The sequence below is a fragment of the Aeromonas sp. QDB63 genome (assembly GCF_027707425.1).
Lineage (GTDB): Bacteria > Pseudomonadota > Gammaproteobacteria > Enterobacterales > Aeromonadaceae > Aeromonas > Aeromonas caviae.
Genome location: NZ_JAPCIS010000005.1, coordinates 1 through 114197, shown reverse-complemented (window position 1 = coordinate 114197; position 114197 = coordinate 1). Strand labels below are relative to the sequence as shown.

The 114197-nt window shown below is 61.1% G+C and carries 103 protein-coding genes, 2 tRNA genes and 6 pseudogenes (1 of these 111 running past the window's edge); 70 read left to right on the top strand and 41 right to left on the bottom strand.

Translation table 11 applies throughout. The features are described from left to right. The 6 genes from PG879_RS05555 to PG879_RS05530 form a co-directional block, all read left to right on the top strand. Positions 1-91, top strand: the 3' portion of a protein-coding gene (locus PG879_RS05555) for a hypothetical protein (RefSeq protein WP_270829879.1). It extends 317 nt beyond the left edge of the window; only the last 91 of its 408 coding nucleotides appear in the window; its start codon lies off the left edge, out of view; it ends in the stop codon at positions 89-91. Between the two features lie 11 nt (positions 92-102). Next, positions 103-1887 (top strand): hypothetical protein, encoded by a 1785-nt coding sequence (locus PG879_RS05550; protein WP_270829877.1) that lies wholly within the window; start codon positions 103-105, stop codon positions 1885-1887. Between the two features lie 731 nt (positions 1888-2618). Then, on the top strand, positions 2619-2969 hold the full coding sequence (locus tag PG879_RS05545; protein WP_223916638.1) for a hypothetical protein: 351 nt from the start codon (positions 2619-2621) through the stop codon (positions 2967-2969). A 50-nt stretch (positions 2970-3019) separates the two neighbouring features. Continuing rightward, positions 3020-3340, top strand: a complete 321-nt coding sequence (locus PG879_RS05540; protein WP_270829875.1) for a hypothetical protein — start codon at positions 3020-3022, stop codon at positions 3338-3340. 67 nt (positions 3341-3407) lie between these two features. Then, on the top strand, positions 3408-4427 hold the full coding sequence (locus PG879_RS05535; protein WP_263720512.1) for a major capsid protein: 1020 nt from the start codon (positions 3408-3410) through the stop codon (positions 4425-4427). A gap of 240 nt (positions 4428-4667) precedes the next feature. Next, complete coding sequence (locus PG879_RS05530) at positions 4668-4832, top strand: hypothetical protein (protein WP_155395929.1); 165 nt, start codon at positions 4668-4670, stop codon at positions 4830-4832. Positions 4833-6366: 1534 nt separating this feature from the next. Here the strand turns inward: PG879_RS05530 and PG879_RS05525 are convergent. Then, the gene (locus PG879_RS05525) at positions 6367-6846 is read right to left on the bottom strand and encodes a cell division inhibitor (RefSeq protein WP_270829874.1); all 480 of its coding nucleotides are present in this window, start codon (positions 6844-6846) and stop codon (positions 6367-6369) included. A gap of 234 nt (positions 6847-7080) precedes the next feature. Here PG879_RS05525 and PG879_RS05520 point away from each other — a divergent pair, with 234 nt between their 5' ends. Further along, entirely contained in the window at positions 7081-7278 is a 198-nt protein-coding gene (locus PG879_RS05520; RefSeq protein WP_005323525.1) for a DUF4250 domain-containing protein, read from the top strand. A gap of 393 nt (positions 7279-7671) precedes the next feature. Continuing rightward, positions 7672-10146 (top strand): glycogen/starch/alpha-glucan phosphorylase, encoded by a 2475-nt coding sequence (locus PG879_RS05515; RefSeq protein ID WP_010674895.1) that lies wholly within the window; start codon positions 7672-7674, stop codon positions 10144-10146. 64 nt (positions 10147-10210) lie between these two features. Here PG879_RS05515 and PG879_RS05510 read toward each other — a convergent pair whose 3' ends face one another. From PG879_RS05510 to trxC, 3 genes are all read right to left on the bottom strand, one after another. Next, positions 10211-10777, bottom strand: a complete 567-nt coding sequence (locus tag PG879_RS05510; protein WP_010674894.1) for a cytochrome b/b6 domain-containing protein — start codon at positions 10775-10777, stop codon at positions 10211-10213. Between the two features lie 201 nt (positions 10778-10978). Then, on the bottom strand, positions 10979-12367 hold the full coding sequence (locus PG879_RS05505) for an SLC13 family permease (protein ID WP_202041152.1): 1389 nt from the start codon (positions 12365-12367) through the stop codon (positions 10979-10981). 154 nt (positions 12368-12521) lie between these two features. Beyond that, positions 12522-12962 carry a thioredoxin TrxC gene (trxC, locus tag PG879_RS05500; RefSeq protein WP_010674892.1) on the bottom strand — a complete coding sequence of 147 codons (441 nt, stop codon included), beginning with the start codon at positions 12960-12962 and terminating at the stop codon, positions 12522-12524. Between the two features lie 153 nt (positions 12963-13115). Between trxC and PG879_RS05495 the strand changes: the two genes are divergently transcribed. From PG879_RS05495 to PG879_RS05485, 3 genes are all read left to right on the top strand, one after another. After that, entirely contained in the window at positions 13116-15914 is a 2799-nt protein-coding gene (locus PG879_RS05495; protein ID WP_049636010.1) for a hybrid sensor histidine kinase/response regulator, read from the top strand. A 139-nt stretch (positions 15915-16053) separates the two neighbouring features. Further along, entirely contained in the window at positions 16054-17790 is a 1737-nt protein-coding gene (locus PG879_RS05490) for an ABC transporter transmembrane domain-containing protein (RefSeq protein WP_029314593.1), read from the top strand. A gap of 109 nt (positions 17791-17899) precedes the next feature. Beyond that, positions 17900-19651 carry an ABC transporter transmembrane domain-containing protein gene (locus PG879_RS05485; protein WP_049636011.1) on the top strand — a complete coding sequence of 584 codons (1752 nt, stop codon included), beginning with the start codon at positions 17900-17902 and terminating at the stop codon, positions 19649-19651. Between the two features lie 55 nt (positions 19652-19706). Here the strand turns inward: PG879_RS05485 and PG879_RS05480 are convergent. Both PG879_RS05480 and PG879_RS05475 read right to left on the bottom strand, forming a co-directional pair. After that, a pseudogene (locus tag PG879_RS05480) lies at positions 19707-20422 on the bottom strand (hypothetical protein). A 109-nt stretch (positions 20423-20531) separates the two neighbouring features. Beyond that, positions 20532-20888, bottom strand: coding sequence for a hypothetical protein (locus PG879_RS05475; RefSeq protein ID WP_010674886.1), 357 nt, complete (start codon positions 20886-20888; stop codon positions 20532-20534). A gap of 141 nt (positions 20889-21029) precedes the next feature. On the opposite strand from PG879_RS05475, the gene PG879_RS05470 reads away from it, so the two are divergent. Together PG879_RS05470 and PG879_RS05465 are read left to right on the top strand one after the other, a co-directional pair. After that, positions 21030-21883 (top strand): IS5 family transposase gene (locus PG879_RS05470; protein ID WP_270829873.1). Its coding sequence is split into 2 segments (ribosomal slippage): positions 21030-21372 and positions 21372-21883, totalling 855 coding nucleotides; the frame shifts between segments, so codons are not numbered across the junction. A gap of 364 nt (positions 21884-22247) precedes the next feature. Continuing rightward, on the top strand, positions 22248-22721 hold the full coding sequence (locus PG879_RS05465) for a DUF4442 domain-containing protein (protein WP_010674883.1): 474 nt from the start codon (positions 22248-22250) through the stop codon (positions 22719-22721). Positions 22722-22877: 156 nt separating this feature from the next. On the opposite strand, the gene ybcJ is transcribed toward PG879_RS05465, so the two are convergent. From ybcJ to PG879_RS05445, 4 genes and pseudogenes are all read right to left on the bottom strand, one after another. Further along, positions 22878-23111 carry a ribosome-associated protein YbcJ gene (ybcJ, locus tag PG879_RS05460; RefSeq protein WP_010674882.1) on the bottom strand — a complete coding sequence of 78 codons (234 nt, stop codon included), beginning with the start codon at positions 23109-23111 and terminating at the stop codon, positions 22878-22880. Between the two features lie 165 nt (positions 23112-23276). Continuing rightward, positions 23277-23681, bottom strand: coding sequence for a MaoC family dehydratase (locus PG879_RS05455; protein WP_010674881.1), 405 nt, complete (start codon positions 23679-23681; stop codon positions 23277-23279). Beyond that, positions 23678-25465 (bottom strand): annotated as a pseudogene (locus PG879_RS05450) (class I poly(R)-hydroxyalkanoic acid synthase). Before PG879_RS05450 ends, PG879_RS05455 begins: the two are co-directional and overlap by 4 nt. A gap of 95 nt (positions 25466-25560) precedes the next feature. Beyond that, the gene (locus tag PG879_RS05445) at positions 25561-25911 is read right to left on the bottom strand and encodes a phasin family protein (RefSeq protein WP_029314588.1); all 351 of its coding nucleotides are present in this window, start codon (positions 25909-25911) and stop codon (positions 25561-25563) included. Between the two features lie 294 nt (positions 25912-26205). On the opposite strand from PG879_RS05445, the gene PG879_RS05440 reads away from it, so the two are divergent. The 3 genes from PG879_RS05440 to pdxY all read left to right on the top strand — a co-directional run bounded on the left by PG879_RS05440 (position 26206) and on the right by pdxY (position 28998). Beyond that, positions 26206-26769, top strand: coding sequence for a VC2662 family protein (locus PG879_RS05440; protein WP_010674879.1), 564 nt, complete (start codon positions 26206-26208; stop codon positions 26767-26769). 77 nt (positions 26770-26846) lie between these two features. After that, complete coding sequence (locus PG879_RS05435) at positions 26847-27602, top strand: DUF429 domain-containing protein (protein ID WP_029314586.1); 756 nt, start codon at positions 26847-26849, stop codon at positions 27600-27602. 532 nt (positions 27603-28134) lie between these two features. After that, on the top strand, positions 28135-28998 hold the full coding sequence (gene pdxY / locus PG879_RS05430) for a pyridoxal kinase PdxY (protein WP_010674877.1): 864 nt from the start codon (positions 28135-28137) through the stop codon (positions 28996-28998). A 40-nt stretch (positions 28999-29038) separates the two neighbouring features. Here pdxY and PG879_RS05425 read toward each other — a convergent pair whose 3' ends face one another. The 4 genes and pseudogenes from PG879_RS05425 to PG879_RS05410 all read right to left on the bottom strand — a co-directional run. Continuing rightward, the gene (locus tag PG879_RS05425; protein ID WP_010674876.1) at positions 29039-29347 is read right to left on the bottom strand and encodes an antibiotic biosynthesis monooxygenase family protein; all 309 of its coding nucleotides are present in this window, start codon (positions 29345-29347) and stop codon (positions 29039-29041) included. 104 nt (positions 29348-29451) lie between these two features. Further along, a complete protein-coding gene (locus tag PG879_RS05420) occupies positions 29452-29958 on the bottom strand; it encodes a GNAT family N-acetyltransferase (protein WP_010674875.1) in 507 nt (168 codons plus the stop codon). A 101-nt stretch (positions 29959-30059) separates the two neighbouring features. After that, positions 30060-30452, bottom strand: coding sequence for an NUDIX hydrolase (locus PG879_RS05415; RefSeq protein WP_010674874.1), 393 nt, complete (start codon positions 30450-30452; stop codon positions 30060-30062). Positions 30453-30468: 16 nt separating this feature from the next. After that, positions 30469-31032 (bottom strand): annotated as a pseudogene (locus tag PG879_RS05410) (class IV adenylate cyclase); the annotation flags it as partial. Between the two features lie 267 nt (positions 31033-31299). Here PG879_RS05410 and PG879_RS05405 point away from each other — a divergent pair. From PG879_RS05405 to PG879_RS05395, 3 genes and pseudogenes are all read left to right on the top strand, one after another. Beyond that, positions 31300-32145 (top strand): DUF5718 family protein, encoded by an 846-nt coding sequence (locus PG879_RS05405; RefSeq protein ID WP_010674872.1) that lies wholly within the window; start codon positions 31300-31302, stop codon positions 32143-32145. A gap of 117 nt (positions 32146-32262) precedes the next feature. Continuing rightward, positions 32263-32747 (top strand): annotated as a pseudogene (locus PG879_RS05400) (GNAT family N-acetyltransferase). A 36-nt stretch (positions 32748-32783) separates the two neighbouring features. Next, positions 32784-33221 carry an acetyltransferase gene (locus PG879_RS05395; protein ID WP_010674870.1) on the top strand — a complete coding sequence of 146 codons (438 nt, stop codon included), beginning with the start codon at positions 32784-32786 and terminating at the stop codon, positions 33219-33221. Positions 33222-33291: 70 nt separating this feature from the next. On the opposite strand, the gene PG879_RS05390 is transcribed toward PG879_RS05395, so the two are convergent. Both PG879_RS05390 and PG879_RS05385 read right to left on the bottom strand, forming a co-directional pair. Further along, entirely contained in the window at positions 33292-34680 is a 1389-nt protein-coding gene (locus PG879_RS05390) for a DEAD/DEAH box helicase (RefSeq protein ID WP_010674869.1), read from the bottom strand. A 260-nt stretch (positions 34681-34940) separates the two neighbouring features. After that, positions 34941-35417, bottom strand: a complete 477-nt coding sequence (locus PG879_RS05385; RefSeq protein ID WP_010674868.1) for a glutathione peroxidase — start codon at positions 35415-35417, stop codon at positions 34941-34943. A gap of 207 nt (positions 35418-35624) precedes the next feature. On the opposite strand from PG879_RS05385, the gene PG879_RS05380 reads away from it, so the two are divergent. The 4 genes from PG879_RS05380 (at position 35625) to PG879_RS05360 (ending at position 39509) form a co-directional block, all read left to right on the top strand. Then, on the top strand, positions 35625-36233 hold the full coding sequence (locus PG879_RS05380; RefSeq protein ID WP_029314582.1) for a 2OG-Fe(II) oxygenase: 609 nt from the start codon (positions 35625-35627) through the stop codon (positions 36231-36233). 200 nt (positions 36234-36433) lie between these two features. Then, positions 36434-37423 (top strand): D-alanine--D-alanine ligase, encoded by a 990-nt coding sequence (locus tag PG879_RS05375; RefSeq protein ID WP_010674866.1) that lies wholly within the window; start codon positions 36434-36436, stop codon positions 37421-37423. Between the two features lie 190 nt (positions 37424-37613). Next, positions 37614-38363, top strand: coding sequence for a tRNA-uridine aminocarboxypropyltransferase (locus PG879_RS05370; RefSeq protein ID WP_010674865.1), 750 nt, complete (start codon positions 37614-37616; stop codon positions 38361-38363). Positions 38364-38729: 366 nt separating this feature from the next. Continuing rightward, positions 38730-39509, top strand: coding sequence for a TSUP family transporter (locus PG879_RS05360; RefSeq protein ID WP_010674863.1), 780 nt, complete (start codon positions 38730-38732; stop codon positions 39507-39509). Between the two features lie 52 nt (positions 39510-39561). Here PG879_RS05360 and PG879_RS05355 read toward each other — a convergent pair whose 3' ends face one another. Further along, positions 39562-40494, bottom strand: a complete 933-nt coding sequence (locus tag PG879_RS05355; protein WP_270829871.1) for a LysR family transcriptional regulator — start codon at positions 40492-40494, stop codon at positions 39562-39564. 51 nt (positions 40495-40545) lie between these two features. After that, the gene (locus PG879_RS05350) at positions 40546-41463 is read right to left on the bottom strand and encodes a DMT family transporter (protein ID WP_010674861.1); all 918 of its coding nucleotides are present in this window, start codon (positions 41461-41463) and stop codon (positions 40546-40548) included. Positions 41464-41632: 169 nt separating this feature from the next. Between PG879_RS05350 and PG879_RS05345 the strand changes: the two genes are divergently transcribed. The 8 genes from PG879_RS05345 (at position 41633) to yjjG (ending at position 47972) form a co-directional block, all read left to right on the top strand. After that, positions 41633-42520, top strand: coding sequence for a helix-turn-helix domain-containing protein (locus PG879_RS05345; protein ID WP_029314580.1), 888 nt, complete (start codon positions 41633-41635; stop codon positions 42518-42520). Positions 42521-42582: 62 nt separating this feature from the next. After that, positions 42583-42705 (top strand): hypothetical protein, encoded by a 123-nt coding sequence (locus PG879_RS05340; protein WP_256094327.1) that lies wholly within the window; start codon positions 42583-42585, stop codon positions 42703-42705. Positions 42706-42781: 76 nt separating this feature from the next. Next, entirely contained in the window at positions 42782-44416 is a 1635-nt protein-coding gene (locus PG879_RS05335) for an ATP-dependent endonuclease (RefSeq protein WP_010674859.1), read from the top strand. A gap of 106 nt (positions 44417-44522) precedes the next feature. After that, positions 44523-45242 (top strand): hypothetical protein, encoded by a 720-nt coding sequence (locus PG879_RS05330; RefSeq protein WP_010674858.1) that lies wholly within the window; start codon positions 44523-44525, stop codon positions 45240-45242. Between the two features lie 223 nt (positions 45243-45465). Beyond that, positions 45466-45542, top strand: a tRNA-Met gene (locus tag PG879_RS05325). A gap of 10 nt (positions 45543-45552) precedes the next feature. Further along, positions 45553-45629 (top strand) — tRNA-Met (locus tag PG879_RS05320). Between the two features lie 144 nt (positions 45630-45773). Then, positions 45774-47258 carry a M17 family metallopeptidase gene (locus PG879_RS05315; RefSeq protein WP_029314577.1) on the top strand — a complete coding sequence of 495 codons (1485 nt, stop codon included), beginning with the start codon at positions 45774-45776 and terminating at the stop codon, positions 47256-47258. 33 nt (positions 47259-47291) lie between these two features. Beyond that, complete coding sequence (yjjG, locus tag PG879_RS05310) at positions 47292-47972, top strand: pyrimidine 5'-nucleotidase (protein WP_270829870.1); 681 nt, start codon at positions 47292-47294, stop codon at positions 47970-47972. A gap of 71 nt (positions 47973-48043) precedes the next feature. Here the strand turns inward: yjjG and PG879_RS05305 are convergent, their stop codons facing one another. After that, entirely contained in the window at positions 48044-49300 is a 1257-nt protein-coding gene (locus tag PG879_RS05305; RefSeq protein WP_010674854.1) for an amidohydrolase, read from the bottom strand. Positions 49301-49725: 425 nt separating this feature from the next. On the opposite strand from PG879_RS05305, the gene PG879_RS05300 reads away from it, so the two are divergent. Further along, positions 49726-49959: a hypothetical protein gene (locus PG879_RS05300; RefSeq protein ID WP_210538019.1), complete on the top strand. Its 234-nt coding sequence runs from the start codon at positions 49726-49728 to the stop codon at positions 49957-49959. 647 nt (positions 49960-50606) lie between these two features. Here PG879_RS05300 and pfkA read toward each other — a convergent pair. From pfkA to elyC, 3 genes are all read right to left on the bottom strand, one after another. Then, complete coding sequence (gene pfkA / locus PG879_RS05295; protein WP_010674852.1) at positions 50607-51578, bottom strand: 6-phosphofructokinase; 972 nt, start codon at positions 51576-51578, stop codon at positions 50607-50609. Between the two features lie 143 nt (positions 51579-51721). Further along, positions 51722-52477, bottom strand: a complete 756-nt coding sequence (gene tpiA / locus PG879_RS05290; protein WP_029314576.1) for a triose-phosphate isomerase — start codon at positions 52475-52477, stop codon at positions 51722-51724. Positions 52478-52612: 135 nt separating this feature from the next. Further along, entirely contained in the window at positions 52613-53398 is a 786-nt protein-coding gene (gene elyC, locus PG879_RS05285) for an envelope biogenesis factor ElyC (protein WP_010674850.1), read from the bottom strand. Between the two features lie 128 nt (positions 53399-53526). Between elyC and cmoM the strand changes: the two genes are divergently transcribed. From cmoM to PG879_RS05240, 9 genes are all read left to right on the top strand, one after another. Continuing rightward, entirely contained in the window at positions 53527-54303 is a 777-nt protein-coding gene (cmoM, locus tag PG879_RS05280; RefSeq protein WP_010674849.1) for a tRNA uridine 5-oxyacetic acid(34) methyltransferase CmoM, read from the top strand. Positions 54304-54417: 114 nt separating this feature from the next. Beyond that, the gene (gene mukF, locus PG879_RS05275) at positions 54418-55737 is read left to right on the top strand and encodes a chromosome partition protein MukF (RefSeq protein WP_029314574.1); all 1320 of its coding nucleotides are present in this window, start codon (positions 54418-54420) and stop codon (positions 55735-55737) included. Next, positions 55718-56455: a chromosome partition protein MukE gene (mukE, locus tag PG879_RS05270; protein ID WP_029314572.1), complete on the top strand. Its 738-nt coding sequence runs from the start codon at positions 55718-55720 to the stop codon at positions 56453-56455. Before mukF ends, mukE begins: the two co-directional genes overlap by 20 nt. A gap of 45 nt (positions 56456-56500) precedes the next feature. Then, positions 56501-60928 carry a chromosome partition protein MukB gene (gene mukB / locus PG879_RS05265; RefSeq protein ID WP_010674846.1) on the top strand — a complete coding sequence of 1476 codons (4428 nt, stop codon included), beginning with the start codon at positions 56501-56503 and terminating at the stop codon, positions 60926-60928. A 150-nt stretch (positions 60929-61078) separates the two neighbouring features. Continuing rightward, positions 61079-61465 carry a septal ring lytic transglycosylase RlpA family protein gene (locus tag PG879_RS05260; RefSeq protein ID WP_010674845.1) on the top strand — a complete coding sequence of 129 codons (387 nt, stop codon included), beginning with the start codon at positions 61079-61081 and terminating at the stop codon, positions 61463-61465. 288 nt (positions 61466-61753) lie between these two features. Next, positions 61754-62227 carry a cupin domain-containing protein gene (locus PG879_RS05255; RefSeq protein ID WP_010674844.1) on the top strand — a complete coding sequence of 158 codons (474 nt, stop codon included), beginning with the start codon at positions 61754-61756 and terminating at the stop codon, positions 62225-62227. A gap of 17 nt (positions 62228-62244) precedes the next feature. After that, positions 62245-62730, top strand: coding sequence for a GNAT family N-acetyltransferase (locus PG879_RS05250; protein ID WP_029314570.1), 486 nt, complete (start codon positions 62245-62247; stop codon positions 62728-62730). Positions 62731-62994: 264 nt separating this feature from the next. Beyond that, on the top strand, positions 62995-63303 hold the full coding sequence (locus tag PG879_RS05245) for a putative quinol monooxygenase (RefSeq protein ID WP_010674842.1): 309 nt from the start codon (positions 62995-62997) through the stop codon (positions 63301-63303). Positions 63304-63561: 258 nt separating this feature from the next. After that, entirely contained in the window at positions 63562-64053 is a 492-nt protein-coding gene (locus tag PG879_RS05240; RefSeq protein WP_010674841.1) for a SixA phosphatase family protein, read from the top strand. Positions 64054-64109: 56 nt separating this feature from the next. Here the strand turns inward: PG879_RS05240 and PG879_RS05235 are convergent, their stop codons facing one another. From PG879_RS05235 to PG879_RS05220, 4 genes and pseudogenes are all read right to left on the bottom strand, one after another. Continuing rightward, a complete protein-coding gene (locus tag PG879_RS05235) occupies positions 64110-64490 on the bottom strand; it encodes a hypothetical protein (RefSeq protein ID WP_085943958.1) in 381 nt (126 codons plus the stop codon). Then, on the bottom strand, positions 64480-64707 hold the full coding sequence (locus tag PG879_RS05230) for a hypothetical protein (protein WP_085943960.1): 228 nt from the start codon (positions 64705-64707) through the stop codon (positions 64480-64482). The genes PG879_RS05235 and PG879_RS05230 overlap by 11 nt, the downstream gene beginning before the upstream one ends. Positions 64708-64832: 125 nt before the next feature. Beyond that, a complete protein-coding gene (locus PG879_RS05225) occupies positions 64833-65036 on the bottom strand; it encodes a hypothetical protein (protein ID WP_010674840.1) in 204 nt (67 codons plus the stop codon). A 123-nt stretch (positions 65037-65159) separates the two neighbouring features. Further along, positions 65160-65776: pseudogene (locus tag PG879_RS05220) on the bottom strand (LysE family translocator). Positions 65777-66217: 441 nt separating this feature from the next. On the opposite strand from PG879_RS05220, the gene PG879_RS05215 reads away from it, so the two are divergent. Next, entirely contained in the window at positions 66218-67243 is a 1026-nt protein-coding gene (locus tag PG879_RS05215) for a Wadjet anti-phage system protein JetD domain-containing protein (protein WP_010674839.1), read from the top strand. 344 nt (positions 67244-67587) lie between these two features. Here the strand turns inward: PG879_RS05215 and PG879_RS05210 are convergent, their stop codons facing one another. Then, positions 67588-68166 (bottom strand): PhnA domain-containing protein, encoded by a 579-nt coding sequence (locus PG879_RS05210; RefSeq protein WP_010674837.1) that lies wholly within the window; start codon positions 68164-68166, stop codon positions 67588-67590. Between the two features lie 179 nt (positions 68167-68345). Between PG879_RS05210 and PG879_RS05205 the strand changes: the two genes are divergently transcribed. From PG879_RS05205 to PG879_RS05180, 6 genes and pseudogenes are all read left to right on the top strand, one after another. Further along, positions 68346-69539, top strand: coding sequence for a methyltransferase (locus PG879_RS05205; protein WP_010674836.1), 1194 nt, complete (start codon positions 68346-68348; stop codon positions 69537-69539). A 188-nt stretch (positions 69540-69727) separates the two neighbouring features. Continuing rightward, a pseudogene (locus tag PG879_RS05200) lies at positions 69728-71160 on the top strand (chitinase). A 122-nt stretch (positions 71161-71282) separates the two neighbouring features. Next, entirely contained in the window at positions 71283-71648 is a 366-nt protein-coding gene (locus PG879_RS05195; protein WP_010674835.1) for a VOC family protein, read from the top strand. A 207-nt stretch (positions 71649-71855) separates the two neighbouring features. Continuing rightward, complete coding sequence (locus PG879_RS05190; protein ID WP_010674834.1) at positions 71856-72254, top strand: GFA family protein; 399 nt, start codon at positions 71856-71858, stop codon at positions 72252-72254. A gap of 29 nt (positions 72255-72283) precedes the next feature. Continuing rightward, complete coding sequence (locus tag PG879_RS05185; RefSeq protein ID WP_010674833.1) at positions 72284-72511, top strand: DUF4287 domain-containing protein; 228 nt, start codon at positions 72284-72286, stop codon at positions 72509-72511. A 46-nt stretch (positions 72512-72557) separates the two neighbouring features. Then, positions 72558-72968 (top strand): SRPBCC domain-containing protein, encoded by a 411-nt coding sequence (locus PG879_RS05180; RefSeq protein ID WP_010674832.1) that lies wholly within the window; start codon positions 72558-72560, stop codon positions 72966-72968. An 85-nt stretch (positions 72969-73053) separates the two neighbouring features. Here PG879_RS05180 and smrB read toward each other — a convergent pair whose 3' ends face one another. After that, on the bottom strand, positions 73054-73578 hold the full coding sequence (gene smrB, locus PG879_RS05175; protein ID WP_029314568.1) for an endonuclease SmrB: 525 nt from the start codon (positions 73576-73578) through the stop codon (positions 73054-73056). A gap of 65 nt (positions 73579-73643) precedes the next feature. Between smrB and prmB the strand changes: the two genes are divergently transcribed. Both prmB and aroC read left to right on the top strand, forming a co-directional pair. Next, the gene (prmB, locus tag PG879_RS05170; RefSeq protein WP_010674830.1) at positions 73644-74579 is read left to right on the top strand and encodes a 50S ribosomal protein L3 N(5)-glutamine methyltransferase; all 936 of its coding nucleotides are present in this window, start codon (positions 73644-73646) and stop codon (positions 74577-74579) included. Positions 74580-74595: 16 nt separating this feature from the next. Next, positions 74596-75684: a chorismate synthase gene (aroC, locus tag PG879_RS05165; protein ID WP_010674829.1), complete on the top strand. Its 1089-nt coding sequence runs from the start codon at positions 74596-74598 to the stop codon at positions 75682-75684. An 87-nt stretch (positions 75685-75771) separates the two neighbouring features. On the opposite strand, the gene PG879_RS05160 is transcribed toward aroC, so the two are convergent. Further along, positions 75772-76590, bottom strand: coding sequence for a substrate-binding periplasmic protein (locus PG879_RS05160; protein WP_010674828.1), 819 nt, complete (start codon positions 76588-76590; stop codon positions 75772-75774). A gap of 305 nt (positions 76591-76895) precedes the next feature. Between PG879_RS05160 and PG879_RS05155 the strand changes: the two genes are divergently transcribed. Beyond that, positions 76896-78296, top strand: a complete 1401-nt coding sequence (locus PG879_RS05155; protein WP_010674827.1) for a DEAD/DEAH box helicase — start codon at positions 76896-76898, stop codon at positions 78294-78296. Positions 78297-78381: 85 nt separating this feature from the next. Here the strand turns inward: PG879_RS05155 and PG879_RS05150 are convergent, their stop codons facing one another. From PG879_RS05150 to cra, 4 genes are all read right to left on the bottom strand, one after another. Next, positions 78382-79071: an RES family NAD+ phosphorylase gene (locus PG879_RS05150; RefSeq protein WP_043155504.1), complete on the bottom strand. Its 690-nt coding sequence runs from the start codon at positions 79069-79071 to the stop codon at positions 78382-78384. Next, positions 79071-79475, bottom strand: coding sequence for an antitoxin Xre-like helix-turn-helix domain-containing protein (locus tag PG879_RS05145; RefSeq protein ID WP_039040750.1), 405 nt, complete (start codon positions 79473-79475; stop codon positions 79071-79073). Before PG879_RS05145 ends, PG879_RS05150 begins: the two co-directional genes overlap by 1 nt. A gap of 243 nt (positions 79476-79718) precedes the next feature. After that, on the bottom strand, positions 79719-80912 hold the full coding sequence (locus tag PG879_RS05140; protein ID WP_039040751.1) for an aromatic amino acid transport family protein: 1194 nt from the start codon (positions 80910-80912) through the stop codon (positions 79719-79721). Positions 80913-81219: 307 nt separating this feature from the next. Continuing rightward, the gene (gene cra / locus PG879_RS05135; protein WP_010674823.1) at positions 81220-82206 is read right to left on the bottom strand and encodes a catabolite repressor/activator; all 987 of its coding nucleotides are present in this window, start codon (positions 82204-82206) and stop codon (positions 81220-81222) included. A gap of 307 nt (positions 82207-82513) precedes the next feature. Here cra and fruB point away from each other — a divergent pair, with 307 nt between their 5' ends. Genes fruB through fruA form a run of 3 tightly spaced genes read left to right on the top strand, consistent with a single transcriptional unit; the run spans position 82514 to position 86324 of the window. Beyond that, on the top strand, positions 82514-83614 hold the full coding sequence (gene fruB / locus PG879_RS05130) for a fused PTS fructose transporter subunit IIA/HPr protein (protein WP_010674822.1): 1101 nt from the start codon (positions 82514-82516) through the stop codon (positions 83612-83614). Then, complete coding sequence (gene pfkB, locus PG879_RS05125; RefSeq protein WP_010674821.1) at positions 83614-84603, top strand: 1-phosphofructokinase; 990 nt, start codon at positions 83614-83616, stop codon at positions 84601-84603. Before fruB ends, pfkB begins: the two co-directional genes overlap by 1 nt. After that, positions 84600-86324 carry a PTS fructose transporter subunit IIBC gene (gene fruA, locus PG879_RS05120; RefSeq protein WP_010674820.1) on the top strand — a complete coding sequence of 575 codons (1725 nt, stop codon included), beginning with the start codon at positions 84600-84602 and terminating at the stop codon, positions 86322-86324. The genes pfkB and fruA overlap by 4 nt, the downstream gene beginning before the upstream one ends. 82 nt (positions 86325-86406) lie before the next feature. Here fruA and PG879_RS05115 read toward each other — a convergent pair whose 3' ends face one another. Next, positions 86407-86658, bottom strand: a complete 252-nt coding sequence (locus tag PG879_RS05115) for a DUF1289 domain-containing protein (protein ID WP_039040754.1) — start codon at positions 86656-86658, stop codon at positions 86407-86409. Positions 86659-86808: 150 nt separating this feature from the next. Here PG879_RS05115 and mltA point away from each other — a divergent pair, with 150 nt between their 5' ends. Beyond that, a complete protein-coding gene (mltA, locus tag PG879_RS05110) occupies positions 86809-87960 on the top strand; it encodes a murein transglycosylase A (RefSeq protein WP_041211455.1) in 1152 nt (383 codons plus the stop codon). A gap of 111 nt (positions 87961-88071) precedes the next feature. Here the strand turns inward: mltA and yfaE are convergent, their stop codons facing one another. From yfaE to ubiG, 5 genes are all read right to left on the bottom strand, one after another. Continuing rightward, positions 88072-88392: a class I ribonucleotide reductase maintenance protein YfaE gene (gene yfaE / locus PG879_RS05105; protein WP_041211579.1), complete on the bottom strand. Its 321-nt coding sequence runs from the start codon at positions 88390-88392 to the stop codon at positions 88072-88074. 48 nt (positions 88393-88440) lie between these two features. Then, positions 88441-89574, bottom strand: a complete 1134-nt coding sequence (gene nrdB, locus PG879_RS05100; protein WP_010674816.1) for a class Ia ribonucleoside-diphosphate reductase subunit beta — start codon at positions 89572-89574, stop codon at positions 88441-88443. 79 nt (positions 89575-89653) lie between these two features. Further along, positions 89654-91921 (bottom strand): class 1a ribonucleoside-diphosphate reductase subunit alpha, encoded by a 2268-nt coding sequence (gene nrdA / locus PG879_RS05095; RefSeq protein ID WP_010674815.1) that lies wholly within the window; start codon positions 91919-91921, stop codon positions 89654-89656. Positions 91922-92509: 588 nt separating this feature from the next. Beyond that, positions 92510-93196: an HAD family hydrolase gene (locus tag PG879_RS05090; protein ID WP_041211454.1), complete on the bottom strand. Its 687-nt coding sequence runs from the start codon at positions 93194-93196 to the stop codon at positions 92510-92512. Further along, on the bottom strand, positions 93196-93912 hold the full coding sequence (gene ubiG, locus PG879_RS05085) for a bifunctional 2-polyprenyl-6-hydroxyphenol methylase/3-demethylubiquinol 3-O-methyltransferase UbiG (RefSeq protein WP_041211453.1): 717 nt from the start codon (positions 93910-93912) through the stop codon (positions 93196-93198). Before ubiG ends, PG879_RS05090 begins: the two co-directional genes overlap by 1 nt. Positions 93913-94111: 199 nt before the next feature. On the opposite strand from ubiG, the gene gyrA reads away from it, so the two are divergent. Then, positions 94112-96859 (top strand): DNA topoisomerase (ATP-hydrolyzing) subunit A, encoded by a 2748-nt coding sequence (gyrA, locus tag PG879_RS05080; RefSeq protein WP_043155499.1) that lies wholly within the window; start codon positions 94112-94114, stop codon positions 96857-96859. A 304-nt stretch (positions 96860-97163) separates the two neighbouring features. Next, positions 97164-97337, top strand: a complete 174-nt coding sequence (locus PG879_RS05075; RefSeq protein WP_164882096.1) for a hypothetical protein — start codon at positions 97164-97166, stop codon at positions 97335-97337. Positions 97338-97343: 6 nt separating this feature from the next. Here the strand turns inward: PG879_RS05075 and PG879_RS05070 are convergent, their stop codons facing one another. Beyond that, a complete protein-coding gene (locus PG879_RS05070) occupies positions 97344-98399 on the bottom strand; it encodes a PA0069 family radical SAM protein (RefSeq protein WP_103261894.1) in 1056 nt (351 codons plus the stop codon). 174 nt (positions 98400-98573) lie between these two features. On the opposite strand from PG879_RS05070, the gene PG879_RS05065 reads away from it, so the two are divergent. After that, positions 98574-99164 (top strand): tetratricopeptide repeat protein, encoded by a 591-nt coding sequence (locus tag PG879_RS05065; protein WP_042017101.1) that lies wholly within the window; start codon positions 98574-98576, stop codon positions 99162-99164. A gap of 3 nt (positions 99165-99167) precedes the next feature. On the opposite strand, the gene PG879_RS05060 is transcribed toward PG879_RS05065, so the two are convergent. Next, positions 99168-99380 (bottom strand): hypothetical protein, encoded by a 213-nt coding sequence (locus PG879_RS05060; RefSeq protein WP_010674802.1) that lies wholly within the window; start codon positions 99378-99380, stop codon positions 99168-99170. A 325-nt stretch (positions 99381-99705) separates the two neighbouring features. Here PG879_RS05060 and thrS point away from each other — a divergent pair, with 325 nt between their 5' ends. The 12 genes from thrS to PG879_RS05000 all read left to right on the top strand — a co-directional run bounded on the left by thrS (position 99706) and on the right by PG879_RS05000 (position 114088). Continuing rightward, a complete protein-coding gene (gene thrS / locus PG879_RS05055; protein ID WP_042017100.1) occupies positions 99706-101634 on the top strand; it encodes a threonine--tRNA ligase in 1929 nt (642 codons plus the stop codon). A 3-nt stretch (positions 101635-101637) separates the two neighbouring features. Then, the gene (gene infC / locus PG879_RS05050; RefSeq protein ID WP_026139078.1) at positions 101638-102186 is read left to right on the top strand and encodes a translation initiation factor IF-3; all 549 of its coding nucleotides are present in this window, start codon (positions 101638-101640) and stop codon (positions 102184-102186) included. Between the two features lie 86 nt (positions 102187-102272). After that, entirely contained in the window at positions 102273-102470 is a 198-nt protein-coding gene (rpmI, locus tag PG879_RS05045; protein ID WP_005300673.1) for a 50S ribosomal protein L35, read from the top strand. Positions 102471-102485: 15 nt separating this feature from the next. After that, complete coding sequence (gene rplT, locus PG879_RS05040) at positions 102486-102842, top strand: 50S ribosomal protein L20 (RefSeq protein WP_010674800.1); 357 nt, start codon at positions 102486-102488, stop codon at positions 102840-102842. 306 nt (positions 102843-103148) lie between these two features. Next, positions 103149-104132, top strand: a complete 984-nt coding sequence (gene pheS / locus PG879_RS05035) for a phenylalanine--tRNA ligase subunit alpha (protein WP_041211447.1) — start codon at positions 103149-103151, stop codon at positions 104130-104132. A 12-nt stretch (positions 104133-104144) separates the two neighbouring features. Further along, entirely contained in the window at positions 104145-106532 is a 2388-nt protein-coding gene (gene pheT, locus PG879_RS05030) for a phenylalanine--tRNA ligase subunit beta (RefSeq protein WP_103261893.1), read from the top strand. 3 nt (positions 106533-106535) lie between these two features. Continuing rightward, entirely contained in the window at positions 106536-106832 is a 297-nt protein-coding gene (gene ihfA, locus PG879_RS05025; protein ID WP_005300715.1) for an integration host factor subunit alpha, read from the top strand. Between the two features lie 36 nt (positions 106833-106868). Next, on the top strand, positions 106869-110810 hold the full coding sequence (locus PG879_RS05020; RefSeq protein ID WP_373875505.1) for an ATP-binding protein: 3942 nt from the start codon (positions 106869-106871) through the stop codon (positions 110808-110810). 1 nt (position 110811) lies between these two features. Beyond that, positions 110812-112062, top strand: a complete 1251-nt coding sequence (locus PG879_RS05015) for a response regulator (RefSeq protein WP_010674796.1) — start codon at positions 110812-110814, stop codon at positions 112060-112062. Further along, complete coding sequence (locus PG879_RS05010) at positions 112063-112677, top strand: GNAT family N-acetyltransferase (protein ID WP_103261891.1); 615 nt, start codon at positions 112063-112065, stop codon at positions 112675-112677. 72 nt (positions 112678-112749) lie between these two features. Further along, positions 112750-113523, top strand: coding sequence for a Sir2 family NAD+-dependent deacetylase (gene cobB / locus PG879_RS05005; RefSeq protein WP_041211443.1), 774 nt, complete (start codon positions 112750-112752; stop codon positions 113521-113523). Between the two features lie 85 nt (positions 113524-113608). Beyond that, positions 113609-114088, top strand: a complete 480-nt coding sequence (locus PG879_RS05000; RefSeq protein ID WP_041211442.1) for a hypothetical protein — start codon at positions 113609-113611, stop codon at positions 114086-114088. Positions 114089-114197 lie beyond the last annotated feature (109 nt).

Here is a 114197-nt window from a genome sequence, read left to right as displayed (position 1 = left end):
TTATTTGGGTTCGTATAAACCCTTAGATTCAGAACTTCAGGATAAGATTAAAAACAAGCGTGAACAACGCTACAACAAAAATAAAAAATAACAGAGGGATAAATGACAGACGTTGTAATTTCAAAGATTTTAAACCAAGTCTCTTTCAAAATTGATAATAAATCATGGAAAGATGCACAGAATAAAATTAAACGCCTTGCCGGAATGTGGCACAAGAGCAGCCAGGGATTTTCAAAGGCTATGGAGCAGGGTCGTAGGGCCTCTACTTTGCAAGCTAAGGCGACTGATCGACAGACACGGACAGAATTAAAGGCATATCGAAACCGAAAGACAACTATCAAGGCAGACCAAATCAGGCATGGTGATCTGATTAAAAGCAATATTGATTTTCGCAAGCAACTTCAGAAAACAAATTGGGAGTTTTTGAAAGGGAGCCTTAGCGCAAAAGAACGTGCAGCAACAATCGGAGCCTTAACAAAACAATATAGGCAGCTTAACAGCGCCGCAGGCCAGTACAACAAGCACAGTCAAAGCATGGGCACGATCAAAGGGGTTAGCAGGGGCCTAGGTGCAGTGACCCGCCTCGGCGTAGCTGGTGCGGCTGCTGGGGTCGTCGGCGGTGGATTCGTTGCACAGAACCAGTACAACAAAATCAAGGAACAAGGCCAAGATTTTGAAGGGATGAAAATTAGTTTTCAAAATACATTCGGAGACCGCTGGATCGAAATTAGCTCGATTGCTCGCAAGATCGCTGATGACGCTGGCGCCGATATTTTAGAGACTGGTAAAGCTCTAACGAACTATGTCAGCATTGTTAAATCGTTAGGGATAGAGACAGATCAGGCCATCGAACTGTATAAAAAACAAAGTAATATGACAGCCTCTTATGGCATGTCGAAAGATCAGGTTGCTGGTTTCCAGTATGGCCTTATGCAAACACTGGCATCTAATACCCTTGAAGATTTTAAACAGGCTATGGACTGGACACCGCAAATAAAAGCCGATTTGTTGAAGTTTGTAAAAGATACCATGGGAATTTCACAAAAAGAGTTCATGGGAAACCTCACAAACGGAAAATATAATTTTAAAGATATTTGGCTAAAGTTTGTTGAAGCTACATCACCAAAATACGCACAGATGTCAGCCAAATTCAAATCTTCAAGCATGGCTCAGGATGCACGAGTTGGAAATGAGCTAAGTATTGCAATTTACAGAATCTTTGAATCATCAGGGTTTAAATCTGCTATGCAAGCAGGAGCTAAAATTGTTCAAGATTGGGCGAAACTACTAGAGTCAAATGCAACAAAGATCGGAGAAATATTCGGCAACTTGTATACTATTGTTGGGCAGTTAAGCAAGCAGGGTTTTGAAGATCTTTCTAAGTGGCTTCAAGAATTGACAGCAGATGATATTAAAACCTATTTTAAAGATATGAAATCAAGTGTCTCTGAGTTTTTGCTGGCGCTTAAATCATTGGCTGCCTTCATTAATGACGTATTACCTGATCGTTTTGTTTCCCACAAGCAATCTACATCTGTGCCTGAATCCCAACGCAAAAATTATGATGCGGATACTTATGGTAAGGTTTATGTGCAGAAGGAAAAAGAGCTATTGCAAAATGGTTTAGACCCCAGCGCGGCTGCCAGGGGAGCTGAAAAGTTTGCATTGAGTCAAGCACTAAAGATCCCACAACCAACAATTCCGCAGAGTGCTATCTCTTTCAATGCTCGGGGTTCAAGCTTTAATGGTGGTGGTGTTCCATCTAATTTTTCAGGAAAATTAAATCTTAAAATTGACGCGCAGGTCAATAAAGACGAATTTAATAATTTTGTTGATTTTAAGATTCATGATAATAATATGATGCAATTAAATTTACTGACTGAGTAAATTATATAATAATTTAAAAAATAAGCCAAATTTGGTTGCTAACTATTGAATAATTTGTGTTTTTATGATAACATAGTATTATAAGTTGAATTAAGTAATAGAACTCAAGACGCTATTATCTTCGATTCATTTATAACTTCGATATAATTAATATGGGCTATCCTTCAGCAAGATAGCCATATATTTCTTTAAATGCTTTAGTTTAGAGTATTTAAAGAAGAATAAGAGAATTGAGCCTCTTTTGTTCCTCCGTTAAAACTAATTGCTTTTATTGTAATACGAGTTGCGATTTGAGTTAATTAGTCTCATAAGGCCGAGCTTAAAAACCTCGGCTTTATTAGTATGGATTGTGCAGTAACACAGCCTCATATTTTAATGTCTGAATTATTCTGTTAGATATGAATGTTGAATATTTAACAAAATCATTTAGCTTTACCTCACATTTTTGCTTTAATGGTTTCATTCCTCTCTTGTTATTTTCTTTAGTTTTACTCATTACTCCTCCTTGGTGTATTTAAAAACGGCAGTCTGCAAAGGCTGCTTTTTTATTGCATAACTACAGCCATACTTGGCTGAAATAATGAATTTAATTGAAAATAAATCAGGAAATTACAAACAAATAAAATTAATAGGTGGCTATGCCTTTATTTATAAGGGTTTAGCACACATGTTATTTTAAATAAATAAAACAATTAAAATAATTAAATCAAATTTAAATATTGGGAGTCAACATGAAACCCGAAGACAAACAAAAGATCAGTAGCTTTTTGTATCCTAACAAAACATCAAAAGATGTTAACAAGGCAGAAAGCGATTCTAAGACATTTCATCCGCACCTTGCGGTTTGCCATTCAGAAAACCCTCCGGCAAATAACCGCACTCAACCAATTATCTTGAAAACAAAAGACGTCACTAAATCTGTTAGTTATGGTTATACAGACGAACAAGTAAAAAAGGCGTTTACATCGTTCCTTCAAGATTCTGAGATGGTTGATGTTCTTTTTAATCAGTTCGTTTCAGATGCAGAAAGTTACAACGATATCATCACTATTTTAAACAATGGTGGATATTTGAAATCTTGATTGTTTTGAAACTAAATAAAAAATACAAATAATAATATAAGGAAAATAAAATGCTGAAAGGTATTGAAGCCCTGAGCCGCCGTGACGTGCTTGCTTACTCCCTTGATTCAAATTGGGAAGTTATGACCGTTGAATTTGCCACTGCACCTACTATTGACCTCAAGCCGGGTGCTTGTGTTGACGCAAATGGAGCACTTGTTGTTACTGGCAGCACTGTTTGTTATGTGATTGCCGATGGTTGCGAAGCTGGCGCTAAATATGCTGTTGTTTTTGATCGTCTGTGTGCATTGAAAAAAGAAAGCCTCTATTGCACCGATAAAACGAAAGCACTCCAACTGATTAAAGCCGCAGACAAAATCCGTCTAGTTTAATAATAATAATCAATAGTGCCGTAAGGCACCGAGGCTCCCGCCTCAATTAAGAATAGGAAAACACAACATGAATATTTCAGATTATAATTTTGTAGACTTCTCTGATGCTTTCGAGGATAGCGGCATTCGTAAACGACTCCTAACACAAATGGGGCTGTTTCAACCTTATGGCCATTCCTCTCCTAATTTCTCTTTTGACATTAATCTAGGTAATGACCAAAACAATGCCGATCCTGTTATGCGACATGGTAGCGAATGGGATTACACTGTGAGGTCTCTTGCGAAACTTCAGAATATGGAGCTGCCCCACTGGGCATTCCAAGATGCTGTTCGCCCCGCTATGTGGCAAGGCAAGCGCCGCCCTGGCTCTGCTGAACAAATGACTGCGGAAGATGTGATTGCCGATCTCGGCATGAATCAGCGCCTTAAACAGGGCCGAATTCAAGAGAAGTATTTCGCTGATTGTCTGTTTCATAACAACGTTAATGCAAAATATACTCAAGAAGAACAGGTAGATAACCAAGTTATTGTTGGTAAGAATCAACAAACTATGAATATTGACCTTGGTGATGCAACATCTGACCCTGACACATTTGTAATGAAGGTTCAGCGCACAATTAAAAAGGAACTAGGCGACCGTGCAGACTTCCTAACTAAAATTGTTTGCTTTGCTTCTCCTGATTACTTTGACGCTTTCCGCTCCCATCCTAAAGTTCGTGAAGTGATTCTGAATGGCGGTGTTGATGGTGCAGTTGTAGAGCATGTAATGGGTTCTTATGCTGAAATCGCTGCTGCTTATCAGATGTTTGTTTATGGTGGTGTGCTGTTTATCTGTGACGATTATGCAGATCACGGCATTGTAAACAATACAGCCTATTATGTGCCTGTGCTGGGTGCGCAATCTAAGGTCTATACCAAACACTATGGCCCCGCTGCTCGCCAGTTTGAACTTGCTAATCAAGGCCCCCAAGAGGTGTTTAGTTATATCGTCAAGGACAAATATAACATGGTTGATACCTGTACTGAATTTAGTATGTTGCCAATCAACCTCATGCCTAACGCTGTAGTTAAGTCAACTAATGCCTAATGAGGCTCCGAAAGGGCTTCAATTAATATAGATAACGGGGGACAATTTGATTTATTTTAGGTTGTCCCTTTCATTGTTAACTATATTGTTTTGTTGTTGGATATGGTTAGGTATATTCCAATTGTTTGGTTTTGTTTTGCCACCATTTATAATTTACACTATATATACTTTGTTTGTAAAAGATTAATAATAGCATCTTCGATGCCAGAGGCCCTATGGCCTCATTTTTAAGGGGATATTATGACAATTAGAGTCACCGTTGAACAACTTACCAGCGAAGGCTGGGCTACTGTTACAAAAACAACCAGACTTGAAGATATTAAACGATTTATCAACCTGTCCAAACTTGCGGATATTATGGGGTTGAGTCGAGGCAAATTTCGATATCGTTATGAAAAAGATTGATAGTGTAAAATTGAAATTTAAATTAAATTCTTAAAAGGCTATCTGTTTATCAGGTGGCCTTTTTCTTTTATGGCACTATTAAAATATATTAAATTCAATTTAAATCAATTAATTCGATTTAATTGTGAAATTTCCAATTGAGTCTACTTGTGTTGGTTTAGCACAATACCATATTTACACAATACACCCCAAACCCCGCTGTAACCCTTGATGCACAAGGCTACAACCAAATTTGGTTGTAGCAATAAATATCAATCTGATTACAAACCTATCAACACCAATATATTATTTGCTGTTAAATATGCCCTCTGTAAGCCCTGTATATACCGAAAAAAAGATTTTAATTCATTTATTGAGGCCACAAGGGCCTCGGACAACTTTAGTTGTCAATTGGCTATTGATTTTATCTATTTGACAATAGAACCCTCCCCAAAACAATTTGCTCGAATGACTTTAAAATATCATAAGCATAAATAATCAATAAATTATGCAATAGCGCCTTACGGCAATTGTTATCCACAACAATAGACTTATCCACAATCACCCATCATTCATGCCTTTCAGCCTGTTCTGTCCTGCTTCTTCTCTATCTTCTGCAAGTCACACAACATGGTGCCTCAACGGTAGCCACATAAACCATTGTTGTTATTGGTGTTTGTCTGCCTGTTGCCTCACATGTGCATACATCTAGTATTTGGTCAGCGTTTATTGCCGATTCAGATTTCCATCTTTCTTGTTATCTCTAACACATGTCCATTCTAAATGGTTGCGTTGAGCAACCTTCTATTTATTCAATAACTATTCTGTGCTCTAGCACGTCTGTAGCCCACTTGTAGCACGTCAATTCCCCTGTGAGAGGGTACTTTTGTTTCCTGTGAAACCATGTAAGGGGTTAAAATTGTGATTTGTTAGGCAACTGTGTTTTTATACAGTTTCAGCCAAACTTGGCTCACCCCCATACATCAAGGCATACAGGGCAGGGGAGTTGATTCGCTTGTTGTGTTCGTAATCTGTTCGGTGCCCTTATGGCCCTCTTGGGTGAGATTCTAGGGCCGAATATTCATGGATTAAGTGGGTATTAAAGGCGATTTTTTGTGCTTGTGAGAGATGAAAAGTGTAGGCACGTAGTGTATAATTCACTTGTGAAAGAATGAGTTAAGTTACTGATAGGCCTACTGGTATTGCTTGCAATCCTCGACCCTGAAAGGGGAGTGACCGCCAAAATTGCCGAGCTGGAGACCAAGCTGGCTTGATCAATCGGACTTCGATGCAAACGGAGGGCGATTAGCCCCCGTACAGCAGCATGTTGAAAGGCGACCCTCGGGTCGCCTTTTTTTGCGGGCCCCATTTGACGGTCTGGGCCTGAGCAAATTTACTGCTGCTGTGCTGCTGTGCTGCTGTGCTGCTGTGCTGCTGTGCTGCTGTGCTGCTGTGCTGCTTTGTCTTTGTCTTTGTCGCCATGGCATCCCGGGTCGGAAGCCTGGATAACCCGGTGGGCAATGCCGGCGCATTGGCTGTCACGCCGAAGGGGCGATCAGTGGTTCAGGTAGATATCCTGGCCGCCGTAGCTCAGTGCCCCACCCAGAGGGGTTGCGGGCTCGAAGAAGCGGGTCAGGACACCGGCACGCTGGCCCAGGGTGCTCAATGTGCTCCGGTCCAGGGCGACCTGTTCGGGCAGCCAGGTCAGCACGGCGGCGCAGTGACCATTGATCAGGCTCTGCTCCAGCAGGCGCTGCCAATTCTTGATCTTGGGGGCGTGCACGACAAGCACCCTGGCAGGATTGATCCCTCTGGCCTGCAATTGCGCGGCGGCGGGCAGACCGGGCGGGGCGACGAGCAGGATCCAGCCACTGTCAGACTGACTCAGTTGCCCCAGGGCATCCAGCAGCGGCGCTTCCTGATGGAGAGTGCCGCGCCGCTGCTCTTGTCCCATCTTGCTCTGATGGCGAGTGGGCCAGGTGGTGATCAGACCGGCAGAGGAGGAGGGGGGGCAAAGATTCAGGGGCTGGCTCATATGTCGTTCCTGTATGAATAACCATGCTGTATGCGCATACAGTAGTTCTGTTCGCAAGGAGTGACAAGTCATTTGTGGCTAAAAGTGTGAGCCGATTAACAGGAGATGAGTTTAACTACATGATTAAAAAGGATATTTATATCTTCCTTATACAGGGTGTTTTTTAACCTGTAGACAAACTTCGGGTCGGCGCTCATGGTTATACAGTCCTGTATAGGGAGAGGAGGGAGCGAGATGGACGTTAGTACCTTGCAACGACTGGATGCGAACATTCTGCTCGGGATCATCAACGAGAAGCTGCGGCTGGAGTGTGATGGTCTGGAAGAGCTGCTGGCTTACTACGACATGACAGAAGATCAGCTGGCTACACGTCTGCAACAGATCGGGTATCACTACGACCCTATGAGCAATCAGTTCAAGGCACATGGTTAATTGAAATCAAAGGGTGCTCCGATTGGGGCATCCTTTTTATTACCTGACGAGGGGGTGTGAATTGAAAGCGCTTTCAATTTCTCCCTAGTCGGCGGTTATTTTCACGTATTTTCAGTCACAGGCAATCATTGAAAACCTATTCATGAAACTATCTTTTTTGTTTTCTTATATCACTATGATTTAAAACGAAATTTATATTTCATTCAGGCTGGCTAAAGGAAAGGGTTTTCATGGTGAAACTGTCATTTTTATGCGTTAAAGTGTGACTCACGTTAACTTTTAAACCCTTGGCTTTAGCTAGTATGCCCCCGCCGGAGCATATTCTGAGATAACAACAGCGCCGGTCCACCCGATGGGATGACATTTTTTATTTGTAACGAAGGAAAATGGTTTATGGCTACCAAGAAGAAGACAGACCAGGATCTCCAACTGGATAAAGATCAGCTCAAGGCGAGTATCGTGCGTCACCTGCGTTCTACCTTGGGTACAAGCGAACAGAAAGCCTCTCCGGATGCCTGGTGGAAAGCGACCGCTGCCGCCGTCAATGAACAGGTGTACGAGCGCCTGACCCGTACTCAGCAGGCTCACTTCAAGAAAGATACTCGTGCGATTCACTATCTCTCTGCTGAATTTTTGATGGGGCGTTTGACCTCCAACAACCTGCACAACCTCTCCCTCTACAAAGTCTGTGAAGAGGCGCTGGGTGAACTTGGTCTGGAACTGACCGATCTGTGTGAACAAGAGCCTGACATGGCCCTTGGCAACGGCGGCCTGGGTCGTCTGGCTGCCTGCTTCATCGATTCCCTGGCCACTCTGAACTACCCGGCGGTGGGCTATGGCATCCACTACGAGCACGGCCTGTTCCGTCAGGAAATTCAGGATGGCCGTCAGATCGAGCGTCCGGACTCCTGGCGCGAATATGGCAACCCCTGGGAGATCTGCCGCCCGGAATCGGTGCAGGAGATCCCGCTCTACGGCTACGTGGAGACCGTCTTTGGTGACAAGGGTGGCCTGAAGAAGGTGTGGCACGCCGGTCGCAAGATCAAAGGGGTGCCCTGGGACATTCCGGTGGTCGGCTTCGGTGGTCACACCGTCAACATCCTGCGTCTGTGGGAATCCCGCGCCTCCGAGTTCTTCGACTGGGACGTGTTCAACGCCGGTGGTTATATCGACTCCCAGGCCGAGAAGGCCCAGGCCGAGACCATCTCCAAGGTGCTCTACCCGAACGATGAGACCGACGCCGGCAAGGAGCTGCGCCTGATCCAGCAGTACTTCTTCTGCGCCTGCTCCATCAAGGACATCATGCGTCGCTACAAGCGGGTGCATGGCAGTGACTTCAGCAACTTTGCCGCGCAAATCGCCATCCAGCTCAACGATACCCACCCCACCGTGGCCATCCCCGAGCTGATGCGCGTGCTGGTGGACGAAGAGGGGCTGAACTGGGATACCGCCTGGGGCATCTGCTATCAGGTCTTCTCCTACACCAACCACACCCTGCTGCCGGAAGCGCTGGAGAAGTGGTCCGTCAGCCTGTTCGAGAAGGTACTGCCCCGTCACCTCGAGATCATTTATGAAATCAACGCCCGCTTCCTGAACGAGCTGGTGGAGCCCAAGTGGCCGGGCAACGATGCCATCAAGGCCAAGCTCTCCATCATCGAAGAGGGTGACGTGCGCAAGGTGCGTATGGGCAACCTGTGCGTCATCGGCTCCTCCAAGGTGAACGGCGTGGCCGAGATCCACTCCAAGCTGGTGAAGGAAGATCTCTTCCCCGAGTATGCCGAGCTGTGGCCCGAGAAGATGTGCAACGTCACCAATGGTGTGACTCCCCGTCGCTGGCTGCTGGCCTGCAACCCGGAACTGGCCGAACTCTACAACGAGGTGGTGGGCAAGGAGTGGCCGCTGCAACTGGACAAGCTGCGCAGCGTGGTGAAGTTTGCCGACGACAAGGCGTTCCAGCAGCAGTTCATGACCATCAAGCGCCACAACAAGGAGAAGCTGGTCAAGGTCATCAAGGCGGAAACCGGCATCGACGTGAGTGCGGAGGCGATCTTCGACGTCCAGATCAAGCGTCTGCACGAGTACAAGCGCCAGCAACTGAACCTCATCCACATCATGGCGCTCTACCGTCGCCTGCTGGCGAACCCGGACTATGACATGCATCCGCGGGTGTTCATCTTCGGCTCCAAGGCGGCGCCCGGCTACAAGCTGGCCAAGGACATCATCTACGCCATCAACAAGCTGGCGGAGCGGGTCAACAACGACGCCCGTATTCAGGGCAAGCTGAAAGTGGTGTTCATGCCGAACTACCGCGTGAGCCTTGCCGAGAAGCTGATCCCGGCGGCGGATGTCTCCGAGCAGATCTCCACCGCAGGTTACGAAGCATCCGGTACCGGCAACATGAAGATGGCGCTGAACGGTGCCATCACCATCGGGACGCTGGATGGAGCCAACATCGAGATCGCCGAAGAGGCGGGTGCCGAGAACTGCGCCATCTTCGGTCTGAATGTGGACGAGGTGAAGTCCCTGAAGGTGCGCGGCTACAACCCGTATGACTTCTACTACGCCAACTCCGAGCTGAAAGCCGTGCTGGACTGGTTTGATACCGACTACTTCACGCCGGGTCGTCCGGGTGAGCTGGCCTCCATCAAGCGCTCCTTGCTGGAAGGGGGAGACCCTTACCTGACACTGGCGGATTTCGAGTCCTACTCCGAGGCGCACAAGCTGATCGATGCCTGGTACCGGGATCCGGCCCTGTGGGCGAAGAAAGCCATCATCAACTCTGCCACCATGGGCAAGTTCAACTCCGACCGCTCCATCCAGGATTACGTAGACCGTATCTGGAAACTGACGAGCTGCAGCGTCGGCTGATGTCTGCTCCTGTGAAAAACCCCGCGATGCGGGGTTTTTTTTCATCTGTCGGGCTGAGGGAGGCTCAGGGCCTGTCGACCACCCGGGTGTCCGCCGGCACCCGTTTCTTGCCGGTGATCATCGCCCTGACGAGATCACCCCGTACCAGACGATCCAGGGCGATGACGGCCAGTACATGGACGAAGATGGCCACCTGCAGCCCCTTGGCAAAGAACTCGTGGATCTCTTCCATGCGATGGGTGCCGGAGAGCGGCCCGTATTCGGTCATGATCCCGCTGGCGGCGGTGCCGACAAGGCAGGTCAACAGCAGCAGTATCATCAAGGACCCCAAAGGATTTTGACCGGCGTAGTAGGGGTGGCGCCCCTTGATCGTCTCCTTGAGATAGGTGATGACGCCGGTCGGTGTCGGCAGCCACTGGGCGAAGCGGGCATGATAGGAGCCGATGAATCCCCATACGATGCGCAGTGCCAGCAGTCCGGCCAGCGCATATCCCGCATAGCGGTGGTTGCGCGCCCCCTCTTCAAGGATGAAGAGATTCAGCACGCACAACAGCACAGTGGCCCAGTGAAATACCCTGACCACCGGATCCCATACCTTGATTTCACGGTTGTTCTGCATCGTCTTACCCATGAGGTGATCCCCTTGTCGTGATGTCCATGATCATCGCCATCGTCAGCCATGGCTGCGTGATGGCCGTTGTCAGCATCATGGAGGCGATTTCTTAAGTGCAAGTTAATGTCGCCGTGATGTCGCGGGTAGGGAGTGCGGTGGTTTCGGGGCGAGAAAAAGCCCCGGCGATGCGGGGCTTGGAGGGGCATTAGGGGGCGAACCTCAGTGGAGGATATCCCCCATGAAATAGGCCAGCATGGTCAGGATGACGGTGAACACCAGGTTCAGTACCAGGCCGGCCCGCATCATCTCCCGCTGCTGGATATGGCCGCTGGCGAAGACGATGGCGTTGGGAGGCGTTGCCACCGGCAGCATGAAGGCACAGGAGGCGCCGACGGCGATCAGCACGGAGACCACGATGGGGGAGACCCCCAGTGCCTCGGCCACCCCGGCGAACAGCGGCACCAGCAGCGCGGCAGTGGCGGTGTTGGAGACCAGCTCGGTCAGGAACACCACGAAGGCGGCCAGGCAGAGCAGGATCACGAAGATGGGCATGGAGGAGAGGCTGCTGGAGAGGTGCTCCGCCAGGAAGGCGTTGGCCCCGGTCTGCTTGAGGATGGCGCTCAAGGTGAGACCACCCCCGAACAGCAGCAGCACGCCCCAGTCGGTGTTCTGGTTGATGTCATCCCAGCTGGCGACGCGGCTGACGGCGATGGCCAGGATGGCGCCCATGGCGATCAGGGTATCGAACTGGGGAATGCCGCCCAGCGCCTTGGCAAGAGGCTGGGATCCAATCCACAGCAGCACCGTGGTCAGGAAGATGGCCAGGGTCACTTTGCGCTGACCTGTCCACTCGATGGTGACCTGCTCGGTGCTGACCTGGTGGGAGAGATTGGGACGGGTCACCCAGTAGAGCAGGCCGATGCCTACCGGCATGAAGATGATCACCACGGGGATGCCGAACTCCAGCCAGTCGGTGAAGCCCAAGCCCATCTGGGCGGCGGCGATGGCATTGGGGGGGCTGCCCACCAGTGTGCCGATGCCACCGATGCTGGCGCTATAGGCGACGCCAAGCAGCACGAAGACAAGGGTGCGGCGCTCCTTGTGAACGTCCAGCCCTTTCAGCATGCCGAGGGCCAGCGGCATCATCATGGCCGCGGTTGCGGTGTTGCTGATCCACATGGAGAGGGCGGCCGTGATGGTGAAGAGCACGATGGAAGCCCAGCCCAGGTGTCCCTTGGCGAGCTGCATCACCTTGCCGGCGATCTGGGTGTCGAGTCCCTGCTTGGAGAGGGCTGCAGCGAGGGCAAAGCCGCCAAAGAAGAGGAACAGGACGGGGTTGGCAAAGTCGGTCAGCGACTTGCTCATGTCGAACACCCCGAGCAGGGTGGCGAGCACCGGGATGGAGATGGCAGTGATGGTGATGTTCACCGCCTCGGTCAGCCAGAGGATGGCGATGAAGATTAGGATGGCCAGCCCCTTGTTGACCATGGGGTCAAACGGGAGCCATGCCAGCATGGCGCAGAGCAGGAGCAGATCCAGGATGACGATCCCGGACTTGATGTCCAGCCAGCGTGAGGGGGGAGTCGGAGGTACAGCCGATGTGTGCATAACGTTCTCTCGGTTAATTTATGGTTGTTGTTGTGATGCCGAGGTTACATATATCCCCCTGTTTGAAACAGGGGGATATGGTCAAATCATGTGGCGACTCACAGAGTCAAGTGAAGATGGATCTTCAATCAAACAGAAATGAAACATTTTATTTTCATTTGACAGGGGAGGTGAAGGAGAGCAGCCACTCCTTGAACAGGCTCTTGGGCAGGGAGCCGCTGCGCTGTGCCAGGATCTCCCCCCGCTGGAAGACCATCAGGGTAGGAATGCTGCGAATGCCATAGCGACCTGCGATGGCGGCCTCCTGCTCGGTATCGAGTTTCACGAAGCGAAGGCGGGGCTCAAGCTCCCGGGCGACCTCCTGAAAGACGGGGGCAAACTGCAGGCAGGGGCCACACCAGCTTGCCCAAAAGTCCACCACCACCGGGATGTCGGACTGGATCAGGGCATCGAAGCTGGCCTGACGCCCCGCCACCGGGGTTTGTTCGAAGAGGGCGTGACGGCAGCGGCCACACTTCGCGTTTGAGTCTGCTTTTTCGACAGGCAGGCGGTTGCGGGTAAAGCATTGGCTACAATAGGTGGTGACAAGTGACATAATTGCTTCCTTATTTCATGGCCCGGCAACATCTTTATTGCAATCAGAGCGCCGACTAACGGTAACATAGCACTCAGTGGTTTTTCACAGTTGGCCTCCGGCCGTGACCTGATGTCACCGGATGGCCGACCATGACATGAGAATCGAGACGGGATGAAGAGTGTTGCACGGGGCAATCGTGTTGTCTTTGGCCTTATCATCGTATCGCTGGTGGGCTTTTCTGCCTATTGCTGGCAGTTGCTCAGCCAGCAGCAGCGTGCCTTCGATTTGAGCGTGGCGGCTGAGATGGTGCTCAATCGGGTCAATACCGATACCGTCTATCTGCTGGGGCGCGAGAAGGCCAGCGATGGCAGCGTACAGCAACGTCTGAGCCTGCTTTCCAGTCACCTGGACAGGTTCGTCAGGCTGGTGCACGAGGATCCGGAGTCGGTGGACGACCCCGGCTCCCAGGCGTTGCAGCGGGACATCGACGGTTATCTGCTGGATCTCGCCAGGCTTTACACCATGGAGATGACCATCGAGTATCTGGCTCCCCGCTTCCAGGGCCAGCTCAAGGCGTTGCAAGGCACCCTGCCGGTCGGTGAGGCGCAGTACCGCGACCTTACCGAACTCATGCGCCTGCACCACTACCTCCGACGCAGCTGGGATCAGAACGAGCAGCGGCAACTGTTGCAACTCCAGCAGCACCTGCTTGACCGCTATGGCGAGCAGCCGAGGGTCACGGCCCTCGTCCGGCTGGGCCAGGAGTTCAATCAGCAGGTGATGGAGTACCATCGCCTGCGCAATCAGGTGGTGGAGATGAAGGGGCTGAGCTCACTGCCCGCCTGGAAGCAGAGCAAGCTGGAGCGGGCCTCCTCCCTCAAGAGCCGCTTCTACCTGATGGTGCTGGGGGGGGCGCTGCTCTGCTTCTCGCTGGTGGCCGCGACCCTGTGGCGTCGCAACCAGAAGCTGAGCGAGCTCTCTCGCCATGCCGCGCTGCTGGCCCAGGCCAAGAGCGACTTCCTGGCCAACATGAGCCACGAGATCCGCACCCCCATGAATGCCATCATCGGCTTCAGCGCCCTGGCACTGCAAACCAGTCTGGATCCCCAGCAGCGGGACTATCTCAACAAGATCAGATCCTCGTCGGACACCTTGCTGCTGCTCATCAACGACATTCTGGATCTCACCAAGGTGGAGTCCGGCAAGTTGACCTTGGAGGAGATCGACTTCGATCTCAGCGAGCAGCTCGACTCCCTCGCCGCCATGTTCGCGGATCTGGCGGAGCGCAAGCACATCGAGGTCATCATCAACAAGTCTCCCGCCGTGCCCGACTTTCTGCGCGGGGATCCGCTGCGCCTCGGTCAGGTACTGGTCAACCTGGTGAACAATGCCATCAAGTTCACCGAGCGGGGCGAGGTGGAGGTGGCCATCACCCTCACCAGCCAGCATCCCATGCGGGTCTGTTTCAGCGTGCGGGATACCGGCATCGGCATCGCCCCGGAGAAGCAGGCCCAGCTGTTCCAGCCCTTTACCCAGCTGGAGGCGGGCAATACCCGCAAATATGGCGGCTCCGGGCTTGGCCTCAACATCTCCCAGCGCCTGGTGGGGCTGATGGGCGGGGAGATCACCGTGCAGAGCAAACCCGGGGTGGGCTCCACCTTCCTGTTCGAGATCCCCATCTCCCAAGCGGTGTACGGGGTCTCGGGGCGCCGGGTCTTCTTCGATCACCAGCCCCTGATCCTGATGATGGATGACAATGAGCTGGTGCTGGAACTGGCCAAGGACATCCTGGGGCGGGCGGGGGCGTCCGTCATCACGGTCAACAGCCTCTCCCGCGCCCGTCAGGTGCTGCGTGAAGAGGGGCATCACATCCGCCTCGCCATCCTCGACTGGCGCATGGGTCAGGAGGATGGCCTGGACTTGGCCCTCGAGATGTACCAGCACAGCCAGTGGCGGCGCCTGCCTGTCCTGATGACCAGCGCCTGGTCCAGGGAGGGGCTGCACGGGCGGATGGAAAGCATGGGACTGACCCACTTCCTGGCCAAGCCCATGACCGAAAACGCCTTGCTGGCCAAGGTGGACGAACTGCTCAACGGCAGCTCCCATGACAGCAAGGTCCGCCAGGCGGAGGCACAGGGGGATCAGCAGCAGTTCCGGGAGCTGCTGCGTGGTACCCGGGTGCTGCTGGCCGAGGACAACCGGGTCAACCAGCAGCTCATTCTGGAGTACCTGCGCCGGGTGGAGGCCAAGGTCACCGTGGTGGACAACGGCCGCGAGGCGGTGGAGCAGGTGGCGGAGCAGCCGTTCGACGTCATCCTGATGGATCTGCAGATGCCGGTGCTGGACGGGCTGGATGCCACCCGCCAGATCCGCAAGATGGTGGACAAGCATGATGTGCCCATCATCGCCCTCACCGCCAGCGCCATGCCGGGGGACAGGGAGCGCTGCCTTGGCGTCGGCATGAACGGCTATGTCACCAAGCCGGTGAGCAAGCTCGATCTCTACAACAACCTGCTGCAATGGGTGAAGAGCAGCGGCGGGGAGCCCAAGGTGCCCATCGAGGTCAAGCCGCCGGCCCTCATGGGCGTGCTGGATCTGGAGGATGCCCTGCGCCGGCTGGAGCATGACAGGGAGGCGCTGCAGATCCTCTTCAAGCTGTTCCTCTCCGAGCACAAGGACGATCTGTGGGACATCCGCACCGCCCTGCGTCGCCAGCAGCCCGAAGTGGCGTGCCGCTTGCTGCATACCCTGAAGGGGGTCTCGGCCAACATCTCCGCTTCCCGCCTGCAACTGCTGGCCGGGGAACTGGAGTGGCGGCTGCGGCTGCAGGAGGAGCTGAGCGAGGGGGAGCTCAACCAGTTGCAGCAGGTCTTTACCCAGACCCGGGAGGAGGTCTCCCACTTCCTGCTCACCGGGGAGCAGCAGGAGTCGGTCGCTTTCCCGTTTTCGCCCCCCGACAAGCGGCTCTGAGGGAGGGCAAGATAGCAATCGTTCTCAAGTCACCCGCTTCAGGCTATGATGACCCACTCGTTCGCCCCCGCCAGGGGGCGATTGTATTGAGCTTCTCTTCATGATCACGCGGCAGCGCGCCGCGACCAAGGACTTCTCTGTGAGCGTATTTTTGCGGCTTGGCTGGTTTTTCAAGGATCAGTGGCGGCGTTATCTGGTGGCCATCTCCCTGCTGATGCTGGTGGCCCTGTTTACCGTGATCCCCCCCAAGGTGGTGGGCTGGGTGGTGGATGGCATCGCCAAGGGTGACCTGGACAGCGGCACCCTGACCGGCTATCTGGCGGGGCTTTTTGGCCTGGGACTGCTTATCTACCTGCTGCGCTACGTGTGGCGGGTCATGCTGTTCGGTGCCTCCTACCGGCTCGCCTACGTGCTGCGCAACCGGCTGTTCAGCCACTTCACCCGCATGAGCCCGGATTTCTACCAGCGCCACCGCACCGGTGATCTGATGGCCCACGCCACCAACGACATCCAGGCGGTGGAGATGACCGCAGGGGAAGGGGTACTGACCCTGGTGGACTCCTTCATCGTCGGCATCCTGGTGCTCTCCATCATGTGCAGCCAGTACTCCTGGCAGCTGACCCTGCTCTCCCTGCTGCCCCTGCCGGTGATGGCCTTCTTCATGAACCGCTTCGGGACCCAGATCTACAAGGAGTTCAAGGCGGCTCAGGGGGCCTTCTCCCGCCTCAACAACAAGACCCAGGAGGCCCTCTCCGGGGTGCGGGTGCTCAAATCCTACGCGGTCGAATCCCTAGAGGACGAGGGCTTTGCCGAGCTGACCCGTCAGGCGGGGGAGCGCAACATGGCGGTGGCCCGCATCGACGCCAAGTTCGACCCCGTGATTTACCTGTGCATCGGCTGCTCCTATTTTCTGGCTGTCGCAGGGGGCAGCGCCCTGGTGCTGCAAGACAAGCTGACTCTGGGGGAGCTCACCAGCTTCACCATGTACCTCGGCCAGCTCATCTGGCCCATGTTCGCCATCGCCTGGCTGTTCAACATCATCGAGCGGGGCAGCGCCGCCTACTCGCGCATCGAAAGCCTGCTGGGGGAGCACAGCGACATCGAGGAGCCGGCCCATCCCATGGCGCTGGCCTCGGCCTTTCCCCTGCGGGTGCTGGGGCTGGGCTACCGGCTGGAGCAGCGCACCCTGTTGCAGGGGGTGGATGTCACCCTGCAGGCTGGCGCCATGCTGGGGATAGTGGGACGCACCGGGGCAGGCAAGAGCTCCCTGCTCAAGCTGCTGATGCGCCTGGCCAACCCCACGGCCGGGGAGATCCGCATGGGGGAGGTGCCCATCTCGCAACTGTCGCTGGGTGAGCTGCGCAGCCAGTTTGCCTATGTGCCCCAGGAGCCGTTTCTGTTCTCCACCACCATCGCGGCCAACATCGCCCTGGGCCGCCCCGAGGCGAGCCGGGAGGAGATTGAACGGGTGGCGCGCATCGCCTGCGTTCACGACGACATCAGTCGCTTCCCCAAAGGGTATGAAACCGAGGTGGGAGAGAAGGGGGTGACCCTCTCCGGCGGTCAGAAGCAGCGTCTGGCCATCGCCCGCGCCCTGCTGCTGGATGCCCCTATCCTGGTGCTGGATGACGCCCTCTCGGCGGTGGATGCCCACACCGAGCAGCAGATCCTGCTGGCCCTCAAGGTCCACAAGCGCACCCTGGTGCTGGTGAGCCACCGCATGACGGCGGTGGAGCAGGCGGACGAGATCCTGGTGCTGGAACAGGGCGCGATCAGCGAGCGGGGCCGTCACGAGACCCTGATGGCCAGGAACGGCTGGTACGCGGACATGGTCCGCTACCAGCGCCTGGAGCAGGACGTGGAGGAGAGCCTGTGAACAGGATGACAAGGCCCCTGGTTTCCTTCACCCCCCGCCCGGCTCCCGCGAGCGGAGAGGGGAGCAAAGAGAGTCAATTCCCGTGGAACGTTGCGCTGGAGGCAAGTCTGTGAATCCAACCATCAAACGGCTGCTCGCCTACTGCGCCAGCTACCCCCGCTGGCTGGTGCAGGCGGGCATCTGCCTGCTGCTCGCCACCGGCGCCGAGGTGGCGGGTCCCTTGCTCATCAAGCTCTTCATCGATGACTACCTGGCGCCGCGCCGGCTGGAGTGGGGCATCATCGCCGCCCTTGCCGCCGGTTATCTGGGGTTGCAGGTGTTGTCGGCGGCCGGCTTCTACCTGCAATCCCTGCGCTTCAACCGCATCGCCCAGGCGGTGGTGCAGCGTCTGCGCGAGCAGGTGTTCGCCACCGCCATCCGCCTGCCTGCCCGCTATTTCGACAAGCACCGCTCGGGCTCCCTCATCTCCCGCATCACCAACGACACCGAGGCGATCATGAACCTCTATGTCCAGGTGATAGGGCTCCTGGTGCAAAAAGTGGTGCTCCTGTGCGGCATCCTGCTCTCCATGGCGCTGCTGGACTTTCACCTGATGCTGGTGTGCGCCACCCTGCTGCCGGCGGTGGGGGCCGTGATGTGGCTCTACCAGAAACTGAGCGTGCCCGTGGTGCGGGCGACCCGATCCTTGCTCTCCGACATCAACAGCCGTCTCAACGAGTCGTTGCAGGGGATGCCGGTGATCCAGGCCATGGTGCAGGAGCGCCACTTCGCCATTGCTTTTGCGGGGGTGAACCAGCAGCACTGGCAGGCGCGGATCAAGAGCCTCAAGATCAACGGCATCCTGCTGCGCCCCCTCATCGATCTCTTCTACATGATGGTGCTCATCGGTCTGCTGGCCCTGTTTGCCCACGAGGGGCTGAGCACGGCGGGGGCCATTCAGGTGGGGGTGCTTTACGCCTTCATCAGCTATCTGGGGCGGATGATCGAGCCCCTCATCGAGATGACCAACCAGCTCAACCAGTTGCAGCAGGCCATGGTGGCGGGGGAGCGGGTATTCGCCCTGCTCGATGAAACCCGCGAGAGCACCGACGGGGAGGTGCGCCCCCTGGAGGGACGGGTACGCTTCGACGGGGTGGGCTTCTCCTACGACGGGGAGCAGCAGGTGCTGCAAGATGTGAGCTTTGCCACCCGGCCGGGCCAGATGCTGGCGCTGGTGGGCCACACCGGCAGCGGCAAGTCCACCATCATCAGCCTGCTGATGGGTTTCTACCCCCTGGATCGGGGGAGCATCCACTTCGATGATCACCCCATGAACGGCCTGGCTCTCTCGGCGGTGCGCCGCAGCATCGGCCTGGTGCAGCAGGATCCTTTCATCTTCGTCGGCACCCTGGCCGAGAACCTGCGCCTTGGGCGTGACGGCATCGAGGATGGGCGGCTCTGGCAGGCCCTGGAGGAGGTGCAGCTGGCCGATTTCGTGCGCCGCCTGCCCGATGGCCTGGCCACCCTGATGGAGGAGGGGGGCAAGAACCTCTCCGCTGGCCAGCGCCAGCTGCTCTCCTTTGCTCGCGCCCTGGTGGGGGATCCGCGCATCCTCATCCTGGACGAGGCGACCGCGAGCGTGGACTCCCAGACCGAGCTCGCCCTCTCCCAGGCGCTCTCGGCGGCACGCCGTGGCCGCACCACCATCGCCATCGCCCACCGTCTCTCCACCATTGTGGATGCCGATGAAATCCTGCTGCTCTCCCGCGGGTGGGTGAGCGAGCGCGGCACCCACGGCGAGCTGATGGCGCTGGGGGGGCATTATGCCCAGCTGTTCGAGATGCAGAGCCAGGGGGCCTGGCTTGAAGAGAAACGGGCCTGAGGCCCACCTAAAAAAACAGCCGGCATCTGCCGGCTGTTTTTTTTGACAGGCAGGGTTACACCGTGACCTTGCTGCGGCTGACCAGCTTGGGCTCCAGGGGCGGGAAGTCATCGTTGAAGAAGGTATCCGCTTCTTCAATTTGTGCCTTGCGCTGCTTCTGGATGAAGTTGTCGAAGTCGCGCTTGATCTCGGGGTCCTTGAGGGCCTCGTAGTCGAACACGTTGGCGGCATAGAGGTAGTTGAAGTAGATGTCGACGAACTCGGCGCTGGCACAGGCGGAGGTGAACTTGCTGTTCTGGCGGTCGAAGTTGACGCGGTACTGCTTGATCTTCGGCACATAGACCAGCTCGTTGCCCACCTTGAACACTTCCACTGTGACCCCCACCGTGATGGTCTTGTGAAGTCCTTGTTGTTCTCCACCCCGAAGCGGATGGCATCCCCCTGCTTTTGCAGGAACTTGTTGAAGCTGGCCAGCGCCGTGGTGCCCTGGCTCACCACCACGTCCATGATGAAGTTGATGAAGTCGGTGGCGATGCTGAGCCCCTTGATGTGGCGGCTGTAGCTCTGCTGATCGATCTTGCTCGGCCCCATCAGGGGGATCTTGGAGAGGGCCCTGGCCCAGAGATCCGCGTCCGTCTTGTACTGCTCGCCATAGGCTTCGGCGTAACGGTTGATGTAGGCGGTGACCACGGAGGTGATGGCGATGAGGTAGGCCTTCTGTTCCGCCAGCTTGGCCATGACTGCGGGATCGTCCAGCAGCTCGTTGGCCACGATGAACTCCACCAGGCCGTCCTTGTCGGCATAGGGATCACTGCCCACCGCCCGGACGGTGTCGGGCAGATTGACGTCGTTGAAGAAGGCCTCGGCCTCGGCGAACTGATCATGGTTGCTCAGGCGGTTGGCCGGTGCCTCGCGCACCAGCTGGCAGAGCACCAGCTACGGCCTCGTAGTCCGACTCGCGCCACAGGGGGGCCTGCAACTGGTTGCCGAAGGTCTTCTTGTAGGCGAGGTTGAAGTCAAACAGCACCGAACTGCAGCCGCAATCCATGGCGAAGTCGACGGTGTAGCTCAGCGGCCCGGTGGGCAGGGGCTTGCTCATCTTCCCCTTGGCGCTGAGGTTGGCATAGCACTTGAGGTACTCCCGGCCAAACAGCTCGTAGGCACGGTTGTTGTTGAAGTTGAGCTGGAAAGTACCGGCGCTCTCGCCCCCGTTGAACAACTGTTGCACGTGACTCATCTCTCTATCCTTATGGTGAGATTGGTAGACGGGTTGACCCGGTGCCGAGTGGCTACTTCCTGGCCAGCAACAGCCTAGGCTGTGTTCTTAAAGTGATGAAGATATAATCTCACATCTTCTCAACAGCTTAAGATCCATTCCGTGTCCCGCCGTTATCAGCTGACTGATGCACAATGGGGGCTTATCGAGCCCCAGTTTCCTTCTCGAAGCCTGATCGGGCGCCCTACCCATGAACCGCGCCAAGTGCTCGATGGCATTCTCTGGATACTCCACACCGGAGCTCCTTGGCGAGACCTTCCAGAACGTTTCGGACCATGGAATTCGGTCTACAACACCTTCCGGCGTTGGCAGGATGCAGGCCGGATTGATGCCATTCTGGAAGCGCTGCAACTCAAGCTCAATGAAGAAGGGCTCATCGATTTCGACCTGTGGTGCCTGGACGGCTCCAATGTCAGAGCATCCAAAGATGCTGCCGGAGCGCGTAAAAAAACACTCCGGTGAATCAAGCACTTGGTCGCTCTCGTGGTGGTTTTGGCAGCAAAATTCACTTGGTCACTGATGGTAATGGTTTACCGCTGGAGTTCTGCCTTTCGCCGGAGCAATCAGCGGAAATCAGATATGCGACAAGTGCGTTGGCCATGGCAAGGATCCCGACTTCATCAGGCCGTTATCGCACGCGACCAACGCATCTTGCCGCAGATAAGGCCTATAGCAGCAGGGCTTTGCGGGCCGAACTCCGGCGCAGAGGGATAAAAGCAGTCATCCCGCAGCGCAGCGACCAGCAGCGGCACCATAAGGGACGACCTCTGGTATTAGACAAAGCTCGTTATCGCAGGCGAAATGTGGTCGAGCGGTGCTTCGGATGGCTGAAGAAGTTTCGCCGATTCTCAACGAGATATGAAAAGCTGGCGGGAAGTTTTGCTGCTTTTATCAAGCTGGCTTTCTGCCTTCGTTACTTACGAGAGCTATTGGTGGACAGAAAACCAGCATTTTGAGAACACAGCCTAGCGAGGGAGAGGGGGTTTGGTTACTGCGAATAATCCCAGTGGCGGGGGCGGGATCCTGGGCTAGCCCCCAGACGGGGAGTATTTCTCGTTGTGTTTCATTCGGATATGGCCGTCATGGTCCCGTCATCCGGGGCGGGACCTTGAAAAAAATCGGAAAAAGGGAAAAGAGAGGGGCGACCCGGGGTCAGGAAAGGCCGGTTTTATCATTTGCCAGGCAAATAGAACCTGGCCATTGCATGAATTTTGCAAATACCCTTTGGGGGGCCGCTCACAGGGATGGCACGGGAGGCTTGTCTATCGGGAAGCAGACTGGCAACATTTGTATCACATTTACTCATCGGATCAGTTTGCAATGGACCTGCAACGCCTCAAAGCCAACCTCGCCCTGCGTCTGTTCGCCTGGCGCTACATTCCCGTCATTGGTTTCTGTGCCCCCGTCATCGAGCAGATGGACGCCAGGGCGCTGCGCATCCGCATTCCGCTGGGCTGGCGCACCCGCAACCACCTGGGCAGCATGTATTTCGGGGCGCTCGCCACCGGTGCCGACCTGGTGGGGGGGCTCCTGGTCATGGAGAAGGGGCGGGCGCGGCGCAAGAAGGTGCATTTTGCCTTCAAGGATGTGCAAGGGGAGTTTTTGAAGCGCCCGGAGGGGGACGTGCAGTTTGATTGCGCGGCGGGGGAGCTTATCGACGCCATGATCGACGAGTCCCTGGCGAGCGGTCAGCGCATCAACCGCCCCATCCAGGTGGTGGCCACCTGCCCGTCGCGCAACGGCGACGAGGCCATGGCCCGCTTTGTGCTGACCCTCTCCATCAAGGCAAGCTGAAGGCCAGAGGGCGCTTGGCGCCCTTGTTCAAGCCGGTATCAAAGGATCTCGGGACTGCTCCCTTCCTTCACCACGGCCTTCATGCTTCATGCCGTTGAAGTTGACCGCCCGCTCGGCCACTGTGCTGGGTAGCGCTTGCGTGGCAGGGCGTCAGGATCAGAGGATCTCGGGGCTGACGCCTTCTTTCACGACTACCTTCATGCCGTTGAAGTTGACCACCTGCTCGGCGACTATCTTGCAGCGTTTGCGGGTCTCGACCTGACCGTCCACTTCCACCAGGCCCTCGGCGACCAGCGCCTTGGCGGCACCGCCACAATCGGCCCAACCCTGATGCTTGATCAGGTCACACAAGGCAACGAAGGGGTGACCTTCGAGCAGAAACGTCTCCATGGGAAATCCTCTAGCTGGATGAATGGCTGAAACAGCGGGGGCTCATTCTAGGCAGTTAGGCGGGGCAGGGAAAGGGCCCGGGCCGAATTGCCCCGAAAAAGGGGCGAGCACAGGCAATAAAACCAGCCCGACCGGGCTGGTTGTGTCTCTGGGGGCCACTGGCGCTCAAGGGAGTTTCACCACCGCTTCCCCCGTCACGGCGAGGGCGCCGCCCTGGGTGAAGATGCGGGTGGCCAGGGTGGCGATGGGCTTGTCGCTTCGAAGGGCAATCACCTCCACCTCCGCCGTCACCTCGTCCCCCACGAACACCGGGAGCGTGAAGGAGAGGCTCTGGCCCAGATAGATGCTCCCTTTCCCGGGCAGTTGCTGCCCGAGGAGCCCGGAGAAGAGGCTCGCCAGCAGCATTCCGTGGACGATGGGGCGCTCGAACACCGTCGTGGCGGCAAAGTCCGGGTCCAGGTGCAGGGGATTGAAATCCTCCGAGAGGCCGGCGAAGGCCGCCACCTCGGCCGGGCCGAAGCGCTTGGTCAGGCGAGCCTTCTGGCCCACGGCAAGGGGTTGTGTACTCATGCGGGTTCCTCTTCTTGCATCCTGACGCCGGCAAACACCGGATTGAGCCGTACCTTGACGTAGCTGCCGGGGGCCGCCTCCAGCCCCTCGACAGGCTGCCGGGCGGGGACGGGTTCTGCTTCGTCACGGTCTTTGATAAAGCGCATCATCTCGGGCCACCAGGAGCCGCTCTGGTGGGTCGCCCCCGCCAGCCACTGCGCCGGGCTGTCCGCCTCGACCTCGCTCTGCCAGAAGCCGTATTTGTTGGCATCCGGTGGATTGATGATGCCGGCGATGTGCCCGGATTCGGCCAGAATGAAGCGCCGTTCGCCCCCGAACAGCGCCATGCCCTGCCAGGTTCCCTGCCAGAGGGCGATGTGATCGTCCACGGCGGACACCAGCAGCACCGGGGTCTTCACCTTGGCGAGAGCGATGCGGGTGTGGCGGATCTTGAGCTCCCCCTTCACCAGCTGGTTTTCCAGGTAGAGTCGGCGCAGCAGGCTGTTGTGGATCTTGCCCGCCACGTTGGTGCTGTCGCTGTTCCAGTGCAGCAGATCGGATGCCACCGGGCTCTGGCCCTTGAGGTAGCTGTCGATGTAGTAGTTCCACTAGAGGCTGTTCTCCCGCAGCAGACTGAAGGAGACCGCCAGCTGGCGCCCGTCCATGATGCCCCTGGCCTCGTTCTGCGCCTCCAGCGCCGCGATGATGGGCTCGTGGATGAAGATGCCAAGCTCCCCGGGCTGGGAGAAGTCCAGCAGGGTGGTGAACAGGGTGGCGCTACGCACCCGCTGCTTCTGGCGCCGCGCCGCCAGCCAGCCCATGGCGAGTGACAACGCAGTGCCACCGATGCAGTAGCCGATGCCGTGCACCTCCCGCTCGCCGGTGGCTGCCTCCACGGCGTCCAGGGCGGCGATGACCCCGTCCACCACGTAGTCGTCGAGATCGACCTGCCCCTGTGCCACCCCCGGGTTGCGCCAGGAGATCATGAAGACCGTCTGCCCCTGGGCGACCAGCCAGGCCACCAGGGAGTTCTGGGGGCGCATGTCCATGATGTAGTACTTGTTGATGAAGGGGGGCACGACCAGCACCGGGGTCTTGCCCACCGTCGCTGTGGTCGGGCTGTACTGGATGAGCTCAAAGAGCTCGGTGCGCAGCACTACCCGGCCCGGGGTGGTCGCCAGATCCCGGCCGAGCTCGAAGGCGGACTCGTCGGTCAGGCGGATGTTGAGGTGATCGGCGCTGCGCTCCAGATCTTCGGCCAGGAGCGCAAGGCCGCGCACCAGATTCTGGCCGTCGGACTCCAGGGTGAGCTTGAGCAGCTCCGGGTTGGTGGCCAGGAAGTTGCTGGGAGCCATGGCGTTGACGTACTGGCGGGTGAAAAAGCGCAGTCGCTCCCGGCTCTTCTCGGGCACGCCCTCCAGGGCATCCACCGCCGCCAGCAGGTGTCTTGCGGTCAGCAGATAGGATTGCTTGAGGTAGTCATAGAGGGGTTGCTCGCTCCAGGCGTCGGCCTTGAAGCGGCGATCGCTGCGATCCGGGGTGATCACCGGCTCGCTCGGCTGGCCTGCACTCTTGAGCAGGGTGTGCTGCATCAGCTTGAGCTGATCCTGCCACCAGTTCATCTGGGACTGGATCAGCTGCCAGGGCTGCTGGCTGCCCTGCTCCAGCACCTGGCCCAGATCGTCCAGACTGGTCTGCAGCAGGGCCTGGGCGGTGCGCTCGGTCTGGGCTCTGGCCATGGCCAGCAGCTTGTCGTTGTAGTGGGCCAGGGCCTCGAACAGCGGGCCGTAAGATGATTGGCTCATGTGTTCTCCTTCACCCACGCCCGGGGCGGGCACTTGCCCGTTCTGTCGAGTCGTGGGGAGATGTGGCTGCCCGCAAGACGGGCAGCCAGGGGTTATCAGGCCTTGCCCGTGCTCTTCTTGATGCCATCTGCGGTCAGGGCATCCAGTTCTTCCTTGAACTGCTGGCCGAGGGTGCTGAGCTTCTGGATGTCATCCAGCATCTGGCGGGAGAGCTGGCTGGCGCTCTCCAGCTGCACGGTGCCGAGGGCCGCCAGGCTCTGGGCATCCTGCACCTTGCCGACGGCCTGCAACTGGTTGAGCCCCAGTTCGGCGTAGGCATTGGCGGACACCAGTTGCAACCGGGTCAGCTGTTCGATGTTGCTGGCCAGCAGCTGGTTGTAGCGGGTGAGGGGAGCGGCAAAGCCTTGCATCTGCTCGGTAAAGCTCTTGATCACGTCCATATTCATCATGGGTCTCCGGTTCGGCAGAACACTGTTTTTGCGGGTCAATCGACCCTTCTTGCGGGTACAGCACGTCATCCCTGTGTTACGTGTTGTTTGCTCTGTTCAAACACACGTTTGAGCATTCTGCAACCAATCCACCTTTGGTATAAATGTTAGTTTCTGTTTGAATTTTCCAATCCGCCGAGAGAGCCATCCCCGGGTTCAGACGAGAGGTGACGCAGGGCAGGGGGCGGGGTCTCGTTCCCCGGGGCCTGCGCTGGTACCCTTGAGCCACACCCTCTTCACAAGGAATCCCCGATGAAACCGTTCGCCCTGCTGCTCGGCTGTGGTGCCCTGACCCTCGCCGGTGTCGCCCAGGCCAGCACGCCGGTCCAGATCTCCCTGCCCGGTGTCAACCTGCCCTCGTCCAATCAGGTGGAAGGGGCAAGGGCTTCCTTCCTCTACGGCCGCACCGGCCAGGTGAAGGGGATCGATCTGCCGGTGTTCGCCCTCTCCGACGTGGATCAGTTCACCGGCCTGCAGCTTGGTGTGTTCTTTGGCGCGAGCCGGGTGCGCCATCAGTTTGGCGGGGTCGCCATCAACGCCGTCAACTGGCACGAAGGGCAGGATACCGGCCTCAATCTGGGCTTCGTCAACCTGACCAACAATGTGAAGGGGCTCAACTGGGGGGCGGTCAACATCGCCCAGGGCAATGCCCTGGCCAACGTCGGCTTCGTCAACTATGCCGAACGCACCACGTTCCAGCTGGGATTCGTCAATGCCACCAAGCACCTGGACGGCTTGCAGATTGGCCTGGCCAACTACGCCGAGAACGGCATCTTCCCCATTCTGCCCCTGATCAACTTCAAGAAATCCTTCTAGGGACCAACTTGCCCTTGCTTTAGGAGGGGCAGCCATTACCCTGTGCTCCATCAAGGCTGCACAGAGGTAACAGGGGCATGACAACGGAACACATGGACGCCATCGGCATCGGCTGGGACGTGAGGGGCTGGCAGGGCAATGCCCAGGCGGTGGCGGTGGTGGGTTGGCAGGCCCGGGAGTCGCGTCTGCACTGGCTCGGGATCTCCCCCCTGTTTCGCCTGAGCTCCCGGGTCGCGCCGGATCTGGATGCCCTGCTGCGCCCGGCCCTGCAAGACGAGGTGGCGCTGATGCAGGTGCTGGCCTGCCCGCGCCTTGCTCTCGGCATCGATGCGCCCCTGGCCTTTCCCCGCGCCCTCGCCGATCTGCTGGCGGGGTGGGGGAGCGGCTTTCCCGTGCCCCAGCGGGAGATTGACAACCCTTACGCCTACCGGGATTGCGAGCGCTGGCTCTATCAGCACTATGGCAAGAAGCCCCTCTCCGCCACCTTCGACAGGCTCGGCAACAACGCCACCCTGGCCCTCTCCATGCTGCCGCGCCTCGGGGATCTGCAACTGGTGCCAAAACGGGCGAGGGCTGCCGGGCGCGCGGTGCTGGAGGTCTATCCCGCCCTGGCCAAAATGGGGGGCAAAGCCTCTGCTGTGCGGCCCGAGCTGCAACCCCACCTGCCAGCAATCCTCATCCCTGGAACGGATCCCTATGATGCCGCGCTCTGCGCCCTGATGGCCCTGCAATATGCGGCCGAAGGGGCCGTCACCTCGCTGCCTGCTCTGGTGGACCTGCCGGAGGAGATGGCACCGGACGAAGGCTGGGTCTACCACTTCGCCCGGGATTGAGACGCCCAAGCACCGCGCTCCCTCTGACGACTGCTGGCGACTCGCTGCAGTCACGGCACTGGTGACGTGACTTGCTGTCGCCACTGCGTATGGCTTGCCGTTGCCACGGTGTCAGGCAAGGGGAGGCCGCCTTTGTCCTGTGATCTTCCGACGTCTCCTTGACCCTTGCCCTTGTTGCCTTACTTTGCGACTGCCGACTGCCGACTGCCGACTGCCGACTGCCGACTGCCGACTGCCGACTGCCGACTGGCGCCTTTTCATCGGACCTCATCCTTGATCCCGACTGTTCATGGCTGGTTTAAAAATCACCTTGTATGCCATCAGACAAGAGACGTACAAGTACATTTATCACCCCGCAGCAGCGGGGAGATGGCTCCAGGGTTGTACAGAAACAGGGTAGCGGGGGTCAAATATGCGGCAGGTTAAGCCTGCAGAAGCATAAATAGGGAGTCAGGGCGTTAATTGCTGGAAGAGCCGTCTCTTCATCCGATATATTGCCTCTTTTCCTCAGGCTTCTTGTCCGGTGGTGTCGATGAAACGCATTCTCTCTATCCAGTCCCACGTGGTGTTTGGCTGTGCCGGCAACAGCGCCGCCGTGTTCCCCATGCGCCGTCTCGGCATGGAGGTGTGGCCCATCAATACGGTGCAGTTCTCCAACCACACCCAGTACGAGGCGGGTTGGCAGGGAATGGCAATGCCGGCGGGCCACATTGCCGCCTTGTGCCAGGGGCTTTGCAATATCGAGGTGCTGGCGCGCTGCGATGCGGTGCTAAGTGGCTATCTGGGCTCGGCGGAGCAGGGGGACGAGATCCTGGCGGTGGTGGCGGCGGTGAAACGAGCCAATCCGGCGGCCCTCTATTTCTGCGATCCCGTGATGGGGCATCCGGAGAAGGGGTGCATCGTCGCCCCGGGCGTCACCCGCTTTCTCACCGAGCAGGCCCTGCCGGTGGCGGACATCATGGCCCCCAATCTGCTGGAGCTGGAGACCCTGTGCGATGTCCATCTGACAACCCTGGCCCAGACCCGGGTCGCCGCACGCCAGTTGCTGGAGAAGGGGGTGAAGATGGTGCTGGTCAAGCACCTGGGTCGCGCCGCCAGCGTCCCCGGCCGCTTCGAGATGCTGCTTGCCACCCCCGAGGGAGACTATCTGATCGCCCGTCCCCTTTACGATTTCGCGCGCCAACCGGTGGGCGTGGGGGATCTCATCAGCGCCCTGATGTTGGCCAACCTGCAGGCGGGATATGATGGGGTGAGCGCCTTCGAGCGCACCAACGCCGCGGTGGATGCGGTGCTGAGACAGACCTGGGAGGCGAATGCCTACGAGCTGCAGCTCATCGCGGCCCAGAGCGCCTTTGCCGAGCCGCAGATTGCCCACAGGGCCGAGCGCCTGGCCTGACGCCATTGATCAGCCCGTGACGGGACGAGCTGATCAAGGTTCAGCTTGCGGCACTGATCGGTGTTGCATCCTGAAAATGTTCGACCCTGGGGAAGGGGTCGTAGAAGTGGTGCAGCAGGGCCTTCCACTCCTGGTACCGGGGGGAGCCCCTGAACCCCCGGGTGTGATCTTCCAGCCGCGCCCACTGCACCAGCAGCAGGTAGTGATGGGGATCGTCCAGGGCACGCTGCAACTGGTGGCCCAGGTAGCCGGGCATGGCGCTGATGATGTGCTGGGCTCGGGCGAAGGCCTGCTCGAAGTCAGTGGCCTTGCCGGGAATGATCTGCAGATGGGCGACTTCCAATATCATGATGGCTCCTTGCCGATGAGTCTGATTGAACCAAAAACCTATGTACGCCGAGCCTTGGAGGGGGCAAGACCGGCACGCTGTCCGGTCTTGCCAGGCCGTCTGCCTCAGAGCTGCTTGTAGAAGAACTGGGTGGCGGCGAGGGTGCCGTCCCCATTGCGGGCGAAGTCCGGGATCTGGCCGGCCTCCTGATAGCCGAGCTGGCGATAGAGGCTGGAGGCCACGTCGCCGACCCGGGTATCCAGCACCAGCAAGGTACGCCTGGCGTCCCGGGCCCCTTGCTCCATGGCGTTCATCAGGGCGCGGCCCACCCCCTTGCCACGGGCCTGGCTGTGGACCATCAGCTTTTCCACTTCGGCCCTGTGGCCCCCGTTGGCCTTTGTGCACAGGGAGAGCTGCAGGGCGCCCACCAGATGGTGCTGATCAAACGCCACCCAGAGCTTGCGCACTCCATCCGCCAGCTCCCCCTCGATGCCTTGCCAGTACGCCAGCCCCTGCTCTTCCTGCAGGGGAGGCAGAAAGCCCACCGAGGCACCGCTGGCCACGCAATCTTGCAGCAGGGCGATCAGCGCCGGTTTGATGCCTCTGGTGCTCTCGACCTCAAGGATCTCCATTGAATGTCCTCATCTTCTCTCTTGGCCCACGTGGGGGATTAACGTCTCGGGCGCGGACTCTCCTGCCGGTGCTATTATCATCCGGTCAGGTGCGCCGTCTCTTAATGGATCAGTCCCTGCGCTGCCAGCCACTGGAACAGCAGGCGGGAGACGGGGGAGACTTCGGCCAGGTGGCGGCTGTCCAGCCAGCGCAGCTCGGCGATCTCCGCCGAGGCGACGGGCGTGCCGTCGGCGTCCCCCGTGTAGCAACGCAGATTGACATTCACCCCTTGCGGCTTGCCGTCCGCCTGGGCGCTGAACTCGCAGGCGAACGCCAGGGTGTCGGGTTTCAGGATGACCGCGAGCTCTTCCTCGATTTCACGAACGAGGGCCGCCTCGTCGCTCTCGCCCGGCTCGCGCTTGCCCCCCGGAATGTAGTAGATGTCCTTGCCGTGGGAGCGGGCGCACAGCAGTTGTCCCTCCTTGAAGGTCAGCCAGGCGAGTTTGTCGATCATGGGCAGATTCCTCTTGTTGCCGCTTGTCAAAGGGGGGGGCTCGCTGCTCGCACAGGGTGCGATAGGAGCGGGTTTCCCGCATCTCGGGCGCCAGTCCCAGCCGGCTAGCCAGCGCCAGCAACTGCGCGCGGTAGGCGGGCAGGGCGGTCTCGTCGTCAGTCATGATGGCGAGCTCGGCAAAATCACCGACGCCTGCCAGGTGATCCACCGTGACGTGGAAGGCCCCCAGAAAATAGATGCTGCGCCGCTTGTCGATGGTCAGCACCGGCTGGTAGCCCAGGGTGCGCACCATGCTGGCCGCCTTGTCCGCATCGGTGATGTTGACCGCCTCGCAGCGATCGGGTCCGGGTCCTTTGACTATCCAGAGCCGGATGCCGCTGGGGGCCATGGTGCGGATGATCAGGCTCTTCTCTGCCCGGGCCAGGGCGCCATCTGCCGTGTCGAAGTAGCAGTCCTGCTCATGATTGTCCGCCACCATCACCTCGGGGCTGAGGGCCGTGAGGGTATGCACAAAGGCGGCGCTGTCCGTCAGGCGGTATTTGAACTCCACCTCGAAGCGCCCCTGAAAGTGGGTGGCCATGGCCTTGCGACGGCTCCCGAACGGCAAATGAATAGGGCAGCCTAGCAAAAGTGCCGGGCTCTCCCAAGCATCGGGATCACAGCTTCGCATCGACTGCCGACTTTATGACCAGATGGTGAGGGGAAATCCGCCCTGGTGCACAGCTTGTGGCCCGGTGGCTGGGCGCCGTACGGGGGCTGTGCTCTAATAAGCTCCCTCTTTGGCGGTATTTCCGCCCTGAACAACGACAACGAGGCGGCGGCCCCGGCCGCGCCAGTGGAGCCACAGATGCAGATCACCTCACAGCCCCCCTTTATCGGACTGGGCGTGGCGGGCAACTTCGCCGGTCACCTGGAGCAGGCAGGGGAGGCGGCGGACTTCGTCGCCGTCAAGGTTGACGACAAGGTCGCCCCCAAGGCGCTGTTCCCCTTCTATGTGCCGAACCATCCCGGCCAGCTCGGGGTCTTTCCCCTGAGCGGCGATGCCATCTTCCTGCCGGAGGCGGCGGTGAGCGGGGACGAGAAGGTGCAGATTGAACCCGAGGTGGCACTGTGGTGCGAGCTGGAGTACGCGGGGGAGCAGGTGGTGGCCATCCATCCCAAGGCGTTTGGCGCCTACAACGACTGCTCCATCCGTCGCCCCAATGCCAACAAGATCAGCGAGAAGAAGAACTGGGGTGAAGAGAGCAAGGGGCTGGCCGCGAACCTGCTGCCCCTGACCCACTTTGCCGCAGGATGCGAGCTCGATGACTACCGCATCGCCTGCTATCTGGAGCGGGACGGGGAGCTGCACCCCTACGGGATCGACAGCGCGGCGGTGGACTACAGCTACTTCCACGGTCAGTTGCTGGCGTGGGCCATCGACAAGTTCAACCATCAGCAGGACGAAGGCCCGGCCGAGCATATCCAGGGGCTGCTGGCCCAGGCGGGGCGCCCGGCCCATGCGCTCATCAGCATTGGCGCCACCCGCTACACCCCCTTTGGCGAGACACACTTCCTCGCTCCCGGTGACACCGCCTGCGTGGTGGTCTACCCCGCCAGTCGCTACAGCGAGAGCGACATTCGCGAAGCCATCGCGACCCGCCGCGTTGGCGCCGATGTCTCTGTCCTGCTCCAGGCGGTCAAGACCCGTTGATCGCGATGCCTTCCCAACCTGGGGAGGCATCTTCTTTCTCTATTATGCCTGCGCACACTCCATGCTGGCGTCATGCATGATCAGCCGAAAGAGGAGTGGCAGATCAGGTGGGTTGCCATGGTGGTGATCAGAGAGTGCAGGGAGCAGGATCTGGCGGCTTGCTCAGCCTTTACGCCGAGCTCAGACCACGGGATCCCGTGATGCCGCTTTCCATGGCGAGGGAGACGCTCGCGAGCCTGCTGGCCAGGCCCGAGGTGCGGATCATCGTGGCGAAGGTGGGCGGTGAGCTCGCCGCCACCTGCCAGCTCGGGGTGATCCCGACCCTGAGCAACGGCGGCAGGCCCTTTGGCATCATAGAGCACGTGGTAACGGCCTCTGCGTTCCGACGCCAGGGGCTGAGCCAGAAGGTGCTTGAACAGGCGCTCTCCCTGGCCTGGGGGCTGGATGGCTACAAGGTGATGCTGCTCTCGGGGGAAGGGCGCGATGAAGCCCATCGCCTCTATGAGAAGCTGGGCTTCAAGGCGGGCATCGAGAAGGGGTTTGTCATCAAGCAGGCAGAGGCCCAGGGCTGCACCTTGACGAGGTTCGGCCCCAAGGCTTAGCATCGGCGCTTTTGCCATAAATTGAGCCAACAATTCATGAAGATAGAACCAGCACAAACCGAGGATTACCCGGCCCTGATCGCTCTCTGGGAGGCCTCGGTACGCGCTACCCATCACTTCCTGCAAGAGGAAGACATCGCCACCCTCAAGCCTCTCATCCTCGAACACTATTTCGATGCCGTGCGCCTTTATTGCGCCAGGCAGGATGGCGTGATCGTCGGTTTTATCGGGGTGGCTGAGGGCAATATCGAGATGCTGTTCATCGCTCCCGAGGCGAGAGGGGGCGGGGTCGGCCGCCAGCTGGTGGACCACGCCATCCGTTGTCTGGGGGCGACTCGCGTGGACGTCAACGAACAGAATGCCCAGGCTGTCGGCTTCTACCAGCACCTGGGCTTCGAGGTGACGGGGCGCTCCCCCCTGGATGGCCAGGGCAAGCCCTATCCCCTGCTGCACATGGCCTTGGCCGCCGGTTAAGGGCGCCAGAGCATAAAAAAACCGCCCTCGGGCGGTTTTTTGTTGTTCAGGACGCAGTGCTCGCGCCGCCTCACTCCTCGTTGGAGTTGTCCTGATAGTCGCCCCGCTGGGCCTTGGGCAGGCGGCGCATGGGGGCGAAACCGATGTCCTCGCCCACCACTTCCCGCTTGCGGGACTTGTTTTGCGCAGGCTGGGCCGGCTTCTTGGCGCCATCCCCCTTGCCTTTCCCGGCGGCGGGTTTGCCCTTGGCGTTGGCATGGCCACGGGCGCGGGGCGGGTTTTGCACCGGCTTGCTGCCCGGCAGGGTCTGGCGGCTCGGCTTGCCGCTCGGCTCGTACCCTTCCAGGATCTCCACGGTCAGGGATTGGCCGATCAGCGCCTCGATCTCCTTGAGCTGACCCAGCTCGTCCTGGCTCACCAGGGAGATGGCCTCGCCGCCGCGCCCGGCACGGCCGGTGCGGCCGATGCGGTGGATGTAATCCTCCGCCATCTGGGGCAGCTCGAAGTTGATCACGTGGGGCAGCTGATCGATGTCCAGACCCCGTGCGGCGATATCGGTGGCAACCAGCACCCGCACCTTGCCTTCACGAAAATCCGCCAGCGCCCGGTTGCGGGCCCCCTGGCTCTTGTCACCGTGGATGGCGACCGTATCCAGGCCATCTTTCTGCATCTGCTGGGCGAGCCTGTCGGCAATCTGCTTGGTGCGCACGAACACCAGCACCCGCTGCCAGTTGCCACGGCCAATCATGTGGGAGAGCATCTCCCGGCGGCGTTCCCGATCGACCTGGATGATGCGCTGGCTTACCTGCTCGGCGGCGGTGTTGCTGGGATCCACCTCGATGAGGGTGGGATCCTTGAGCAGATCGTCCGCCAGCGCCTTGATGTCATTGGAGAAGGTGGCGGAGAAGAGCAGGGTCTGACGCTCCTCCGGCAGGGCCTTCATGATGCGGCGAATGTCGGTGATGAACCCCATGTCGAGCATTCTGTCCGCTTCATCCAGCACCAGCACCTCGAGGGCGCTCAGGGTCAGGGCGCCCTGGGTCAGCAGATCCAGCAGGCGGCCCGGGGTGGCGACCAGGATGTCGACCCCGAGCTTGATGGCGTCCAGGTTCGGCTTGATGCTGACGCCGCCATAGGCGATCAGGGTACGAAACGGCAGGTGGTGGGCATATTTGATGATGCTCTCGCCCACCTGGGCGGCCAGCTCCCGGGTCGGGGTCAGCACCAGGGCTCGCACCTGGCGACGACCGCCACGGCCGTGGTTGGCCAGCAGTCGATGAAGCATGGGCAGGGTGAAACCGGCCGTCTTGCCCGTGCCTGTCTGGGCGCCGCCCAGCACGTCCTGCCCGGCCAGGATGGCGGGAATGGCTTGCTGCTGGATGGGGGTGGGTTGTTCGTAACCCAGCTCCTTGACGGCCCGCAGGATGTGCGGTGACAGACCCAGTTCATTGAATGACATGTTCGAGGGACACTCCGAGCCTTGGGCTCAACGGGTGACGGCAGCCTTGGTCCGTCACGACATGGAAAATAGGGTGGGCCGCCATCGAGGCTGGGCCTGAGCCCGGCAAAGCGACCGCACAAGAGACAGTGGGCGCGTAATATAGCAGATGCGAGGCGCACGCGCAGCAGCCGTGTCGCGAGCAGGGTTGCCACGGCCATCCCGGCAGGGAAAGGCCAGGGGGCGCTAAGAGGGGCCCCCCTGGCCTCGGCGCACGCCCGTCAGAGCAGTCCCTCGATGGCCTGCACCAGATCCTCCGGCCTGGTCTGGGGGGCGAAGCGGTCCATCACCCGGCCTTCACGGTCAATCAGGAACTTGGTGAAGTTCCACTTGATGGCCTCGCTGCCAAGGAGTCCGGGCTTTTGCTCCTTGAGCCAGCGATAGAGGGGGTGGGCCCCGGCGCCGTTGACCTCGCACTTGGCCATCAGGGGGAAGCTGACAGGGTAGTCGAGCGAGCAGAAGCGGGCGATCTCCTCGGCATCGCCCGGCTCCTGATGGCCGAACTGATCGCAGGGAAAGCCCAGGATCTCGAAGCCTTGGGGGCCGAACTGGCGATAGAGGGCCTCAAGCCCGGTGTATTGGGGGGTAAAACCGCAGCGGCTTGCCACGTTGACCACTAGCACGACACGGCCCTGCAGATCGGCGGTGGACCAGGCCGTGCCATCGAGTCGTTGCAGGGGGATGAGGGGCAGGGGCATGGTTTCTCCTGATGCAAGAGGGGCGACAAGGCGCCCGGGGACAATCCTTGCACGTTAACGGGCCGAGGGCCGGGGAGCAAGGGGGAGGGCGTCTGTTCCCCCCAGACTCCTATTGATGGCGGGACTTCTCAAGAGAAGCAATCCGGTTTGTGCCGATGGTCCGAAGTCGCTACAAAGCGCACTCTCTCCCCTCGCTGCGAGCCTATCTTGGATTATCAAGCCGTCATGGATGCCATCTACACCCGGGGTTGGGTGATAGTGGATGATTTTTTAACCGCCGCCGAGGTGGATGCCCTCAAGGCCTGCCTGCCGGACGAGTGGCGACCGGCGGGGATCGGGCGCGAGACCCTGCATCAGGACAACCGCGATATCCGTCGGGATCAGATCCACTGGCTCGACGCCTCCCTCGGCGCGCCGGTGGCCGACTATCTGGCCCGGATGGAGTCCCTGCGTCTGGCCGCCAATCGCAGCCTGATGCTGGGGCTGTTCGACTACGAGGCCCACTTTGCCCGCTACCGTCAGGGGGACTTCTACGTCACCCATCGCGACGCCTTCGCCGGGCGATCCAACCGCCGGCTCACCTCGGTGTTCTACCTGAACAACGACTGGCAGCCAGAGGCGGGGGGAATATTGCGGGTCTATGACGACAGCGAGCAGTTTCTGATGGATGTCTCCCCCCGGGGCGGGCGGCTGGTGCTCTTCCTGTCTGAAGAGTTTCCCCACGAGGTGCTGCCCGCAAGCCGGGAGCGCTACAGCATTGCCGGCTGGTTTCGGGTCAACGGCAATGGCGCCGGGCGGGTCGATCCCCCCCGCTGAGCGCATTTCATCCTGTTTCTGACACAGGAAGAGACTTTTATCTGTCCGGGCAGGGGGAGGTGCGCCCCATCGGCTGACAAGGCTTCCCCTCCCTTGCTACACTGCCCGCACTTATGTTCGTTTCTGGCTTCGTCCGGTTTTCATGCGGTTGGGTTTGACATGGTGATGACGAAGCCGCTTCTCCCAAGGGATCACATCTAATGAAGAACATGCATGTCTTGCTGCTGTGCGGCGGTGGCGGCTCCGAGCACGAAGTCTCGCTGCGCAGCGCCAATTTCCTCGAAAAACAGCTCGGGCTCCTGCCCGGTATCGAAGTGACCCGGGTCGAGATGTTTGCCGACCGCTGGCTCTCCGCCGACGGTCGCGAGTGCAAGCTGGGGCTGGACAAGCTGCTCTCGTTCGACAGCGTGGCCCGTCCGGTGGACTACGTGGTGCCCTGCATCCACGGCTATCCCGGTGAGACCGGCGATCTGCAATCCTTCCTCGAGCTGGCCGGCCTGCCTTATCTGGGTTGTGACGCCGAGGCGAGCAAGGTGTGCTTCAACAAGATCACCACCAAGCTGTGGCTCACCGCCATCGGCATCCCCAATACCCCCTACCTGTTCCTGACCGAGCAAGGCGAGGCGAGCCTGATCGAGGCGAAAGCGGCGCTGGCCAAGTGGGGCAAGGTCTTCATCAAGGCGGCCTCCCAGGGCTCTTCCGTGGGTTGCTACTCCGCCAGCAACGAGGCAGACCTGGTGAAGGGTATTGCCGATGCCTTCGGTTACTCCGAGCAGGTATTGATCGAAAAAGCGGTCAAGCCCCGCGAGCTGGAAGTGGCGGTCTACCAGTATGGTGACGAGCTGGTGGCCACCTATCCGGGGGAGATCTGCGTACCCCAGGACAAGTTCTACACCTATGAAGAGAAGTACAGCAGTGCCAGTCACACCGAGACCGCGCTCAAGGCCGAGGGACTGACTCAGGCGCAGGCTGACGCCATTCACGAGTACGCGCTCAAGGCGTTCCGTCAGCTCAAGCTGACCCACCTGTCGCGCATCGACTTCTTCCTGACCGAAGAGGGGGAGATTTTGCTCAACGAGATCAACACCTTCCCGGGCATGACCTCCATCTCCATGTTCCCGAAACTGCTGGAGCACCACGGCCACAGCTTCGCGCACTATCTGGAGCAGATCCTGCGAAAGGCGGTCTGATGTCGCCAGACCCGGTTGCAACGGATGGTGAGTAGGGGCCTCAGGGCCCCTTTTTTCATGGGGGGAAGCGGGCAGAGCGCGGGGAGGGAAGGGGGCAGGGCGCCGCCCGGCAAGCCTTGCCGCCAGGAGGGCGCGCCGTTACAATCAGCCCCCTTTTGTCCCGCCACAGGCACCGTCAGAGCCGCGTTCCATGAAGCCCATCCCCGATCACGCCGTCAACCGCCTGCGCATCTGGCGCAAGAGCGTCTCGACCCGACCCTTTCTTGCCCGTGGCGGCAGCGTGCCACGCTGTGATGCCTGCCAGCTGCGCCACGACTGGTGTGCCTGCGACTGGCGCCCGGCGCTCAAGGCCGAGGCCGGTTTCTGCCTCATGATGTATGACAGCGAGCCCATGAAGCCCTCCAACACCGGGCGCCTCATCGCCGACGTGCTGCCGGACTCCACCTGGGCCTTTCTCTGGTCGCGTACCGAACCCCATCCCGAGCTGCTGGCCCTGCTGGCGGATCCCGCCTGGCAGCCCTACTTGGTCTTTCCCGCCTGCGAGAAAGCGCCCGACCGCCTGACCGGCGAGGTGGTACTGGCCCCCGGCAAGAAGCCGCTGTTCATCCTGCTGGACGGCACCTGGCCCGAGGCGCGCAAGATGTTCAACAAGAGTCCCTATCTGGACGGCTTCCCGGTGCTCGCCATCAAGCCGGATGCGCTCTCTACCTACGGCATGCGCGTCGCCCACAGCGACGAGCACCTGTGCACCGCCGAGGTGGCCGCCTGCGTGCTGGAAGTGGCCGGGGAGCTGCGGGCGGGACAGGCGCTGCAGCTCTGGTTCAATCTCTTCAGCAGCCGCTACATGGCTGGCCGGGTTAGCCGTGCACCCGGTGCTGATGAAGGGCCCCTGCTGGAGGGGCTGGAGGCCATCAAGGGCCAGAGCCGCGCTCTGGATTAATCCTCATCAGCAGCCGCTACATGGCTGGCCGGGTAAGCCGTGCGCCCGGTGCTGATGAAGCGCCCCTGTTGCAGGGGGTGGAGGCCATCAAGGGCCAGAGCCGCGCTCTGGATTAATCCTCATCAGCAGCCGCTAGATGGCTGGCCGGGTAAGCCGTGCACCCGGCGAGGATGAAGCGCCCCTGTTGCAGTGGGTGGCGGCTATCAAAGCACAGGCCCTCTCGCACGCTGATTAATGAAAATAAGGAATTAGTTGGCTGCCATTGTTTCGTTGGCTTCATGAGCCCGCCCTCGCTAGGATAGCGACCTGTTGACTCCTTCAGGCTCCAGGCCATGCCGGGCGCCGCCAATCACACGAGGTCTATGGATGGAACTGGAACTGCTCACCCTGGTCGCCCTGTTCGGGGTGGCCCTCATCGCCGGCTTTATCGATGCCATCGCCGGGGGCGGAGGGCTCTTGACGGTGCCGGCCCTGCTGGCCACCGGCATGCCGCCGGCCCTGGTGCTTGGCACCAACAAGTTGCAGAGCAGTTTCGGTTCTTTCTCCGCCACCTGGTTTTATGCCCGCAAGGGGCTCCTTGAGTGGGCCATCATCTGGCCGGCTGTCATCTGCACCTTCATCGGGGCGGCCATCGGCACCCTGGCGGTGCAGACCATCGATGCCGCCATCCTGGAGCGGCTGCTCCCCTTCCTGCTGATGGCGTTTGCCTGCTACTTCTACTTCTCCCCCAGGGTGAGCGATGCGGAGAGCCAGCGCCGCCTCACCCCCATGGCGTTCGCCCTGCTGGTGGGAGGGGGCGTGGGCTTTTATGACGGCTTCTTCGGGCCGGGCACGGGGTCGTTTTTTGCCATCGGTTTCGTGGCCCTGGCGGGCTTCGGCATGGCGCGGGCCACCGCCCACACCAAGCTGCTCAACTTCACCTCCAACATCGCTTCTCTGCTCTTCTTCACCCTGGGGGGCAAGGTGGTGTGGAGCGTGGGGCTGTGCATGGCGCTGGGGCAGTTCATCGGGGCGCGCATGGGCTCCAAGCTGGTGCTCAAGAAAGGGGTGAAGCTCATCAAGCCGCTGCTGGTGACCGTCTCCCTGGTGATGTCCGCCAAGCTGGTGTGGAGCCAGTACCCCGAGCTCTTTGCCTGGTTGGGCTGAGCCGGTACCCGCCATGACGAGGGCCCGATCGCAGATCGGGCCCTCTTGCGTTTCAGCCCAGTGCCGAAAGTTGCCGGAAATGGGCTTGCAGCGCCTGCACCAGGCGGGCAATGCGATCGCGCTTGAGGCTGTTTGGCCGATAGACCAGGTGGAGCGGGCGGCCCAGTCCCGGCAGGGGGCGTGCCTGTGTCCCCTGCTCACCCACCAGCGCCAGCAGGCCGGCGGGCAGGAGCACGGGGCCAATGCCTGCCTTGGCCAGCTCGATCAGTGCCAGGTAGGAATCGAGCTCCATGGCGGGGATAAGCCCGAGGGCGGCCAGGGGCTCGCGCAGATAGCGGTTGGAGGGGTTCTCCAGATCCATGGTCAGGATATTGCGCACCTTGCCCTGCATCCCCTTACTCACGTCGCCTTCAGTCAGTTGCTTGCTGGTCACAGTTTCTTGCAAGGCGCTCTGGTGATCCGGCTGCGCCGCCTCATCCAGAGCGTCCCCCACCAGATAGAAGGGCTCCTCCAGCAGCCGTTCGGCACACAGCCCATGGCCCGGCGGCAGGCGACCGGCGCAGATCCCGAGCAGGGCATCCCCGCCGCGCACCCGGTCCAGAATGACCGGGGTGTGGTGGGTAGAGAGGGCAATGTGGGGATCCCGTTCAAGGTAGGCGTGCATGAAGCGGGCGAGGTAGCCCGCCAACAGGGTTTCGGAGCAGGCGATGGACAGAGGGGTCTGATCCGTGAGGATCTGGCTGTCCGCCAGCACCCCCTTCATTTCGGCGAGGCTCGGGGCTACCCGGGCGAGCAGTTCACGGGCCTGGGGAGTGAGGCGGATATGACGGCCATCCGGCTCGATGAGCTTCTTGCCAAGGCGCTGCTCCAGCTGGGCGATGCGCTTGCTGACCGCCGACTGACTGATATAGAGGCGGCTTGCAACCTTGGCCATGGTGCCCTCGCTTGCCAGCAGGCAGAGTGTCTCCAGCCCTTCCAGTAACATGCGTCCTCCCTCCTCGTGTGTTGGACGCGGTTACCTTAGGGGCTGGTGGCATCAGGGGCAAGTACCGTTTGCGGCCCTTGATAGCGGCCAGCGCCACGCCTTGACGGGGGGCGCGAAGATCACCAGGTTGCCAATGAGACTCACCACCACGCCGACGATGGAGACCGTCTGCCAGACAAAGCCTTCATAGAAGGTGGAGAGGGTGAGGGCCACCAGGGGGAAGAGCACGGTGGCGTAGGCCGCCTTGCTGGCACCGATGCGCCCCACCAGGGTGAGGTAGGCGGTGAAGGCGATGACGGAGCCGAAGATGGCCAGATAGACCATGGCGGCGAGGTAGCGCGGGTCGGTGGGCAGGGTGAGTGACTGACCGAGTACCGTGACCCAGCCCAGCAGCAGCGCCACGCCGTAGACCATGCCCCAGGGTACCATCTGCAATACGTGATAGCCCTGGCGCTGTCCCCGGGCGGAGACCAGGTTGCCCAGGGAGAAGCAGAGAGTGCCGGCGCAGGCAAAGAGCAAGCCCTTCCAGCCGTTTGCACCCAGTTGCGCATCCGCCAGCACCGGCCAGAAGAGCAGCAGGGTGCCAAGCAGCCCCAGCAACGATCCTTGCAGCCAGCGCAGGCCCGGTCGTTTACCCTCGAACAGCCAGAGATTGAGGCCGTTGAAGATGCTGGCGCTGGCGAAAATCACCGCCGACAGACCGCTCGGGATATAGAGGGTGGCGTGGTAGAAACAGAGGAAGTTGGTGGAAAAGAGCAACGCGCCGAGCAGGGCTGCATAACGCTGGCCCGCCCAGGGCAGGCGCGGAAACTTGCCGCTCACCGTGAGCAGGGTGAACAGGGCCAGGGCCGCCAGGGCGAAACGATAGAGCACCGAGACCTCGATGGGGATGGGGCCGAGCTGCCAGGCGATGGCAATCCAGGTGCTGCCCCAGATGAGGACGGTGGAAACATAGAGCATCAGATTCATGGTGTGATCCCATCAAGAGAAGATGATGTGATCAGCATGAACCGGGAGGCGGGGTGCCGGCTTGCACCATCTTGCGGTTTTTTCAACGGAGGCGCAGCCTTTGACCATGAGGCGCGATAAGATGGCGACAGGAAAGGGGCGGGAGAGGGACGCAAGCGTGCAGCATGCCATGCAGCAGACAAGACAGGCGGGGGTCTTTGATGCCCTGGTGAGCACCGGTGCCAGACTGGAGGACTCCTGCTGGCTGGAGCCCGGGCTCGGGGTGGCGAGCTGGTGCAACCGCTACGATCAGACCCGCTACCACAAGCCGGGCAACCACACCATCAGCGTCTACCTGCAGGGGGGCGAGCAGACCGAGCGGCTGGACGGCCCCGGTGGCCATGGTGGTGCCGGCAAGGTGTGCATCATGCCGGATCACCACAGGTCCGAGTGGTTGGTGCGCGAGGAGTTTCGCTTCTTCCACCTCTACTTCACCCCCGCCCACTTCACCCGCATCGCCGAGCAGGCGTGTGACAAGGAGGGGCGTCATCTGCAACTGGAAGACAAGACCTTCATCGACGATCCCCAGGCGGTGGCCCTGGTGCAGGGGCAATTGATGAAGCTGGACTGGCAGCACGGCATCGATCGCATGGCGCTCTCCCACGGTGCCTGGATGCTGATGCTGCACGCCTATCGCCATCACACCCGCGAGGCCCCGGCGCTGCCGGAAGTGCGCGGCGGCCTGGCCCCGGCCGTGGTGCGCCGGGTGCAGGAGTATCTGCAGGCTCACCTGGCCGAGCCGGTCACTCTGGGAGAGCTCGCCCGGGAGGCGGGTCTGAGCGAATACCACTTCGCCCGGATGTTCGGGCAGAGCCTGGGCTGTCCGCCCCACCGCTACCTGCTCGGGCTGCGGCTCAAGCGGGCCAAGCAGTTGCTGGCGGGAAGCGAGCCCCTGGCCAGCATCGCCGCCCAGTGCGGCTTCTCCTCCCAGGCCCATTTTGGCAACCGCTTTCGGGAGGCGTTCGGCCTGAGCCCGGGCCAGTGGCGAGCCCAGTTGTCATTCTCCTGTCACAGATAACCCTGAGACTCTGGGCAAAAGAGGTGTACCCTCTGTCTCTTGTCCATTGAAAGGAATGCCCATTGAATCATCGCAAACGTCAGACCCGTACTCGCCATCTCTGGTTCAACCACTGGAATGCCCCCCTCTATCGCGCCACCCAGCCGACGCCGCCCGAACCGCTCGTTCCTCACAGTTCCCGCTGAAAACGCCGTAACCCGATAGGATTTTTCCGGCAACTTTGCCACTATTGCGCCATCAGGATGGACTGGATATGGCCGCATGTTTCTGGAACGCATTGAAGTCAAAGGTTTTCGCGGAATAAATCGCCTCTCCCTCGGGCTGGACAACACCACTGTGCTCATCGGCGAAAACGCCTGGGGCAAATCCAGCCTGCTGCGGGCCCTCTGGTGCCTGCTGGGGGATGCCGAGCCCTATCAATTTGGTCAGGATGATTTTCATCGGCCGGAAGATCCCGAGCTCGAACCCTCGCGCACGCTGCAACTGGTGCTCACCTTCAGCGAGTATCGTCCCCAGATGTGCCAGCACTCCCGCCGTCTGGCCCGCCTCGGGGCGGCCTGGATCCCGCACAAGGACAAGTTCCACCGGGTGCATTATCGTGCCAGTGCCGAGTTGCAGGACGATGGCAGCGTGCTCACCACCCACGACTTTCTCGACGGCATCGGCAAGAGCCTGACCATCGACAACAACGAGGCGCTGGTGCGTCTGCTCATCACCATGAATCCGGTGTTCAGGCTGCGGGATGCCCGTACCGCCAGGGATGGTATCGAGCGGCTGCCCTGGGGGGATCTGTGCGAGCAGCGGCTGGACGAGCTGGCCGGCAAGCTCACCGATGAGCCCCAGCGCATCGGCGAGCCAGAACTCAAGGAGGCGCTGCAGGCGGTGCAGCAGTTGATGGAGCACTACTTCAGCGCCCTGGCGCCCATCAAGCACAAGCCTCGCAGCCAGCGGGATATCGTCAATCGCCCCATGACCCTGCGCAATCCCGGCAACCTGCAGGTGCTGCTGCGCAATGCGGACAACCGGGCGCTGCAGCTGGCCATGGCGGGCATGGCGGCCATGCTGCTCCACGCCCGGGGCAACCGGGAGCTGGAGGAGGGGGCCAGACCCATACTGATGCTGGAAGACCCCGAGAGTCGCCTGCATCCCACCATGCTGGCCCTGGCCTGGGGTCTGCTGGAGCAGTTGCCCGGCCAGAAGCTGCTCACCACCAACTCGGGGGACCTGCTCTCCTCCTTGCCCCTCAATCAGGTGCGCCGTCTGGTGCGCCGCCAGCAGGACATCCTCTGCCATCAGTTGGGAGGGGAGCGCTACAGCAGCGACGATCTGCGCAAGATTGCCTTCCATGTGCGCATCAACAGGCCCATGTCGATGTTTGCCCGCTGCTGGTTGCTGGTGGAAGGGGAGACCGAGATCTGGCTGCTCTCGGAGCTGGCCCAGATCTGCGGCTACAGCCTGCGGGCGGAGGGGGTGCGCATCATCGAGTTCGCCCAGTGCGGCCAGGCTCCTCTCATCAAGGTGGCCCGGGACTTTGGCATAGAGTGGCACCTGCTCACCGACGGTGACGAGGCGGGTGCCAAGTATGCGAGTTCCGCTCGCTCCCTGCTCAAGGGGGAGCGCGAGCGGGATCGGCTGACCCAGTTGCCGGCGGCAGACATAGAGCACTACCTCTACCAGAACGGGTTCGAGGGGGTGTTCCGGCGTGAGGCGGGGGTCGGGGGGCGCTCCACCCTCAACGCCGGGCGCATCATCGCCAAGGCGATCCACCATCGCAGCAAGCCAGGCATGGCCCTGGCGGTGGTGGAGGAGGCGGAGCGCCTCGGCAGCGAGCACATTCCCCCTGTGCTCAAGCAGATGTTTGCCCGGGTGGTTGCCCTTGCCCGGGGACAAAGCTGACCGGCGACGTTGGGAAGACGGAGGGAGTTTGGATATACTCCCTGCCTCTTGTCCTTCCTTACCCTGTGATGGGTGCACCCGCACCCGGACTGCTGCCGGAGACCCTATGTTCGTCCAACTTCCTTTTTGGCTCTTTCCCCTGACCGGTCTGATGGCCCTGGGGGCCCTGATCGCTGTGGGGCTCGTCCTGTGGCGCGGGGATCTCTGCCCGGGCCAGCGCTCGCGGATCACTACCCAGCTCTTCTCGGTCTGGGTGATCACCGGGCTCTCTCTGATGCTGGCGGTGGAGGCCAAGGTTGCGGGCTGGCTCATCTGGAGTGGGGGGGCCGCCCTGGTGCTCGGTATCGTGCTCTCCCTGGTCCAGTCTCGCCTGGAGGGCAAGCGCGCCATCCCCGCCACCCTGCTGTGGTTGCCCGCCATGCCGCTCGCCCTCTACGGGCTGGGTCTGATGCAGATCCAGGGCTGGCTCGGCGGCCTGCTGCAGATGGTACTGCTGGGGTCGGCCTTTGCCCACCTGATGCTGCTGCGTGCCCGCCACCGCCTGCAAGCCTTCAATCTGCTGCTGCCCCTGGCGGGGCTCGTCTCCGCCATCCTGAGTCTTATCTGGCTGGCGGTGCTGGTGGGTTGGCAGGGGAGCAGCGCCGGGCTCGACCCGCTGATCCCCGGGGTAGTGACCCAGGCTGGCCTGCTGGTCGCAGCCCTGTTGCTCTGGTTCAGCCCCATCTACCGTCAGCAGGAGACGGCCCCCGTGGTGGTCTCCGTGACCCTGTGCGGCCTCATCATCGCCCAGATTGCGGCGACCAGCGTGTTGCACCAGCTGGCCTGATCCCGGCGCATTCTCCCGCCCGCACCTTGTCGTGCGGGCTTTTTTATGGGAAAGAGGGTAAAGGCGGGGAGGGGCCTGAGGGGGAAGAGATCGCTAGCTGCCTGAAAAAACTGCGATTTGTTGCAAAAGAGCGCAGTATGTGACGGTTTAATCCCCGAATAAACTTTTTTTAGGATATTTACTTGCAATCTCAGCGTTGGCGCCTATTATGGGCGACCTCGGACGCGGGGTGGAGCAGCTCGGTAGCTCGTCGGGCTCATAACCCGAAGGTCGTCGGTTCAAATCCGGCCCCCGCAACCANNNATTCGGACGCGGGGTGGAGCAGCTCGGTAGCTCGTCGGGCTCATAACCCGAAGGTCGTCGGTTCAAATCCGGCCCCCGCAACCAACTTCTGACTGATTTTCTTCTGCATTACCTCTCTGATTACCTCCAGCATCTGTTGCTTGCACACAATAATGTGTGTTTTTCCGATCCCTCTCGCCATTTGTTCGGTATCATCCTGCTTTCTGTTCATGGATGAGGCCGCACCCTGTGATGACCCCTTTTAGCTATTCTTCTCCCCAAATCACGATGCAGAACACCTCCCTCGCCGAAGTAATGGCAGGGTCGGCTGCCGTCAAACTCCTGCTCATTGCCGACTCAGCGCGCGATACCCTGCTGGCGACGCCTCCCTTTGCCGCCGTGGCAACCCAGATAGCCCTGGGTCAGAAGGCCCCCTATTCCCTTGACGACAGTCAGGGGCTGCAACGGGTGATCTTCATGGATGCCCGCCCGGTCCTGGATCATCGGCTCTACAAGCAGGTGCGCAGCTGGGTGGGCTCGCTGGCGGGCCTCAAGGCGACGCACCTGGCGCTCCATCTGGAGGGCTTTGACGATGAGCATCGCGCGCAACTGGCAAGGGTGGTGCTCGCCTGCCTGCTCGCCGCCGATGTGACCCTGCCGACCCAGAAACGGAGTGAGGCGACAAGACCGGGTTATCAGCAGTTGCAACTTTCCCCCCCTTGCGAGCTGGACATGGCCCGCCTGAGCGCAGAAGCCGAAGGCAACGGTCTGGCTCGCCACCTGGCAGTGCTGCCCGCCTCCGAGCTTGACGCCCAAGGCTACCGGGCTTTTGTGCAGCAACTGGCGCAGCAGGAGGGGTGGCAGTGGCAGGAGTTTGACGAGGCGGCCCTCGCCACCCTGGGCGCCGGCGCCTTCCTGGCGGTGGCCAGGGGCTCGGCAAACGGTCAGGCCGCCATCGTCAGGCTCAGCTACTGCCCGGCCAACCCGGTGCGCCGCCTCGCGCTGGTGGGCAAGGGGATCTGTCACGACTCCGGTGGCTACAACCTGAAAGTCGGTGGCAGCATGTATGGCATGCACCTGGACATGGGGGGCAGCGCGGTGGCCCTTGGCACGCTGCTGGCCATCAGCCGGGCGAAACTCCCCGTTGAGGTGCACTGCTGGCTCGCCATCGCCGAGAACCACATCGGCCCGCAGGCCTTCCGGCCCGGTGAGGTGGTGACCGCCCTCAACGGCACCACCATCGAAGTGGTGGACACCGATGCCGAGGGTCGCATGGTACTGGCGGATGCCCTGACCCTGGCGGCCGGGGACAACCCCGACTTGCTGATCGACTACGCCACCCTGACTGGCGCCTGCAAACGGGCGCTCGGCAGCCGTTACAGCGGTGCCTTCTCCAACCGCCCCGAGTGGCTCACCACTCTGATAGCGCTGGGCCAGCAGAGCGGGGAGCGAGTCTGGCCCTTCCCCCTAGACGAGGATTACGATGACAACCTCGATAGCGAGTGGGCCGATCTGTTACAGTGCGCGCCGGGCGCCTCCCCGGATCACATCGATGCCGCCCGTTTTCTCACGCGCTTCGTGCCCGCCGAGCTTCCCTGGTTGCACCTCGACCTGAGTGGTTTTCGCAACAAGGGGGGCAATGGCGTGGTGGGCAGCGAGGTAACCGGCTTTGGTGTCAGGTTGACCCTGACCCTGCTCGACAGCCCTCTGGGGATGGGGGCGCCCGACGCATGACAACGTGGCCAAGCACAATCAATAAGGACAAGCGTGAAACAAGCAAGCTATGACTGGGTGCTGTTCGATCTGGACAAAACCCTGCTCGATTTTCCGGTCGCCAGGGCGCTGGAGCGGACCCTGCAGATCTACGGCGTGGCGCCGACTCCCCCCAAGATGGCGGAGTACCATGCCCTCAACCAGCGGCTCTGGCAGCAGTACAACTCAGGGGAGATTGACGCCACCCACCTGCAGCAGACCCGTTTTTCGCTCTTTGCCGAGCAGGTCAACGTGGCGCCCATGGCGATGAACGAGACCTTCCTGCAGCAGATCATCGCCCTGAGCGTGCCGCTGGAGGGGGTGGAGGAGACCCTGCAGGCCCTGAAGAGCAAGGTCAGAATGGGGATCATCACCAACGGCTTCAGCCTGCCCCAGCGCGGGCGCCTCGACAAACTGGGCTGGAACAGCTGGTTTGAGCCTCTCGTTATCTCTGACGAGGTGCAGGTGACCAAGCCGGCGGCGGCCATCTTCCAGCATGCCTTGGCGCAGATGGGTCAGCCGAGCCCGGCGCGGGTGTTGATGGTGGGGGACAATCCCAAGACCGACATCGCCGGTGCCGCCGCCCAGGGGCTTGCCACCTGCTGGTACAACCCGGGACGGGAGACAGGCCCGTGCGAGGCGACCCACGAGATCCACCACTTCGCCCATCTCTGCGCGATCGTGCTGGGAGAGTAGGTCCCCTATGCCCGCAAGGATGTAAAAAAACAAGGCAACCCATGGGCTGCCTTGTTTGCATCCGGCGTCTGCTAGCGGCCGAGGCGGGCGAGCAGCCAGGCCTCCAGCAAGGCCACTCCGGGGGCCAGCACGGCTTCGTCGAAGTCGAACTCCGGATGATGGTGGGGGGCCGCGAGGTTGGCTCCCAGGATGAGATAGGCGGCTTCGCCGCCGTGCTGCTGTACCCGCTCGATGAGGAAACCGGCATCCTCGCTGGCCCCGAAGCGGCGGGTGTGGATGGTATCAAGGGAATTCCCCTGTGCGAGAGGCACGATTTCCTCGATGAGGGCTGGGCTGTTCTCGATGCCGATCGCTTCCCCCTGTTTGCGGATGTGGTAGGTCGCGCCCTGCATCAGGGCCGCCCCCTCCACAATCTGCTGCACCTGATTGAACATGTAGTCGTTGAGGGCCGGCGTCGCGCCACGGGTCTCCCCCATCAGGCGGGCATGGCCCGGGATGACGTTGCGTCCACTGCCGCCGTTGAGCTGCCCCACGTTGATGCGGGTCATGCCATCCCGATGGCGGGGAATGCCGAGCATGGCGGTGGTGGCCATGCAGGCCGCCGCCAGGGCATTGTGGCCTGCGTTGGGCTCGAGCCCCGCATGGGCGGCTTGCCCCATGAACTCCACGTCGAATTTGGTTGAACAGAGAAACTCGGTGGGGTTGACCACCAGCTCACCGCTGCTCGCGTGAATGCCGATGTGCAGTGCCAGCAGAGCGTCCACGTCGTCGAGCTGCCCCCCTGCCGCCAGCGCCTTGCCGCCTCGGCAGCCCTCTTCAGCCGGCTGGAAGAAGAGCTTGATGCGGCCAGTGAGGCGATCGGCGAGGGCCGCGATCCGCTCGGCCAGCACCAGCCCGATGGCGGTGTGACCATCGTGGGCACAGGCGTGCATCCAGCCCGGGTTGGCGGAGTGCCAGCCTCCCTGGCCGGGCAGGTGTGACACCTCCTGGCTCTCTTCGACCTCCACCGCATCGATATCGAAGCGAAACGCCAGGGTGGGGCCGGGGCGCCCGCTCTCCCAGAGTCCCATCACGCCGGTGAGTGCGTCGATCCGCGTCAGCCACTCCGGATGCGCCCCCTGGTACAGGGCACGGGCCTTCTGGGCCTCGACGTCTATTTCCCGTCCCATGATGAGGGTGCTGGCGAGCAGTTGATCCCCCAGCATGATGGAGAAACCGAGTTCAGTGAGGTGTTGGGCTATGAGGGTGGTGGTGCGAAATTCACACCAGGCGGCTTCGGGGTGACGATGAAGGTCGCGGCGCCAGTGGCGCAAGGCATCCTGAGTCATGGTGGTTCCTGCGTAGCAAATCCAGCGGCCATTGTGACGGGCAGGGGGACAAGAGTAAATCCCGCAGGGGGAGATGCGACAAGGGGAGCCCGGGCTCCCCTTGAAAGATGGCATGGATGTCGACGAGGTCGTTTTGTGTGCGCAGATAGCGCTCAATGATGGCTTGGCATCATCCTTTGCCAGGGCGCGTCAAAAACCCATGTTGCAGTCTGTTTTTTGAACCGCCCCTCTGGGGCAGAGGTGGCAGATGGCTGATTGGCCTACTTAGAGCTGTGCCAGCGACGGCATGGAGACGGCAACCAGAGTGAAAAACACGGTGAAAACGGCGGTAACTACGAACTCTTTCATGATTTTATCTCCCTTGGTTGGCTCATGATGGAACCAAGATACCACAACAGAACGATAAAACAACGAAAAATGTAATTATGAGGCAAAAATGGTTTGGTGGTGGAATGCGGCTGCATTTTTCCAAGTTTAAGGGCGTTTTTTGTCCTGTGAAGGGTTTTATGGTGATGCCAGTGAAAGTGGATGCATATAAAGCCTTTAAATACATTGAGTTATGTTATTTTTATGACGCTCTCTTTGGTGGTTCCGATTGGAGTTTTTGTGGTGATCTCCATTTTTCAGCAGCAAAATGGCCTGCGGGATGCGCAGATTGATGTCGCCATAGGGAGGTTGGTGGCTGCTAGCCAGATTTTGTCATCCCATGTCATGTTTTCTCACGACTTGTGCCCTAACCTCAGTCTGCAAGGCTGTTGCCAGCCAGGGTTATCCGATGAAGCCTCAATTTTCTGCTCATCCCAAACAGGCTGGGTGCAAAAAGAGTACGGAAAAACGACAAAAGGGCCGTCAAAGGAGCATGGAAGGGAAGGGGTAAGGCGGGAAAATGGGGGTTTGACCTTCATGGGGCCTTGGGTGGCCGGAAGCCCCGTTTTTCGCTGTTTTCTTGGGGGGCGAGCCACCGGGCCCGCGCGCAGGGGAAGCGGGAGAGATCGTCGGCCCACCCGGGTGGCTATATGGCGCCAGTGTGATGGGATGAAGGGCAGGTGAGGCCTGGCGCAGGGCCGTGGCTCTGCGGCACCAAGACCTTTATCCAGACCCGTCGCGAACAAGGTGAGCAAGCAGAAAAGCGGGGGAAAGAAGTAAAGGAGAAGGTCGTGGGGTCAGAGGCTCAGGGCCGCCGGGCAAGGGGTAAGACATGGCGACAGTGGCCAGTGGATAGCCGGGCCCCCGCAGAGGGAGGAGGGGGTGAGGAGCCCGCATAAAAAAACCCTCCAGAGGAGGGTTTTTTGTCAGACCACAGCCTTTAGAACAGGGTGGTGGAGAGATCGTACAGCTCCTGGTTGAACGGGCGCTTCAGGTTCTCGATGCAGTCGATGATGTCGTGGTGCACCATCTCGTTGCCCTGAATGCCGACGCAGCGGCCACCCTGGCCCGCCAGCAGTTGCTCGACGGCGAAGGCACCCATGCGGCTGGACATGATACGGTCACGGGCAGTGGGAGAACCGCCACGCTGGATGTGACCCAGGATGGTGGCGCGGGTTTCGCGGCCGGTCATGGCCTCGATGTCTTTTGCCAGGGCGTTGACGTCGGTGACGTGCTCGCAGATGGTGATGATGGCGTGCTTCTTGCCCTTGGCTTCCCCTTCCTTGATCTGTTGCAGCAGCTTCTCCTTGTCGAAGGCCACTTCCGGCACGATCACGTACTCGGCACCACCGGCAACAGCGGCAGACATGGCCAGATCGCCGCAGTGGCGGCCCATGATCTCGACCACGGAGATGCGGTGGTGGGAGCTGCAGGTGTCGCGCAGGCGGTCAATGGCGTCCACGACCACGTTCAGGGCGGTGTCAAAGCCGATGGTGAAGTCGGTACCGGCGATGTCGTTGTCGATGGTGCCCGGCAGGCCGATGCAGGGGAAGCCCTCTTCGGTCAGCTTCTTGGCACCCATGTAGGAGCCGTCACCGCCGATGACCACCAGGGCATCGATGCCGTGTTTCTTCAGGTTTTCGACCGCTTCGGCACGGACTTTCGGATCCTTGAAGGCGGGGAAACGGGCGGAGCCGAGGAATGTACCGCCACGGTTCACAACGTCGGAAACGCTGTGACGCTCGAGCTTGACGATACGGTCCTGGTGCAGACCGAGGTAGCCATCATAGATGCCGTAAACTTCCAGGCCATGATGCAGACCGGCGCGCACCACGGCGCGGATGGCTGCGTTCATACCCGGTGCGTCACCACCACTGGTCAAAACACCAATACGTTTGATTTGTTTGGTCATGAGTGCCTCTGGATCTGAGTTGTCGAAAATCAAGATTCTGAAAAATACGGCTGGCCGCTTTTACTATATCGGCTTTCCTATGGCGAGAGGGTCCATAGGAAAGCGATATGCAAAGAGGGGCGGGGCCCCTCTTTGCTTGGCGCTTACTTGGCGGCGCCAGCGATGATCTGGGAGAAGTCGTCCACTTTCAGGGACGCGCCACCCACCAGGCCACCGTCGATGTCCGGCTGGCCGAACAGGTCGGCAGCGGTGGCGCCAGTCACGGAGCCGCCGTACAGGATCTGTACCTTGGCAGCCACGGCTGCATCAAAACCGGCCAGGTATTGACGGATGTGAGCATGCACGGATTGTGCGATCTCCGGGGTGGCGGTCTTGCCGGTGCCGATGGCCCATACCGGCTCGTAAGCGATGACGGCGTTCTCGAAGGAGGCGATGCCGCAGCGATCGATCACGGCCTTGAGCTGGGTCTCGACCACCTGGTTGGTGGTACCGGCTTCGAACTGGGCCAGGGTTTCACCGATGCACAGCACGGGGATCAGGCCGCCCTTCTGGATGGCTTCGTACTTGGCAGCCACCACGTCGTCGGTCTCTGCGTGCAGGGTACGACGCTCGCTGTGACCGACCAGGGAGTAGGTGCAGCCGAAGGCTTTGAGCATGGAGGGGGCGTTTTCGCCGGTGAAGGCGCCGGACTCGTGAACGTCGGCGTTCTGGGCACCGTAGGCGATCTTGCTGCCAGCGGTCAGCTGTTCAACCAGACCCAAAAAGATAACCGGCGGGCAGACGGCCACTTGCACGGAAGGATGAGCGGCAGCGGCCGGGGTCAGTCCTTTGATCAGGGCTTCTACAGAAGCCTTGGTGCCGTTCAGTTTCCAGTTACCCATTACCAGGTGCTGTCTCATCTTCTATATCTCCTAGGCATTTGATTGCGCAACATTATATGAATTGAACCGAGCCCAAGATAGCTGACCCGGCGGCAAATGACGTAATTTTTTTTCGCTTTCCTGATCCAAATCAGGAATGCAAGGCGCGATTGCTCACTCGGTGACCTGCCCACGCAAACGGGCCCACCATACCCCAATCCACTCGTGAATGGCAGCCTCGGAATACATCAGATAACGCCCCTTGGGGAGGTAGCTGTAGAGGGGTTGCAGCTCCTGACTCTGCTTGGCGGTGTAATCGGTGGGAGCCGGCACCGCATCGAGTCCCTGACTGCGATAGAGAGCCATGGCCCGGGGCAGGTGGGTGGCCGAACTCACCAGCGCCACCCGCTTGCCGTTGAGGTGGGCGGCGATGCTGACCGCCTCGTCATGGGTGTCTTTGTTGTTTTCAAACAACGTCATGCGCGCACGCGGGATGCCAAGGCTGGCCGCCATGCGGGCGTTGACCTCGGCGTTCGACAGGGGATCCCCGGCCACTGCGCCGGAGAAAACCAGCTCGGCCTCTGGATAGGCCAGAGCCAGGCGAACCCCTTCCAGGGTGCGCGCCAGGGAGATGTTGTTTTGCCAGGCGCGCTCTGGGATGGCCGGATCGCTCACATGACCGTTGCCCAGCACGACGATGGCCTGGATGTCAGGATGCTGGCTCACCTCGAAGGGGGGATAGGTCTGCTCCAGGCTGCGGGCCAGCTCGTAGCTCACCGGCCGCGTCCCCATCAGGGCGATGATCACCAAGGAGAGGGTCGCCAGCAGCCTGCCGCTTTTTTGAAAGCGGGTGAACCAGAGCAGCACGAGCGCCAGCACCAACAAGGAGAGAGAGAAGGGGAGCGGCATCAACAGATGGCCCAGCCATTTCTTGATGACAAAGAAGTTGAGCTCGAACACGACAGACACGTCCTTGAGTTTTCAGCAAATTCGGGATGTGACAGAATACCCCTCTTTTTTCCTGTGGCCCAATCCTGTGTGGTTCCTCCTGCGGCCCTCATGGCGGGGCGGTCGAAGATGAGTGTGTCTTGAAGCAAGATCAGAGTTTTGACGGGCGCGCGGACAAGTTCGCTCGCAACATTTACGACTCCACCAAGGGGCGCATTCGCACCACCATTGTCTGGAGTGACATCGAAGCCTGCCTGGCGCGCCTGGGCAACCGGCCGCTGCGCATCCTGGATGCCGGCGGCGGCTTTGGCTACTTCGCCCAGAAACTGGCGGCCATGGGCCATCAGGTGGAGCTGTGCGATTTGTCGGCAGAAATGCTGGATCTGGCCCGGGAGCAGATCGCCCAGAAGGGCTTGGAAGACAGAATTCGTCTCATCCATTGCCCCATTCAGGAGCTCAAGCAACACGTGACCGGCACCTTCGATCTGGTGCTCTGTCACGCGGTACTGGAGTGGCTCGCCGAGCCGCGCCAGACCTTGCTGGGTCTGTTCCCTTTCGTCAAGGCTGGGGGCATACTGTCGCTGCTTTTTTACAATCGTCACGGCCTCCTGTTCCAGAGCCTGGTGGTGGGCAATTTTGACTATGTGCGCCTGGGCCTTCGCAAGAAACGCCAGACAGCCCTGACACCCACCAATCCCCAGTTGCCGGAGCAGGTCTATGACTGGATAGGCCGGGGGGGATTGCGGATCATCGGCAAGACCGGGGTGCGTGTCATCCACGACTACATGCGCCACAAGCAGGATCAGGTCGAGAAGTTCGAGGACCTGCTGGCCATGGAGCAGCAATATTGCCGCCAGGAGCCCTTTGTTTCCCTGGGGCGCTACATCCATGTGATGGCCCAGAAACCGGCCGGTTGAGCCCCACCGGCATGAATACGATGCGGGATCCAGCCGCCGGGGCGCCACCGACCCCGGCCTATATCACCACGGCAGGCAAAGACCTGCCGACTATAACAACGAGATGATAACGTCATGATGAGTACATCCCGTACCCTGCCAGAGACGGTGGGATGGGTCAGACAGGAGGGGTTGGCGCTGAACCTCCCCACCGACAGGCTGGCCTTTCTGATAGCGATCAAGACGCTCTCCGAGGACGAGTCTGATCTCTCGGAGGCCGCGCTGCACGATGCCTTTGGCTATGTCAGCAGTGCCTTCGGCCAGATGGACGAGACCCTCACCGGTCGCGCCAACAACGCCATCAACGATCTCATTCGTCAGCAACTGCTGTCGCGTTTCACCACCGACATGGTGGCGGGGGAGAGCCTCTACCGCCTGTCGCGCCTTGGCATGAGCATCGTCGATTTCTTCATGGATCAGCGCCAGGTGGACTCCATCAAGCTCTCCATCCTGCTCGAGCACCTGGCGGCCGAGCTCGACACCGCCCGCAAGGCGGCGCTCGAGACCAACACCCGGGAGCAGTGGGACGCCGAGGTGCTGCCGCGCCTCTCCTTCTCCTTGGAAGAGACGCTCGGGCGCATCGATCTCACCCAGCGCGCCATGGACGAGCAGCAAAACCAGGTCAAGAGCGAGATCGCGGCCCTGCTGACCCAGAACTGGGTCGATGCCATCCACAGCTGCGAGAAGCTCCTGCACGAGACCGGCCAGACCCTGCGCGAGTTGCAGGACACCCTGGACGCCGCCGGCCACCGCCTGCAGGCGGGGCTGCTCAACATTCAGGAAGCGGCCCAGGGGCGTGATGATCTGTTCCACGTCGAGGAGCTGACCCACGCCCTGCAGGGGCGTCTGGACGTCATCACCGCCTGGGGCCAGCAGTGCATCGAGCTCTGGTCCCGTTATGACAGGCACGTTCACAAGTTCATCCGCAACGCCATCGACATGGACAAGAACCGCGCCTTCAGCCAGCGGCTGCGGGAATCCATCCGCAACTTCGAGCAGCACAACTGGCTGCTGCGCGTGGCCGAGGAGCCCCGTCTGCTGGAGCTGCGGGATGAAACCATCGCCATCCACGACGAGGAGGTGACCGGCGAGGTGCCCCTCGAGATGGAGTACGTAGAGATGGTGGACATCAACCAGGAGCTGGCGGAGCGCATCGAGCGCTACCTGGCCCGCTACCCGGAGCAGGGAGATCGGCTGGATCTTGCCGACGTGCTGCGGGAATACCTGCTGGACTACCCGGCTCATGCCCACTTCGACGTGGCGCGCCTCCTGATCGATCAGGCCGTGCGTCTCGGCCATGCCAGCGGTGAGCGCGAGCACCACCGCCAACCCGCATGGAAACCCATCAACCAAGCTGGATCCAAGGTTCAGGCCTATGTCATCGATCAATACTGAATTCCCCTTGCCCCTGCGTCTCGCAGAGGCCATCGCCAACCCCTTGTTTCCGCGCATCGACACCGCCCTGCGCTCCGGTCGCCACATCAGTGCCGACGAATTCGAGCAGCACTCGGCCCTGGTGGAGTACCACCAGGAGCTGGAGATCTTCTACGGCCGCTATCAGGTGGAACTCATCAAGGCGCCGGAAGGCTTCTTCTACCTGCGTCCGCGCCCGAGCGCAGACATCGGAACAACAGTGTTATCTGAGCTCGATATGCTGGTGGGCAAGGTGCTCTGCTACCTCTTCCTGAGCCCGGACAGGCTCGCCTCTGAAGGGGTGTTCGCCATGGGCGAGCTGCAAGAAGAGGTGCTGAGTCTGGCGGACGAGAAGCAACTGCTGCGCATGGTCAACAGCCGCTCCGGCGGCACGGATCTGGACAAGAAGAAGCTCCTCGAGAAGATCCGCACCTCCATGCGTCGCCTCAAGCGCCTCGGGATGATCACCCCCCTTGGCAACAGCGACAAATTCCGGGTCAACGAGTCCGTGTTCCGCTTCGCCGCCGATGTGCGCTCCGACGAGGATCCTCGCGCGGTGCAACTGCGGATGATCCAGGAAGGGGAGGCCATTTTCCACGACGACGAGATGCCGAGCAGCGATTCCCTGTTCGAGGATATCGAAGAGGATCTGGACGAAGAGCAGCTGGAGCTGGAGGTGGAAGATGATCTGCAACGTTAATGTGCCGGCACTGATGGTGTCTGCCGGTTTGATGGAGAGTGTGGCGTGAGAGGCAAATTCAAATCCCTGACCATGGTCAACTGGAACGGCTTCTTCGCCCGCACCTTCGATCTCGACCAGCTGGTCACGACCCTGTCCGGCGGCAACGGCGCGGGCAAGTCCACCACCATGGCGGCCTTTATCGCGGCCCTCATTCCCGACCAGTCACTGCTCCACTTCCGTAACACCACGGAGGCGGGCTCCTCCAGCGCGTCCCGCGACAAGGGGCTCTACGGCAAGCTGCAGCGCGGCCACTGCTATTCGCTGCTGGAAGTGATGAACAGCCGCGAGCAGCGGATCTGGGTCGGCGTCCACCTCGAACAGGTGGCCAACCGTGACAACAAGGTCAACATCACCCCGTTCGCCCTGGTGGATGTGCCCGAGCACCTGGCGCCCACGGATCTGCTGCTGGAGAAGCTCGACGACGGCAAGGGCCGGGTACGTGCCTTCGCCGATCTGAAGGGGGCGGCAGCGGAGCTTGGCGCCATCAAGGTCGCCAAGTTCAATACGGTGACCGATTATCACAACTTCATGTTCGAGTTCGGCATCACCCCGAAGAAACTGCGGGATCAGAAGGATCGCGGCAAGTTCTACCGCCTGATCGAAGCTTCCCTCTACGGCGGTATTTCGTCTTCCATCAGCCGCTCCTTGCGTGAATACCTGCTGCCGGAGAACTCCGGAGTACGCAAGGCGTTCCAGGACATGGAGGCGGCCATCTACGAGAACCGCCGCACCCTGGAAGCCATCAAGGAGACCCAAGGTCAGCGTGATCTCTTCAAGAATCTCATCACCGAGACCACCCACTATGTGGCCGCGGAGTATGTGCGGGGCGCTGCCGAGAAGAGCCGCCTCTCCGAGCTGGCCCTCAAGGCACGCTCTGAGCTCGCCGGCAAACGCCGTCTGCTGGCCGAGGAGAAGCAGCGCGCCATCTATCTGGCGGACGAGGTGGATCAGCTCACCAACCGCGAGAAGCTCCTGACCGACGAGCTGGAGTCCGCCGCCGAGCACCTGGCCAAGGTGATGGCGGCCGTGGCCCTGCAAAAGAAGATTGCCCTCTATCGCGCCGATCTGGCGGAGCTCAACGACAAGCTCGAGCAGCAGCAGGCGGTGGTGGAAGAGATCCACGGCCAGTTGCTGGAAGTGGAGGAGCGCAAGGAGCTGGCCCAGGCAGAGGTGGACAGCCTCAAGACCCAGCTGGCCGACTACCAGCAGGCGCTCGATATCCAGCAGACCCGCGCCATCCAGTACCGTCAGGCGGTGCAGGCCCTGGAAAACGCCCGCGAGCAGTGCGAACTGCCGGGGCTCGAGCCTGCGCAGGCGAGCGACACCCTGCACCAGTTCCGCGCAGCCGAGCAGAGCCTCACCAGCCGGGTGCTGGGGGCCGAGCAGCAGCTGGCGCTGGCCAAGGCGGCGGTGGCCGAACACGAAGCGGCGCTGACGCTGCTGCTCAGCATCGCACCCGAGACAGTGCGCGAGGCTGCCTGGCCCACCGCGCAGGCGCTGCTCAAGCGCCACATCGAAGACAAGGCCCGCATTGCCCAGGGGCAGGGTCTGCGCGCCGCGCTGGCTCGCCTCGAGAAAGAGAGCGAAAGCCAGAAGACGCTCTTGCGGCTGCGAGACGAGCTGGCCCAGGCGTCTGGTCAGCACATTGCTAGCCAGGACGAGCTGGAGATCTTCCTCGAAGCCCAGCGCACCCGCCAGGAGGAGCTCTCCGAGCAGCAGGCAGAGGCCAATCAGCGCCGCGCCAGCCTCGAGCATCAGGGCACTCAGCTGGGTCGCGATATCGCGGAGCTGACCAAGCTGGCCCCGCGCTGGCTCAAATCCTTTGAAAAACTCGAGCAACTGCGCGAGCAGAGTGGCTTGGCCTTGGCCACCGCCGAAGAACTCTCTTCCGGCATGCAGAGCGTGCTCGACAAGGAGCGGGAGTTCGAGCAGGAGAGCAACCGCATTCAGGGCCAGAAACAGGCGCTGGAGCTGCAAATTCGCAACCTGCAGCTGGGTGCCGGCGAGGCGGATCCCCGTCTTGCCCGCATCGCCGAGCAGGTGGGGGGCGTGCTGCTCTCGGACGTCTATGACGACATCTCCATCGATGATGCCCCTTACTACTCCGCGCTCTACGGCCCGGCTCGCAGCGCCCTGGTGGTGCTCGACCTCGAAGGCGCCATCGAGCGGCTGAAAAAGCTGGAAGATTGCCCGGAAGATATCTACCTCATCCAGGGCAACCCCGACTCCTTTGACGAGGATCTGGTGGAAGCGGATGAGCTGGGGGACGCCGTGCTGGTGCGCACCAGCAAACGTCAGGTGCGCTTCTCCCGCTACCCCGAGCTGCCGCTGTTTGGCCGCGCCGCCCGGGAAAAACGGATCGAGCAGCTCGATCTTGAGCGGGAAAACCTCATCGAGGGCTACGCCAAGGCCGCCTTCGAGCAGCAGAAGTACCACCGTCTCTACGGCCACTTCCGCGACTTTATCGGCCAGCATCTGGATATCGCCTTCCGCCCGGACCCCGAAGCCGAGGTGCAGGCCAAGCAGCACGAGCAGCGAAAGCTGCAAGAAACCATCGCCGAGTGCGACAAGCAGCTGAGTGATGCCAAAGCCGCCGCCGCCCAGCTGACCCGCCATATCCAGCTGGTGCAGGGGATGCTGCCCTTTGCCCACCTGTTTGCCGAGGCAGACCTGGCGGCCCGCCTCGAGGCGGCTCACGCCGATGTGGAGGCCCTTAAAACAGCCGAAGCCTTTATCGCCAGGCACGGCAAGGCGCTGGAAAAACTGGAAACCATGGTGCAGGTGCTGCGCCAGGATCCCCAGGATCTGGCGGCCCTGCAGGCGGCCTTTGACGAGGTGAGCGACCTGCTGGCCGAGCAGAAGCGCCGTTGCTACGCCCTCGATCAGCTGGTGGCCCGTTTGCCGCACTTTGCCTATCAGGATGCGCAAGATCTGCTGGGCAAGGCCTCCGAGATGAGCGAGCGACTCAAAGAGAAGCTCAAGGCGGCAGAGCTTGCCGCCCGCACCGCCGGTGAGCAGCACAAGCAGATCACCCAGCGCCACACCGAGGCGCTGCAACTGCGCACGGCGCTCGATTCCAGCGCCTCGGCCAAGGGGCAGACCCTGGCGGAGTTCGAGCAGGAGCTGGCGGCCATGGGGCTGACCCTGTCGGATGACATGGAAGAGAAGGCCCGTGCCCACAAGAAAGAGATTGAAGAGCTGCTTATCCGCACCCGGACCCGCCGCACCAGCGCCGAGGCCCAGTTGCAGGTGTGCAAGCGCGAAATCGAATCCCTTGGCGGTCGTCTCAAGCTCGAAGGCAAGGATTACTACAGCGCCCGCAAATCCCTGGTGGGTCACAAGGCGAGCTGGTCGCGGGTGGTGCGTCTGGCACGGGAGACCGACGTCGAGAAGCGTCTGAACAAGCGCGAGCTGGCTTATCTTGACAGCGACGAGCTGCGCTCCATGTCGGACAAGGCCCTCGGCGCCCTGCGGGTGGCGGTGGCCCACGACGAGGCCCTGCGCGATGCGCTGCGTCTGTCGGAAGGCAACCGCAGCACCGAGCAGAAGGTCACCTTCTACGTGCAGGTCTACCGTTACCTGAAAGATCGCATCCGCAACGACATCATCCGCTCGGACGATCCGGTTGAAGCCATCGAGGAGATGGAGATCGAGCTGGCGCGCCTCGCCGATGAGCTCAAGCAGCGGGAAACCCATCTGTCCCTCTCCTCCCACGAGGTGGCGGCCAAGATCACCAACATCATCCGCCGGGAGCAGAACCGCATCCGGGTATTGAACCAGGGCCTGCAGAACATCGCCTTCGGTCTGGTGCGCGGGGTGCGTCTCAACGTCAATATCCGCGAGGCCCACACTCGCCTCCTGACCGCACTCGCCGATCAGAGCGCCATGCACAACGATCTCTTCGCCGACAAGGAGCTCAGCTTCTCCGAGGCCATGGCCAAGCTCTTCCAGCGTCTCAATCCGCAGGTGGAGCAGGGGGAGCGCAACTATCAGGTGATGGGGGACGTGCTGCTGGATTATCGCAACTACCTGGAGCTGGAGATCGAGGTGCAGCGCGGGGCCGACGGCTGGCTGCGGGCCGAGAGTGGCGCCCTCTCCACCGGCGAGGCGATCGGCACCGGTCAGGCCATCCTCTTGATGGTGCTCATCAGCTGGGAGGAGGAGTCCCGCCGCCTGCGCGGCAAGGACATCGCTCCCTGCCGCCTGTTGTTCCTGGACGAAGCGGCACGGCTTGATGGCAAATCCATCGCCACCCTGTTCGAGCTGTGCGAGCGCCAGGACATGCAGCTGCTTATCGCGGCGCCCGAGAACATCAGCCCCGAGAAGGGCACCACCTACAAGCTCATCCGCAAGGTGCAGGGCAAGCACGAGCATGTGCATGTGGTGGGGCTGCGCGGCTTTGGCTTCGCCGATGACAAGCTCATCGCCTGACCCCTTCCCCTGACAGGGGCTGACGGAGCGATACGCAAAACGGGAGGCCTGGGCCTCCCGTTTTCCATGGGAAATATGAGAGAGTAGGCCCCTGTTAACGGAAGCCCGACTGGCGATGCTGGTCGCTCTGTCCCATCGAGGAAGCAACGCATGACGACGCGACAAAAAGGGCTGCTGGCCTCCCTGTGCCTGCTGCTGGCGGCCTGCAGCAGCCAGCCTGATGCAGGCAGTGCGGGCAACTGGCGAGGCTATAGCGAGACGGGGCTCGCCTCCTATTACGCCGATCGCTACCACAACAAACGCACTGCCAGCGGGGAGCCTTACCAGCGCCACGACAACACCGCCGCCCACATGACACTGCCCTTTGGCGCTCTGGTGAGGGTCACCAACATGGCCAACGACAAGAGCGTGGTGGTGCGGGTCAACGACAGGGGCAATTTCCCCCGCGGGCGCATCATCGATCTCTCCAGGGCAGCGTTCAGCGCCATCGGCAATCCCCGATCCGGGCTTATCAAGGTCAGGATTGAGGTGCTCTAGTCACCGGGTCTGCATGTGCCGGTGCCCCTCCATACCCGGGCCGCTGGAAGAGGGCATTTTCCAGTGATCGCGGGCCATCTTCTTTATTCCATTGGTGAGGTCGCCAACGCGACTTCCCATTTTCCGGTGTGCCATTAAGATAGCCAAACGAAAATCAGGGCGTCTTTACCATCTGGCGGCAACCGGGCATGACATGGTGTGTGAGACACCCCTTCAACCCCCTGCCCATGTTTTGTCGCTAAGGAGCAGGCTATAAAGAGAGACGTCATTCACAGGGAGGATCAGAACATGACTGACAAACGCGCCATTCAGGCAATGGCCATCCCCGAGCACAAGGCAAAGTCCCTCTATCCGGAGCCCTTTGCTTCCCTGGTCAAGCACCGCACCCGGCGCAGGCTGGGGGATCATTTCGGCCTCGCCAATTTCGGGGTCAATCTGACGACCCTGGCACCGGGGGCCATCTCGGCGCTCAAGCACCATCACGGCCTGCAGGACGAGTTCGTCTATGTACTCTCGGGCAATCCCACCCTGCGCCACGGGGAGGAGGAGTACCGGATGTCGCCGGGGGAGTGCATCGGCTTCAAGGGGGGCAGCGGCCTGGCCCACCAGTTGCTCAACCACGGTGAGGTGGACGCCGTCTATCTCGAGGTGGGGGACAGGCTGCCAGGGGATACCGTCGACTATCCCGACGACGATCTGGCCCTGGTACAGGGTGCCGATGGTGCCTGGTCAGCCAGACACAAGGATGGCAGCCCCTACTAGGGGGGCCTCTTCGGGCAATGAGAGAGACCTCCATGGTGTTCAGCCCCTTTTCTGCTGTCAGGGCAGAGGATTTTCTGCCGCTGCTCAACGACGAGACGCTGCGAAAGCACCTGATCCCTCACCCGCTTTTCGAAGTGGCCGGGGTGCGCGACTGGATGGCGTACAAGCTGGGAGTCGACGCCCGGCCAGGTTGCCGCGTGCGCGCCATCTTCCTCGACGGCACCCTGGCGGGGTGGTGCGGCATCCAGCCTGATGACGAGGGGGTGGAGCTTGCCATCGTGCTCGCCAAGGCCGGCTGGGGAAGCGGCGTGGCGATTTTCAACGAGATGATGGGGTGGGCGAGGGAGCTTGGCCATCGGACGATCCTCTTTCACTTGCTGGATACCCGCCAGCCTTATCGATCCCTCGCCAGACGGGCCATCTGGGTGAGGAAAACGCGCCTGGGCGAACACCCTTTCACCACCTATTGCCTTGACGTTGAACGTTGGTCTGCAGGCCCTTAGCCTGGACCAGGGGCAGCAAGCCGTGCCGCCTCCTGGCGGGTCCCGTTGCCACCCTTTGCGCCATGATCCCTCCCGCTCGTTTGTTCCTCCGTGCACGGTGTGGTTATCCACCCCGTTGAACACAGTGTTCATTCTGCCCCCCTATATGGCCCCCACCGTCCTGCCTACACTGGGCAACGTCTGATGGAGGCGCATCCGGCAGTATAAATAGCTGTCCAGGTTGCACTCTCTGGCGTGTTGACGATGTACAACGGAGATAACTGGATGAAAAAAGAGACAGACAAACTGGTATCGATCGCGGTGCTCAAGGCCCGTGACGGCATGGGAGAGCGTCTTCGCGATGCCCTGCTTACCTTGATTGGTCCCACTCGCCAGGAGCCGGGCAACCTCGATTACGTGCTGTTCGAGTTGAAGGATGAACCCGGCACCTTCTACATGCGGGAAGCCTTCGTGAGTCAGGCCGCCCTGGATGCCCACTGTGAGACCGCGTATTTCCAGGCTTTCGCTCGCCAGGCGGACGAACTGCTGGCCGAACCCCTTCGGCTTGTTTTCATGGAAGAAGTGAGTCCCTGATCCTTGCCGCAGAGCCCGATGATCCCCTCATCGGGCTTTTTTCCTTCAGCCTCGCTCCCGGCAATCGCATCTACCTGCTCGGCTGCGTGGCCATGGCCCTCAACCCCATCCTGATCAAGCGCTGCTACCGGGGGAGTCCTTCCTCCACCTGACCGGCTGGACCCTCATCTGCGCCACTGTGCTGCTGCCCCTTCATGCTGGCAAATGGGGGGTGGTCTGAGGGGCTGCCTGTCGCTCTGATCAACCAGGGAGTGCGTCATGAGAAGAACCCTGATCCTGGTACGCCATGGCAAGTCGAGCTGGGAGGACGCGTCTTTGTCTGACCGCGCTCGTCCGCTGGCGGCGCGCGGGCTGCGCGATGCGCCCCTGATGGGGGCTCGCCTGGCGTGCCTGGGGGTGAAGCCCGATCTCATCCTCTCGAGCCCCGCCTGCCGGGCCCTGACGACCGCCCGGCTGCTTGCCGCAGAGCTGGGTTATTCCCCGAACCACATCGCCATCGACGAGGGCCTCTACGAGAGCGATGCCGGGACCCTTCTCGGGGTGGTGGGGGCGCTTTCAGATGATCTCGCCTGCGTGCTGCTGGTGGGTCATGATCCTGCCTTCACCGACCTGGCTCATGGCTTTTCCTCCGGTATCACTCGCATGCCGACCTGCGCCCTCGCCCGCTTCATCTTCGACGCCCCCTCCTGGTCGGCGCTCCCGTCCTGCTCGCCGGTGGTGGCCGTGCTGGACTTTCCGAAGAAGAGGTAGGGGGGGCAGAAACGACAAGGGGAGCCGCGGCTCCCCTTGTCGTGATGGTGACGGGGTCATTTGGCCGCGATGGGCCCCTTGGTGCCCGCGTCGTTGTCGACCCAGCCATCTTCTCCCTTGAGGCGGCGATCCCCCTGGATGGTGTAGATGACCATGCCCTCCTTGAACACCAGGGCGCCGTCGGATTTCCTGGCACTGACCTGCTTGTCGTTGACCCACACCTGATCCTTGTCATCGATGCGGATGTTCGCGACCGTGGCGCCCGTCTCGGGGAAGGTGGCGACCCAGTTGCCGGTGTAGGGGCTGGCGCTGGCCGCTGCGGGGGCGGCGCCAAATCCGGCGGCGGCGTTCTCGGCCTTGCTCATGTTGATGTCACAGCCGCTGAGTTCGCTCACCTGGGTACAGCCTGAGCGCTCCAGCTTCTGCTCATAGCTCATAGCTCATGTTCAATCCGCCTTCGTTGGCCGTGGCGGCGGTGCCAAATCCTGCCTTGGCGTTTTCCGCCTTGCTCTTGTGAATATCGCAGCCCTGGGCTTCGGTCACCTGGGTGCAGCCGGAGCGTTCCAGCTGCTCGGCGTATTTGTGGTTGATGGCGTGAACCTGGGCGCTGCCCAACAGGGTGAGGGTCAGGATGAGCGCGGTCTGTCTGAACATGATCAATACCTCTGGCAATGGGTCATTCGGGCTTGCTGCTCCCTGGGCGGCAAGGGGCTTGCGCTGGCGAGATGAAGCCCTCTCTCACCATAGCAAGCAGGAGGGAGCGAAAGACGATGTCTGCGTCAGCTCTGGGGGATGCGGACCCCCTTGTCGAGGTAGAGGCTGCTGTAGTGGGCGCGGTGGGTGACGCACATCACCTGATGGCGACTGCCATCGGAGAGAATGATGAAATCACCGGCCTGTGCCGGGCTTTGCAAGCGGATCTCGTGTTCGGGGGCCGTCAGCTTGTCGGCCTCCTCCCGGAAGGTGAGGGTGTAGGAATACATATGGCGCTCCACCGCAGGCTCATATACAGACACGCCTACAACTCTAGCCCCGGTAGCCGGGATCCGCGGCGCCCAAGCGGCGCCGATGGTGCAGATAATGTCAGCAGCGGTGAGGCACAGGGATCAGGGACGACCACTGAGCAGGATGGCGCCGCCCAGGGTGATGAAGAGCCCGCCGGTGATGCGGCCAACGAGGCGCTCGCCGCGACCTGGCTTGAAGTAGCGACCGGCGCGCCTGGCCAGGGCGACATAGCACAGATGCACCAGGCTGACGATGGCGCAGATGGTCAGGTACATGGTGATGAACTGCAGCGTCAGCGGACTCTGGTGATCGAGGAACTGGGGCAGCAGGGCGCAGAGGAAGACGATGGTCTTGGGGTTGCTGGCGGAGACCAGAAAGGCTTCTCGCAACAAGGAGAGGGTGGTTCTGGTGCGTCCCCGCGCGGTGGAGGGAGAGAGCCCTTGGGCACTGGTATTGGCCGCGCGCAGCGCCTTGTAGCCCAGATACACCAGGTAGCCACCCCCGCCAGCTTGAGGGCGACAAAGAGGGGAGGCAGGGTTTGCAGCAGGGCCCCCACCCCCATGGCGACCAGACCGATGAGGATGGCCTGGCACCCCAGGTTGCCGAGGATACTGACAAGGGCGGCGCGCCAGCCGTGTTGCAGACCGTTCTTGACCACCAGCAGCACATTGGGGCCAGGGGTCAGGGTCGCCAGCAGATAGGCCAGCGCAAACAGCATCCAGGTATTGGGGTTCATGAGCAGATCCTTGGCGTCAAAGCTGGCATGATGCCAGCCTCTTTGACGAGTCGTCCAGCGGCGTCTCTCCCGGCCCCGAAGAGGATCCAGGCGAGAGCAATCAGGTGCAGCATGGTCTGCGGCTGGAAATGAAATAGGCAAGGATATGTATAAAAAAATCGCATGAAGGCAGTTTTTTATGATGTGTTAAAACCGCAGATAAGCTGTCTTTTTTCTCACCGGTTAACCTATGGCGTCGCAGCATACTGATTTCACCGATGTCGATGGATTGCCAATCGTAAGCGCTGACCATCCTGCCACGAGCTTGTGGACGGGTGACGGTTTGAAAGAGCGATCTTCCTTTGGTGCGAGACAGGTCACGGTTGTGGACAGAAAGATCCCCTCTACTTGGCCATATGGAACCGCAATGAATGAGGGGGGAGGATGTCACTTTTTGATGAGCGTCGAGTGCAGGATCTCTGTGCCCGCTTGCTGGCAGACACTAATAACCAGGGATATTCACTCGATAGCAAGCATGGCCGCGAGTTGAGAGATCTCCTGCAGGCTGTGGGTGGAGTCAAGCCAGTGGGACGAGGGGCTCGTCATGTGTTGACCGATGCTGGAAGGAATTATCTCGCAGCACAGCTGGCACAGGTTGCACCAGTGATGCCGGACAGGCGTGACACGATACGGGCTCTCGGGGTGGACCTGCCCGCACATCTAAACCAGGCCAGTTTTCATGCCCTCTGGCATGGGGACAGCAAGAGCGGGATAGATCCAGATAATGATGCTATCGACATCACGCTGACACAGGATGAAGTGATTCGACTTCGCACGCTGAGCCCGCTGTCACTCATCGGCAAGGACGGACTGCGCTACGACATGAGGGCGCAACTGGCACTATTGGGAGAGCTGGTCTTACCGGAGCGCTGCTTGAGTAAGTTACATGGCATTGAGTGGCAGGGGCGGCAACTGGTCACGGTGGAGAACAAGGGAGCTTTCGTGGATTACCCGCTGCAAGTGGGGGAGTTGTTGCTCTATGTGCCTGGCCGCAATACCAAGTTGGCACGTCAGGTATTCCCGCTGTTGCCGGCTGCCGTACCCTGGGCCCATTTTGGCGATTTGGATCAGCGCGGATTGGATATCGCTAACGAGCTGGCCCATGCCCTTCGTCGTCCGTTGGCTCTTTGGCTACCCGACACCTTGATGGCCTATGTTCATCACTATGCCCGCACTCTGATCCGCCGTCTGGAGGGGCAACCGATCAGCAGAGGCAAGATCCCATGGGAGGAGGTACCCGTGGTGAGTGAGCATGGCAAGCAACTGGAAGAGGTCCTTATATATCTGATCGAAAAGGGATTGTGGTTGGAACAGGAAGTATTGGTGCTAGCCGGAGGTTGGCAGTCATGGCCACTCGACGCGCCTTGCGGCCAACGCAGTAATGAAAAAACCGCCATCAGGCGGTTTTAATGGTTGTCAGCCCCTATTTCAGGGCTTTTTTCAGCTTTTTGATCTTGCCTTCGTGCTTGGCGATTTTCGCCTGGCGGGCGGCGATCTTCTTTTTGATCTCTTTCTTGCTGGCCATGGGGCGGCTCCTTGTCTCGTGGGCGCCATGGGGATCAGGGTGCCCGGGGTCTTTCCATGCGTGCCGGGAAGGCCCTCTCCGTTGGCGCACTGGCGGCCAGGGGAGGGGGCATACCGCGGAACTGGTTTGCAGGATAGTCCAGTTTCCCCCGGATGCCACCCGAACGGCAGGAAACAGAGGCAACAAAAAAGTGCCCCCGGGGGGCGCTTCTGGCTTGAAGGGGTCAGTATCAGGCCTTCTTCAGGTAGGCGGCCACCAGCACGATCTGCATGCCGTTGACCTTGCCCTCGATGTGCAGCGGGTTGTTGGTCAGGCGAATGCCCTTGACCAGGGTGCCGCGCTTGGCGGTGAAGCCGGCGCCCTTGACGTCCAGATCCTTGATCAGGGTGACTGAGTCCCCTTCCACCAGCACGGCGCCATTGGAGTCGACGGTCGGTACGCTGTCGTCATCGTCGCTGGTCACGCCGGCGTCTGCCCAGGCCTTGACTTCGTCTTCCATGTACATCATGTCCAGCATGTCCTGGGCCCAGAGCTCGCCCCGGGCGACGAGGGCCTTCAACTGGCGCCAGGCCATCACCTGCACCGCCGGCACCTGGCTCCACATGCTGTCACCCAGACAGCGCCAGTGGTTCACCTCCGTGGTGTCCGGCTGCTCCAGCTGGCCGCGGCAGGTGGCGCAGAGGACCACGCTGTGGTCGTCGTCACTGGCGGGGGAGTGCGGCACCGGGAAGGCAGTCAGCGCATGTTCTGCGCCACACAGCTCGCATTTGGCATTTGCACGGGCTTGCAGGATGGCATTGATGGTCATGATTGGGTTCCGTTTATAGGGGTAAAGCGGCTCGCCGTGGCGGGCTGCGCGAATGAGGGGGCGGAATATAGCACAAATCCCTGCTTTTTGTCAGGCTACCAGCGGCGCACAGGCGAGTGCTTTTTGACGGCAGATCGCTAGAATGAGCCTCCCTTTTTGCGCCAAAGGACAGGTTCACCGTGCTGGCCCACCGTTTTCGACAACTGGACTGCTTGCTCACCGCCGAGCGACGCTGGTGGCAATACCAGCCCTATCACCATTTGGGGATCGCCTTTGCCCGCGAGGCGCCAGCCCTTGCGAAGTGCCTGGCAGCCCTGACCCTTGACGAGATAGCGCACCTCGACGGGGACATGGATGCGCTCTGCACCCTGCTCGCCCCCTGGATCCCGGCGGGGGCCGAGTTGCAGGCCCTCGGCGAGCTTGCCCCTTTCGCCCCAGAGCCCGTCCAGTGCGCCAGGACCATGGCGATGTACATGCCGGGACGCAAGCAGGGGCAGATAGAGGCCTTCACCGGCTGCCTGCCCCCCCACCAAGGTCCCTATCTGGAGTGGTGCGCCGGCAAGGGGCATCTGGGGCGCCTGGTGTCGCTGCACCGTGGCGCGGAGATCCTGAGCCTGGAGTGGCAGGGGGCGCTCTGCGAGGAGGGGCGGCGGCTCGCCGCGCGCGACGGCGCCAACATGCGGTTCGTGGAGGCGGATGCCTTTGCCACCGAGTCCGGGGCCCTCATCGCCCCGCACCATCACGCCATGGCGCTCCATGCCTGCGGCGATCTGCACACCCATCTGCTGACGCGGGTGGCCGAGGGGCGTGCCCAGGGGGTGACCCTCTCCCCGTGTTGCTACCACCTCATCAGAGGAGAGCACTATGCGCCCCTCTCCCGGGCCGCCAGGGCCAGTGCCCTGCGCCTTGGCAAGAGCGATCTGAAGCTGCCGCTGCAGGAGACGGTGACCGGCGGCGCCCGCATCGCCCGGTTGCGGGAGCGGGAGGTGGTGTGGCGCCTCGCCTTTGACTGCCTGCAGCGCCAGGTGCGCGGGGTGGATGAGTACCTGCCGGTGCCCAACCTGCAAAAGAGCCTGCTGACCGGGGACTTCGAGGATTTCTGCCACTGGGCCGCCGAACGCAAGGGGATGGGCTTGCCCGCGGGGCTCGACTACGCCGCCTTGCTGGCACAGGGGGAGCGGCGCTTTGGCGATGTCGCCCGCATGGAGCTGGTGCGCCACCTGTTTCGCCGCCCCCTGGAAATCTGGCTGCTGCTCGATCGCGCCCTTTTCCTCGAGGAGCAGGGCTACCGGGTGGAGGTGGGCACCTTCTGCCCCAAACCCATGACCCCGCGCAACCTGCTGATCCGGGCGGTGCGCGCAGGGGGGATCTGAGCAAGCGTCCGCACAGGTCGGATGGCTGCGCCAACAAGGCCAGGGGCTGGATCCCCCTGCAAACGAGCGCCATCTGAGTGCAGGGAGGCGTGGCTCACAATTTCGCCAAATTCTTAATTCTTGTCGTGAATTTAGTTGCCAGGATGCCTATGCTCGCCCTGACATTTTCAAGACAAGGATGGTTACCCATGTTCATGCTCACGCGCACCGCCTGCCTGGTTGCCCTCGTCTGGGCACTGCCCGGCCAGAGCGCCATGACAATCCAGCCCGATCCCCAGAACAGCGGCGGCTATGTGATGGCGGCGGCGGATCTTGCCAGTGCGGCCCAGGCCAAGACCGCCAACCCCATGTACGGGATCTGGTCCCACGCCCTGGCCACCCGGCCCAATTCGGTGGTGGAGGCCATCGTAGCCCGCGCCCCCGGCAACCCGGACAACGTCAAGCGGGTCGAGCGGGTCTTCACCGAATCGGACTGGGAGTTCCTGACCCAGATGGCCGCCCCGGAGTACACCTACGAGCGCTTCCTGCGGGCGGTGGGCAAGTTCCCCGCCTTCTGCGGCGACTACACGGACGGGCGCAATGCGGACGCCATCTGCAAGAAGTCCATCATCACCGCCTTCGCCCACTTTGCCCAGGAGACCGGCGGCCACATTGCCAAGGAGAATGTCTCCGACAACCCCCTGGGGCTGGAAGAGTGGTGCACGTGCGGGAGATGGGCTGGTCTGAGGGGCAGACCGGCTACACCACGGGGTGTGGCCAGAGTGACTGGCAGAACCGGCGCTGGCCCTGCAGCACCGGTCAGGGCTATTTCGGTCGCGGCGCCAAGCAGCTCTCCTACCACTTCAACTACGGCGCCTTCTCCGAGGCCATGTTCGACGGCGACGCCTCTGTGCTCCTCAACAACCCCGGGCTGGTGGCGGACTCCTGGCTCAACCTCGCCTCCGCCATCTGGTTCTTCCTGACGCCCCAGGCTCCCAAACCCGCCATGCTGCACGTCATCGACCGGACCTGGGTGCCCTCCCAGCGTGAGCTGGCGGCGGGCATCGGCTACGGCTTTGGCACCACCATCAACATCATCAACGGTGGCATCGAGTGCGGCGAGCAGAACAAGAACAAGGGCCAGCCGGTCAACCGCATCCGCTACTGGGAGGGGCTCGCGGCCCACTACGGGATCCCGCTGCTGGCGGACGAGAAGAACACCTGCTGGCAGCAGACCCCCTATGGCAGCCTCAACCTCAACGGTGCCACCGACGTGCTCTACACCAACTGGGACGGCAACTGGAAATACTACCCGGACAGACCCGGCGGCTACTCCTTCGAGTGCGATCTGGTGGGGTACCAGACCGCCTATTCGGCCCTGGTGCCGGGGGATTACGAGAAGTGCGTGACCAACTTCTACGGCTCCCACGCCAGCTGGCCCAAGGTACGGGTGGTGGCCGCGCTGGATCCGGCCCCGGTCGACCCCGGCACGCCGCCGGTGGACGGGGTACCGGCCTGGGAGGCAAGCAAGGTCTACACCGCGGGCAACAAGGTGAGCCACAAGGGGGTCATCTATCAGGCCAAGTGGTGGACCCAGGGCAACGAGCCGGGCAAGGGGGATCCCTGGGCACCGGTAACCTGAGAGTCAGTACAAGCGCAAGCACTCCGGGGAGGCCGCGCGCCTCCCTTGTTGATCGCCGCGCTGGCTTGCTGCGCCTCTTTTGGCACTGATAGCCTGCGGATTCACACCGAGGGAGGATGACCATGAACATCGCCATTCATTTTGAAATTCCGGTACAGGATCTGGAGAGAGCCATCCGCTTCTATGAGGGGGTCTTCGAGACGGTGCTGGAGCGGGTGCAGATCGATGGCAACGAGATGGCGCTCTTTCCCCTGGAAAGTGGCACGGCGGGCTGCTCCGGCGCCCTGGCGAAGGGGGAGAGCTATGTGCCGAGCCTGGATGGCACCCGGATCTATCTGCGGGTGCCTGACATCGAGGGGACCATGGCCCGGGCACTGGCATCGGGCGGGGCCTGTCTCTATCCCGTCACCCGGGTCGGGGAGGGCCTCGGGGTGGCGGAGTGTCGGGATTGCGAGGGGAATCGCATCGCCTTGCAGGAGGGAACCTGACCATTATTTATCCGGTGCATGGGATATGTTGAGTCATTCACGCGATGAATAAAGAGGGGGATTTTCCCGCTCCGGGAGTCTCAGACCCGCGGTGAGGCCCCGGAATGGTCAGTTGCCGCCCCCCGGATCCCGTGCTACTTCATCTGGTGCGGCAAGAAGGCGAGCACCCGTTCGCCCGGTCTGTCGCCCCAACTCTCAGGAGGCATCATGGAAGGACATTGTCTGTGTGGCGGGATCACCGTGTCGAGCGGCGATCACAAGGAGGTCAACCTGTGTCACTGCGCCATGTGCCGGCGCTGGTCAGGGGGGCCCATGTTCGCGGTGCACGGGGGCAAGGGCGTACGGTTCACCGGGATGACCCCGGTGGCCTACCGCTCGTCGGAGTGGGCGGAGCGCGGATTCTGCCCCACCTGCGGCACCCATCTTTTCTACCATCTGTTGCCGACGGACGAGTACATCCTCTCCGCCGGCCTGTTTCAGGATCAGGGGTTCGAGCTCACCGGGCAGATCTTCATCGACGAGAAGCCCGACTTCTATGCCCTCAAGAACGACACCCCGACCCTGACCGGGCAGCAGGTGTTCGAGCAGTTCGCCCCCAAACCCTGAGCCTGTAATCACCCCGAGGAGAAGCCATCATGGATGAACAACCGAAGGTGAAGGGGCCTGCCTCCTATTTTCCCGCCATCGAGCAGAAATACGGCCACCCCATCGTCCACTGGCTGACCCTGCTGGCGGGGCGGGAGGAGCGCAAACACATGGCCCTGGTGGCCTGGCTCAAGGACGAACACGCCATGGGTCACGGCCATGCCAATGCCCTGGTGGCACACTTTTTGGCGCAGCCCGATGCGCCCGGCGTGGCATGACAGTGCCACAGTGCAAAACGTGCAGGAAAGCCAGAGGAGCAGAGAGATGAAGATAAGCGTCAGCGTCTGGGTTGCCAGGCCGATTGCCGATGTGTGGCGGGGCTGGAACACCCCCGCCAGCATCATGGCGTGGAACGCCGCTTCCCCGCAGTGGCACTGCCCCCAAAGCCGGGTGGACCTGCGGGTGGGTGGGCGTTTTTGCCACCACATGGCGGCGCGGGATGGCAGCACGGGGTTCGATTTCGAGGGGACCTTCACCGAGGTCACGGCGCCGACGGGGCTCGGCTACGTCATGGCCGATGGCCGCGAGGTGAGCGTGCGGTTCGTGGCAGAACAGGGGGGCACCCGGGTGGAGGAGCGGTTCGATGCCGAGTCCCTGCACAGCGGCGAACAGCAGCGGGCGGGGTGGCAGAGCATCCTGGATAACTTCAAGCGCCATATGGAGGCCGCCGGCTGACCCCTGCGGGGTGCCAATAAAAAACCACCGCAAGCTGGCGGTGGTTTTTTTATGGCGTTCGTCCGGGGCAAGGCGGGGCAGGGGGTCACTCCGCGATGTCCAGCAGCACCAGGATGGCGCTCTCGCCCCCCCACTCCCGCGGCGCCTGGTGAAAGGCGCGCACAGCGGGGTGCTGGGCCAGCCAGCTCGGGATGCGCTGCTTGAGGATGTGCTTGCCGATGCCGTGCATCACCGAGGCGACGTGGATGTTCTCTTTTCGGCACAGGGTGAGCAGGGCCGCCAGCTCCTGCTTGGCCTGGTGCTGGTTCATGCCGTGCAGATCCAGATAAATCTCCGGCGGGTAGCTGCCGCGCTTGAGCTTTTTCAGCTCGAATTTTGACACGTCGTCGCGCACGTAACGGGTCGGCCCGTCCGCCTCGAGATGGGGCTGGTACTCGTCGCTGAAAAAGTAGTCAACCCCAAGCTTTTCGCGGCTCTCGCGCACTTCGCGTTTCTGCTTGACCGGGTTTGAGGAGGCCCTTATGGTATCTTGCTTAATTTTCCGGGTACCTTTGACAGCATCACGAAACAGCAGGCTTTCCTCGTCTGTGAGTGAGGGCGTATTTTTCATCAGGTACTCGTCTTGCTCGCTGTATAAAATTCTCGGGCCGGATATTACTCGACTTGGAGGTGGATTTGGACAAGATATTTATCGATGAGGTGGTTGCCGAAATGCACACCATCCAGGACATGTTGCGCTGGGCCATGAGTCGTTTCAACGACGCCGGGATCTTCTACGGACATGGTACCGACAACGCCTGGGATGAGGCCGTGCAACTGGTGCTGCCCGCGTTACATCTGCCGCCGGACGTGGATCCGGGCATGCGCCACTCCCGCCTGACCACCAGCGAGCGCCACCGCATCGCCGAGCTCATCATCCGCCGCGTGCAGGAGCGCATTCCGGCGCCTTACCTGACCAACAAGGCCTGGTATGCGGGCTGGGAATTCTACGTGGACGAACGGGTGCTCATTCCGCGCTCCCCCATCGCCGAGATGGTGGCCAACCGCTTCGCCCCCTTCCTGAAAGACGAACCGACCCGGATCATGGACTTGTGCACCGGCTCCGGCTGCATCGCCATCATCATGGCCCACGAGTTCCCCCATGCGGAAGTGGATGCCATCGACATCAGCGTCGATGCCCTCAACGTGGCCGAGCGCAACATCAACGATCACGGACTGGAGCAGCAGGTTATCCCCATTCGCTCCGATCTGTTCCGGGATCTGCCGGCCGGTGACAAGTACGATCTCATCGTCTCCAACCCGCCCTATGTTGACTCCGAGGACATGTCGGATCTGCCGGAGGAGTTTCGCCACGAGCCGGAGCTGGCCCTGGCGTCGGGCTCCGACGGCCTCAAGCTCACCAAACGTCTGCTGGCCAATGCCGCCGACTTCCTGAAAGAGGATGGCGTGCTGGTGGTCGAAGTGGGCAACAGCATGATCCACCTGGAAGCCCAGTTCCCCGAGGTGCCCTTCACCTGGGTCGAGTTCGAAAACGGCGGCCACGGCGTCTTTGTGATGACCCGCGCAGAGCTCGAGCAGCACCAGGCCCATTTCGCCATTTACAAGAACTAAGCAGCAAGGAGCATTCATGGCAGGGAACAGTTTCGGCCAACTCTTTCGGGTCACCACTTTCGGCGAGAGCCACGGTCTGGCGCTGGGCGCCGTGGTCGACGGCTGCCCGCCGGGGCTGGAGATAAGCGAAGACGATTTGCAGGGGGATCTGGACAGGCGCAAGCCCGGCACCTCCCGCTACACCACTCAGCGCCGCGAGGCGGACGAGGTGAAGATCCTCTCCGGGGTGTTCGAGGGCAAGACCACGGGCACCTCCATCGGGCTGCTCATCGAGAACACCGATCAGCGCTCCAAGGACTACTCCGAGATCAAGGATCTGTTCCGTCCGGGTCACGCCGACTACACCTATCACCAGAAGTACGGCCAGCGTGACTACCGTGGCGGCGGCCGCTCCTCGGCCCGCGAGACCGCCATGCGGGTCGCGGCGGGGGCCATCGCCAAGAAGTACCTGAAACAGGTGCACGGCATCGAGATCGTGGGTTTTCTCTCCCAGCTCGGCCCCATCAAGGCGGAAGGGTTCGACGAGAGCCAGATCGAGCAGAACCCCTTCTTCTTCCCCGATGCGGGCAAGCTGGAGGCGCTGGATGAATACATGCGTGCCCTCAAGAAAGAGGGCAACAGCGTGGGGGCCAAGGTGTGTGTCGTGGCACGCAATGTGCCGGTGGGCCTGGGGGAGCCGGTGTTCGACCGCCTCGACGCCGACATCGCCCACGCCATGATGGGCATCAACGCGGTGAAGGGGGTGGAGATCGGTGACGGCTTCGCGGTGGTGGAGCAAAAAGGCTCCGAGCATCGGGACGAGATGACTCCGGCCGGCTTTGCCAGCAATCATGCGGGGGGCATCCTGGGGGGCATTTCGTCGGGTCAGGAGATCGTGGTGAGCATGGCCCTCAAGCCTACCTCCAGCATCACGGTGCCGGGCAAGACCATCACCACCAGCGGTGAGGCCACCGAGATGATCACCAAGGGTCGTCACGACCCCTGCGTCGGCATCCGTGCCGTGCCCATCGCCGAGGCCATGCTGGCCCTGGTGCTGATGGATCACCTGCTGCGCCACCGCGCCCAGAACCAGGGCGTGCACACCCAGACCCCGCAACTGCGCTGATCATGCTGCAGGCAGGGTGAGTGATCACCAAAAACCACAAGGCGACCCCAGGGTCGCCTTTTTCATGGTTTTTTGCCGGCGTCGGCGTCAGGGGGCCGATGGCGTCGAGAGCGATGACAGCCGGGTTGCGTCCAGGCGGCAGCGGGGCGGCGCAAAGGCGGGATCCGGTGAGGGCAGGGCGGCGATGGCGGAATCGATGCGGGCGAGCGCGTCCTCGTTCACGGCCTCTTTGGCAAACATCAGGCGCACCGGCTGCTGGTGCAAGAGCACCTGACACTGGATGGCATCGCTCGCCCCGAGCTGGCCGAGCCGGTAGCGGGCGTACTGCCACTCCATGATGACGCCGTCGAGGCGGCGCGCCAGCAAGAGGGTGAGCAGCCTGTCATCGCTGTTGTATTCGCTCGCCTGCCCGAGGGCGGGGCACTCCTCGCTCATCGGCAGGGGGCGGGTGCCTCGCAGCTTGCCAAGGCGCAGCCCCTTGGCCTGGCACAGGGTTGCCAGCTCCGTGATCTCTCGCCAGCCCTCGGGCTCCCCGGCCTGCGGGCGCTGGCTCAGCAGCACGAAGCTGGCGCGCCGATAGGGGGCGGAGAAGCGGGCGAACCGCTCCCGCTCGGGGGTTTTCAGGGCGCCCATGGCCACGTCCAGCTGCTGGCGCTCCATGAGGTAGAGGGCCCGGGCCCAGGGGAGGTTGCGAAAGGCGGGCTCCACGCCTGCCTTGCCCAGGATCTGGCGGGTCAGGGTCACGTCCAGTCCACCGAGGGTACCGTCGGCAGCGATTTGGCTGAAAGGGGGCCAGTGGCTCCAGGCCACCGACAGGGTCTCCCTGGCGGCGAGGGGCTGGGCGAAGAGCAGGGGCAGGACGAGGCCCAGCATGCGCCGGGCGGTGGGGGTGAACTTCCGTTTCAATCAAAACCTCCTGTTCCGTGTATCGCGCCGTCCCCGGCAGGCTGCGCAGGGGCATTGATACATACGGCGATTCGGGCCATTTTGTCCTGCCTTCGTCCCTATTTCCAGCCGTGCTGGGAGGCGCATCACATTTTCCTCGTCTAAGTGCGCCAACTCCGTTAGACTGCGCCTCTATTCTTTCCCCTTTGCTCTGCTCCCCGGGGAAATCGTTGTTTTCTCTATAGGCCCGGATCCTGTGAGATGGCATCGGCTCAGCAGAGGAGCCCCACCACGATCTTTGGCGCCCCTATCCCTAGCAGGTAACTATGAGTTTTACTTCCCTCGGTCTGGCCGAACCCTTGTTGCGTGCCGTTGCCGAGCAAGGCTACGACACCCCGTCTCCCATCCAGCAACAAGCGATCCCGGCGGTACTGGCTGGCCGTGATCTGATGGCCGCCGCCCAGACCGGGACCGGCAAGACCGCAGGTTTCACCCTGCCGATGCTGCAGCGTCTGACTGAAAGCAAGCGCAAGGTCTCCCCGAATCGCATCCGTGCCCTAGTGCTGACCCCGACCCGCGAGCTGGCCGCCCAGGTGGGCGAGAGCGTGCGCAACTACGGCAAACACCTGCCGATCCGCAGCCACGTGGTATTTGGCGGCGTGAGCATCAACCCCCAGATGATGGCGACCCGCCGTGGTCTGGACGTGCTGGTGGCCTGCCCGGGCCGCCTGATGGATCTCTACAACCAGAACGCCGTCAAGTTCGATGAAGTGGAGATCCTGGTACTGGACGAAGCGGATCGCATGCTCGACATGGGCTTTATCCGCGACATCCGCCGCATCCTGGCCCTGCTGCCGAAGAAGCGCCAGAACCTGCTCTTCTCCGCCACCTTCGCCGACGAAATTCGCGAGCTGGCCACCGGTCTGCTGGACAACCCGGCGGTGATCGAAGTGACCCCGCGCAACAGCACCGCCGAGCGCATCGAGCAGCTGGTACACCCCTGCGACAAGGCCAACAAGATTGCCCTGCTGAGTCACCTGGTCACCAGCAACGACTGGCAGCAGGTGCTGGTGTTCACCCGTACCAAGCACATGGCCAACCGCGTTGCCGAGACCCTCGACAAGAACGGCGTCAGCGCCGCCGCCATCCACGGCAACAAGAGCCAGGGTGCCCGTACCCGCGCCCTTGCCGGTTTCAAGGATGGCAGCGTCAAGGTGCTGGTGGCGACCGACATCGCCGCCCGTGGCCTGGACATCGACAAACTGCCCCAGGTGGTCAACTTCGAGCTGCCGAACGTGGCGGAAGATTACGTGCACCGTATCGGCCGTACCGGCCGTGCTGGCGCCGCTGGTCACGCCATCTCCCTGGTGGCCGCCGATGAGGGCAAGCTCATCAAGGCCATCGAGCGGCTGACCAAGCAGAACATTCCGTGCGAGCAGGTGGCCGGTTTTGAAGCCTCCCGCGAGACCCTCGACAACATCGCCCGTGGCATCGGCGCGCCGCTTCGCAAAGAGCCGCGGGATCCGAGCGAGCAGCGCCGTGCGCCGCGTCCGCAAGGTCAGGGCCAGCGTCAGGGTGCCGGTCGTTCTGCCAACGGTGGCAATGGCGGCGGTAACCGCTCCGGCAACGGTGGCAAGCCCAAGCCCCAGGGCGGTCAGCGTCCGGAAGGCGGCGCCGCCAAACCGGCCCAGGCCCGTCGTCCGCGCCGCGCCAGCCACAACCAGTAAGCGGTCAGGGAGCCAGGCTCCCCCACTGTTCGGTTGATACAAAAAGCCCCGCCAATCTGGCGGGGCTTTTTTGTCCTGGTAGACGCTATTCACCGTAGAGGCGGATCTCCAGCACATGGGTGATGGCCTCGCCGCTCCAGTGGTACTCCAGATGACGGGCGTGGTCCACCCGGCTGACCAGACGGGGGCGATAGAGCACGTGGCAGCCGTGACCGGGGTGGCGCACCGAGCGGTAGTGGATGCCGTCCGCCCCGGCAACCTTCTGCTCCCGGGCGAAGGCCTGGGCGGGGCCGTAATCGGTGGCGTGATAGAGGGGGCCTGGCAGAAACGCCGGGCCCGTGATGTCGATGAGGCTGGCGCTGAACTGCGCCTGGATCACTCGCATCTGCACCTTCTGGGCCGGCTCCCGGGTGTACCCGAAGATCCGCTCCCTGTGGTAGACCGTCTCCTTGATGCCGGTGTCGAGGGAGGGGGCACAATAGTAGCCGCCAAAGTCCCCCGTGGTGAAACGGCCACCCTCGGGATTGAGGTGGGTGAAGGCGGCCATCACATAGCTGCCGCCGGGCAGCCCCACCAGCCAGTCTTCCCTGGGCACCCGCATCAGCTCGCCCGCCTCTTCCCTCAGCCTGTCGTTGGTCAGGGCCTCGACGGCCCAGACCGCCTCCAGCTCGTCGGCGGTAGCGACGTCTTCATAGAGGCAGATGGGGGGAAAGCGGCTCGGGATGATGCGATAGGCGCAGGCATTGTGGAAGGTGCGCAAGGGCGGGGAGGACATCAGGCCATCTCCCCGCGCCAGGCGTGCAGCCGGGTGGCCACTTCGTAGAGATCGGCCACCCGCCCACCCTGCATGACCTCCATGGCGCTGCGCCCGGCGAAGAAGGGGTGGCTGTTGGGTTTGCGCACCCAGCCATAGATGCTCTCATCCAGGCTGAACAGCAGCCGCAGGCTCTTGTGGATGTTGAGCAGATAGCTCATCCGCTCCTGGAGATCGGCGCTCAGCCGAATACCGCCGCTAGCCTCCTTGTACTTGTTCAGGGTGGAGCGGGAGGTAATGCCAAGCAGCCTGAGCTGTTCATCCGTGCTGCACTGCCATTTGTCCAGGATGCGAAACACCACGGGCAGGGCCTTGCTGGGATCGACGGCGGGCTGTTGCCGGGGAAGAGATGCGGTGGCGGCCATGTTGCCTCCCGGGTTGGCGTGCCAGACGGGCACGGGATCGTGGGTTGTCTGCTAAGCAGTGTAGGGCAGGGGCGCAGTCATGTACATATCTATACATGGTTGTACTCAAATGTTCATTGTTGGATGAGCTTCGCGAGGAGGGGCGCGGGTCGGCCAAGTGAGCCCGTGCCAATGAAACGCCCCGCCAACTGGGTTGGCGGGGCGTGTCTCTTTGCGGCGTTTCTGCTTGTCGGGTCGGGGAGATCAGAGGGCGGGCAGCAGCCCCATGCTGACGCTGACCTGCACCCCGACGATCAGTACCCCCATGGCACCGGCCAGACCCAGGGCCAGTACGCCGCCCGGGACGCGGTAGTGGTTTGCCTCGGCCTGCTTGCGGCTCTGCCACACCAAGGCCACTGGCAGCAGCACCGCCAGCACCGCCAGCGCAATGGCGGCGTAACCGAGCGCCATGATGAAGCCTTGCGGGAAGTAGAGGGCGAACAGCAGGGGCGGCACGAAGGTGATGAGGCCGGTCTGGGTGCGGCCCTGCCAGTTGTCCTTGCGACGGGTCACCTTGGCCATGAAGTCGAACAGTCCCAGGGTCACCCCGAGGAAGGAGGTGGCGAGCGCGAGATCCGCAAACAGATGCATCGCCTGGTTGAAGGCGGGCCAGCTCACCAGGCCGCCGACGTTGGCCAGCAGGCTGTCCAGGGCGCCGCCGGTCTGGATCAGGGATTGCTGGCCCAGCAGCCCCAGTATGGCGACCTGCCACAGTACGTAGAGCACGAGCGGCAAGGCGGAGCCCCACACGAAGACCCGGCGCAACTGCCTGGGGTTGTCCCCGAGGTAGAGCATGACGCTCGGGATGGAGCCGTGGAAGCCGAAGGAGGTGAAGATGACCGGCAGGCCCGCCAGCAGCAAGCCTTCCCCGAGGGGCATGGAGAGCAGGTGCTGCCCCTGGGCGCGGGGCAGCAGCAGCGCCAGCACCGCCACCATGATCACCAGCTTCACGGTGAACATCAGGCGGTTGAGGTAATCCACCTGCCTGGTGCCGACGCACACCATGCCGCCAAACAGCAGGGTAAAGACCCAGGCCGCCTGCTCCTGGCCGAGGGGCAGGCCGGCATCGGCCAGTGCCTGGGCCAGCAGGCTGCTGCCGCCGCTGATGTAGGCGGAGGCCAGGGCGTAGAACAGCATCAGGATGCAGAAGGAGGCGATGCCCTTGCCCCAGGGGCCGAGCAGGTGATCCGCCAGCTGGTGCAGGTACCACTTGCCGGTGCTGAGGCTGGCTTCCACCTGCAGCATGGCGGTGAAGGCCATCAGGGCCCAGAGGCCGATCATCAGCATCAGGGTGGCGGGGCCGCCCAGGGACGAGGAGGCCAGCGGCAGGGCCAGCATGCCGGCGCCTATGGTGGTGCCGGCAATCAACAGGGTACAACCCAGGGTCTTGGTATTCATGTCATCCATCCGAAAGTGAGGGGCGCTGTTGCAAACAAGAGAGAGCCAGTTGGCTGTGTCGGGAGACGCCTCCGGGGAAAAGCCGGAGGCTAGCAATATCGGAGTGGACACATCGTTACGAACAGCCGCAGGTTGTAAAACAGGGTTGCCACGTTAGCCGATTAAAATATCGAAAACAAGCGGGAGTGAGCGAAGGTTCTACTGTGAAAGGCGCTTGTGTGGAAATAAATGATGACAGTTGTCTGGAGTGGATGGCGTAAAAACACGCAAAGGCGACCGTGGTCGCCTTCGGCACGTCCGTTTCGCGTCAGCGGCGGCGTTTGAGGGTACGGCTCACATAGTGCAGGCCGCTCTGGTAGTCGCCATTGACCGCCTTGAGGGCCAGCGTCAGGGCCTGGCTTGCCAGGGCGTCGTGCTGCTGGGGCAGGGAGTTGATGCCAAAGGGGAGGAAATCGAGCAGGCGGTCATCCCCGAAGGTAGCCATGGCGAGCTGGCTCATGTCGGCCTCCTGCTCCAGCAGGTAGTCGAGCACCCCCTCCATCAGGATGTAGGAGGTGGTGATCAGCGCCTCGGGCAGTTGGCCGAGCTGCTGATGGAGCGTCTTGATCAGGCGATACCCTTCGGTGCGCGAGAAGTGGGCCCCTTCACACAGGTGGCGGGTCGCACTGTGACTGGCAATCGCCTGTTCGAAGCCCGCTTTTCGCTCCTGGCTGATCGTCAGTTCCGGCAGTGCAGTGATCAAGGCGATATGACCGATGGCCGGGGTGAGCAGGGAGGCGGTGAGGTCCAGGCTCGCCTTCTGGTTTTCACTCGCCACGGTGACGAAGTGCTCGGTGGCCATGGCACGGTCGATGGCGAGGATCTGCACGCCCCGGGACTGCTGCTCCAGGTAGAAGGGATCCGCCGGGGGGAGGCAGCTTGCCACCAGGAGCGCGTCCACATGGCGGCTCACCAGCATCCGGGCCAGCTCCTTTTCGGTGTCCGGATCGTCCTCCGAGCAGACGATGAGCAACTGATATCCCTGGGTGCGGGCCCCTTGCTCCAGGCGCTTGGCGAGCTTGGCGTAACTGGCGTTTTCGAGGTCGGGCAGGATGAAGCCGAGGGTGCGGGTCTGGCCGCCGCGCAGGGAGGCGGCGCGGCTGTCCGGCTGATAGTTGTGGGCATGGACCACGGCCATCACCTTGTCGCGGGTTGCCTGGCTGATGCGGTATTGATCGGCCTTGCCATTGATCACATAGCTGGCGGTGGTGCGAGAGACACCGGCCAGCGCGGCGATTTCATCCAGTTTCATCATGTTGGCTCTGTTTGAGTTGCAAGGCCCGCGCCGGTTCCTGGTTGGGGCGCCGAAAAGTGTGCGCGGGATCATATCATTGAAACGTACTTTCTGCGGGATCTTGAACAATGCGCTGAAACGATTCAGTCTGAGTGTAAGTGAAACGATTCAGCTTGTCAGTAACGGATGATTATCTGCACTTGGAAATGGGTTCCGGCTCACCAAAGCGAGAGATCACCGTCTATTGTCAGCAGGCAAGTTACCCGAAAATCGAGTTGAGTTGCGCCGGTACGCCGCGAGGCGAAGCCGGACCTGATGGAGAATCTCTATGTTGAAGTTGGCGCGACAGCAAATCCTGTTGGGACAATCGGTGACGACCAAGGCGGACGCCATCGCCCTGCTGGCAAGCAAACTGACCGACGCCGGTCTGGTTGAAGCAGGTTACGTGGACGGCATGCTGGCGCGGGAAGCGCAGCACGCCACCTATCTTGGCAGCGGTATCGCCATTCCCCACGGCACCACGGACACCCGTCATCTGGTGAAGAGCACCGGTGTCATGGTGGCCCAGTTCCCCCACGGCATCGAGTGGGACGAGGGGCAGATTGCCTACGTCGCCATCGGCATCGCCGCCAAGTCCGACGAGCACCTGGGGATCTTGCGCCAGCTCACCCACGTGCTGGGTGACGAGCAGGCCGCAGCCCAGCTCAAGGGGGCGACCGACGAAGAGACCATCATCAATATCCTGACTGGCGCGACTGCCGCCAAAGAGGTGCAATACCTGACCCTGGCGGACTTCCCGGCCGACGACCAGGACCAGTTGCTGCTGGGGGCTGCGGCCCGCGCCAAATCCGCAGGCTGGGGAGACGCCGCCATGGTGAGCGCCCTCCTGGCCAGCCAGCCTGTTCACCTGGGGGAGGGCATCTGGCTGGCCCGTGCGCAAGCGGCCCAGACCGGTTGGGTGCTGGCCACCCCGAGCACCCCGCTGAACGTCGGTGAATTGCCGGTCAGCGCCCTGCTACTGCTGTGTGCCGCAGATAGCGGCCATCTGCCGCAACTCGAGAATCTGGCCAAGCTGGCCGCAGCCGGCCAGTTGGCCACCCTTTCTGGCAGCGACGGTCTGGCCATGTTGCAGGCGGGTCCGGCGAGCGGGCTGTCCGAGACCTTCACCATCATCAACCCCCACGGTCTGCATGCCCGTCCGGGCGCCATGCTGGTCAAGGTGGCCAAGGAGTATGAATCCGACATCCGCGTCGCCAACCTCGATGGCAGCGGTGAAGCCGTCTCTGCCAAGAGCCTGATGAAGGTGATCGGGCTTGGGGTCAAGTGCGGTCATCGTCTGGCGTTTCGCGCCGAAGGAGCGGATGCCGAAGCAGCCCTCAAGGGCATTGGCGAAGCCATTGCCGCCGGCTTGGGCGAGGGGGCGCACTGATGGACATCGTCACCATCACCCTTAATCCCGCGCTCGATCTCACCACCCGTCTGGAGGCCATGCACCCTGGCGAGGTCAATCTGGTGAGCGAGGCCAACTTGCGCGCCGCGGGCAAGGGGATCAACGTCGCCATGGTCTTGAAAGATCTCGGCCGTGACGTAGGCCTGACCGGCTGGCTCGGCGAGGGTAACCAGCAGAGCTTCGTCTCCCTGTTCGAGGAGCGTGCCCTTGCCGATCACTTCGTGCGCGTGGCGGGCGACACCCGGATCAACGTCAAGATCTCCGAACAATCCGGCCGGGTGACCGATCTCAATCTGCCGGGACTCGCGGTGCAGGAAGGCGATGTCAGCGCCCTGGAAGCGGCGCTGGAGCGACTGGCACCCCACACTGACTGGTTCGTGCTGGCGGGCAGCCTGCCCAAAGGGGTGGCCCCCGATTACTGCGGCCATCTGATCCGTCTGCTCAAGGCCAAGGGCAAGCAGGTGATCTTCGATTGCAGCGGCGCGGCGTTGAGCGAAGGGATCAAGGCGGCGCCGACCCTGGTCAAACCCAACCTGGAAGAGCTGAGCCAGTGGGCGGGTCGCCCCGTGAAGACCCTGAGCGAGCAGGCCGAGTGCGCCCGCGCGCTGCAGGCCAGCGGGATCCCCAACGTGGTGATCTCCAATGGTGCCGACGGCCTCATCTGGTTTGCACCGGATGCCACCTGGCAGGCGATTCCGCCGCGCATGGAGGTGGTCAGCACCGTGGGTGCCGGCGACTCCCTGGTGGCGGGCCTGGTCCATGGCATGAGCCTGGACTGGACGCCGGAGCAGACCCTGCGGCTGGCCACCGCCGTCTCGGCACTGGCGGTGAGCCAGGTCGCGGTCGGCTTCAACGATATCAATGTGCTCAAACCGTTACTCGAGCAGGTGCGCGTACAGCGTCTGGATGATCTGGCACCGACTCAACCCCAACCCCATTTGATGGCTAACTCAGGAGATGCCCAATGAAAGCAATTCTGGTTACGGCTTGCCCGGCGGGCATTGCCACTAGCTTTCTCGCTGCAAAACGGATAGAACAGCAGGCCAAACTGGCTGGCTGGGAGCTCACCCTCGACGTCGACTCCAGCGTGCAGCCCCGTCAGGTTCCCTCGAAAGAGCTGATTGCCGCCGCCGACCTGGTGCTGGTCGTTGCCAGCGCACCGGTGGATCTGGCCGCCTATGATGGCAAGTCGCTCTATCGGGGCGACATGGATCTGGCGCTCCAGGATCCCGCTGCCCTGCTGGACGCCGCGCGAAGCGGTGCCAGCGTCTATCGCCATGAGGCGACGCCTGTGGTTGCCAAACCGGCCAGCGGTGCCAAGCGCATCGTGGCGGTGACGGCCTGCCCGACCGGGGTGGCCCACACCTTCATGTCGGCCGAGGCCCTGGAGACCATGGCCAAGCAGCTGGGTCACCAGATCCGCGTCGAGACCCAGGGATCGGTCGGTGCCCAGAATGCCTTGACGGCGGACGAGATTGCCGCCGCCGATCTGGTGTTCCTCGCCACTGACATCGAGGTGGACATGGCGCGCTTTGACGGCAAGCCGGTCTATCGCACCAGCACGGGGGCTGCCCTGAAGAAAACCCGGGCCGAGCTCGACAAGGCCTGGACCGAGGCGAAGGTCTATCGCCACAGCGGCGCGGCTGCGGTCAAGAAAGAGGAAAAGGCGGGCCCCTACAAGCACCTGCTGACCGGTGTCTCCTTCATGCTGCCCATGGTGGTAGCGGGGGGCCTTATCATCGCGCTCTCCTTCATCTTCGGCATTGAAGCGTTCAAGGAAGAGGGGACGCTGGCCGCGGCCCTGATGAAGATCGGTGGCGGCTCCGCCTTCGCCCTGATGATCCCGGTGCTGGCAGGCTACATCGCCTACTCCATCGCCGACCGTCCGGGTCTGGCGCCCGGCATGATCGCCGGTATGCTGGCAAGCTCGCTCGGCGCCGGTTTCCTTGGCGGCATCGTCGGCGGCTTCCTCGCCGGTTACAGCGCCAAGTTCCTGAGCGACAAGGTGCGCCTGCCGGTCACCCTGGAAGCCCTCAAGCCCATCCTCATCATTCCGCTCTTTGCCAGCCTGTTCACCGGTCTGGTGATGATCTACGTGGTGGGTGGCCCGGTGGCGGGCATCATGAATGCCATGACCGAGTTCCTCAACAACATGGGCTCTGCCAACGCCGTGCTGCTGGGTGTCATCATCGGCGCCATGATGTGCTTCGACATGGGTGGCCCGGTCAACAAGGCGGCTTATGCCTTCGGTGTCGGCCTGCTCGCCTCCAAGACCTATGCCCCCATGGCAGCGGTCATGGCCGCCGGCATGGTGCCTGCACTGGGGATGGGGATCGCGACCTTCCTGGCCAGCAGAAAGTTCATCAAGGCGGAGCAGGAGGCGGGCAAGGCCTCCTTCGTGCTGGGTCTGTGCTTCATCTCCGAGGGGGCCATCCCGTTTGCCGCCAAGGACCCCATGCGCGTCATCCCGGCCTGCATGGCGGGCGGTGCCCTGACCGGTGCGCTCTCCATGCTGTTCGGCTGCGAGCTGGTGGCACCCCACGGTGGTCTGTTCGTGCTCTTCATCCCGAACGCCATCAGCCATGTGATGATGTACATCCTGGCGATCGCGGCCGGTTCTCTGGTGACCGGGGTGGCCTACGCCATGCTCAAGCGTGGCGAGGAGCAGGCCAAGCTGGCGACCGCCTGAGGGCGTCACGGCGTGACACACTCTTAATGACAAGGCGGCCCTGGGGCCGCCTTTCTTGTTGGGGGGAGGGGCAACGTGGGATTTAAAAATCCCAGCCCGGCGGGGGCGGCGGATCGGCCGCCTCTGCGGCCTGCGCCTTGCGGCGAGCGGCCTCGACCCTGGCCTTGCGGCTGCGGCACAGGCGCATCACCTCCTGCTGCTGGGCAGGGGTCATGGCAAGCCAGTTGAAACGCTCCTCGCGACTTCGCAGGCATCCCTTGCAATACCCCTTGTTGTTCAGTTCGCAGACCCCGACACAGGGGCTCTGGAGCGGGAAGATTTCGAGCTGTTCCATCCATGACCTCTCACACCTTGTCACCTTGTTATAACCCAGAAGATCACGGCAGGAGAAATCCGTCGTCGGGGGCGTGAAGGCGTTTGCTTTCCCCGGGCAATTTTGGCATCTTCCCCGCCGTGCAAGACACTCGGTGTTATATGAGGACATATGAATAGACATGCGTACTGGTTGGCCGCCGCCGTGGTGGGGCTGGCCGGTTGTGCGGGCAATCCTGAACCGGTCAAGGTGCCCCAGAAGAAGGCGGAATCCGGATGTTTTCTGAACTGCGAGATCCCTGAGAATCTGGGCAAGCAGTATCTGGATGGTGCCCTGCCGGGGGATCTGGTGCGGGTGGAGCGGGTCAACAGCCGCGTCCGCGCCGATTACAGCAAGTTCGGTCCCCAGAGCCGGCTGGTGATGGAACGCTCCGGCCGCATGGCGAGCCGCTATGGGGAGCTCTACCGTCAACTCTCACGCTGGGTCGCCAATGGGGGCAATCCCGCCCATATCACCCAGTACGGCATCAGCCTGGCGCAGCTTGGCGGTGCCGACCGCATGGGCAACGTGCTTTTCACCGGTTACTACTCGCCGGTGCTGGAAGTGCGCCATCGCCCGGACGCCCAGTACAAGTATCCCATCTATGCCATGCCCAACTGCGGCGACCGCTGCCCGAGCCGGGCCGAGATCCACCGGGGGGCGCTGGCCAACCGGGGGCTGGAGCTGGGCTACAGCAAGTCCCTCATCGACAACTTCCTGATGGACGTGCAGGGTTCCGGGTTCGTTCACTACGGCGATGACGACCGGTTGCAGTACCTCGGTTACAGCGGCAAGAACGGCCACGGCTATGTCAGCATTGGCCGGGTGCTCATCGACCGTGGCGAAGTGCCCAAGGAGCAGATGTCCATGAAGGCCATCAAGGAGTGGGCCAATCGTCAGCCGGAAGAGAGCGTGAAGGAGCTGGTGGAGCAGAACCCCTCCTATGTCTTCTTCGAGCGCCGTCCCACCAATGACGTGGTGGGGGCCGCCGGCATTCCGCTCTTGCCCATGGCGGCGGTGGCTGCCGACAAGACCCTGCTGCCCATGGGCACCCCCATCCTCGCGGAAGTGCCGCTGCTGGACAAAGCAGGCAACTGGACCGGCAAGCACCAGCTGCGGCTGCTGATTGCGCTGGATGTGGGGGGCGCGGTGAAGAAGGGCCACCTCGATCTCTACCACGGTATGGGTGAGAAGGCCGGTGTCGCGGCCGGTCACTATAAGCACTTTGGCCGGGTCTGGAAGCTGGGTCTGCACCACGGGCCGACCGCCGCCCCCTGGTTGTAACGCAAGAGGGTCATGGCCCCTCATTTAAGAGACGGGACATTCCCATGAAAAAAGCCGCCGGAGCAATCCGGCGGCTTTTTGTTTGCGGGGCAGATCTGGCGATAAGGGCCGTCAGCCCTTTCGGATATCGAGCTTGATGGCGCCCACCGGCTGACAGCAGCAGGGGAGGCACTCCCCCTGGGAGACAAAGGCGAGCGGGACGGCGGCGTAGTGCACCTTGCCCGCCAGCAGCGGGGTGCGGCAGGCGCCGCAATAGCCGCTGCGGCACTGGAATTCCACGTGATGGCCGTGGCGCTCCAGGGTCTCCAGCACGCTTTCGCCGGGATGGGGGTGCAGCACACCGTCCAGGGTCTGTACCTGGAGGGCTTGCCCCTCCGACGCCGTGGTGGCGGAATGCAGGGGCGCGTTCAGGGTGGCGGTGGCGTCACTCACGGACGTCACTCTCCCGCATCATGGTCTGCCAGCAGAGGTTGCCTTGCATCACAGCTCGAAGTCACCCAGATCGTCGGCGTGCACTTCACTGTCGATCTGACCCACCAGATAGGAGCTCACTTCCACTTCCTGGGGCGCCACCTGCACGTTGTCGGAGGAGAGCCAGGTGTTGATCCAGGGGATGGGGTTCTGCTTGGTGCCGGCAAAGGCCGGTTGCAGGCCGACGGCCGCCATGCGCAGGTTGGTGATGTATTCCACGTACTGGCAGAGGATGTCCTTGTTCAGGCCGATCATGGAGCCGTCCTGGAACAGGTATTCGGCCCACTCCTTCTCCTGCAGGGCCGCTTCCTTGAACAGCTCGAAGCAGGCCTGCTCGCACTCGACGGCGATCTCCGCCATGTCGGGGTCGTCGTTGCCGCTGCGCATCAGGTTCAGCATGTGCTGGGTGCCGGTCAGGTGCAGCGCTTCGTCACGGGCGATCATCTTGATGATCTTGGCGTTGCCCTCCATCAGCTCGCGCTCGGCGAAGGCGAAGGAGCAGGCGAAGCTCACGTAGAAGCGGATTGCTTCGAGGGCGTTGACGCTCATCAGGCACAGGTAGAGCTTCTTCTTGAGCTCCCGCAGGCTGATGGTGACTTCGCGATCCCCGATCCGGTGGGTTCCCTCACCGTGCAGGTGATAGACGGAGGTGGCCTCGATGAGATCGTCATAGAAGTGGCTGATTGAGCCGGCGCGCTTCAAGATCTGCTCGTTGGTCACGATGTCGTCGAACACCTGGCCCGGGTTGTTGACGATGTTGCGGATGATGTGGGTGTAGGAGCGAGAGTGGATGGTCTCGGAGAAGGCCCAGGTCTCGATCCAGGTCTCCAGCTCCGGAATGGAGACCAGGGGCAGCAGGGCCACGTTGGGGCTGCGGCCCTGAATGGAATCCAGCAGGGTCTGGTACTTCAGGTTGGAGATGAAGATGTGCTGCTCGTGGGGCGGCAGAGCCTGGAAGTCGATGCGGTCGTGGGAGACATCCACCTCTTCCGGGCGCCAGAAGAAGGAGAGCTGCTTCTCGATCAGCCGCTCGAAGATGTCGTGCTTTTGCTGATCATAACGAGCCACGTTGACCGACTGGCCGAAGAACATCGGCTCCTTGAGCTGATCGTTTTGGGTCTGGCAAAAAGTAGAGTAAGCCATGGTTCGAATGCCGTGAAATAGGGAAAACAGGAGGGCGGGAGCTTGATGCTCCCGCCCGGTTTATCAGTGCGTTTCGCGGTTAGATCTTGCAAGCCCCGCCAGCGCAGCCGTCATCTTGCAGATCGGTCTGGGTGTCGTCGGCACCATCACGGGTGTTGTGATAGTAGAGGGTCTTGAGACCGTATTTGTAGGCGGTCAGCAAGTCTTTGAGCAACTGCTTCATCGGCACCTTGTTGCCTTCGAAGCGGGCAGGGTCGTAGTTGGTGTTGGCGGAGATCGCCTGATCCACGAACTTCTGCATGATGCCGACCAGCTGCAGGTAACCGTCGACGCTCGGCTGTTTCCACAGCAGTTCGTACTGATCCTTCAGGCGGTGATACTCCGGCACCACCTGCTTGAGGATGCCATCCTTGGAGGCTTTCACCGACACCAGGCCGCGGGGCGGCTCGATGCCGTTGGTGGCGTTGGAGATCTGGCTGGAGGTCTCGCTCGGCATCAGGGCGGTCAGGGTGGAGTTGCGCAAACCCACGGTCTTGATCTCTTCGCGCAAGGTTTCCCAGTCCAGGTGCAGGGGTTCATTGCACAGAGTGTCCAGATCCTTTTTATAGGTATCGATAGGCAGGATACCCTGGGCATAGGTGGTCTCGTTGAAGGCCGGGCAGGGGCCGAACTCGCGGGCCAGTTGCACGGAGGCCTTCAGCAGGTAGTACTGGATCGCCTCGAAGGTGCGGTGGGTCAGGGCCAGACCGGAACCGTCGGAGTAGCGGGCACCGTTTTTCGCCAGGTAGTAGGCGTAGTTGATGACGCCGATACCCAAGGTGCGGCGGTTCATGCTGCCCTTCTTGGCTGCCTTGAGCGGGTAGTCCTGATAGTCGAGCAGGGCGTCCAGAGCGCGCACGGCCAGCTCGGCCATCTCTTCCAGATCTTCCAGCTTCTCGATGGCGCCCAGGTTGAAGGCGGAGAGAGTGCACAGGGCAATTTCGCCGTCCTCGTCATCCACGTTGTTGAGCGGCTTGGTGGGCAGCGCAATCTCGAGGCAGAGGTTGGACTGGCGTACCGGCGCCACGCTCGGATCGAACGGGCTGTGGGTGTTGCAGTGATCCACGTTCTGGATGTAGATGCGGCCGGTACCTGCGCGCTCCTGCATCATCAGGGAGAAGAGATCCACCGCCTTCAGGGTCTTCTTGCGAATGGCCGGATCCTGCTCGTACTTGACGTAGAGCGCTTCGAACTTGTCCTGGTCCGCGAAGAAGGCGTCATAGAGACCTGGTGCATCGGACGGGGAGAACAGGGTGATGTCACCGCCCTTGATGAGGCGCTGGTACATCAGCTTGTTGATCTGCACGCCGTAGTCCATGTGACGGACCCGGTTCTCTTCCACGCCGCGGTTGTTCTTCAGTACCAGCAGGCTCTCCACCTCGGTGTGCCACAGCGGGTAGAAGAGGGTGGCCGCACCGCCGCGCACGCCGCCCTGGGAGCAGCACTTCACCGCAGTCTGGAAGTATTTGTAGAAGGGGATGCAGCCGGTGTGGAAGGCTTCGCCGCCACGGATGGGGCTGCCCAGACCACGGATGCGGCCGGCGTTGATGCCGATGCCGGCGCGCTGGGACACGTAGCGCACGATGGCGCTGGCGGTGGCATTGATGGAATCCAGGCTGTCGTCGCACTCGATCAGCACGCAGGAGCTGAACTGGCGAGTCGGGGTGCGCACGCCGCTCATGATCGGGGTCGGCAGGGAGATCTTGAAGGTCGAGACCGCATCATAGAAGCGCTTGATGTAGTCCAGACGAGTATCTTTCGGATACTTGGAGAAGAGGCAGGCCGCTACCAGGATGTAGAGGAACTGCGGGCTCTCGTAGATCTCGCCGGTGACGCGGTTCTGTACCAGGTACTTGCCTTCGAGCTGCTTGACCGCCGCGTAGGAGAAGTCCATGTCGCGCCAGTGATCGAGGTAGCCGTTCAGCTCCTCAAATTCCGCCTGGGTGTAGTCTTCCAGCAGGTGCTTGTCGTACTTGCCCATGTCCACCAGTCTGGCGACGTGCTGATACAGGTGGGGCGGCTCGAACTGGCCGTAGGCCTTCTTGCGCAGGTGGAAGATGGCCAGACGGGCAGCCATGTACTGGTAGTCCGGGCTTTGCTCGGAGATGAGGTCAGCAGCAGCCTTGATGATGGTCTCGTGGATGTCGGCGGTACGGATACCGTCATAGAACTGGATGTGGGACTTGAGCTCCACCTGGGAGACCGACACGTTGTCGAGCTTCTCGGCAGCCCAGTCGAGCACACGGTGAATTTTATCCAGATCGATGGGTTCTTTGTGTCCGTTACGCTTCGTCACAAACAAGTTCATTGGCTGATGACCCCTTTCATTGATACCTGCCGGTATCGGTTGATTCCCGAAAAGCCATCGCACAATGGCGCAACCCGGCTCCGTCTGTCGAGGGAAACTGGGCAGGGATTGTGCGATGAATCACAAGATGTAGTGTTATTTTTAATGCGAACTACAAGATAGTGAGGTCGATGCGGTAATGCAATCTGTGGATAACGCATTAGCTGTGGATAAATTGTGGGTGTCGGGACGGGAGTTAGTGGACGCTCACAGCGAACGGGTTTTCATCCGTCCGATCCGTCAAATGCAAGTCCGGAGATCGAAGATGGAAAATTAAAATAACTTTTTTTGCTTGCGAAAGCAGGGTGTTTTTACTAGCAAATCCGGCCTGCTCATCCCTTGTGCAGTCAGGGTCAAAAGGTGTCCTGTTACGCCGTTCGGGGGGTTGCCAAGCCCGTAAAAAGAGGGATCGTCCGGGATCCCTCTGGTGCGCTGCTGGGGGAGCTGCGCGCCGGGGCAGATGCCCACATGGCCATCGGGACAACATCAAAGTTGCCCCGCAGATCCACCTCTATCCGGATGCCTTGTCGGTCATGGGCAATGAACGTGTCAGCTCAGTTCGTAACGCAGCCAGTGGTGCAGGGCCTGCACGGTATCAAAGTGAAGATCGGCGCCCCAGAGGGCCGGATCCTCGTCATCATTGAGATAACCCCAGCCAGCCACTGCGGTACGCATGCCGGCATTGCGGCCGGCCTCGATGTCGCGCACGTGATCCCCCACATAGAGACACTGGCTCGCCGCGATGCCGAGGCGCTCGCAGGCAAAGAACATGGGGGCTGGGTCGGGCTTGCGCACCGGCAGGGTGTCGGCGCTCACCGTCACGCCGCAACTGGCGAGTTCAGGCAGGGCTGCCAGGAGCGGTTCGGTGAGAAAGCCCGGCTTGTTGGTGACAATGCCCCAGGGCAGCTTTTTCTCGTCGAGCCACTCGATGAGATCCACCATGCCTTCATAGGGGCGGGTGCCGACGCAGAGGTTGGCGGCGTAGTAGTCGAGCAGGGCGGTGCGAAGGCGGGTGGCCCCCAGCTCCTCCAGCAGCTCGTCCCCAAGACCTGCCCTGAGCAGCCCGAGGGCCCCGTGGGAGGTGGTCTGACGGATGATGTCCTCAGAGAGCGGGGCAAAGCCTTCGCTTATCAGCACGTGATTGACGGCGGCGCCAAGGTCTGGGGCGGTGTCGAGCAGGGTGCCGTCCAGATCAAACAGCACGCAGCCAAGGGGCATCGGGTGAGGTGTGCTCATCAGCCTTGCTCCGGGCGCTCGAACGCCACCATGTAGTTGACGTCGACATTCTTGCCGAGCTTGAAGCTGTTGGAGAGCGGGGCGTAGTGAACGCCGCTCATGTCCCGCACCAGGAGGCCCGCCGCTTCCCCCATGCGACACAGTTCGGCGGGGGTGATGAACTTCTTGTGATCGTGAGTGCCCTTGGGGACCATCTTCATCAGGTACTCGGCCCCGAGGATCATCATCAGATAGGCTTTGGGGTTGCGGTTGATGGTGGAGACGAACACCTTTCCCCCCGGCCGTACCAGGGTGGCGATGGCGCGCAGCACCGAGGCCGGGTCCGGCACGTGCTCCAGCATCTCCATGCAGGTAACCACGTCATACTGGCCAGGCGCTTCATCGGCGTGGGCTTCGGCGGTGATCTGGCGGTACTCGAGCTCCACACCTTGTTCCAGCGCGTGGAGGCGGGCGACGCCGAGGGGTTCCTTGCCCATGTCGATGCCGGTGACCCGGGCCCCCCGGCGGGCCATGCTCTCGGAGAGGATGCCGCCACCGCAGCCGATGTCGAGCACGCGCTTGCCAAACAGGCCGCCGCTCTTGTCGGTGATCCAGTCAAGGCGCACCGGGTTGATTTGATGCAGCGGCTTGAATTCGCCCTCCATGTCCCACCAGCGGGAGGCGATGGCTTCAAATTTGGCGATTTCTGTCAGATCGACATTGGCATCACTATTCATGTTTTGATGATCCTGTGGCAAGGCGCGCAGCGGGCTGGGCGCGCGCAATCTATTGTCCTGGCGCGCATTATAACGGACCGACCTCGTCGCACCAGCCCGATGTGCTCATCGGATTTGTGGCTTAATGTATTTGGCTCAGTGTGTTACCATGTCGCGCTGTTTAAGCCAAAGAACAACTAATTAGGGATTAAGGCTTTCTATGAGCGATCTGGCCAGAGAGATCACGCCGGTCAACATCGAAGAAGAGCTCAAGAGTTCCTATCTGGATTACGCCATGAGCGTGATCGTAGGACGAGCTCTGCCGGATGTGCGTGATGGCTTGAAACCGGTTCACCGCCGCGTTCTGTATGCAATGAACGAGCTGGGGAACGACTGGAACAAGCCCTATAAAAAATCGGCCCGTGTGGTCGGTGACGTAATCGGTAAATATCACCCGCATGGCGACATCGCCGTGTATGACACCATCGTCCGGATGGCGCAGGATTTCTCCATGCGCTACATGCTGGTCGACGGTCAGGGCAACTTCGGTTCGGTGGACGGCGACAACGCCGCGGCCATGCGTTACACCGAAGTGCGGATGGCGCGCATCTCCCACGAGCTGCTGGCCGATCTGGACAAAGAGACCGTGGACTGGGTGCCGAACTACGACGGTACCGAGATGATCCCGGCTGTCATGCCCACCAAGGTCCCCACCTTGCTGGTCAACGGCTCCTCCGGTATCGCGGTGGGCATGGCGACCAACATCCCGCCTCACAACCTCACCGAGATTGTCAACGGTTGCCTGGCGCTGATCGAAAACGGCGACCTCACCATTGACGAGCTGATGACCCATGTCACCGGCCCGGATTTCCCCACCGGCGGCATCATCAACGGCCGTTCCGGCATCGTGCAGGCGTACCGTACCGGTCGCGGCTCCGTCTATGTGCGGGCCAAGGCTGAAGTGGAGGTGGACGAGAAGACCAGTCGCGAGACCATCATCGTCCACGAGATCCCCTATCAGGTGAACAAGGCTCGCCTGATCGAAAAGATCGCCGAGCTGGTCAAAGAGAAGAAAATCGAGGGCATCAGCGCCCTGCGCGATGAGTCCGACAAGGACGGCATGCGCATCGTCATCGAGATCAAGCGCGGCGAGTCCGGTGAGATTGTGCTGAACAATCTCTACAAGCACACCCAGATGCAGACCACGTTCGGCATCAACATGGTGGCGCTGGACAACAACCAGCCCAAGGTGATGAACCTCAAAGAGATCCTGGATGCGTTCCTGCTGCACCGCCGTGAAGTGGTGACCCGCCGGACCGTGTTCGAGCTGCGCAAGGCGCGGGATCGGGCGCACATCCTGGAAGGGTTGGCGGTGGCATTGGCCAACATCGACCCCATCATCGAGCTCATTCGCCACAGTGCGACCCCGGCGGATGCGAAAGCCGCCCTGGTAGCCAAGGGCTGGGAGCTCGGCAACGTGGCCGCCATGCTGGAAAAAGCGGGCGACGACGCGGCTCGCCCCGAGTGGCTGGAGCCGGAGTTCGGCATCCGTGAAGGGCAGTACTTCCTGACCGAGATCCAGGCCCAGGCCATCCTTGACCTGCGTCTGCACAAGCTGACCGGCCTCGAGCACGAGAAGATTCTGGAAGAGTACCAATCTCTGCTGGATCTCATCGCCGAGCTGCTGCACATCCTGGCAAGCCCGGAACGCCTGATGGAAGTGATCCGTGACGAGCTGCTGGCCGTGCGCGAGCAGTACGGCGACGAGCGTCGCACCGAGATCAGCATGTCCAGTGCCGAGATCAACATCGAAGATCTGATCACCCCGGAAGACGTGGTCGTTACCTTGTCTCACCAGGGCTATGTGAAGTATCAGCCGCTCTCCGACTACGAGGCCCAGCGCCGCGGTGGTCGTGGCAAGTCGGCCACCCGGATCAAGGAAGAGGACTTTGTGGAGCGTCTGCTGGTGGCCAACACCCACGACACCATTCTGTGCTTCTCCACCCGTGGCAAGGTCTACTGGCTCAAGGTGTATCAGCTACCGGAAGCGTCCCGTGGCGCCCGCGGTCGTCCGATCATCAACCTGCTGCCGCTGGATGAGGGTGAGCGCATCACCGCCATCCTGCCGGTGAAAGAATATGACGCCGACAAGTACGTCTTCTTCGCCACCGCCAACGGCACCGTGAAGAAGACCAGCCTGTCCGACTTCAGCCGTCCGCTCTCCTCCGGTATCCGTGCCATCAACCTCAAAGAGGGTGATGAGCTGATCGGGGTGGACATCACCGATGGCAGCAACGAGATCATGCTCTTCTCCGATGCGGGCAAGGTTGTTCGCTTCGCGGAAGGCAGTGGTCGCGCTGATACCGATGCCACTGACGAAGTCGACACCGACGACGACGCCGGCAACGACGATGATGGCAGCGACAACGGCGAAGGCACCGAAAGCAAGGGCACCTTCAAGGGCGTACGTCCCATGGGTCGTACCGCTGCCGGTGTGCGCGGCATCAAGCTGGGCGCCGGTGACAAGGTGGTCTCCCTCATCGTGCCCCGTGGTGATGGTGCCATCCTCACCGCCACCGAGAACGGTTACGGCAAGCGTACCGCGCTGGACGAGTACCCGACCAAGAGCCGTGGTACCCAGGGCGTCATCTCCATCAAGGTGGACGAGCGCAACGGCAAGGTGATCGATGCGATCCAGGTCGAAGATACCGACCAGATCATGCTGATCACCAACGGCGGTACCCTGGTTCGTACCCGGGTGTCCGAGGTGAGCGTCATCGGCCGCAACACCGGGGGTGTGCGTCTGATCCGTACCGGTGAAGACGAGACCGTGGTCGGCCTGCAGCGTGTTGCCGAGAGCGACGAAGAGGAAACCGAGGCCCTGGCTGTTGAAGGGGAGGTGTCTGAAGGCACCGACACCGCAGCGGACGCTGGCGCCGTCGATACCGGAGAGGCGAGCGACGAGTAATCGTCCCCCTTTGTCCGGTGCAAAAGAGCGACCTTGATGGTCGCTCTTTTTTTGTCCGCCTCACCGCAGGCTCTCCCCGTCCTTGTGCTTGCCCTGGCGCTCTCTTCTCTGGTGCCCGGCTCCGTCTGCCGTGCATGCAGCCCTGCCTGCCACGGCGTCATCTTCCTGATATGCAGGGTTGACCCCATCGCATCAACACGATTCCTTCACTCGGCTGTCATGGCCCTGTCATGACTGCCAGCCATGCTGCCTGCGTTGAATGAGGCCACCACAGAGGCAGGCATCGCTTGCCAGGAGCACTGTTATGACGAGCTGGGTAATGTGGGAGATCTGGTGGAGCCGGATGTGGGGAGGGCAGGAGAAGGCGCGCCTTAGGGTGGATGAGGAGGAGGTGGCGCACGAGCCATCACGCCTGCCTGCGGAGCTGATTGCACAGCGCCATCCAGCGGGGAGCTGCCCGCCGAGACCACGGGGCTGACGGCGCTCAGAAAAGACGCAACTGCTCGCCCGGGCGGATGAAGGCGGCTGTATTGAGTGCTACATGGCGCTTGCCCAGTTGCAGCCGCCTGCTGATCAGGCGAAAGCGCTGGGCGAGCAGGTCGGCAAACTGTCCTTCACCTCGCATGCGGCTGCCAAAGGTGGCGCTGTTGAGTGCGCCACCCCGGCTCGCCCGCAGCTGGTTGAGGATCGCCTCTTTCTGGCCGGGATAGTGCGTATCGAGCCAGTCGCAAAAGAGGGTGGTGAGCTCGTGGGGCAATCTCAGCAAGATGTAATCCGCACAGCCCGCCCCGGCGTCGACGGCGGCCTTGATGATCTGTTCCAGTTCCGGCTCGTTGAGCCTGGGGATCATGGGGGCCGCCAGCACCCCGACCGGCACACCGGCCTTGGCCAGTCGTTCGATCACCTTGATCCGACCAACCCCCGTGCTGGCCCTGGGCTCCAGCTGTCGCCTCAGCGTGTCATTGAGGGTGGTGACCGACACCATCACCTGGCATAACCCTTCTCGGGCCAGCTCGGTCAGCAGATCGAGGTCGCGCAGGATCATGGCGCTCTTGGTGATGAGCCCTACCGGATGGCGATGAGCCAGCATCACCGTCAGGAGTTCACGAGTCAGGCGATAGTGGTGCTCGATGGGTTGATAGGGATCGGTATTGGCCCCCAGCACGATGGTTTGTGGCTGATAGGCTGGCTTGGCAAACTCCCGTCGCAGCAGCTCGGCAGCATTGATTTTGGCAAACAGCTTGCTCTCGAAATCCAGCCCGGGGGAGAGCTCAAGGTAGGCGTGGCTGGGTCTGGCATAGCAGTAGATGCAGCCATGCTCGCACCCCTGATAGGGATTGATGGAGCGACCGAAGGGAAGATCCGGCGAATCGTTGTAGCTGATAATGCTGCGGGCGCTGATCTCCGTCACCTCGGTGCGGGGAGCGCTGGCGGCAAATGCCGCGTCCCAGTCGCTCTGACTCCAGCCGTCGTCAACGGTTTCGATTTGCGGGCCGCTGAAGCGGTGCTCGACATTGTGGTTCGCGCCTCGTCCTGCCATCACATCACCAATTCACTGTTTATATATACAGTTATTTTGCTGTGTAGCCCGTTAAACTGCAAGTTCGCAAAGAGCGACCCCATGAAAGAGGGTGAACCCGGGTGATCTCCTGCTTGATCTGTTGCTACATTTCGTTTACATAGACGAAATGCGAACCAGATCACGGAAAATGTCATGCAACCTACTACCGCCCGCTGGCTCTTCATCGCCCTCATTGCGCTGGTCATCTGGCGTCTGATCCCGCTCTCCACCGAGCAGGAGCTGGCGGCGGCCAACCGCGCCTGGCGGACAGGGCACTTTGATGAGGCGACCCGGATCTGGTCGCCCCTGGCGGAGCAGGGCCAGCCACGGGCACAGGCGCTGATGGGTTGGAGCCATGAAGTGGGGCAGGGGAGCGAGCAGGATATGGATCGCGCCATCCGACTCTATCGTCAGGCTGCGCAGGCGGGGGACGCTTTCGGCCAGTATCGGCTGGGAGAGGTCTATCTGCGCGGGGCCGGGGTGAAGCGGGATCTGCACGAGGCGTTTCGCTGGATGGAGCTGGCAGCCAGGAACGGTGATGTGCCCGCCATGCTGAAGGTGGGCATCCTGCACCTGATGGGGGTCAACGGGCGGGTTGAACTGGCCGAGGCGAAGCAGTGGCTCTATCAGGCCTCGCAAAAGGGCAACAAGATGGCACTACAGGTATTGCAGGAGATGGCGCTGGCCGAGGAGGGACGCAGCGCCTTCGATTTCAATGGCCACTCTTTTCTGAACGCCGGTTAGGGATCAACGGCTGGCGGTGACTTTGCCGGGCGTCACGTCCGTGACATAGAGGGTACTGCGCTCGGCACTGTGGACGATGCTGCATACCTCCCGCTTGCTGCCATCACCCAGGATCACCAGCTCACCGATATGGACGGGACAGTGAGTCGTGAGAAGGTGATCCGGATGAACCAGCTTTTCTGCATGCTCCGGAAATGAAATATCGTAGGTGTACATCATGCTCTCCTTGCTTTGGCTGACGCCTCAATCTGGTACAGGGTATGGCAGCAGAAGGGCGCCCTCGCAAGTAGGACAGGTTGACACCCGCGCTTAAGCGGTATGCAAAATCGCCAAGACAGCTTGTCTGGGTTGTCGCGTCTGATACAATCCCCCGCTGTACCTCTCAATGGATGGCCTTGCACACGCCATATGGTGTGCCACTGCCGTGTACCAACCGTATTGTGAACGGTGAAACTCGGGAGTGAACAGCTGGACATGAAAGGGTTTCTCCAACCTGCATGTGGCCTTTGGTAGGGGTCACCACTGTATAAGGAAACACCTAATGCCAATCATTACTCTGCCTGACGGCAGCCAACGTCAATTTGCCCACGCCGTTTCCGTCATGGATGTGGCCGCGGACATCGGTCCCGGTCTCGCCAAGGCGTGCATTGCCGGTCGGGTAAACGGTGAACTGGTGGATGCCTGCGAGCTGATCGAAGCCGATGCCTCCCTGGCCATCATCACCGCCAAAGACGAAGAAGGTCTGGACATTCTGCGCCACTCCTGTGCTCACCTGCTGGGTCATGCCATCAAGCAACTCTGGCCCCAGACCAAGATGGCCATCGGTCCCGTTATCGACAACGGTTTCTACTACGACATCGATCTCGACCGCACCCTGACCGACGAAGATCTGGCTGCCCTGGAAGAGCGCATGCTGGCGCTGGCCGCCAAGGATTACGATGTCATCAAGAAGAAGGTCTCCTGGCAGGAAGCGCGCGACGTGTTCGAAGCCCGTGGCGAGACCTACAAGGTCGAGATCCTGGATCAGAACATTGCCCGTGATGACCAGCCCGGTCTCTATCATCACGAAGAGTACATCGACATGTGTCGCGGCCCGCACGTGCCCAACATGCGTCATTGCCACCACTTCAAGTTGCAGAAGATGTCCGGTGCCTACTGGCGCGGCGACTCCAACAACAAGATGCTGCAGCGCATCTACGGCACCGCCTGGGCTGACAAGAAGCAGCTCAAGGCCTATTTGCAGCGTCTGGAAGAGGCCGCCAAGCGCGACCACCGCAAGATCGGCAAGCAGCTCGACCTGTACCATATGCAGGAAGAAGCGCCGGGCATGGTGTTCTGGCATAACGACGGCTGGACCATTTTCCGCGAGCTGGAAACCTTCATCCGCGGCAAGCTCAAAGAGTACGACTATCAGGAAGTGAAAGGCCCCTTCATGATGGATCGCGTGCTGTGGGAGCGTTCAGGTCACTGGGAGAAATACGCCCAGGCCATGTTCACCACCCAGTCCGAAAACCGCGAGTACGCCATCAAGCCGATGAACTGCCCGGGTCACGTGCAGATTTTCAACCAGGGTCTGAAATCCTACCGCGATCTGCCGCTGCGCATGGCCGAGTTCGGCTCCTGCCACCGCAACGAGCCGTCAGGCTCCCTGCACGGCCTGATGCGGGTTCGGGGTTTCACCCAGGATGACGCCCACATCTTCTGTACCGAAGAGCAGATCATGGAAGAGGTGTCTGCGTGCATCCGCATGGTCTATGACGTCTACGGTACCTTCGGCTTCGAGAACATCGTGGTCAAGCTCTCGACCCGTCCGGAGCAGCGTATCGGCTCTGATGAAGCCTGGGATCGTGCCGAGGCCGCGCTGGCCGAGGCGTTGGAACTCAACGGCCTGAAGTTCGACCTGCAACCGGGCGAGGGGGCTTTCTACGGTCCCAAGATCGAGTTCACCCTGCACGATTGCCTTGATCGTGCCTGGCAGTGTGGTACCGTGCAGCTCGACTTTGCCCTGCCGGGCCGTCTTGGCGCCACCTATGTGGGCGAAGACAACGAGCGCCACATCCCCGTGATGATCCACCGCGCCATTCTGGGCTCGCTGGAGCGCTTCATCGGGATCCTGACGGAAGAGTACGCCGGTCTGTTCCCGACCTGGCTGGCGCCGACCCAGGCCGTGGTCATGAATATCACGGATAACCAGGCCGATTATGCTGTGAAAGTTGCCAAGGCATTGAATGATGCGGGCCTTCGCGCAAAAGCGGACTTGAGAAATGAGAAGATTGGCTTTAAAATCCGCGAGCATACTTTGAAGCGAGTACCCTTCATGCTGGTCTGCGGCGACAAAGAAGTAGAAGCCGGCAAGATTGCAGTGCGTACTCGTAAAGGGGCTGACCTGGGCTCTTATCCTGTTGAAGAGCTGATTGCTCTGTTGACCCAGGAAGTTCAGACCCGCGGACAAAAGAAAGTGGAGGAATAAGCTATAAAAGGCGGAAAAAAACTGGGCAAGCAACCGCAAGCCCGCGCTCACCGGATCAATGAAGAGATCCGTCTGAAAGAAGTTCGTCTGACTGGTCTGGATGGTGAAGCCATTGGCATCACCTCCATTCAGGATGCGCTGAACTTGGCCCTTGAGGCTGGAGTGGATCTGGTCGAGATCAGTCCGAACGCTGAGCCGCCCGTTTGCCGGATCATGGATTACGGCAAATTCCTCTACGAAAAGAGCAAGACCACCAAAGAACAGAAGAAAAAGCAGAAAGTCGTCCAGGTCAAGGAAATCAAATTCCGTCCTGGCACCGACGAAGGCGACTATCAGGTAAAACTACGCAACCTGGTTCGCTTTCTGGAAGACGGGGACAAGGCAAAGGTCACCCTGCGCTTCCGTGGTCGTGAAATGGCCCACCAGGATCTTGGTATCAAGGTTCTCGAGCGCGTCAAGAACGATCTGGAAGAGCTGGCCGTAGTCGAATCGTTCCCGAAAGTCGAAGGCCGTCAAGCTGTGATGGTTCTCGCACCCAAGAAGAAATCTTAAGGCCCACAAGAAATTGACTCATGGGGCTGGCCCCATGAGTCGGTTCGCCTTGCGATTTTGTTGTCACTCACAATGCGGAGTATGAAATGCCGAAGATGAAAACCAACCGGGGCGCCGCAAAGCGCTTCAAGAAGACTGGCTCAGGTCGCTTCAAGTGCAAGCATAACCACCTGCGTCACATCCTGACCAAGAAGAGCAGTAAGCGTAAGCGTCAGCTGGGACCGAAGTTCTTTGTTTCTGCTGCCGACCACAAACGTGTTGTCGCTTGTCTGCCGTACGCATAAGGGGGGATGTGAAAAATGCCAAGAGTTAAACGTGGTGTGACCGCTCGCGCTCGTCACAAGAAAGTAATGAAAGCCGCCAAGGGTTACTACGGCGCCCGTTCCCGTGTCTACCGCGTAGCGGTACAAGCGGTAACCAAAGCTGGTCAGTATGCCTACCGTGACCGTCGCCAGAAGAAGCGTCAGTTCCGTCAACTGTGGATTGCACGTATCAACGCTGCAGCCCGTCAGAACGGCCTGTCCTACAGCCGTCTGATCGACGGTCTGAAGAAGGCTTCCATCGAGATCGATCGCAAGATCCTGTCCGATATCGCCGTTCACGACAAGCTGGCTTTCACCGCCCTGGTTGAAAAAGCTAAAGCAGCTCTGGTCTAATCCAGCTCTGTTATAAAAATAAAGGAGGCTCAGGCCTCCTTTTTTGTTGCTCATTTTTGAGCGTTGGCAGGTAGCATGCCACGTTCATGAATGCTTTATCCTTCCATATGCCAACAAACTAGAACAAACGACGCTTGTCTTAATCCTGTTGCATCTGGCTTGTGGCTTTATCCATATAACAAAATGATTTGCAGGGAGAAAAGCCCGTCATAACTATGGTCAGCCAAGGGGCTTTTTTTGTATTATTCCCCTCTTGACCTTATTTAGCCTAAAGGCTCCTGTTCCGGGAGTGGTGACGAGGAAGACATGCAACAGCTTGAAGAAGTAGTCGGCCAGGCCAAGGCCGAAATTGAGGGCGTGAGCGACATCGCCGCCCTCGACGAAATCCGGGTCAAATATCTGGGTAAAAAGGGCTTTTTTACCGAGCAGATGAAGGGACTGGGTGCCCTGTCCGCTGAAGAGCGTCCCGCAGCGGGCGCCGTGATCAACCAGGCCAAACAGCAGGTTCAGGATGCCCTAAACGCGCGTCGTGAAGCCCTCGAAGTCGCCGTGCTGAACCAGAAGCTGGCCGCCGAGACCATCGACGTCAGCCTGCCGGGCCGCCGCATCGAGAATGGCGGTCTGCACCCGGTGACCCGCACCATCGAGCGCATCGAGCGCCTGTTTGGCGAGATGGGCTTCAAGGTTGCCCGTGGTCCCGAGATTGAAGATGGCTTCCACAACTTCGATGCGCTGAATATCCCGGCTCACCACCCGGCGCGTACCGATCACGACACCTTCTACTTCGATCCTGATCTGATGCTGCGTACCCACACCTCCGGTGTGCAGATCCGCACCATGGAACATCAGCAGCCGCCGATCCGCATCATCGCGCCGGGCCGCGTCTATCGTAACGACTACGACATGACCCACACCCCGATGTTCCACCAGGTCGAAGGCCTGCTGGTTGACGAGCATGCCAGCTTCACCGAGTTGAAAGGCATCCTGCACGACTTCCTGCGCAACTACTTCGAGGAAGACTTGACGATTCGCTTCCGTCCTTCCTATTTCCCGTTCACCGAGCCGAGCGCCGAAGTGGACGTGATGGGCAAAAACGGCAAGTGGCTGGAAGTGCTGGGCTGCGGCATGGTGCACCCGAACGTGCTGCGTTCGGTCGGCATCGATCCGGAAAAATACTCCGGCTTTGCCTTCGGCATGGGCGTTGAGCGCCTGACCATGCTGCGTTACGGGGTCAATGACCTGCGTGCCTTCTTCGAAAACGACCTGCGCTTCCTCAAGCAGTTCAAGTAAGGGCGAGAGAACATGAAATTCAGTAAATCCTGGGTGATGGAGTGGGTCCGCACCGAGTTGAGTGACAATGCACTGGCCGAGCAGATCACCATGGCCGGTCTGGAAGTGGACGCCGTGGAAGCGGTAGCCGGCCAGTTCAACAATGTGGTGGTGGGTGAAGTGGTCGAGTGCGCCCAGCACCCGGACGCCGACAAGCTGCGGGTGACCAAGGTCAATGTGGGCGAGGCCGAGCTGCTGGACATCGTCTGCGGTGCGCCGAACTGCCGCGCCGGCCTCAAAGTGTGCGTGGCCAAGGTCGGGGCGACCCTGCCGGGTGATTTCACCATCAAGAAAGCCAAGCTGCGCGGCCAGCCGTCCCACGGCATGCTCTGTTCCTTCAGCGAGCTGGGCATCGACGTCGAAGCCGATGGCATCATCGAGCTGCCGCTGGATGCCCCCATCGGGACCGATATCCGTGAATACCTCGCGCTCAACGACGTCAGCATCGATGTGGATCTGACCCCGAACCGTGCCGACTGCCTCGGCATCGCGGGTCTTGCCCGTGAAATCGGCGTGCTCAACAGCGTGGACGTGGTCGAGCCGACCTGGGCGCCGACTGTTGCCACTATCGATGCAACATTCCCGATCCGGGTTGAAGCGTCGGCAGATTGCCCCCGTTATCTCGGCCGTGTCATCAAGGGGCTGAACCTGCACGCCCAGAGCCCGCTCTGGATGCAGGAGAAGCTGCGCCGTGGCGGTATTCGTTCCATCGACGCCATCGTTGACATCACCAACTACCTGCTGCTGGAATACGGCCAGCCGATGCACGCCTTCGACCTGGCGACGCTTGAAGGGGAACTGGTGGTGCGTCGCGCCAAGGCCGACGAGCCCATGACCCTGCTCGATGGCAACGAGGTGAAGCTCAAAGAGACCACGCTCGTGATTGCCGATGCCAAAGGCCCTGCCTGCATGGCCGGCATCTTCGGCGGCGATCGCACCGGTGTCTCCGAGACCACCACCGACATCCTGCTGGAGTGCGCCTTCTTCGCGCCGCTCTCCATCACCGGCCGTGCCCGTGCCTACGGTCTGCATACCGATTCTTCCCACCGCTTCGAGCGCGGGGTGGATCCCGAGCTGCAGGCCAAGGTGATGGATCGTGCCACCCGTCTGCTGCTGGACATCTGCGGCGGTGAAGCGGGTCCGGTCATCGAAGTCAAATCCGATGCCCATTTGCCCAAGGCTGCCCCCATCAAGCTGCGCCGCACCAAGCTCGACAAGGTGATCGGCATCAGCGTGGCGGATGCGCAGGTGGTCGAAATTCTGACTCGTCTGGGCATGCAGGTAACCGTGGATACTGACGGCTGGACCGCGCTGGCTCCCTCCTGGCGTTTCGACATCGCCATCGAGGAAGACCTCATCGAGGAAGTGGCCCGCATCTACGGCTACAACAACATCCCGAACCTGAAACCCGCCGCCTCTCTGGCGATGGTGGAGCAGGCTGAAGGGCAGGTGACCCTGAAGCGGGTACGCGACCTGCTGGTTGATCGCGGTTTCCAGGAAGCGATCACCTACAGCTTCGTCGATCCCAAGACCCAGCAAACCCTGTTCCCGCAGAGCGATGCCATCGTGCTGCCGAACCCGATCTCGGTCGAGATGTCCGCCATGCGCGTCTCTCTGTTCCCGGGTCTGGTGCAGGCGGTGGTCTACAACCAGAACCGTCAGCAGCCACGCGTGCGCCTGTTTGAGCAGGGCCTGCGTTTCATCAAGGACGAGAATGCCGAGAACGGCATCCGTCAGGAACCCATGCTGGCCGGCATCATCACCGGCAACCAGGGGGACGAGCACTGGGATGTCAAGGCCCGTCCCGTCGACTTCTTCGATCTGAAGGGTGACCTGGAAGCGGTACTGGATCTGACTGCCGAAGGGGCTACCTTCACCTTCGAGCGCACCGAGCACAGTGCCCTGCATCCGGGCCAGAGCGCAGCCATTCTGCGTAATGGCGTCGTGATCGGCCACATCGGCGTGATCCATCCGAGCCTCGAGAAGAAGCTGGGGCTCAAGAGCCGCGCTGTCATGTTCGAGCTGGAGCTGGACAAACTGACGCCGGCCAAGGTGCCGGTTGCTGCCGAAGTATCCAAGTTCCCGGCCAACCGTCGCGACATCGCCGTGGTGGTTGACAGACAGATCCTGGCAGGCGACGTTCTGGCAGTAATTAAAAAAGTTGGCGGAAATCAGTTAGTTGGAATAAACTTGTTCGACGTATACCAGGGCGCTGGTATGGCAGAGGACAAGAAGAGCCTGGCCATCAGCCTGGTGTTGCAAGACACCCAGCGCACCCTGGAGGAGAAAGAGATCGCCGAGACCGTGGACAATGTCGTGCGGGCCCTCGGTGAAGAGTTGAATGCATCCTTGAGGGATTGATCTATGGCGCTTACCAAAGCCGACATTGCAGAGCACCTGTTCACCCAGCTCGGGATGAGCAAGCGTGAAGCCAAAGATATGGTGGAAGCCTTCTTTGAGGAGATCAGACAGGCGCTCGAGCGTGGCGAACAGGTCAAGATTTCCGGCTTCGGTAACTTCGATCTTCGCGAGAAGAACCAGCGTCCCGGACGCAACCCCAAGACGGGGGAGGATATTCCCATCAGCGCCCGTCGCGTGGTGACCTTCCGGCCCGGCCAGAAGCTCAAGGCCAGGGTAGAAAATGTTGAACCCAACGAGTGACAAAAAGCCAGGCAATCGCCTGGCTTTTCCATTCCGATGATAAAAATCCTTCTGTTGTCCGGCGCGCTGCTGGCCTTGCCACTGCGTGCCGCCATACTCCCGCTGTCACCGGGTGCCCAGGCTTATGCCGATTCGCTCACCGGACTGACCTTCTGTTACCCGGCCCTGCAACGTTCTCCCTATCTGGAGGCGGAGGGGGGCCTGCTTATCGATCGCCTGACGCGGTTGGCAGAGCTGTTGCCGGTACCGGTGCGCTTCGAGAAGCGGCCGAGCTGGGCAGCCATGACGCAGGATCTGCTGAACGGGCGCTGCGATCTCATTCCTCACGTCGGGCCTGCCCGGTCGAACTCGAGCGATACCGTCTTGAGCCGGGCCATGATGGAGGCGGAGTCCGCCATCCTCTATCGGGGTGAGCTCGATCAGGCGCAGTTTCTGGTGTCACCTATCTGGCAGGCCCAGGAGATCCTGAAGCGTCTCTATCCTGGTTCATCCCAGCAACAGCTGACCGATGCCGAGAACTGGTATGGTGCCCTGGTGGCCGGCAAGGGCAGCGCCTATCTCGGCGATTATCTGCAACTGCGCTACCTGATGCGGGAATTCCCGGATGAAGGGCTGCGCCTTCGCCGTCTTCGCAGCGATGATCTGGTCATCAGTTACCGGCTGATGATGCGCAACCAGCCCGAGTTGCTGGAGCTGGTGGATACGGCCATCCGCTATTTGCCGCCGGGCAGTCTCTACCGGGATCTGGGCAAGTATCTGCCTCAGGGTGAGCAGGATGTGAATCCTCTGCATTTTAACGACAAGGAGCAGGCCTGGCTGGTCGGCAAGGCCCACACCATCAAGATGGTGGCGGATCCCGGCTTCATGCCATACAGCGGTGTCAACCAGCAGGGAGAGCTCATTGGCTGGAGTGCGGATGTCTTGCGGGAAGTGAGTCGGCAGACAGGGCTGCGCTTCGAGCTGGTACCCGCCGCCAGCCGGGAGGAGGCGTTGGCATTGCTGCGCAGTGGCGATGCCGCCATGATGGTCGGGCTGATGGAGTCCGCCGCCCTGAACAAGGAGTTCGACTTCACCCGGATGGTGGCGACCAGCCGCTATGCTCTGGTCAGTCGCAGCAAGAGGGGGCCTGCCTCCCTCGCGGACGTCAGTGGCAAGGTGGTGGTCCCGAGAATGCTCTATGATCCCGGCCTGCTTGCCCGGTTCGGCCAGCATGAGTGGGAGGTGACCGACAACCTGCTGCAGGGATTGGCGGCGGTGCGGCATGGGGATGCCCAGGCCATGCTGGCGGAGTTGTACCAGCTCCAATATCCCATTCGAAACAACCAGTTGAGCGAGCTGACCATCACCGAATTGCCGGAGCGTTTCGGCCTCGGTTTTGCCATCCGGCCGGAACAGACCAGCCTGGCAGGGGTGCTGGATCAGAGCCTGATGACCCTCAATGATCGGCAGGTGGACGAGCTGGTGCAACGCTGGCGTCGCCTGGTGGTCAACCAGCAGGAAGGGGTCAGCTACGGTTTCTGGCTTGGCTCCGTGTTGCTGGCACTGCTGATCAGCATGGCGGTGATCTGGTCAGTCTGGCGTTCCCGCCAGCAACTGGCCCAGGAGGCCCGCGAGCGTCACAAGGTAGAGCAGGCGCTGGCGCTGGAAAGCAAGTTCAGGGAGTCTCTCTTCCAGGCGCTCCCCGTGCCCGTGTTCTTGCGCAATGACAAAGGGGAGGTGATCAAGCGCAACAAGCGGGCCAAGCGCATGGAGGCGCGCTACGCCGCCGATCTGGTGCTGCCCGCGCCACAGTTGCAGGGCGCCGAAGGGGAGCTGGCGCTGCACGAGCAGGTCTACTCCTATGCCCAGATCCCCTTGCGACTGGGCCCCCAGGCACCGGCAGGGGATCTTATCGCCCTCTCCGACATCAGCGCCCTGCGCGAGCGTACCCGCCTGCTGCGTCAGGCAGAGCGGCGCCTGCGCGCCCTCACCAATACGGTGCCCGGTGTGGTGCTGCAATTCACCCTGCTGGGGGGAGCCATCACCCGGGTGGAGTTTGTGAGCCGGGGCAGTCACGAACTGCTGGGGCTGGCGAGCCAGCAGATCCGGGTCAATCCCAACGAGACCCTGACTCGCATCTCCCACCAGGACAGGCGCGAGATGCGAGCCCCCATGCTGGCCATGCTGCAAGCCGGGCGACCTTTCTCCCATCTGCTGCGCTATCAGCACCCCGCCAAGGGAACCCGCTGGCTGCAATTTTCCGGCAGGGGGCGCCGTCAGGGGGAGGGGTGGCGGATCTACGGGGTGGTGCAGGATGTGACGGCCAGGGTGGAGCAGGAGCACTCCCTGCAGCTTTCCCACGAGCAGGCCCAGCAGGCCGTGCTTGCCAAGGGGCGCTTCCTGGCCGCCGTGAGCCACGAGATCCGCACCCCCATGAACGCCATGCTCGGCTTGCTGGAGTGGCTCGAGCAGACCGGACTCAATGCAGAGCAGGCCTCGGCTCTGGCCCATGTCAGGCAGGCGGGCAATGAACTGCTCGGGCTGCTCAACGACGTGCTCGACTTCAGCCGCAACGAGACGCGTCAGTTGCGCCTCTCTGTACAGCCCACGGATCTGGTGGAGCTGTGCGAACACGTGGCGGCGGTGCACTGGTCCAAGGCGCGATCCCGCCATCTGCAACTGCGCCTGGCGCTCGACCCGGCGCTGCCCGCCTTGATGGAACTCGATCCCCACCGGGTGCAGCAGGTGCTGCACAACCTGCTCTCCAACGCCATCAAGTTCAGCGAGCGGGGAGAGGTGGTGATCTGGGCCCGGCGACAAGGGGAGTGGATTTTGTGCGGGGTGGACGACGAGGGGCCCGGGATCAGTGCCGAGCTGTTGCCCCGGTTGTTCCTGCCCTTCGAACAAGGGGAGGAGCCTGGCCAGCCCAGAGCCCAGGGAACCGGGCTTGGGCTAGCCATCTGCCGCCAGTTGATGGAGCAGATGGGGGGCGAGATCCGGGTCGAGCCTCTGGCTCGCGGGGGTAGCCGTTTCCTCTGCTCGTTGCCCCTCAGGCATGCGCAGGAGAAGGCGCCCTGGCAACCGCGCGTCAAGACGGTCTCCCTACAACTGTTGCCCGGGGAGCTCGAATATATGCGGGCCTGGCTCGCAGAGTTTGGCGTGGCCGAGGATCCGGCGGCACCTTGCCTTGGGGCCATGCAGGACGATGGGGGCTTGCGCGCCTGGTACTGGCAGGGGGAACCCTGGATCCCGGGCTCCGTGGTCAGCCTGCTGCAGCCCAGACTCGTCCGTGGCGCCGAGGAGATCACGGACCTGCCGGGGGCAGGCAGGCGGGTGCTGCTGGTGGAAGATCACGAGGTGAACAGAATGCTGATTAGCATGCAGCTGGGTCAGCTGGGGGCCCGGGTATTGAGCGCGGCCAATGGCCGTCTGGCACTGGAGATCCTGCAATCGGAGTCGGTGGATCTGGTGCTGACGGATCTGCAGATGCCGGTGATGGACGGCGCCGAGCTCTGCAGGCAATTGCACGCCGATGAACGCTGGCAGCATCTACCCGTCTACGTGATCACCGCGGATCTCAGCGAGCAGGCGGCGCAGCGACTGGCGGAATGCGGCTGTCAGGGCCATCTGGACAAACCCGTCTTGCTCAGGGATCTGGCCGTATTGCTTCGTACCGTCTTTGGCCCCCATGACGGGGGGAAGGCACCGCAGCCAACGGCAGCCCTTTCCCTGCCCGTGTCCCTCAGCCCGGCCCTCGTAGACATCTATCTGGCATCGGTTCACCATGATCTGGCCGACATTGAGCGGTGTGTCACACAAGGGGACGAGAAGGCCCTCAATACGGCTTTACACAAGATGAAGGGGGCCGCCAAAATGGTGGGGGCTACCCCCCTGGTAGAGGTGATCGACCGTTGGCAGGAGGCCCCCGGACATCCCTTTGCAGCCGCCTTGAGGCAGTGCGTGGAAGAGGTCTGCCGACAACTGGGCGAGAGAGCATGACATGATCATCACAGATGAAGAGTTGATGGCCTTGCTGGAGTCTGATGACAGCCAGGAGCCAACGTTTTACCCGGTCAGCGTCTATGCCCTGGACGCCGTCTCCCATCTGGCGGTCAAGGGAGCGGGCCTGCCGGCCTATGCCAATCTGCACCGCACCCGACCCGATGCCGGCTGGCAATGGGAAGGACTGTTTGCCGCCGGGGCCATCGCCCTGTTTGATCCTGCCTCTCATCAGGGGGCCGACTATCTGCCTCATCTGTTGGCTCCCGGGGCAGGGATCTATCGCCTCAGCGATCCCTGGCTCGAGGGGTTGCAGGCACGGGAGCAGGGGTGGCGTGCCTGGCTCGCCCAGTGCCAGATCCTGCTGCTCGAAGATCACCCCTTCCAGGGAGCCTGCATTCAGCAGGAGATCCAGGGACTGGGGTTGCCCTGCCACTGGGTTCAGGATGGCGAAGGGTGCCTCAAGGCGCTGGAAGAGGGGGGCGTGAGATTGCTTATCTGTGATCTCAGCCTAGCGGAGCAGGATGCCATCAGCCTGCTGATGAGCCATCCCCAGTATCACCACAGCGGTCTGCCCATCATCCTGCTCTCCGCTCATGATCAGACCCTGATAGACGGCGCCCGGCGTCTCCTGCACGATGCGGGTTTCAACGTGCTGGCCGCCCTGGCCAAGCCGCTGCAAAGCGACGATCTGCTGCGTCTGCTCAAGATGCTCTATCTTGGCCCCCAGCGTCAGCGCAGGCTGGGCGGGCTCAAGCGCACCGTGCGTAGCTGGCAGGGAGAGGCGAGAGGACAGCTTGGGCTGCTGGCAGATGCGGCTTCCTGCACGCTGCCGATCTGGCTGAGCCTGAGCGGTCTTTCCCCTCACTGGGAGCCGCTCAAGCTCTGGCTCGAGCAGCATGGACGAGAAGCAAGCGAACTCACCCTGGTCATCCACCGACGGGATCACCTGCTGAGCCAGGCGGACCGTTTCGCCCTGGTGCTGCAGGCGAGCCTCGCGGGGGCCAGACTCGCGCTGCTGCTCGATCATGCCCAGCACCTGCCGTTTGATCTCATCGAGCGTCTGCCGTTGCAATCCTTGCTGCTCGGGCAACACCTGCTGCCCGAACTGGAGGCGATGGCTGCCGACTCCTTGCTGGCCCGCTTCATCCAGCGCTCCCGGGAGCTTGGCATCGCGCTCTACCTCGACGACCCCTTCAACCTGCAGGATGCCGCCCAGTGGCAGGATCGCGGCGTGGCAGGGCGCTGGTAAATGGCTCGCTATCTTTGCTGGCCGCTCGATGAGCCGCGCTTGTGGCAGGGAATGTCGGGTTGGACGGCTCCCGCCTCACGGGCCGCCTTGCCGATGACGATGGTGGTGGGGGGGCTGACTTGCCGCTTGCAGGAGCTGGCGGGCAGCGACCCGAAGCGAATAAGCGCGGCCTATGACGCCCTGAGCGAGCAGAGCGTCTATTTGCGCTTCATGCGGGCCAAGCAGCCTGCGACGGCCGAGCAGCTCGCCTTCTTTCTCGACTACCCCAGAGAACCCCAGATAGGATTGCTGCTGACCGACGAGCAGGGGGGGCCGCTTGCCATGGCCCAGTCCGTTCGCCGGCGCCTGCACCCGGACAGGGCTGAGTTCTCCTGCATCGTCGCGGATCATTTTCAGCATCGCGGCGCCGGGCGTCGCATCCTGCTGGCGCTTGCGCGGCTGGCATACGGGGAGGGGATCCGGGAGTGGACGGCGGAAGTGCTCGGCCAGAATCGCCCCATGCTGGCTCTGCTCAAGGGGCTCGGGTTGCCGCTTACCCTGGTGACAGGACGGGAGATGGTCTTTGCCAGGCTGGATCTCGCGCCCATGGCGAGCTTTGTGCTCCCATCGGCCTAAGACCAAGGGCGAATGGGCCGCCTCTTGCTCCTGTGCTAAGGTCAGCCTGTTACCCGTTGGAGGAGAACAACCATGGTGCAGTCAGCCAAACATATCGTGATCCTCACCGGTGCCGGCATCTCGGCCGAATCCGGTATCAAGACCTTCCGGGCCTGTGATGGCCTGTGGGAAGAGCACATGGTGGAGGACGTGGCCACCCCTGAAGGCTATGCGCGGGATCCCGAACTGGTACAACGTTTCTACAATGCACGGCGCCATCAGTTGCAGCGCGCCGAGATCCACCCCAATCCGGCCCACTATGCATTGGCCCGTCTGGAGCGCCTGCTGCCGGGGCGCGTCACCCTGGTCACCCAGAACATCGACAACCTGCACGAGAGTGCCGGCAGCAAGAACCTCATCCACATGCACGGCGAGTTGCTCAAGGCCCGCTGCCCGGGCTCTGGTCAGGTGATCGAGTGGCGCGGGGATCTCCATCAGGAAGAGCTGTGTTCCTGCTGCCAGTTTCCCCACCCGCTGCGCCCCCATGTGGTCTGGTTCGGGGAGATGCCCCTCGGACTTGACCGCATCTACTCGGCCCTGGCTCAGTGCGATCTCTTCATCTCCATCGGGACCTCCGGGGCGGTCTACCCTGCCGCCGGATTCGTCCATGAGGCCGGCCTGAACGGTGCCCATACGGTGGAGCTCAATCTGGAGCCGAGCGAAGTGGGCAGCCAGTTTGATGAAAAACGTTATGGTCCGGCTTCCTTGCTTGTGCCCGCTTTTGTGGATGAACTCCTGCAAAGTTGCGGAGTGCATCAGCCTCTCTCCGTCGAGGGCCATAACTGGATGGAGATGCGGGGCCCCTAATTATTGATTTTTCACACAGTTGCATTGACCCACTGAAATCGCCACACTGGCTCCTAACTTCAAGATGCAGTTGGCACAACATGTCATGAACTTTCCAACGCGCGGGATGGCCTCGCTCCTGCTGGTGCTTTTCTCGTTCGGTACCCAGGCTTCCTCCTCTTCGCTATTGCAACTGATCCTGCCGGACAAGCGGGAAATCACCCTGGATGAGGCGGCGTTGGCAGCCTTGCCACAAGTGGAGTTCGAGACGGCGACGCCCTGGACCCTCGGCACTCACCGCTATCGTGGACCGACCCTGAAGAGCGTGCTGGCGCAGCAGCAGGTGGATAGTGCCAGCGCCATCGATGTTGCCGCACTCAATGGCTACCAGCAGCGGGTCGATCTCTCCCTGTTTGCCAAGGTGCCGCTGACCCTGGTGCGTTACCAGGATGACAAACCGCTCACCCGTCGCAATAAAGGGCCGCTCTGGCTGCTGGTCCCCCTCTCGGCCCATCCCGACATGGATGTGTCCGCCATCCACAACAACATGGTCTGGCAGGTGATCCGCATCGAGGTTGTCCCGTGACGCGACGACAGCGAGATAACCTGCTGCTTGCAGCCATCTTAAATGCGAAAGGGGACTCCCTCCGACGTAGGTGGGAGGGGAATTTCGCCGGGGCGTCAGCCCCGCTGGT

What these genes read in the sequence shown, in the direction of transcription:
- PG879_RS05550 (WP_270829877.1), top strand. Translation starts at nt 103, where the DNA reads ATGACAGACGTTGTAATTTCAAAGATTTTAAACCAAGTCTCTTTCAAA.
- PG879_RS05545 (WP_223916638.1), top strand. Translation starts at nt 2,619, where the DNA reads ATGAAACCCGAAGACAAACAAAAGATCAGTAGCTTTTTGTATCCTAAC.
- PG879_RS05540 (WP_270829875.1), top strand. Translation starts at nt 3,020, where the DNA reads ATGCTGAAAGGTATTGAAGCCCTGAGCCGCCGTGACGTGCTTGCTTAC.
- PG879_RS05535 (WP_263720512.1), top strand. Translation starts at nt 3,408, where the DNA reads ATGAATATTTCAGATTATAATTTTGTAGACTTCTCTGATGCTTTCGAG.
- PG879_RS05530 (WP_155395929.1), top strand. Translation starts at nt 4,668, where the DNA reads ATGACAATTAGAGTCACCGTTGAACAACTTACCAGCGAAGGCTGGGCT.
- PG879_RS05525 (WP_270829874.1), bottom strand. Translation starts at nt 6,846, where the DNA reads ATGAGCCAGCCCCTGAATCTTTGCCCCCCCTCCTCCTCTGCCGGTCTG.
- PG879_RS05520 (WP_005323525.1), top strand. Translation starts at nt 7,081, where the DNA reads ATGGACGTTAGTACCTTGCAACGACTGGATGCGAACATTCTGCTCGGG.
- PG879_RS05515 (WP_010674895.1), top strand. Translation starts at nt 7,672, where the DNA reads ATGGCTACCAAGAAGAAGACAGACCAGGATCTCCAACTGGATAAAGAT.
- PG879_RS05510 (WP_010674894.1), bottom strand. Translation starts at nt 10,777, where the DNA reads ATGGGTAAGACGATGCAGAACAACCGTGAAATCAAGGTATGGGATCCG.
- PG879_RS05505 (WP_202041152.1), bottom strand. Translation starts at nt 12,367, where the DNA reads ATGCACACATCGGCTGTACCTCCGACTCCCCCCTCACGCTGGCTGGAC.
- trxC (WP_010674892.1), bottom strand. Translation starts at nt 12,962, where the DNA reads ATGTCACTTGTCACCACCTATTGTAGCCAATGCTTTACCCGCAACCGC.
- PG879_RS05495 (WP_049636010.1), top strand. Translation starts at nt 13,116, where the DNA reads ATGAAGAGTGTTGCACGGGGCAATCGTGTTGTCTTTGGCCTTATCATC.
- PG879_RS05475 (WP_010674886.1), bottom strand. Translation starts at nt 20,888, where the DNA reads ATGAGTCACGTGCAACAGTTGTTCAACGGGGGCGAGAGCGCCGGTACT.
- PG879_RS05465 (WP_010674883.1), top strand. Translation starts at nt 22,248, where the DNA reads ATGGACCTGCAACGCCTCAAAGCCAACCTCGCCCTGCGTCTGTTCGCC.
- ybcJ (WP_010674882.1), bottom strand. Translation starts at nt 23,111, where the DNA reads ATGGAGACGTTTCTGCTCGAAGGTCACCCCTTCGTTGCCTTGTGTGAC.
- PG879_RS05455 (WP_010674881.1), bottom strand. Translation starts at nt 23,681, where the DNA reads ATGAGTACACAACCCCTTGCCGTGGGCCAGAAGGCTCGCCTGACCAAG.
- PG879_RS05445 (WP_029314588.1), bottom strand. Translation starts at nt 25,911, where the DNA reads ATGAATATGGACGTGATCAAGAGCTTTACCGAGCAGATGCAAGGCTTT.
- PG879_RS05440 (WP_010674879.1), top strand. Translation starts at nt 26,206, where the DNA reads ATGAAACCGTTCGCCCTGCTGCTCGGCTGTGGTGCCCTGACCCTCGCC.
- PG879_RS05435 (WP_029314586.1), top strand. Translation starts at nt 26,847, where the DNA reads ATGACAACGGAACACATGGACGCCATCGGCATCGGCTGGGACGTGAGG.
- pdxY (WP_010674877.1), top strand. Translation starts at nt 28,135, where the DNA reads ATGAAACGCATTCTCTCTATCCAGTCCCACGTGGTGTTTGGCTGTGCC.
- PG879_RS05425 (WP_010674876.1), bottom strand. Translation starts at nt 29,347, where the DNA reads ATGATATTGGAAGTCGCCCATCTGCAGATCATTCCCGGCAAGGCCACT.
- PG879_RS05420 (WP_010674875.1), bottom strand. Translation starts at nt 29,958, where the DNA reads ATGGAGATCCTTGAGGTCGAGAGCACCAGAGGCATCAAACCGGCGCTG.
- PG879_RS05415 (WP_010674874.1), bottom strand. Translation starts at nt 30,452, where the DNA reads ATGATCGACAAACTCGCCTGGCTGACCTTCAAGGAGGGACAACTGCTG.
- PG879_RS05405 (WP_010674872.1), top strand. Translation starts at nt 31,300, where the DNA reads ATGCAGATCACCTCACAGCCCCCCTTTATCGGACTGGGCGTGGCGGGC.
- PG879_RS05395 (WP_010674870.1), top strand. Translation starts at nt 32,784, where the DNA reads ATGAAGATAGAACCAGCACAAACCGAGGATTACCCGGCCCTGATCGCT.
- PG879_RS05390 (WP_010674869.1), bottom strand. Translation starts at nt 34,680, where the DNA reads ATGTCATTCAATGAACTGGGTCTGTCACCGCACATCCTGCGGGCCGTC.
- PG879_RS05385 (WP_010674868.1), bottom strand. Translation starts at nt 35,417, where the DNA reads ATGCCCCTGCCCCTCATCCCCCTGCAACGACTCGATGGCACGGCCTGG.
- PG879_RS05375 (WP_010674866.1), top strand. Translation starts at nt 36,434, where the DNA reads ATGAAGAACATGCATGTCTTGCTGCTGTGCGGCGGTGGCGGCTCCGAG.
- PG879_RS05370 (WP_010674865.1), top strand. Translation starts at nt 37,614, where the DNA reads ATGAAGCCCATCCCCGATCACGCCGTCAACCGCCTGCGCATCTGGCGC.
- PG879_RS05360 (WP_010674863.1), top strand. Translation starts at nt 38,730, where the DNA reads ATGGAACTGGAACTGCTCACCCTGGTCGCCCTGTTCGGGGTGGCCCTC.
- PG879_RS05355 (WP_270829871.1), bottom strand. Translation starts at nt 40,494, where the DNA reads ATGTTACTGGAAGGGCTGGAGACACTCTGCCTGCTGGCAAGCGAGGGC.
- PG879_RS05350 (WP_010674861.1), bottom strand. Translation starts at nt 41,463, where the DNA reads ATGAATCTGATGCTCTATGTTTCCACCGTCCTCATCTGGGGCAGCACC.
- PG879_RS05345 (WP_029314580.1), top strand. Translation starts at nt 41,633, where the DNA reads ATGCAGCAGACAAGACAGGCGGGGGTCTTTGATGCCCTGGTGAGCACC.
- PG879_RS05335 (WP_010674859.1), top strand. Translation starts at nt 42,782, where the DNA reads ATGTTTCTGGAACGCATTGAAGTCAAAGGTTTTCGCGGAATAAATCGC.
- PG879_RS05330 (WP_010674858.1), top strand. Translation starts at nt 44,523, where the DNA reads ATGTTCGTCCAACTTCCTTTTTGGCTCTTTCCCCTGACCGGTCTGATG.
- PG879_RS05305 (WP_010674854.1), bottom strand. Translation starts at nt 49,300, where the DNA reads ATGACTCAGGATGCCTTGCGCCACTGGCGCCGCGACCTTCATCGTCAC.
- PG879_RS05300 (WP_210538019.1), top strand. Translation starts at nt 49,726, where the DNA reads ATGAGGCAAAAATGGTTTGGTGGTGGAATGCGGCTGCATTTTTCCAAG.
- pfkA (WP_010674852.1), bottom strand. Translation starts at nt 51,578, where the DNA reads ATGACCAAACAAATCAAACGTATTGGTGTTTTGACCAGTGGTGGTGAC.
- tpiA (WP_029314576.1), bottom strand. Translation starts at nt 52,477, where the DNA reads ATGAGACAGCACCTGGTAATGGGTAACTGGAAACTGAACGGCACCAAG.
- mukF (WP_029314574.1), top strand. Translation starts at nt 54,418, where the DNA reads ATGATGAGTACATCCCGTACCCTGCCAGAGACGGTGGGATGGGTCAGA.
- mukE (WP_029314572.1), top strand. Translation starts at nt 55,718, where the DNA reads ATGTCATCGATCAATACTGAATTCCCCTTGCCCCTGCGTCTCGCAGAG.
- PG879_RS05260 (WP_010674845.1), top strand. Translation starts at nt 61,079, where the DNA reads ATGACGACGCGACAAAAAGGGCTGCTGGCCTCCCTGTGCCTGCTGCTG.
- PG879_RS05255 (WP_010674844.1), top strand. Translation starts at nt 61,754, where the DNA reads ATGACTGACAAACGCGCCATTCAGGCAATGGCCATCCCCGAGCACAAG.
- PG879_RS05250 (WP_029314570.1), top strand. Translation starts at nt 62,245, where the DNA reads ATGAGAGAGACCTCCATGGTGTTCAGCCCCTTTTCTGCTGTCAGGGCA.
- PG879_RS05245 (WP_010674842.1), top strand. Translation starts at nt 62,995, where the DNA reads ATGAAAAAAGAGACAGACAAACTGGTATCGATCGCGGTGCTCAAGGCC.
- PG879_RS05240 (WP_010674841.1), top strand. Translation starts at nt 63,562, where the DNA reads ATGAGAAGAACCCTGATCCTGGTACGCCATGGCAAGTCGAGCTGGGAG.
- PG879_RS05235 (WP_085943958.1), bottom strand. Translation starts at nt 64,490, where the DNA reads ATGAGCTATGAGCAGAAGCTGGAGCGCTCAGGCTGTACCCAGGTGAGC.
- PG879_RS05230 (WP_085943960.1), bottom strand. Translation starts at nt 64,707, where the DNA reads ATGTTCAGACAGACCGCGCTCATCCTGACCCTCACCCTGTTGGGCAGC.
- PG879_RS05225 (WP_010674840.1), bottom strand. Translation starts at nt 65,036, where the DNA reads ATGTATTCCTACACCCTCACCTTCCGGGAGGAGGCCGACAAGCTGACG.
- PG879_RS05215 (WP_010674839.1), top strand. Translation starts at nt 66,218, where the DNA reads ATGTCACTTTTTGATGAGCGTCGAGTGCAGGATCTCTGTGCCCGCTTG.
- PG879_RS05210 (WP_010674837.1), bottom strand. Translation starts at nt 68,166, where the DNA reads ATGACCATCAATGCCATCCTGCAAGCCCGTGCAAATGCCAAATGCGAG.
- PG879_RS05195 (WP_010674835.1), top strand. Translation starts at nt 71,283, where the DNA reads ATGAACATCGCCATTCATTTTGAAATTCCGGTACAGGATCTGGAGAGA.
- PG879_RS05190 (WP_010674834.1), top strand. Translation starts at nt 71,856, where the DNA reads ATGGAAGGACATTGTCTGTGTGGCGGGATCACCGTGTCGAGCGGCGAT.
- PG879_RS05185 (WP_010674833.1), top strand. Translation starts at nt 72,284, where the DNA reads ATGGATGAACAACCGAAGGTGAAGGGGCCTGCCTCCTATTTTCCCGCC.
- PG879_RS05180 (WP_010674832.1), top strand. Translation starts at nt 72,558, where the DNA reads ATGAAGATAAGCGTCAGCGTCTGGGTTGCCAGGCCGATTGCCGATGTG.
- smrB (WP_029314568.1), bottom strand. Translation starts at nt 73,578, where the DNA reads ATGAAAAATACGCCCTCACTCACAGACGAGGAAAGCCTGCTGTTTCGT.
- aroC (WP_010674829.1), top strand. Translation starts at nt 74,596, where the DNA reads ATGGCAGGGAACAGTTTCGGCCAACTCTTTCGGGTCACCACTTTCGGC.
- PG879_RS05155 (WP_010674827.1), top strand. Translation starts at nt 76,896, where the DNA reads ATGAGTTTTACTTCCCTCGGTCTGGCCGAACCCTTGTTGCGTGCCGTT.
- PG879_RS05150 (WP_043155504.1), bottom strand. Translation starts at nt 79,071, where the DNA reads ATGTCCTCCCCGCCCTTGCGCACCTTCCACAATGCCTGCGCCTATCGC.
- PG879_RS05145 (WP_039040750.1), bottom strand. Translation starts at nt 79,475, where the DNA reads ATGGCCGCCACCGCATCTCTTCCCCGGCAACAGCCCGCCGTCGATCCC.
- PG879_RS05140 (WP_039040751.1), bottom strand. Translation starts at nt 80,912, where the DNA reads ATGAATACCAAGACCCTGGGTTGTACCCTGTTGATTGCCGGCACCACC.
- cra (WP_010674823.1), bottom strand. Translation starts at nt 82,206, where the DNA reads ATGATGAAACTGGATGAAATCGCCGCGCTGGCCGGTGTCTCTCGCACC.
- fruB (WP_010674822.1), top strand. Translation starts at nt 82,514, where the DNA reads ATGTTGAAGTTGGCGCGACAGCAAATCCTGTTGGGACAATCGGTGACG.
- pfkB (WP_010674821.1), top strand. Translation starts at nt 83,614, where the DNA reads ATGGACATCGTCACCATCACCCTTAATCCCGCGCTCGATCTCACCACC.
- fruA (WP_010674820.1), top strand. Translation starts at nt 84,600, where the DNA reads ATGAAAGCAATTCTGGTTACGGCTTGCCCGGCGGGCATTGCCACTAGC.
- PG879_RS05115 (WP_039040754.1), bottom strand. Translation starts at nt 86,658, where the DNA reads ATGGAACAGCTCGAAATCTTCCCGCTCCAGAGCCCCTGTGTCGGGGTC.
- mltA (WP_041211455.1), top strand. Translation starts at nt 86,809, where the DNA reads ATGAATAGACATGCGTACTGGTTGGCCGCCGCCGTGGTGGGGCTGGCC.
- nrdB (WP_010674816.1), bottom strand. Translation starts at nt 89,574, where the DNA reads ATGGCTTACTCTACTTTTTGCCAGACCCAAAACGATCAGCTCAAGGAG.
- nrdA (WP_010674815.1), bottom strand. Translation starts at nt 91,921, where the DNA reads ATGAACTTGTTTGTGACGAAGCGTAACGGACACAAAGAACCCATCGAT.
- PG879_RS05090 (WP_041211454.1), bottom strand. Translation starts at nt 93,196, where the DNA reads ATGAGCACACCTCACCCGATGCCCCTTGGCTGCGTGCTGTTTGATCTG.
- ubiG (WP_041211453.1), bottom strand. Translation starts at nt 93,912, where the DNA reads ATGAATAGTGATGCCAATGTCGATCTGACAGAAATCGCCAAATTTGAA.
- gyrA (WP_043155499.1), top strand. Translation starts at nt 94,112, where the DNA reads ATGAGCGATCTGGCCAGAGAGATCACGCCGGTCAACATCGAAGAAGAG.
- PG879_RS05075 (WP_164882096.1), top strand. Translation starts at nt 97,164, where the DNA reads ATGACGAGCTGGGTAATGTGGGAGATCTGGTGGAGCCGGATGTGGGGA.
- PG879_RS05070 (WP_103261894.1), bottom strand. Translation starts at nt 98,399, where the DNA reads ATGGCAGGACGAGGCGCGAACCACAATGTCGAGCACCGCTTCAGCGGC.
- PG879_RS05065 (WP_042017101.1), top strand. Translation starts at nt 98,574, where the DNA reads ATGCAACCTACTACCGCCCGCTGGCTCTTCATCGCCCTCATTGCGCTG.
- PG879_RS05060 (WP_010674802.1), bottom strand. Translation starts at nt 99,380, where the DNA reads ATGTACACCTACGATATTTCATTTCCGGAGCATGCAGAAAAGCTGGTT.
- thrS (WP_042017100.1), top strand. Translation starts at nt 99,706, where the DNA reads ATGCCAATCATTACTCTGCCTGACGGCAGCCAACGTCAATTTGCCCAC.
- rpmI (WP_005300673.1), top strand. Translation starts at nt 102,273, where the DNA reads ATGCCGAAGATGAAAACCAACCGGGGCGCCGCAAAGCGCTTCAAGAAG.
- rplT (WP_010674800.1), top strand. Translation starts at nt 102,486, where the DNA reads ATGCCAAGAGTTAAACGTGGTGTGACCGCTCGCGCTCGTCACAAGAAA.
- pheS (WP_041211447.1), top strand. Translation starts at nt 103,149, where the DNA reads ATGCAACAGCTTGAAGAAGTAGTCGGCCAGGCCAAGGCCGAAATTGAG.
- pheT (WP_103261893.1), top strand. Translation starts at nt 104,145, where the DNA reads ATGAAATTCAGTAAATCCTGGGTGATGGAGTGGGTCCGCACCGAGTTG.
- ihfA (WP_005300715.1), top strand. Translation starts at nt 106,536, where the DNA reads ATGGCGCTTACCAAAGCCGACATTGCAGAGCACCTGTTCACCCAGCTC.
- PG879_RS05020 (WP_373875505.1), top strand. Translation starts at nt 106,869, where the DNA reads ATGATAAAAATCCTTCTGTTGTCCGGCGCGCTGCTGGCCTTGCCACTG.
- PG879_RS05015 (WP_010674796.1), top strand. Translation starts at nt 110,812, where the DNA reads ATGATCATCACAGATGAAGAGTTGATGGCCTTGCTGGAGTCTGATGAC.
- PG879_RS05010 (WP_103261891.1), top strand. Translation starts at nt 112,063, where the DNA reads ATGGCTCGCTATCTTTGCTGGCCGCTCGATGAGCCGCGCTTGTGGCAG.
- cobB (WP_041211443.1), top strand. Translation starts at nt 112,750, where the DNA reads ATGGTGCAGTCAGCCAAACATATCGTGATCCTCACCGGTGCCGGCATC.
- PG879_RS05000 (WP_041211442.1), top strand. Translation starts at nt 113,609, where the DNA reads ATGAACTTTCCAACGCGCGGGATGGCCTCGCTCCTGCTGGTGCTTTTC.